This window comes from Levilactobacillus acidifarinae DSM 19394 = JCM 15949 (genome assembly GCF_001434835.1).
Classification (GTDB): Bacteria; Bacillota; Bacilli; order Lactobacillales; family Lactobacillaceae; genus Levilactobacillus; species Levilactobacillus acidifarinae.
On the sequence record NZ_AZDV01000005.1, the window covers coordinates 228,152 to 329,167 of the forward strand.

Annotated in this window: 94 protein-coding genes, 1 riboswitch and 2 other annotated features (1 of these 97 running past the window's edge); of the genes, 55 read left to right on the forward strand and 39 right to left on the reverse strand. The window is 53.4% G+C overall.

The features are described from left to right. The 7 genes from FD25_RS03425 to FD25_RS03455 form a co-directional block, all read left to right on the forward strand. On the forward strand, positions 1-888 hold the 3' portion of the coding sequence (locus FD25_RS03425) for a threonine/serine exporter family protein (protein WP_057801343.1). Its footprint begins 468 nt before the window's first position; only the last 888 of its 1,356 coding nucleotides appear in the window; the start codon falls outside the window, past its left edge; its stop codon occupies positions 886-888. A 92-nt stretch (positions 889-980) separates the two neighbouring features. Further along, positions 981-1,820, forward strand: coding sequence for a metallophosphoesterase family protein (locus FD25_RS03430; protein ID WP_057801345.1), 840 nt, complete (start codon positions 981-983; stop codon positions 1,818-1,820). Positions 1,821-1,950: 130 nt separating this feature from the next. Then, positions 1,951-2,322, forward strand: a complete 372-nt coding sequence (locus FD25_RS03435; RefSeq protein ID WP_057801347.1) for a cupredoxin domain-containing protein — start codon at positions 1,951-1,953, stop codon at positions 2,320-2,322. Positions 2,323-2,338: 16 nt separating this feature from the next. After that, entirely contained in the window at positions 2,339-2,611 is a 273-nt protein-coding gene (locus tag FD25_RS03440) for a cupredoxin domain-containing protein (protein ID WP_057801349.1), read from the forward strand. Further along, positions 2,611-4,536, forward strand: a complete 1,926-nt coding sequence (locus tag FD25_RS03445) for a copper-translocating P-type ATPase (protein ID WP_057801351.1) — start codon at positions 2,611-2,613, stop codon at positions 4,534-4,536. The genes FD25_RS03440 and FD25_RS03445 overlap by 1 nt, the downstream gene beginning before the upstream one ends. Positions 4,537-4,861: 325 nt before the next feature. Next, positions 4,862-5,140: a type II toxin-antitoxin system Phd/YefM family antitoxin gene (locus FD25_RS03450; RefSeq protein ID WP_057801353.1), complete on the forward strand. Its 279-nt coding sequence runs from the start codon at positions 4,862-4,864 to the stop codon at positions 5,138-5,140. Then, on the forward strand, positions 5,133-5,390 hold the full coding sequence (locus tag FD25_RS03455) for a Txe/YoeB family addiction module toxin (protein ID WP_057801355.1): 258 nt from the start codon (positions 5,133-5,135) through the stop codon (positions 5,388-5,390). Before FD25_RS03450 ends, FD25_RS03455 begins: the two co-directional genes overlap by 8 nt. Before the next feature lie 111 nt (positions 5,391-5,501). Here the strand turns inward: FD25_RS03455 and FD25_RS03460 are convergent, their stop codons facing one another. Beyond that, positions 5,502-6,203, reverse strand: a complete 702-nt coding sequence (locus FD25_RS03460) for a hypothetical protein (protein ID WP_057801357.1) — start codon at positions 6,201-6,203, stop codon at positions 5,502-5,504. Between the two features lie 314 nt (positions 6,204-6,517). Between FD25_RS03460 and FD25_RS03465 the strand changes: the two genes are divergently transcribed. From FD25_RS03465 to asnS, 3 genes are all read left to right on the forward strand, one after another. Next, complete coding sequence (locus FD25_RS03465) at positions 6,518-7,408, forward strand: EamA family transporter (protein ID WP_057801359.1); 891 nt, start codon at positions 6,518-6,520, stop codon at positions 7,406-7,408. Between the two features lie 688 nt (positions 7,409-8,096). Then, a complete protein-coding gene (locus FD25_RS03470) occupies positions 8,097-8,660 on the forward strand; it encodes a matrixin family metalloprotease (RefSeq protein WP_057801361.1) in 564 nt (187 codons plus the stop codon). A gap of 56 nt (positions 8,661-8,716) precedes the next feature. Next, positions 8,717-8,957, forward strand: a binding site (T-box leader). Between the two features lie 65 nt (positions 8,958-9,022). Then, positions 9,023-10,417 (forward strand): asparagine--tRNA ligase, encoded by a 1,395-nt coding sequence (gene asnS, locus FD25_RS03475; protein WP_057801363.1) that lies wholly within the window; start codon positions 9,023-9,025, stop codon positions 10,415-10,417. 146 nt (positions 10,418-10,563) lie between these two features. Here asnS and FD25_RS03480 read toward each other — a convergent pair whose 3' ends face one another. Next, the gene (locus FD25_RS03480; protein ID WP_057801365.1) at positions 10,564-11,973 is read right to left on the reverse strand and encodes an aminotransferase-like domain-containing protein; all 1,410 of its coding nucleotides are present in this window, start codon (positions 11,971-11,973) and stop codon (positions 10,564-10,566) included. Positions 11,974-12,085: 112 nt separating this feature from the next. On the opposite strand from FD25_RS03480, the gene thiD reads away from it, so the two are divergent. The 11 genes from thiD to FD25_RS03535 all read left to right on the forward strand — a co-directional run bounded on the left by thiD (position 12,086) and on the right by FD25_RS03535 (position 25,772). Beyond that, a complete protein-coding gene (thiD, locus tag FD25_RS03485; RefSeq protein ID WP_057801368.1) occupies positions 12,086-12,895 on the forward strand; it encodes a bifunctional hydroxymethylpyrimidine kinase/phosphomethylpyrimidine kinase in 810 nt (269 codons plus the stop codon). Further along, positions 12,882-13,397 carry an ECF transporter S component gene (locus tag FD25_RS03490; protein ID WP_225428552.1) on the forward strand — a complete coding sequence of 172 codons (516 nt, stop codon included), beginning with the start codon at positions 12,882-12,884 and terminating at the stop codon, positions 13,395-13,397. The genes thiD and FD25_RS03490 overlap by 14 nt, the downstream gene beginning before the upstream one ends. Further along, positions 13,394-13,948, forward strand: coding sequence for a TIGR01440 family protein (locus FD25_RS03495; protein ID WP_057801372.1), 555 nt, complete (start codon positions 13,394-13,396; stop codon positions 13,946-13,948). Before FD25_RS03490 ends, FD25_RS03495 begins: the two co-directional genes overlap by 4 nt. Before the next feature lie 682 nt (positions 13,949-14,630). Continuing rightward, a complete protein-coding gene (locus tag FD25_RS03500) occupies positions 14,631-14,918 on the forward strand; it encodes a hypothetical protein (RefSeq protein ID WP_057801374.1) in 288 nt (95 codons plus the stop codon). A 295-nt stretch (positions 14,919-15,213) separates the two neighbouring features. Further along, the gene (locus FD25_RS03505) at positions 15,214-15,462 is read left to right on the forward strand and encodes a helix-turn-helix domain-containing protein (RefSeq protein WP_083484072.1); all 249 of its coding nucleotides are present in this window, start codon (positions 15,214-15,216) and stop codon (positions 15,460-15,462) included. A gap of 176 nt (positions 15,463-15,638) precedes the next feature. Next, positions 15,639-16,895 carry a tyrosine--tRNA ligase gene (tyrS, locus tag FD25_RS03510; RefSeq protein WP_057801378.1) on the forward strand — a complete coding sequence of 419 codons (1,257 nt, stop codon included), beginning with the start codon at positions 15,639-15,641 and terminating at the stop codon, positions 16,893-16,895. A gap of 197 nt (positions 16,896-17,092) precedes the next feature. Then, entirely contained in the window at positions 17,093-18,979 is a 1,887-nt protein-coding gene (gene tdc / locus FD25_RS03515) for a tyrosine decarboxylase (protein ID WP_057801380.1), read from the forward strand. Positions 18,980-19,220: 241 nt separating this feature from the next. After that, positions 19,221-20,642 carry a tyrosine-tyramine antiporter gene (gene tyrP, locus FD25_RS03520; RefSeq protein ID WP_057801382.1) on the forward strand — a complete coding sequence of 474 codons (1,422 nt, stop codon included), beginning with the start codon at positions 19,221-19,223 and terminating at the stop codon, positions 20,640-20,642. A 138-nt stretch (positions 20,643-20,780) separates the two neighbouring features. After that, positions 20,781-22,226 (forward strand): Na+/H+ antiporter NhaC, encoded by a 1,446-nt coding sequence (gene nhaC, locus FD25_RS03525; protein WP_057801384.1) that lies wholly within the window; start codon positions 20,781-20,783, stop codon positions 22,224-22,226. 253 nt (positions 22,227-22,479) lie between these two features. Beyond that, a complete protein-coding gene (locus FD25_RS03530; RefSeq protein ID WP_057801386.1) occupies positions 22,480-24,678 on the forward strand; it encodes an L-type lectin family protein in 2,199 nt (732 codons plus the stop codon). 254 nt (positions 24,679-24,932) lie between these two features. Then, positions 24,933-25,772, forward strand: a complete 840-nt coding sequence (locus FD25_RS03535; RefSeq protein ID WP_057801388.1) for an alpha/beta hydrolase — start codon at positions 24,933-24,935, stop codon at positions 25,770-25,772. 54 nt (positions 25,773-25,826) lie between these two features. On the opposite strand, the gene FD25_RS03540 is transcribed toward FD25_RS03535, so the two are convergent. Further along, positions 25,827-26,513, reverse strand: a complete 687-nt coding sequence (locus tag FD25_RS03540) for a matrixin family metalloprotease (protein WP_057801390.1) — start codon at positions 26,511-26,513, stop codon at positions 25,827-25,829. A gap of 225 nt (positions 26,514-26,738) precedes the next feature. Between FD25_RS03540 and FD25_RS03545 the strand changes: the two genes are divergently transcribed. Continuing rightward, positions 26,739-28,160, forward strand: a complete 1,422-nt coding sequence (locus FD25_RS03545) for an APC family permease (protein WP_057801392.1) — start codon at positions 26,739-26,741, stop codon at positions 28,158-28,160. Between the two features lie 431 nt (positions 28,161-28,591). Continuing rightward, positions 28,592-29,290 carry a TVP38/TMEM64 family protein gene (locus FD25_RS03550; protein ID WP_057801394.1) on the forward strand — a complete coding sequence of 233 codons (699 nt, stop codon included), beginning with the start codon at positions 28,592-28,594 and terminating at the stop codon, positions 29,288-29,290. 33 nt (positions 29,291-29,323) lie between these two features. Here the strand turns inward: FD25_RS03550 and FD25_RS03555 are convergent, their stop codons facing one another. Together FD25_RS03555 and FD25_RS03560 are read right to left on the reverse strand one after the other, a co-directional pair. Next, the gene (locus FD25_RS03555) at positions 29,324-30,118 is read right to left on the reverse strand and encodes an SDR family NAD(P)-dependent oxidoreductase (protein WP_057801396.1); all 795 of its coding nucleotides are present in this window, start codon (positions 30,116-30,118) and stop codon (positions 29,324-29,326) included. Between the two features lie 102 nt (positions 30,119-30,220). Beyond that, positions 30,221-30,898, reverse strand: coding sequence for a type 1 glutamine amidotransferase domain-containing protein (locus FD25_RS03560; protein ID WP_057801399.1), 678 nt, complete (start codon positions 30,896-30,898; stop codon positions 30,221-30,223). A 147-nt stretch (positions 30,899-31,045) separates the two neighbouring features. Here FD25_RS03560 and FD25_RS03565 point away from each other — a divergent pair, with 147 nt between their 5' ends. The 3 genes from FD25_RS03565 (at position 31,046) to FD25_RS03575 (ending at position 34,653) form a co-directional block, all read left to right on the forward strand. Further along, positions 31,046-32,578: a Y-family DNA polymerase gene (locus tag FD25_RS03565; RefSeq protein ID WP_235807912.1), complete on the forward strand. Its 1,533-nt coding sequence runs from the start codon at positions 31,046-31,048 to the stop codon at positions 32,576-32,578. Next, the gene (locus FD25_RS03570; RefSeq protein WP_057801403.1) at positions 32,575-33,027 is read left to right on the forward strand and encodes a hypothetical protein; all 453 of its coding nucleotides are present in this window, start codon (positions 32,575-32,577) and stop codon (positions 33,025-33,027) included. The genes FD25_RS03565 and FD25_RS03570 overlap by 4 nt, the downstream gene beginning before the upstream one ends. A 132-nt stretch (positions 33,028-33,159) precedes the next feature. Further along, the gene (locus FD25_RS03575) at positions 33,160-34,653 is read left to right on the forward strand and encodes an MFS transporter (RefSeq protein WP_083484073.1); all 1,494 of its coding nucleotides are present in this window, start codon (positions 33,160-33,162) and stop codon (positions 34,651-34,653) included. A gap of 55 nt (positions 34,654-34,708) precedes the next feature. On the opposite strand, the gene FD25_RS14040 is transcribed toward FD25_RS03575, so the two are convergent. After that, on the reverse strand, positions 34,709-34,897 hold the full coding sequence (locus FD25_RS14040) for a hypothetical protein (protein ID WP_146999925.1): 189 nt from the start codon (positions 34,895-34,897) through the stop codon (positions 34,709-34,711). Positions 34,898-34,958: 61 nt separating this feature from the next. On the opposite strand from FD25_RS14040, the gene FD25_RS03580 reads away from it, so the two are divergent. From FD25_RS03580 to FD25_RS03590, 3 genes are all read left to right on the forward strand, one after another. Then, a complete protein-coding gene (locus FD25_RS03580) occupies positions 34,959-35,273 on the forward strand; it encodes a cupin domain-containing protein (RefSeq protein ID WP_057801405.1) in 315 nt (104 codons plus the stop codon). Positions 35,274-35,292: 19 nt separating this feature from the next. Beyond that, positions 35,293-35,631: a cupin domain-containing protein gene (locus tag FD25_RS03585; protein WP_057801407.1), complete on the forward strand. Its 339-nt coding sequence runs from the start codon at positions 35,293-35,295 to the stop codon at positions 35,629-35,631. A 387-nt stretch (positions 35,632-36,018) separates the two neighbouring features. After that, complete coding sequence (locus FD25_RS03590) at positions 36,019-39,591, forward strand: MucBP domain-containing protein (RefSeq protein WP_057801409.1); 3,573 nt, start codon at positions 36,019-36,021, stop codon at positions 39,589-39,591. Between the two features lie 77 nt (positions 39,592-39,668). Here FD25_RS03590 and FD25_RS03595 read toward each other — a convergent pair whose 3' ends face one another. The 3 genes from FD25_RS03595 to FD25_RS03605 all read right to left on the reverse strand — a co-directional run bounded on the left by FD25_RS03595 (position 39,669) and on the right by FD25_RS03605 (position 43,192). Beyond that, on the reverse strand, positions 39,669-40,670 hold the full coding sequence (locus FD25_RS03595) for a choloylglycine hydrolase family protein (protein WP_057801411.1): 1,002 nt from the start codon (positions 40,668-40,670) through the stop codon (positions 39,669-39,671). Positions 40,671-40,900: 230 nt separating this feature from the next. Next, positions 40,901-42,001, reverse strand: a complete 1,101-nt coding sequence (locus FD25_RS03600; protein WP_057801413.1) for a family 20 glycosylhydrolase — start codon at positions 41,999-42,001, stop codon at positions 40,901-40,903. Positions 42,002-42,160: 159 nt separating this feature from the next. Further along, positions 42,161-43,192 (reverse strand): SDR family oxidoreductase, encoded by a 1,032-nt coding sequence (locus FD25_RS03605; protein ID WP_057801415.1) that lies wholly within the window; start codon positions 43,190-43,192, stop codon positions 42,161-42,163. A 138-nt stretch (positions 43,193-43,330) separates the two neighbouring features. Between FD25_RS03605 and FD25_RS03610 the strand changes: the two genes are divergently transcribed. The 4 genes from FD25_RS03610 to FD25_RS03625 all read left to right on the forward strand — a co-directional run bounded on the left by FD25_RS03610 (position 43,331) and on the right by FD25_RS03625 (position 48,353). Then, on the forward strand, positions 43,331-43,888 hold the full coding sequence (locus FD25_RS03610) for a TetR/AcrR family transcriptional regulator (RefSeq protein WP_057801417.1): 558 nt from the start codon (positions 43,331-43,333) through the stop codon (positions 43,886-43,888). 103 nt (positions 43,889-43,991) lie between these two features. Continuing rightward, the gene (locus tag FD25_RS03615; protein ID WP_057801419.1) at positions 43,992-44,693 is read left to right on the forward strand and encodes an ABC transporter ATP-binding protein; all 702 of its coding nucleotides are present in this window, start codon (positions 43,992-43,994) and stop codon (positions 44,691-44,693) included. Positions 44,694-44,702: 9 nt separating this feature from the next. After that, the gene (locus FD25_RS03620; RefSeq protein ID WP_083484082.1) at positions 44,703-47,276 is read left to right on the forward strand and encodes an ABC transporter permease; all 2,574 of its coding nucleotides are present in this window, start codon (positions 44,703-44,705) and stop codon (positions 47,274-47,276) included. Between the two features lie 99 nt (positions 47,277-47,375). Next, positions 47,376-48,353 (forward strand): aldo/keto reductase, encoded by a 978-nt coding sequence (locus FD25_RS03625; protein WP_057801424.1) that lies wholly within the window; start codon positions 47,376-47,378, stop codon positions 48,351-48,353. A gap of 66 nt (positions 48,354-48,419) precedes the next feature. Here the strand turns inward: FD25_RS03625 and map are convergent, their stop codons facing one another. Further along, positions 48,420-49,214 carry a type I methionyl aminopeptidase gene (gene map, locus FD25_RS03630; RefSeq protein ID WP_057734509.1) on the reverse strand — a complete coding sequence of 265 codons (795 nt, stop codon included), beginning with the start codon at positions 49,212-49,214 and terminating at the stop codon, positions 48,420-48,422. Positions 49,215-49,445: 231 nt separating this feature from the next. On the opposite strand from map, the gene FD25_RS03635 reads away from it, so the two are divergent. The 6 genes from FD25_RS03635 to FD25_RS03660 all read left to right on the forward strand — a co-directional run bounded on the left by FD25_RS03635 (position 49,446) and on the right by FD25_RS03660 (position 54,554). After that, on the forward strand, positions 49,446-49,727 hold the full coding sequence (locus tag FD25_RS03635) for a hypothetical protein (RefSeq protein WP_057801426.1): 282 nt from the start codon (positions 49,446-49,448) through the stop codon (positions 49,725-49,727). Between the two features lie 138 nt (positions 49,728-49,865). Beyond that, positions 49,866-50,003, forward strand: a riboswitch (FMN riboswitch). A 123-nt stretch (positions 50,004-50,126) separates the two neighbouring features. Beyond that, positions 50,127-51,173, forward strand: a complete 1,047-nt coding sequence (gene ribD / locus FD25_RS03640) for a bifunctional diaminohydroxyphosphoribosylaminopyrimidine deaminase/5-amino-6-(5-phosphoribosylamino)uracil reductase RibD (RefSeq protein ID WP_057801428.1) — start codon at positions 50,127-50,129, stop codon at positions 51,171-51,173. Beyond that, a complete protein-coding gene (locus FD25_RS03645) occupies positions 51,173-51,790 on the forward strand; it encodes a riboflavin synthase (RefSeq protein ID WP_057801430.1) in 618 nt (205 codons plus the stop codon). Before ribD ends, FD25_RS03645 begins: the two co-directional genes overlap by 1 nt. Then, positions 51,765-52,970, forward strand: coding sequence for a GTP cyclohydrolase II (gene ribA / locus FD25_RS03650; RefSeq protein ID WP_057801432.1), 1,206 nt, complete (start codon positions 51,765-51,767; stop codon positions 52,968-52,970). The genes FD25_RS03645 and ribA overlap by 26 nt, the downstream gene beginning before the upstream one ends. Positions 52,971-52,974: 4 nt before the next feature. Further along, entirely contained in the window at positions 52,975-53,448 is a 474-nt protein-coding gene (gene ribH, locus FD25_RS03655) for a 6,7-dimethyl-8-ribityllumazine synthase (RefSeq protein ID WP_057801434.1), read from the forward strand. A 263-nt stretch (positions 53,449-53,711) separates the two neighbouring features. Next, complete coding sequence (locus tag FD25_RS03660) at positions 53,712-54,554, forward strand: SDR family NAD(P)-dependent oxidoreductase (protein ID WP_057801436.1); 843 nt, start codon at positions 53,712-53,714, stop codon at positions 54,552-54,554. A gap of 177 nt (positions 54,555-54,731) precedes the next feature. Here FD25_RS03660 and FD25_RS03665 read toward each other — a convergent pair whose 3' ends face one another. The 3 genes from FD25_RS03665 to FD25_RS03675 form a co-directional block, all read right to left on the reverse strand. After that, the gene (locus FD25_RS03665) at positions 54,732-55,202 is read right to left on the reverse strand and encodes a hypothetical protein (protein WP_057801438.1); all 471 of its coding nucleotides are present in this window, start codon (positions 55,200-55,202) and stop codon (positions 54,732-54,734) included. An 88-nt stretch (positions 55,203-55,290) separates the two neighbouring features. Then, positions 55,291-56,073: a glutamate racemase gene (gene murI / locus FD25_RS03670; protein WP_057801440.1), complete on the reverse strand. Its 783-nt coding sequence runs from the start codon at positions 56,071-56,073 to the stop codon at positions 55,291-55,293. A gap of 102 nt (positions 56,074-56,175) precedes the next feature. After that, complete coding sequence (locus FD25_RS03675; RefSeq protein WP_057801441.1) at positions 56,176-56,616, reverse strand: hypothetical protein; 441 nt, start codon at positions 56,614-56,616, stop codon at positions 56,176-56,178. Positions 56,617-56,954: 338 nt separating this feature from the next. Between FD25_RS03675 and FD25_RS03680 the strand changes: the two genes are divergently transcribed. Next, complete coding sequence (locus FD25_RS03680) at positions 56,955-57,419, forward strand: hypothetical protein (RefSeq protein WP_057801444.1); 465 nt, start codon at positions 56,955-56,957, stop codon at positions 57,417-57,419. Between the two features lie 58 nt (positions 57,420-57,477). Here FD25_RS03680 and brnQ read toward each other — a convergent pair whose 3' ends face one another. Then, positions 57,478-58,851 (reverse strand): branched-chain amino acid transport system II carrier protein, encoded by a 1,374-nt coding sequence (gene brnQ / locus FD25_RS03685; RefSeq protein ID WP_057801446.1) that lies wholly within the window; start codon positions 58,849-58,851, stop codon positions 57,478-57,480. 605 nt (positions 58,852-59,456) lie between these two features. Here brnQ and FD25_RS03690 point away from each other — a divergent pair. Further along, positions 59,457-60,746 (forward strand): D-serine ammonia-lyase, encoded by a 1,290-nt coding sequence (locus tag FD25_RS03690; protein WP_057801448.1) that lies wholly within the window; start codon positions 59,457-59,459, stop codon positions 60,744-60,746. Positions 60,747-60,823: 77 nt separating this feature from the next. Here FD25_RS03690 and FD25_RS03695 read toward each other — a convergent pair whose 3' ends face one another. The 4 genes from FD25_RS03695 to FD25_RS03710 all read right to left on the reverse strand — a co-directional run bounded on the left by FD25_RS03695 (position 60,824) and on the right by FD25_RS03710 (position 65,571). After that, positions 60,824-61,771 (reverse strand): 3-hydroxyacyl-CoA dehydrogenase family protein, encoded by a 948-nt coding sequence (locus tag FD25_RS03695; protein ID WP_057801449.1) that lies wholly within the window; start codon positions 61,769-61,771, stop codon positions 60,824-60,826. Between the two features lie 140 nt (positions 61,772-61,911). After that, positions 61,912-62,805: a hypothetical protein gene (locus tag FD25_RS03700; protein ID WP_057801451.1), complete on the reverse strand. Its 894-nt coding sequence runs from the start codon at positions 62,803-62,805 to the stop codon at positions 61,912-61,914. 143 nt (positions 62,806-62,948) lie between these two features. Then, the gene (locus tag FD25_RS03705) at positions 62,949-64,166 is read right to left on the reverse strand and encodes an MFS transporter (RefSeq protein WP_057801453.1); all 1,218 of its coding nucleotides are present in this window, start codon (positions 64,164-64,166) and stop codon (positions 62,949-62,951) included. 166 nt (positions 64,167-64,332) lie between these two features. Continuing rightward, positions 64,333-65,571 (reverse strand): MFS transporter, encoded by a 1,239-nt coding sequence (locus FD25_RS03710; RefSeq protein WP_057801455.1) that lies wholly within the window; start codon positions 65,569-65,571, stop codon positions 64,333-64,335. Between the two features lie 262 nt (positions 65,572-65,833). On the opposite strand from FD25_RS03710, the gene pyrF reads away from it, so the two are divergent. Beyond that, complete coding sequence (pyrF, locus tag FD25_RS03715) at positions 65,834-66,544, forward strand: orotidine-5'-phosphate decarboxylase (RefSeq protein ID WP_057801842.1); 711 nt, start codon at positions 65,834-65,836, stop codon at positions 66,542-66,544. Positions 66,545-66,547: 3 nt separating this feature from the next. Continuing rightward, entirely contained in the window at positions 66,548-67,183 is a 636-nt protein-coding gene (pyrE, locus tag FD25_RS03720) for an orotate phosphoribosyltransferase (protein ID WP_057801457.1), read from the forward strand. Positions 67,184-67,251: 68 nt separating this feature from the next. Here the strand turns inward: pyrE and FD25_RS03725 are convergent, their stop codons facing one another. From FD25_RS03725 to FD25_RS03745, 5 genes are all read right to left on the reverse strand, one after another. Further along, on the reverse strand, positions 67,252-67,734 hold the full coding sequence (locus FD25_RS03725) for a MarR family winged helix-turn-helix transcriptional regulator (protein ID WP_057801459.1): 483 nt from the start codon (positions 67,732-67,734) through the stop codon (positions 67,252-67,254). Positions 67,735-67,773: 39 nt separating this feature from the next. Continuing rightward, positions 67,774-68,415, reverse strand: coding sequence for an NAD(P)H-dependent oxidoreductase (locus FD25_RS03730; protein ID WP_057801461.1), 642 nt, complete (start codon positions 68,413-68,415; stop codon positions 67,774-67,776). Between the two features lie 165 nt (positions 68,416-68,580). After that, positions 68,581-69,360, reverse strand: coding sequence for a hypothetical protein (locus FD25_RS03735; RefSeq protein ID WP_146999924.1), 780 nt, complete (start codon positions 69,358-69,360; stop codon positions 68,581-68,583). A 112-nt stretch (positions 69,361-69,472) separates the two neighbouring features. Next, positions 69,473-69,895, reverse strand: coding sequence for a hypothetical protein (locus FD25_RS03740; RefSeq protein ID WP_057801465.1), 423 nt, complete (start codon positions 69,893-69,895; stop codon positions 69,473-69,475). A gap of 134 nt (positions 69,896-70,029) precedes the next feature. Next, the gene (locus FD25_RS03745) at positions 70,030-70,302 is read right to left on the reverse strand and encodes a hypothetical protein (RefSeq protein WP_057801468.1); all 273 of its coding nucleotides are present in this window, start codon (positions 70,300-70,302) and stop codon (positions 70,030-70,032) included. 272 nt (positions 70,303-70,574) lie between these two features. Between FD25_RS03745 and FD25_RS03750 the strand changes: the two genes are divergently transcribed. Beyond that, complete coding sequence (locus FD25_RS03750) at positions 70,575-71,918, forward strand: tyrosine-protein phosphatase (protein WP_057801471.1); 1,344 nt, start codon at positions 70,575-70,577, stop codon at positions 71,916-71,918. A 108-nt stretch (positions 71,919-72,026) separates the two neighbouring features. Here the strand turns inward: FD25_RS03750 and FD25_RS03755 are convergent, their stop codons facing one another. Next, the gene (locus FD25_RS03755; RefSeq protein ID WP_057801474.1) at positions 72,027-73,667 is read right to left on the reverse strand and encodes a peptide ABC transporter substrate-binding protein; all 1,641 of its coding nucleotides are present in this window, start codon (positions 73,665-73,667) and stop codon (positions 72,027-72,029) included. A 128-nt stretch (positions 73,668-73,795) separates the two neighbouring features. Beyond that, positions 73,796-74,046, reverse strand: a binding site (T-box leader). Positions 74,047-74,278: 232 nt separating this feature from the next. Between FD25_RS03755 and FD25_RS03760 the strand changes: the two genes are divergently transcribed. After that, positions 74,279-75,400 (forward strand): PrsW family glutamic-type intramembrane protease, encoded by a 1,122-nt coding sequence (locus FD25_RS03760; RefSeq protein WP_057801476.1) that lies wholly within the window; start codon positions 74,279-74,281, stop codon positions 75,398-75,400. A gap of 62 nt (positions 75,401-75,462) precedes the next feature. Here FD25_RS03760 and FD25_RS03765 read toward each other — a convergent pair whose 3' ends face one another. From FD25_RS03765 to FD25_RS03800, 8 genes are all read right to left on the reverse strand, one after another. After that, positions 75,463-76,158 (reverse strand): N-acetylmuramoyl-L-alanine amidase, encoded by a 696-nt coding sequence (locus FD25_RS03765; RefSeq protein ID WP_057801478.1) that lies wholly within the window; start codon positions 76,156-76,158, stop codon positions 75,463-75,465. A gap of 150 nt (positions 76,159-76,308) precedes the next feature. Beyond that, the gene (locus FD25_RS03770) at positions 76,309-77,862 is read right to left on the reverse strand and encodes a bifunctional metallophosphatase/5'-nucleotidase (RefSeq protein WP_057801479.1); all 1,554 of its coding nucleotides are present in this window, start codon (positions 77,860-77,862) and stop codon (positions 76,309-76,311) included. After that, the gene (gene phnE / locus FD25_RS03775) at positions 77,862-78,674 is read right to left on the reverse strand and encodes a phosphonate ABC transporter, permease protein PhnE (RefSeq protein ID WP_057801481.1); all 813 of its coding nucleotides are present in this window, start codon (positions 78,672-78,674) and stop codon (positions 77,862-77,864) included. The genes FD25_RS03770 and phnE (FD25_RS03775) overlap by 1 nt, the downstream gene beginning before the upstream one ends. Continuing rightward, positions 78,674-79,474 carry a phosphonate ABC transporter, permease protein PhnE gene (phnE, locus tag FD25_RS03780; protein WP_057801483.1) on the reverse strand — a complete coding sequence of 267 codons (801 nt, stop codon included), beginning with the start codon at positions 79,472-79,474 and terminating at the stop codon, positions 78,674-78,676. The genes phnE (FD25_RS03775) and phnE (FD25_RS03780) overlap by 1 nt, the downstream gene beginning before the upstream one ends. A gap of 11 nt (positions 79,475-79,485) precedes the next feature. Further along, a complete protein-coding gene (phnC, locus tag FD25_RS03785; protein WP_057801485.1) occupies positions 79,486-80,247 on the reverse strand; it encodes a phosphonate ABC transporter ATP-binding protein in 762 nt (253 codons plus the stop codon). A 99-nt stretch (positions 80,248-80,346) separates the two neighbouring features. Continuing rightward, complete coding sequence (locus tag FD25_RS03790) at positions 80,347-81,300, reverse strand: phosphate/phosphite/phosphonate ABC transporter substrate-binding protein (protein WP_057801487.1); 954 nt, start codon at positions 81,298-81,300, stop codon at positions 80,347-80,349. Between the two features lie 357 nt (positions 81,301-81,657). Then, positions 81,658-82,317 carry an SDR family NAD(P)-dependent oxidoreductase gene (locus FD25_RS03795; protein WP_057801489.1) on the reverse strand — a complete coding sequence of 220 codons (660 nt, stop codon included), beginning with the start codon at positions 82,315-82,317 and terminating at the stop codon, positions 81,658-81,660. 375 nt (positions 82,318-82,692) lie between these two features. Further along, on the reverse strand, positions 82,693-83,634 hold the full coding sequence (locus FD25_RS03800) for a sugar-binding transcriptional regulator (protein ID WP_225428549.1): 942 nt from the start codon (positions 83,632-83,634) through the stop codon (positions 82,693-82,695). A gap of 147 nt (positions 83,635-83,781) precedes the next feature. Between FD25_RS03800 and deoC the strand changes: the two genes are divergently transcribed. Next, a complete protein-coding gene (deoC, locus tag FD25_RS03805) occupies positions 83,782-84,432 on the forward strand; it encodes a deoxyribose-phosphate aldolase (protein ID WP_057801493.1) in 651 nt (216 codons plus the stop codon). A gap of 189 nt (positions 84,433-84,621) precedes the next feature. Then, the gene (locus FD25_RS03810) at positions 84,622-85,032 is read left to right on the forward strand and encodes a MerR family transcriptional regulator (RefSeq protein ID WP_057801497.1); all 411 of its coding nucleotides are present in this window, start codon (positions 84,622-84,624) and stop codon (positions 85,030-85,032) included. Positions 85,033-85,177: 145 nt separating this feature from the next. Here the strand turns inward: FD25_RS03810 and FD25_RS03815 are convergent, their stop codons facing one another. From FD25_RS03815 to FD25_RS03825, 3 genes are read right to left on the reverse strand one after another with little or no spacing between them, the layout of a single operon-like run. Beyond that, positions 85,178-85,918, reverse strand: coding sequence for an SDR family oxidoreductase (locus tag FD25_RS03815; protein ID WP_057801499.1), 741 nt, complete (start codon positions 85,916-85,918; stop codon positions 85,178-85,180). A gap of 17 nt (positions 85,919-85,935) precedes the next feature. After that, complete coding sequence (locus FD25_RS03820; RefSeq protein ID WP_057801501.1) at positions 85,936-86,364, reverse strand: HIT family protein; 429 nt, start codon at positions 86,362-86,364, stop codon at positions 85,936-85,938. Positions 86,365-86,378: 14 nt separating this feature from the next. Next, positions 86,379-87,701 (reverse strand): MFS transporter, encoded by a 1,323-nt coding sequence (locus tag FD25_RS03825; protein WP_057801503.1) that lies wholly within the window; start codon positions 87,699-87,701, stop codon positions 86,379-86,381. 159 nt (positions 87,702-87,860) lie between these two features. Here FD25_RS03825 and FD25_RS03830 point away from each other — a divergent pair, with 159 nt between their 5' ends. From FD25_RS03830 to FD25_RS03845, 4 genes are all read left to right on the forward strand, one after another. Continuing rightward, positions 87,861-88,736 carry a helix-turn-helix transcriptional regulator gene (locus tag FD25_RS03830; protein WP_057801505.1) on the forward strand — a complete coding sequence of 292 codons (876 nt, stop codon included), beginning with the start codon at positions 87,861-87,863 and terminating at the stop codon, positions 88,734-88,736. A gap of 13 nt (positions 88,737-88,749) precedes the next feature. Beyond that, positions 88,750-89,268, forward strand: a complete 519-nt coding sequence (locus tag FD25_RS03835; RefSeq protein WP_057801507.1) for a hypothetical protein — start codon at positions 88,750-88,752, stop codon at positions 89,266-89,268. 100 nt (positions 89,269-89,368) lie between these two features. Further along, complete coding sequence (locus FD25_RS03840) at positions 89,369-90,745, forward strand: FAD-dependent oxidoreductase (protein WP_057801509.1); 1,377 nt, start codon at positions 89,369-89,371, stop codon at positions 90,743-90,745. A 287-nt stretch (positions 90,746-91,032) separates the two neighbouring features. After that, positions 91,033-92,934: a bifunctional metallophosphatase/5'-nucleotidase gene (locus FD25_RS03845; protein WP_057801511.1), complete on the forward strand. Its 1,902-nt coding sequence runs from the start codon at positions 91,033-91,035 to the stop codon at positions 92,932-92,934. 212 nt (positions 92,935-93,146) lie between these two features. Here FD25_RS03845 and FD25_RS03850 read toward each other — a convergent pair whose 3' ends face one another. After that, positions 93,147-93,866 carry an MIP/aquaporin family protein gene (locus FD25_RS03850; RefSeq protein WP_057801513.1) on the reverse strand — a complete coding sequence of 240 codons (720 nt, stop codon included), beginning with the start codon at positions 93,864-93,866 and terminating at the stop codon, positions 93,147-93,149. A gap of 314 nt (positions 93,867-94,180) precedes the next feature. Between FD25_RS03850 and FD25_RS03855 the strand changes: the two genes are divergently transcribed. Further along, positions 94,181-96,073 (forward strand): glycoside hydrolase family 2 TIM barrel-domain containing protein, encoded by a 1,893-nt coding sequence (locus tag FD25_RS03855; protein ID WP_057801516.1) that lies wholly within the window; start codon positions 94,181-94,183, stop codon positions 96,071-96,073. Further along, the gene (locus FD25_RS03860; RefSeq protein WP_057801518.1) at positions 96,054-97,019 is read left to right on the forward strand and encodes a beta-galactosidase small subunit; all 966 of its coding nucleotides are present in this window, start codon (positions 96,054-96,056) and stop codon (positions 97,017-97,019) included. The genes FD25_RS03855 and FD25_RS03860 overlap by 20 nt, the downstream gene beginning before the upstream one ends. A gap of 77 nt (positions 97,020-97,096) precedes the next feature. Here the strand turns inward: FD25_RS03860 and rbsK are convergent, their stop codons facing one another. From rbsK to FD25_RS03875, 3 genes are all read right to left on the reverse strand, one after another. Continuing rightward, positions 97,097-98,020, reverse strand: a complete 924-nt coding sequence (gene rbsK, locus FD25_RS03865; RefSeq protein WP_057801520.1) for a ribokinase — start codon at positions 98,018-98,020, stop codon at positions 97,097-97,099. Between the two features lie 116 nt (positions 98,021-98,136). Beyond that, complete coding sequence (locus FD25_RS03870; RefSeq protein ID WP_057801522.1) at positions 98,137-98,490, reverse strand: winged helix-turn-helix transcriptional regulator; 354 nt, start codon at positions 98,488-98,490, stop codon at positions 98,137-98,139. Between the two features lie 108 nt (positions 98,491-98,598). Beyond that, positions 98,599-99,576 (reverse strand): LacI family DNA-binding transcriptional regulator, encoded by a 978-nt coding sequence (locus FD25_RS03875; RefSeq protein ID WP_057801524.1) that lies wholly within the window; start codon positions 99,574-99,576, stop codon positions 98,599-98,601. 221 nt (positions 99,577-99,797) lie between these two features. On the opposite strand from FD25_RS03875, the gene FD25_RS03880 reads away from it, so the two are divergent. Continuing rightward, positions 99,798-100,226, forward strand: coding sequence for a MarR family winged helix-turn-helix transcriptional regulator (locus FD25_RS03880; protein WP_057801526.1), 429 nt, complete (start codon positions 99,798-99,800; stop codon positions 100,224-100,226). Further along, on the forward strand, positions 100,223-100,867 hold the full coding sequence (locus FD25_RS03885) for a YczE/YyaS/YitT family protein (RefSeq protein WP_186811150.1): 645 nt from the start codon (positions 100,223-100,225) through the stop codon (positions 100,865-100,867). The genes FD25_RS03880 and FD25_RS03885 overlap by 4 nt, the downstream gene beginning before the upstream one ends. The last annotated feature ends 149 nt before the right edge of the window (positions 100,868-101,016 follow it).

Genomic DNA, 101,016 nt, shown 5'->3' on the forward strand with positions numbered 1-101,016 from the left:
TCGGGGTTGGCCGCGGCGTTAGCCTGCAGCGCCTTTATTTTTCTACTGGGTGGGGGAATTCCCGAAATGGTCTGTTCCTTCCTGGGCGCCGGCATCGGGAATTACGTGCGAGCCTTCATGGGCGAACACACCATGTCGACGGTCGCCAAGATTGCCATCAGTGTGGCGGTGGCCTGCCTGGTTTACATGTTTAGCTTCCGGTTGTTCGAGGCGTCGTTTCAGGTGCTGGCTCAACACGAAGCTGGTTATATCGGGGCCATGCTGTTCGTGATTCCCGGTTTTCCGTTTATCACCAGCATGTTGGACATCTCCAAGCTCGACATGCGGTCGGGGTTAGAGCGGTTGGCCTACGCCATCATGATCACGCTGATTGCGACGTTGGTCGGGTGGCTGGTCGCCACGATTTTTCACTTTAAACCGGCCGATTTCTTACCGCTGGGCTTATCGCCGCTGGTGATTGGCCTACTACGCATCCCGGCCAGTTTCTGTGGGGTCTACGGCTTCTCGATTATGTTCAACAGTTCGCAAAAAATGGCCATCGTGGCCGGTGGTATCGGGGCGGTGGCCAATACCCTGCGGCTGGAACTGGTCGATTGGACGGTGATGCCCCCCGCTGCTGCGGCCTTTACCGGTGCATTAGTGGCCGGACTGATTGCATCGGTGGTCAACCGGTACAACGGGTATCCCCGCATCTCACTGACGGTGCCGTCCATCGTCATCATGGTGCCTGGTCTGTACATTTATCGTGCCATCTATAACATCGGCATGAACCAGATTGGGGTTGGGGCGTTGTGGATGACCAAGGCGGTCCTGATTATTATGTTCCTGCCGTTAGGGCTGTTTGTCGCCCGGGCGTTATTGGATAAGAAATGGCGACATTGCGATTAGAATAGTAAGTTTAACGGCGGTCAGCACTGAGGTGGTGGACGCCGTTTTCACGTTAAAAATCTGTTAGACTAAACCTAAAATGAGGTGATTCAGTGCATAAAATTGCGGTAATTTCAGACGTTCACGGGAACGTCACCGCGTTAAGGGCCGTCATCGCCGATGCAAAACGCGCCCACTGTACGGACTTTTGGTATCTGGGAGATTTGTTTGTCCCGGGACCGGGCGCTCACGATTTACTGGCAGACCTTGATGCGCTTCCCATCACGGCCTACCTGCGAGGCAACTGGGAGGACGGGCTCTTGGAAACCATCGCCGGTCAGATTGACGCCGCCGATCCTAGCGACGTGTACGAATCGTTCATTGACGATTACGTTAATGAGCGGTTGGCCGCCGCCGACGTGGCTCGGATTCGCCGCTTGCCGATGGTTCAGACCGTTACGCTGGACGGCTTGACCTTTCAGTTGACCCATAACTTGCCGGACCGCAACTCGGGGCAGACACTGAGTCCGGAAGGCGACCAGACGGGGTTCGACCAATTAGCCCGTGGTGGGGCGGACATCATGGTGTACGGTCACGTTCACCACCAACTCTTGCGGCAGAGTACCGCCGGACAAATGATTGTGAATCCCGGTACCGTGGGGATGCCGTTTCCCCATTGGGGACGGTTCGCTCAGGACTTGCGTGCCCAGTACGCGATTATTACCACGCACGGTCGGCGACTCCCCGCCGTTACTTTTCGCCAAGTGCCCTATGATGTGACGACCGAAATCGCGTTGGCGCGTGACCGGCAGTTGCCCTACGCCGACCTCTACGCTGATCAGTTGACGACGGGGCACGTTTACACCCACGATTTACCGGCCCTCACGCGGGTGACCCAACGGCCGGGAGAAGCCGAGCGGTTACGGCAACTGATGGCCAAGTATACCAACTAAATTTAAGGGAATTGCCTAATTCGATTCTGGATTAGGCTTTTTTTGTGTGCTTTGTGTTGACAAATGTAAACGATGGTTGTAACCTGCATTTATCGATTACAAATGTAAATCATAAAGGAGCGTTTCGGCTATGATTAAATTAATTGTCCTCATTGGAGGCCTCGTCCTGATTGGCTTTATCACCTGGTGGTTCTTCGGCAAACATACGGTTCAAGAGGTTCAAGCTAACGTGACGACTGACCAACAAAGTATTGATATCGACGTCAACGGGGGCTATTCTCCGGAACGCGTCGTCCTTAAGCAAGGGGTGCCCGCCGTCTTGAACTTTACCCGGCAGGACGCGTCAAGTTGTTTGGACCGGGTCGTGTTTAGTGACTTTGGCATTAACCAGGAGTTACCGCAAAACCAACAGCAGTCCATCAAGATTGATACCAGCAAGCCCGGCGAATATGACTGGGCTTGTGGCATGGATATGTTTCACGGCAAGTTGATTATTAAATAATTAGGAGGACAATCTCATGACACAAACGACACAAAAAGAAACGGTAATTGTTGAAGGTAGTTATGCGCCAACAATGGTTGAATTTAAGCAAGGCGTACCCGCTGAATTAACCTTTTTACGTTTAAACAATCAAGGATGTTTGGATAAAGTGCATTCGGATGCGTTGATGTTCAACCTGGACTTACCCATCAACGCGCCCCAGACCGTGACGATTCCCACGGATCAGGCCGGGGTCTTCGACTTCAGTTGTGGGATGGACATGGTTCACGGGAAAGTGGTGATTGACTGATGAGTATTACCAAGCGTTTCTGGGTCTCCTTGATTTTCTCACTACCAATGTTAGCGGGAATGATTGGGATGCCGTTCGGCTGGATGTTGCCGGGCGGGGCTTGGACCCAGTTAATTCTGACCACGATTGTGATGCTGGTGTCGGCGCGACCGTTCTGGCAAAGTGCCTGGGCGTCGTTTACCAAGCACCACGCGAACATGGATACCCTAGTGGCGATTGGGACCGCCACGGCGTACGTCTATAGTCTGTACGCCATGATCACCCATCAGGCGGTCTTCTTCGAAAGTGCGGCCTTCGTGACCACCTTCGTCCTGTTGGGCCAGGTTTTCGAAGAGCGGATGCGCAATAACTCCGCCAACGCCGTGGAAAAACTGATGAATCTACAAGCCAAGGACGCTGAAGTTTTACGCAACGGCGACTTTGTGCGCGTGCCGATTGCCGACGTACAATTAGGCGACATCGTGCGGGTCAAGCCCGGCCAGAAGGTACCGGTCGACGGCGTGATTACCGCCGGAAGTTCCAGCGTGGACGAATCGATGGTCACCGGTGAAAGTATGCCGGTCGAAAAGCACGTCGACGACGCCGTGATTGGGGCCACCCTGAACAGCACGGGGACCTTCCAGTTCAAGGTAAACCAGGTCGGTGAAAAGACCATGTTGTCCCAAATTGTTGAACTGGTTAAAAAAGCGCAAAACAGTCATGCGCCGATTCAAAAGTTGACCGATAAGGTGTCCGATATCTTTGTGCCCGTTGTGTTGAACCTAGCCATCGTGACCTTCCTAATTTGGTACGTCTTCTTGGGCGCTAGCCTGGCGAACGCGTTGATCTTTGCGGTCTCTGTGGTGGTGATTGCTTGTCCGTGTGCCCTCGGTTTGGCCACGCCAACGGCCCTGATGGTCGGGACCGGCCGTGGTGCTAAGATGGGCATCCTGATCAAGAACGGGGAAGTTCTCGAGGCCGTTAACGACGTGGACACCGTGATTTTCGATAAGACGGGGACCATTACCGTTGGTAAGCCGCAGGCAACCGATGTCGTGGGGGACGAAGCCCAAGTGGTGCAAGTCGCCGCTAGTTTGGAAGCTGCTTCGGAACACCCGTTGGCCGCAGCTATTTTAGCCCGGGCCAAGGAACTATCCTTGGCGCCAGTTGAAACGACAGCCTTTCGTGCCGTTGAAGGGAAGGGTGTCACGGCCCAACTCAACGGTCAGACCGGGTTTGTCGGCAACCAGAAGCTGGTCACCGACGACCAACTCAGCGCGACTATGAAGCGAGACATGGTTCGGTTACAGAATGAAGCCAAGACGGTGGTTTTAGTCGGGTTAGACGACCAGGTCATTGGGTTAGTCGCCATTCAAGACGCCCCGAAGGCCACGTCGCGTGAAGCCATTGCGGCGTTAAAGGCTCGCGGCTTAAAGACGGTCATGTTGACCGGGGACAACCAGCGAGTCGCGGAAGCCGTCGCCCAACAAGTGGGTATCGACGACGTGATTGCCGATGTCTTACCGGGTGACAAGGCCGACCGGGTCCACCAGTATCAGCAGACCGGTAAGGTGGCCTTCGTAGGTGACGGCATCAACGACGCGCCCGCCCTGACCACCGCCGATGTCGGGATCGCCATGGGGTCCGGGACCGATATTGCGATTGATTCCGGGGGCATCGTGTTGATGAAAAACGACCTGCGCGACGTTGACCGGGCCTTAGCCCTGAGTCAAAAGACCTTCAACCGGATCAAGCTGAACCTCTTCTGGGCGTTCGTTTACAACGTCTTAGGTATTCCGGTGGCGGCCGGCGTCTTCTTCGCCATTGGGTTAACGTTGAGTCCGGAATTAGCCGGCTTGGCGATGGCCTTCAGTTCACTGTCCGTGGTCACGAGTTCGGTTCTGTTGAATCGCGCGAAGTTGACCACGAAATTAAAAGTTGCGTAATTAGTCAGAGAGTGGGACAAAAGGCGATTAGCTGGTGAGCATTAACGTCGTAAGTCAGATAATCCCGAACTTGGATTATCTGACTTACGGGGTTAAGCGGAACCAGCTGCCTTTTGGCGCACGTTTCGGCACAAGCCGTTCGGAGACACAAAGGGTCTGGGACTTTTGTCCCAGACCCTTTTTGAGTTCAAAGGAAAGTGTGGGGCGGCCAACAACATTCTGATGGTTGCTGAATATTTGAGTGTTAAACGCTTGTATAATTGTACAAGATTGAGTACAATTCATGTGTCGTAAGTAAGACGCACCTAAGAGGAGTTGAGCGAAAGTGGAAGCAACGACTTACTCAGGATTTCGTAAAAACCTTAAAAGTTATTTGGATCAAGCAACGTTGGACTTTGAACCGGTAACGATTACGCGTAATGGCGCACCGAATGCCGTCGTTATCTCCGAAGAGGCCTACAATAATCTGATGGAAAATCAGTTTTTAACGGCAAATCCAGAGAATTATAAATGGATTCTACAAGGAATTGATCAGCTTAAAAATGGTAAAGCTAAGCAGCACGAGTTAGTTGACCCAGATACTGGCGAGGCAGAACATGATTAAACAGTTTTCTGATAATGCCTGGAATGATTACATGTGGATGCTTGCAAATGATCAGCGTTCGTTTAAACGAATTAATAAGCTGATAAAAGTAATTAGCCGCACACCCTTTGAGGGAATCGGGAAACCAGAAGCGTTGCATGGAAATTTAAGTGGTTTCTGGTCGCGGCGGATTAATGAGAAAGATCGACTAGTTTACGCGGTTAATGCAACCACGATTAGTATTGCTGCATGTCGGGGTCACTATGGTTAAGCTTAGATCAGTTCGGCAATCGGATGAGATGTTTTAAGACGAAACGACTAAAAAACACGTCACAAGTGGTCAGCTTGTGGCGTGTTTTTGGGGTGATTTCAACGTGATACGTTAGTCAGCGGCTTGGAACTTACCAGCGGTCAACGCACTCTTCAGAACCCAACCTTGACCCTTAACGTAGCTAAACGTGTTGGTCTTCTTGTTGGCCTTCAGCTTAGCTTGTTGGGTAACCTTGTAAGTGGTGCCGGCCTTCAATTTGCCGTTAGCCGTTAAGGTGATGGTTGGCTTATCGGCAGCCACGGCGCCCTTGTAAACGACGGGCTTGGCATCCTTAGTGTGGAAGTTCTTGGCCGTCTTGAAGGTTTGCCGGTTCACCACGGTGTAAGTCGTGGCCTTGACCTGAGTCTTCTTAGCGGAGCTGGCCGCCTTGAATTTCCCCGCGGTCAATTGGCTGGACTTTACCCAACCTTGGCCCTTAACCAAACTGTACTTCTGAGTCTTCTTGGCATTAAGTTTAACTGTGATTTGTTTCGTGACCTTGTAGGTCGTCCCCGCTTTTAACTTACCCTTGGCCGTTAAGGTGATGGTTGGCCGATCGGCAGCCACAGCACCCTTGTAGACGACGGGCTTGGCGTCCTTGGTGTGGACCGTCTTGGCCGTCTTAAAGGTGTTGACCTTGTTGATCGTGTAGGTGTTCCCCTTGACGGTGGCCGCAGTCGTCGTGGCTGTGGTGGTCGCTGCAGAAACCGGGGTCGCTACGGCTAACGGTAAGGCCAAGGCAAAAACGCTAAGTAAAGTAACTGATTTTTTCATATGAATCTCCTCCACTCCATTTGAGATTACAGTTACTATACTTTTATGACAATCAGATGTCAAACATAAAGTTCTGTAATATTTTGGTAATATTTCACAAACTTAATTATTCGATAGTGCACAACTGAAGTGGTCGCTAATGGGTTAACCTCGCGGGTTTAACCGGTTATAAAGGCAGAAATGTTCACGGTAACTTCTCAATGTTTTCACGTATAACGGGGATAAAATTTTTTTTGCTGGGGGGATTTGGCATTCTTCCGGGGGCCGTGTATCATAAAATGGTAGAACTAATTGCTACATAAAGGATGAGTAAATTGAAGAAAATTGCGCCGATTTTTGTGGCGTTGGGGGCCATTAGTTTTGGGGTGCCCGCGACACTGTTTAAGATTGCCCGACGCGAGGGGGTCGTTAACGGTCCCTTGTTATTCTGGTCGTTTTTGAGTGCGGTGATCGTGCTAGGCATCGTGCACCTGGCCCGGCGAAAATGGCTCCGGTATCAACATACGAACTGGAAACAACTCCTGCTGGTGATTGCGGCGGGGACCGGTTCGGGGTTCACCAATACCTTCTATATTCAAGCGCTGAAGTTGATTCCCGTAGCGGCGGCCGCGGTCATGCTGATGCAAGCCGTCTGGCTGTCCGTGCTGCTGGGTTCACTGATTCAACGGCGGTGGCCCTCACGGTTACAGGTTCTCAGTATCATCTTAGTGTTAATTGGGACCGTGTTAGCGGCGGGGCTGTTCCCCATCACCCAAGCGTTATCCCCGTTAGGTCTGTTTTTCGCCTTTTTGGCAGCTTGTGGGTACGCCTGCACCATGCAGTTCACGGCGCACTTGGGCAATAATCTGGACCCCTTAACCAAGACCTGGTTGTTGTGCTTCGGGGCGTTCCTCCTAATTTCAATCATTTGGGGACCACAGATTGTGACGGCACCGACGACCTGGCCAACGTTGAAGTGGGGCTTCTGGATTGCGTTGTTCTCGATGGTCTTTCCATTGGTGGCATACTCCATCTTCATGCCCCATTTGGAATTAGGGATCGGACCGATCCTGTCGTCGTTAGAATTACCGGCGTCCATCGTGGTGGCCTTCGTGGTCCTAGGTGAAACGGTGAGTGGCTTGCAAATCGTGGGGGTGCTCCTAATTATTACCGCGGTGATTATCCCGAACGTCTGGGGAATGTGGCACCGCGAACAATTGAATTAGTTAGATTAAATGACCACTTCGTTCTAGCAATCAGCAGAGCGAAGTGGTTTTTTTAGGATTTTCAAGTTTTATGCGCAATTCGATGATAGTTGCGTGCAAGTTAAGTAGACGACGAACGCCCGGCCTGTTAAACCGAGTCCTCGACGGCTAATCCCGGTTATTCCGCGGGTTTGGTCGCCTTAGCGGGTGACAGCATTTCGTCCAGTAGTGAGCGCTCAGGTTTGAACGAGTTGATGGGTAGGACCAGAATCCCTTGAGTATCAAGGCGTTTGTCGTTTGAGAAAACTCGCGGTTCAGAAACTTACGCAATTTGCGTACGATGAAAACGGTTAGAAATAGGTTGATCACGACCCGCCACTAGGGTTAACCCGTTGGGGGATAATGAAAAATTAATCATCAAAATAAGCCCCCTCAGGCCTGGTCCTGAGGGGGCTTTGCGTCGGTTGATCGGTGGCCAAGTAATCAGTGGGAATGATGGTGAAGGGGCGTTATTCCTGGAGGGATTGACGAAATTTATAACGAAAAAACGGTCAAAACTGCGTCACAATTTTCTTCACAATTCAATTGCGTACAATTTGAAATGTCAAATAAACCTAACTGCTTCGGCCGCCCCACCCGGTGGCCACCAACGTAGCCGAGTTAGCGAATGTTGTTTTTCAATTCTACCAATGAAAGCGAGTGCTTATTGATGTTTAAATTACTCATGAAGACCCTGACCGTTGTCCTGACCGCGGGTATGATGACGACTTTGACCAGCCAATCCTCTTCGGCGGCGACCATAACGCCCACCTGGGGTCATTGGCAGTCGCTTACGATTACCTACCATTGTGCCTCGACCTCAGCTTACTACCGTAGTGTCTGGCAAGGCGCTATCCGTCAATGGAATAATACGGGGGTGGTTCATTTGTGGGCCGTTCCGACCAGACAGAAAGCCGACATTGAACTGACGTCGGCTCAGTCGATTACCCGGGCTCAAATTTTTGCGGGCTACACGGATTACAGCTATTATAAACAACCGCATGATAACCGCATCGTTTCTGCCAAATCGACCCTCAACCGGGGCGTGCTGACCGGTTATCATTATACCAAGGCCCAACGAACGAACGTGGCGACGCACGAGTTAGGGCACGCGTTAGGGCTCAGCCACTCGCAGGATAAGCATAGCGTGATGAATGCCACCAACCGATACGCGGCCATTAGTGCCCAGGATCGTGTGGCCTTGCGGGGGGCCTATGCGCATCAACGCGCCTAAGCTAGGGATTGCGTCTGACCGCAATCCGTGGTAATCTGTGCTTATCTGAATAGTGTTAAAAACTATAGAAAACGAGAGTACGGTAACGCCACCGCTTTTAGCGAGCTAAGGACAGTGAAAGCTTAGCCCGGTCACTTATCGGAAAAACACCTTTTCTGTTGTCTTCTGAACGTACCATTAGTAGGAAGAACCGTGGCCGACACGTTATCGTTCGGGGCATCTGTTAGGATGCCAATTAAAGTCGGTTTAACAATAAACAAATTGGGTGGTACCGCGGAAAGATCTTTCGTCCCTGTTTCTGGGGAGGATGGATCTTTTTTTATGGTTTTAACCACGGATAAGACACGAAGGGAGAATTTATCATGTCAGACATTTTAGTCAAAGATTTATTCAGCGACCAACATTACGCTGAAGACCAAGCCATCACGTTGCACGGCTGGGTCAAGACGATTCGGAGCTCCAAGAAAATTGGGTTCATCGAATTAAACGACGGCTCGACGATTCGTAACGCGCAAATCGTGATGAAGGCTAGCGACCTCGACAACTACGCCGAAATCGCGAAGTTCCCTATCAGTTCGACGATTGCGGTCACCGGGAAAGTCGTCTATACGCCGGACGCTAAGCAACCCTTAGAAGTTCACGCGGACGCCGTGGTGCTGGAAGGTGCTTCGGATAGCGATTACCCCCTGCAAAAGAAAGCCCACACCTACGAATACCTGCGGACGATTGCCCACTTGCGGCCCCGGACCAACACGTTCTACGCGGTCTTCCGGATTCGGTCATTAGCTGCCTTTGCAACGCATCAGTACCTGCAGGCACACGGGTTTAACTACCTGAACACCCCGATTATCACCGGGAGTGACGCCGAAGGGGCCGGGGAAATGTTCCGGGTCACCACGCTGGATATGAACAACTTACCGCACACCGAAGACGGTAAGGTCGACAACAGCCAGGACTTCTTCCGGAAGGAAACCAACCTGACGGTGAGTGGTCAACTGGAAGCCGAGGCCTTTGCCTTAGCGCTGCGGAAGGTTTACACGTTCGGGCCGACGTTCCGGGCAGAAAACTCGCACACGGCGCGGCACGCGTCCGAATTCTGGATGATCGAACCCGAAATGGCGTTCGAAGACTTAGACGACGACATCGTGACCATCGAAGCGCTGATCAAGGCCGTGGTCACTTACGTCTTGGACAACGCCAAGGACGAACTGGCCTTCTTGAACGACAACGTCGACGATCATTTGATCGAACGGTTGGAAAAGACCCGCGACGAAAAATTCGCGCGCCTGACCTACACCGAAGCCATCAAGGAACTCGAAAACGCCGACCAGGATTTCGAAGTGCCCGTTTACTGGGGCTTGGATCTGGAAGCTGAACACGAACGCTACCTGTGTGAACACATCTACAACAAGCCGGTCTTCTTGACGGACTACCCGAAGGAAATCAAGGCCTTCTACATGCGCGCTAACGACGACGGCAAGACCGTGGCCGCAGTCGACCTGTTAGTTCCTGAAATTGGGGAACTGGTTGGTGGGAGCCAACGGGAAGAACGCCGGGATGTTTTGGCTGAGAAGATCAAGGACAACCACATGTCGGAAGAGGAATACGGCTGGTACCAAGACCTCCGGAAGTACGGGGAAACCGTTCATTCCGGCTTTGGGATTGGGTTCGAACGGTTAGTGATGTACGTCACCGGGATGAAGAACATCCGCGACGTGATCCCTTACCCACGGACGCCAGGAAACGCCGATTTCTAAACTTGAGTTAAATGAAGGCCGTGCTGCAGATTCTTGCAGCACGGCCTTTTGACGTGGTTTAAATCCACGGTTTTGATGAGCACCACGGAGCGTTGTTTCACATGAAACATTTTTGAACTGGACCGAAAATGGCGAGGTGCTGTGTGCTAATCCGACTGATTGGCGGCGAGTCGCCGGGCCAATTCGCGCTGACGGAGAGGTGTCATGCCCGCCACGTTGAAGCGAAAGTCGCTCCGATCGGCGCCGAACACGGTTCCTGGTTGCACCAAGATATCCTGGGCGAGTAACTGGTTGAAGATGTGCCGGTCGGCTTGGTGCACCCAGAGGTAGAAGCCGCCCTGCGGCAGGGTGAAACGCCACGCGGGACGGTACCGGTGAAAGATGGCGGCGACGGCTTGACGACGTTGGGTGAGCTTGGTGGTCAGCCGGGTTAGCTCGCTGTCGAAATGGGGACTGTTGAGGGCCAAGTTGACCCAAGTTTGCGCGAGTAGGCTGGGGACCATGTCGAGTTGTTTTTGGACCTGTAACAGACGTTGGCCGATGGCTTGCGGGGCAATCAGCCAGCCGATCCGGGTGTTGGCGCCTAGGAGTTTGGACAGGGAACTAATGTAGATGACGTTGGCCGGGGAAAGGACCTTGAGCGGCGGCATGGCCGTTTCGTCGGTCACCAACCAACCGAACACGTCATCTTCGACGATGGGGATCTGGTAGTGCTGACAGAGGCGGAGCAACTGCTGGCGCTGGGTTAGCGATAACGTTTCACCGGTCGGGTTTTCAAACGTCGGGTTCGTAATGAGGAGTTTGATGCGGTGTTGCCGAATCGTTTGTTCCAGGCGGTCGAGGGCAAAATGCGTTGCGGTCAACGGGACGGGATAGGTGTGAATGCTGAGCGTCTGAAAAACGGCCGTGGCGTTGAAGTACGAGGGGGTCACGACCGCCACCGCATCGCCCGGCTGAAGCAGGCTGCTGAGGACCAAAAAGAGCGATTGTTCCGCACCCCCGGCGACCATGAGAGTTTGGTGCGTGAGGTCGAGTTGGGGAAAGAGCGCGGGCTGGCGACTCAGCGTGGTCAATAGGGCGGGGTCGCCCATAGTCGTGGTGGCGGATTGTTGCGCCAGATAGGTCGTCCAGTCCAGTTGGAAACGGCCCAGTTGGGGAATCAGTTCGGGCGGCAACCCCGCCGCGGCCCCGTCGATGAACTGGCCGTGGTCAAGGCCCCGTGCCTGCGCCAGTTGCGCCTGTAACGAGGCGCCGGGTGTGATGGGATGCCGTAAGAGTTGCCAGTTCACGCTGGTGGTCAGGGGCTTAAGTTGGGGAATCTGTGCCACGAAGGTCCCACTCCCCCGGCGCTTAACCAGAACACCCTGGGCGCTGAGGTCGGCCAACGCCCGGCTGACCGTCGACCGGTCGACGTGTAACCAGGTCGCCAGTTGGCGTTCGGCGGGGAGCCGTTGTCCGGGGAGCAATTGGTCGTTTTGAATAAGGGATTTAATCAGCTGAATAATGGCACGATACTTGGGTTTGACAGCTGGGAGATTGGCCGCCCAATTAATCATACGAACACATCCTTTACGGTTAGTATATAAATTGGCTGGATTTTAAACAAGCCAATTGGCGGTTGTTTTCGGGTGTTTTTACCGGAATAATAAGGAAACAGGAGGTAACGACATGGAGAACGTTTTAACGATTGCGGGGTCGGATAGCTTAGCGGGCGGGGGCCTGCAAGCGGATCTTAAGACCTTTGAGGAGCTGGATACGTTTGGGTTGAGTGCCGTGACCAGTCTCGTCACGATTTTACCGCAGCAGGTTCACGTCACACCGGTCGCGAACACGGTCTTGGCGCAACAACTGACGTCGATTCTGACGCAGGTCTCGATCCGAGCGGCCAAGACGGGGTTGTTGGGCGGCGTCGACGCCATCCATACGGTCGCGACCCAGTTGGCGGTTACGCCGATGATCCTGGTGGTTGATCCCGTTTTTGTGTTTAAGGAAGGTCGGACGGACCGGCAGACGACCGAACTGGAGCAGATGAAACGGGACCTGCTGCCGTTAGCCACGGTGGTGACGCCGAACTTGGCGGAAGCGGAATTATTGAGTGGTGACACGTTGACTCGCGCCGAGCAGTTACCCGGCGCGGCCCAGAAAATCCAGGCCTTGGGCTGTCCCAACGTGGTGATCAAGGGCGGTAACCGGCTCCCCGGTAACCAAGCGGTGGATTATCTGTTGACGCCACAAGGGGAGTTCTGGTTCCGGACCTTAAAGGTCGCCACGCCGGCGACCAATGGGGCTGGCTGTACCTTTAGCGCCGCCATTACCGCGTGGCTGGCGCGCGGCGTTTCCGTCGAGGAAGCCGTTCAGCGCGCCAAGACCTTCGTGCGCGCGGGAATCGCGTACGGGGTGCGGTTTAATTCGACAACGGGGAGCGTCTGGCAGGGGGCCTGGCGCCAACATGGGGGGCAACAACGTGGCCAATCATAAGTTAAAACAAGAAATTTTGGCGGCCGTCTTAGCGGCACTGACCATTGCGTTATCGTTGATGATCGTCATTCCGGTTCCGGCGACGCACGGGATGGTGACGCTGTGTGAGGTGGGCATTTATACCAGCGCGATTCTATTTGGGAATCCCGTGGGCGTCTTCGTTGGCGGGGCGAGTGGCTTCATGATCGACGTGTTATCCGGGTATCCGGAATGGTGTCTGTTCTCCTTAGTGATCCACGGGCTGCAGGGCCTGGTAGTGGCAGCGCTGGCGCACCGGGCGTCTGGTGTGGTGCGGGGGCTGGTTTTGCCCATGCTGGCGGGCAGCCTGGTGATGGTCGTGGGCTATTACCTGGCGACTAGCCTGCTCTTCGGGTGGCCGGCTGGATTGGCCTCGATTCCCGGTAATTTGATTCAGGTTGGCTTTGGCTTGGTCGTCACCGTGACCTTGGTGGCAAGCCTGACCCGCTTTAATCCTAAACTCAGCAAAGGAATGATTCGATGACTTTAGAAAATTTAGAACCGGATGTGGCCCGCTTGGTCCAAGAGGTGTTAGCGGCAGCTAAACTACGACCGTTTGACCTTTTTGTCCTTGGCTGTTCAACCAGTGAGGTAGTCGGTGGCCAGATCGGTCAGGACTCGAACCCTGAGGTGGGGACGCGCATTATCAAGACGGTGCTGGCCCAATTACGGCCCCAACAGATTCAATTGGCCGTTCAGGGCTGTGAACACATTAATCGCAGTCTAGTGGTCGAACGTCGGGTGGCCGATGAGATGGGATTTGAAATTGTTAACGTGGTTCCGGCCATGCACGCGGGTGGTGCTTGTTCCGTGGCGGCCTTTCAGCAATTCAAGGATCCGGTAGAGGTGGAGCACGTGGTGGCTCAGGCCGGATTAGACATCGGCGACACCGCTATCGGAATGCACGTAAAATTTGTTCAGGTACCCGTGCGGCCAACCCAATCGGAACTCGGTGGGGCCCACGTTACGGCGTTACGCTCCCGGCCAAAATACGTCGGGGGTCCACGCGCCACCTATGCGTCCGTACAACCATAAGTAATCGTTTAATAATAAATTAGGAAATTATTGATAATAAACTATTTAAAAATATTTTTATACAAAAGGCTTGCGCTTTCCGACAATCCATGATAAAGTGTAGCCAACATCAAAAAACGAACAAAGAAATCTTTCAAACGAAGTAACGACTTATCTGGGTGTTCAGAGAATTGGCGGTTGGTGCGAGCCATGCAGGGTAAGTTAGTGAAATACGAAAAGCTTTTCTTCGGGGTATCCTGACGTTATCTAGGATCAAAGTGCAAGGAATGGTGATTCCTTGAAGCTGGGTGGTACCGCGCTTATTCGGCGTCCCTTCTATTTTTATATAGACGGGGCGCCTTTTTTGATGGAAAAATTTTGAGGAGGGATTCAAGATGGAAATGACTAAGCAAGTGTTCAGAGACCACAAGTTACATTGTCCGGAGTGCGGCGACATCGTGTTTAAGAAGGTTGCTGGCCAACCTCAACTGGTCGAATGTACGTCCTGTCAACATAGAATTGTCCGTTAATGAAATTCAACGACGAAACCTTAAGGAGGAAATTAAAAATGATGACACCGAATATGGCTGGCGTAATGGCCACTGATAGTAAGTTACATTGTCCAGAGTGCGGGGATATCGTGTTCAAGAAAGTCCCTGGTGAACCTACATTAGAGAAGTTGACTCATTAAGGGGGCCTGAATATGACGAAGAAAGCAGGTGATAAGATGCAAGAAACAAAAAGGTCCGTGGCAACGGCGGCTAGTTCTATGGATAAACGAACAAAAATAGAAATAATTGGTTTAATGTTAGTCTTAGTTAGCCCGCTATTAATCGCGTTAGGCACGTTCCACTGGACAACATTACCGTTGGTTGAGTTATTAATAATTGGAATTATGGTGATTGCCATCACCATCGGGATCACGAAGATTGCGAAGCAGCTAGTTCTGGCAATTAAAGAGGGTGCGGACACTGACTACCGAGAAAGATAACGGTCCCTATCAGTATTTGAGGGAACTTTCAGATGATTAACTGACGCTATGCGGTTGCAGCTCACCGGATAGCGCCTTTTTGTACATAGCGTACGGGTTGAAATCACTTATTAATAATTAAGCGGACGCAATCGAGGCGTTCGTCATAATCAACCCGTCATTTAAAATCCAGCCGATGCAGAGTTAGAGGTTGATTGAAAATTTCATCGGGTAAATTTTAATAATTGGATTAGTGATTGATTAGAAAAACCAATGGAATATAATTGTATCAATAAAACAATTTGGAGGAATGAGCATGATCGATTTAAGAGACCGGGACGTAATGTCCTCAATGGAGGCCGCCAAACGTTGGGTCAAGGCCGACGATTACGTCCGCCAGGTCTACCGCAAAACACCCGAAAAGTTCCCCCCCGGGACTATTCGTAAATTTGGCAAGCAGCTGGTGGTGACTCGCAAAGGAATGGAGTCAGCGACCGGTGAAACGGAAATTGAAGCCAAACAATTTGCAAGTATTCGGAAAAATCCTAATATCCGCGACCTCTGATGAGGGAATCATTTTAACCAATCGTTAATTGGGCCGATAATGACCGGTTCGCGGTCTGTCCCTTCTTGACAACGCTTTCTTGGTTAGCTATCTTTTGTTGGTGTTAGACCATCTTGACAATTTTCATCCGTGATGAAGTTGCACAACGGTTTGGATACCGAAAGGAGAAGGGACAAATGAACATTATTGACGAGCTGACCTGGCGCGGGGCAATCAACCAGCAAACGGACGCGGAAGGCTTGAAAAAACTAACCAGCGACAAGAAGATTTCACTGTACTGTGGGGTCGATCCCACCGGTGATAGTATGCACATCGGCCACCTGATTCCGTTCATGATGATGAAACGCTTCGAACTCATGGGCCACCACCCCTACATTCTAATTGGGGGAGCGACCGGGAGCATCGGTGATCCCAGTGGCCGGAAGACGGAACGTCAGTTGCAAACCATGGAAAAGGTCCAACATAACGTCAAGGCCCTTTCCCGGCAGATGCAACGCCTGTTCGGTGGGGATTCCAACGTGACCATGGTGAACAACTACGACTGGTTGTCTAAGATTTCACTGTTAGACTTTCTTCGTGATTACGGGAAGCTAGTCAACGTTAATACCATGCTGGCTAAGGATATCGTGGCCAGTCGGTTGGATAACGGGATTTCCTTTACCGAATTTACCTACCAGATCCTCCAATCCGTGGACTTCCTGACCCTGAACCGGGACCATAACATCCAATTACAAATCGGAGGGGCGGACCAGTGGGGTAACATCACGGCCGGTATTGACCTCATTCATAAGGTCACGGGCTCGGAAACTGAAGTCTACGGGTTAACGATCCCGTTGATGTTAAAGGCCGACGGGACCAAGTTTGGCAAGACGGCCGGCGGTGCTATCTGGTTAGACGCCGAGAAGACCTCGCCGTATGAATTTTACCAATTCTGGTTGAATCAAGACGACCGCGACGTGATCCGCTACCTCAAGTTCTTTACCTTCCTGGGCCAAGACGAAATTGCCGAATTGGCCCAAAGCGTCGAGGACGCGCCCGAAAAACGGGTGGCCCAGCGCCGCTTAGCCGAAGAAGTCACGCGGTTCGTGCACGGTGAGGAATCCCTGGAATCGGCTCAACACATTTCTGAAATCCTGTTCTCCGGCGATATTCAGAAGCTAACGGTGACTGAGGTACAGGAAGCTTTCGAGAAGGTACCTAACGTGACAATCGCGGCCACACCGAAGAACATTGTGGACGTCCTGGTCGAAACCGAAATTGAGCCGTCCAAGCGGCAAGCCCGCGAAGACGTGACTAACGGGGCTATTACCATTAACGGGGAACGCCAGACTGATACAACGGTCGAACTTGATCCAGCCAAACACTTCTCCGGGAAATTCATGGTGATTCGGCGAGGGAAGAAGAATTACTTCCTTGCGCGGGTTGCCCACTAGTCTAAATTAATTTTTTATCATTTGAATACACGATAACGGGTCTCCAACCTTGTGGAGACCCGTTTTTTGGTCTCTATTTATTTTTTAATAACCGGTAACGGGTAAAATAATCGTCAAAAACCCTTTACAGGGTATTTGTGAAAGCGTATTCTTTTGGGCGTAGAGTAATCACCAAAAATTTGTGGGAGGTCATCACAATGGAAAAGGTTACTGACTCACTGAAGGATTTAGACTTAAACGCCCTGTTCATCGGGGACAAAGCCGAAAATGGTCAACTTTACAAGGACCTATTGAATAAACTGGTCGATGAACATCTCGGTTGGCGGAAGAACTACATACCGGAGGACGCCAATATGATTGGCCCCGCCGAACAATCTTCACCCGAATTTCAACAAACCGTTAACCGGATGCGCTCGGTCTTGAACCAACTATCCGAACGGATTCGGACGGAATCTGTCCCGTGGCATTCAGCCGGTCGTTACTGGGGACACATGAACTCCGAAACGTTGATGCCCGCCTTACTGGCTTACAACTACGCCATGCTGTGGAACGGGAACAACGTTGCTTACGAATCTTCACCGGCGACCTCGCAAATGGAAGAAGAGGTTGGTCAAGAATTTGCCCGGTTGATGGGTTACGACTACGGTTGGGGTCACATCGTTGCCGACGGCTCGTTAGCGAACCTGGAAGGTCTCTGGTACGCCCGGAACATCAAGTCGTTGCCGTTGGCCATGAAGGAAGTTGTTCCTGCAGCCGTAGCTGGTAAGTCCGACTGGGAACTGCTGAACATGCCGACTAAGGAAATCATGGACTTGGTCGAAAGTGAAGGCGCCAAAATCGACGACATTAAAAAGCGTTCGGCCCGTAGCGGGAAGGATCTCCAGAAGTTGGGTAAGTGGTTAGTGCCACAAACCAAGCATTATTCTTGGATGAAAGCGGCTGACATCATTGGTATCGGGTTAGACCAAGTCGTTCCCGTACCAATCGATAGTGATTACCGGATGGACATCGATGCGCTAGAAAAGATCATTCGGGGATACGCCGCCGAAAAGACGCCAATCCTCGGGGTCGTGGGGGTTGCCGGGTCGACCGAAGAAGGTGCCGTAGATGGTATCGACCGCATCGTCGAATTGCGGAAGAAACTTCAAAAGGATGGCATTTACTTCTATCTCCACGTGGATGCCGCTTATGGGGGTTATGCCCGGGCCTTGTTCTTGGACGAAGATGACAAGTTTATCCCGTACAAGGATCTGCGTAAGGTGCACGCCGCCAATCACGTCTTCACCGAAGACAAAGAATTCATTAAACCAGAAGTCTATAAGGCCTATAAAGCGTTTGATGAAGCCGAATCCATCACCATCGATCCACACAAGATGGGCTACGTGCCTTATTCCGCTGGGGGAATCGTGATCCAAGATATCCGGATGCGGGATACGATTTCTTACTTCGCCACCTACGTTTTCGAAAAGGGTGCCGATATTCCAGCTTTACTGGGTGCTTACATTCTGGAAGGGTCCAAGGCCGGGGCCACGGCCGCTTCCGTCTGGGCAGCCCACCACACGTTACCATTAAACGTGACGGGTTACGGGAAACTCGAAGGTGCTTCCGTAGAAGGCGCACACCGGTACTACAACTTCCTGAAGAATCTGAGCTTCAAAGTGGGTAATAAGACCATCGAAGTTCACCCGTTAACGTCACCTGACTTTAACATGGTGGACTACGTCTTGAAGGAACAGGGTAACGACAGTCTCGAAGATATGAACGCGCTGAACCACGCGATGTATGAACAGGCTTCTTACGTTAAGGGCTCATTGTACGGGAAAGAATACATTGTTTCTCACACCGACTTTGCCATTCCGGATTACGGGGATAGCCCATTAACCTTTGTGAACAGCCTAGGCTTTAGTGAGGCCGAATGGCGGAAGGCCCAGAAGGTCACGATTATTCGGGCTTCCGTGATGACGCCGTACATGAACCGACAAGAAAACTTTGACTACTTCGAACCCAAGATCAAGCAAGCCATGCAGGCAGACTTGGAACAAATTTACGCCGCTCAACTGCAACATCAACACCAAAATGCTTAATCGTAACTCATCGATCGACAGGTTCGATCGGTTGCCATTATTGAATGATCCCCACCAAGGACTGAATTTTCGGGTAAAGACTGAGAATAAATCAATTCTTTTGCGGGGTTAGACATATCACGATCTTCGGGATAATGTCCCTGACGTGAACCAATTATTTCAGGTGTAGGACTAGAGTCCATCTTAAAACTCGAAGGATTACACGTATCTACTTTATTTCGAATTAGAGGAGAGAACACATATGGATAAGCAAGCAGCAAAGCTTAGTCTTGGCACGTTCATCGGGATGACGATGGCGTTATGTGCCACGGTTCGTTCGATCCCTTCAGTCGCCGCAACTGGCTGGACGCAAATCACGTATATGTTGTTTGCGGTGATCTTCTTCGCCTTACCAGTTGCCCTGATTTCGGGGGAACTAGGAACCATGATGCAAGCGGAAGGGGGCCCACAATTGTGGGTCAAGACCGCTTTAGGTAATAAATGGGGTTTCGTTACTGCCTGGCTACTATGGGTACAAATGTTTCCTGGCATGGTGATGGTCGCTTCAACCATCGGTCCATTGTGGGGGAACGTCTTCGGTAACGTCGCCTTAGGGAATAACCACTGGTTTATTTTAGCCAACATTCTCGGGTTCTACTGGATCATTACGGTTTTAAATTTACGTTACGACATGGCCAAAGTTGGTGGAAACATCGGGGTTTGGCTGGGCGTGTACATCCCCATCGTGATTATGTTGATCATGGGGATTGCGGCCCTGATTAAGACGGGGATTAACCCCGCCGGTTACCTGGGGACCTTTACCTGGGGCAAGTTACTGCCGAGTTTGGATAACCTCCAAAGTCTCCAGTACTTCGCAGCAATTTCCTTTGTCTACACCGGGATGGAAATTTCCTCCGTCTTCATTCCCCGGTTACACGATGCCAAGAAGACCTACACGCGCGGGATTTTCGTTGCGCTGATTGGGTTAGTTTTGATGAACTTGTTAAACGCGATGCTAGTCGCGAACGTTGTTCCTAATGGTAAGATTCAGTTGTCCAATATTACCCAACCAATCTTACTGTGGTGCCAAATTCTAGGTTGGCCAACGATTATTGCGAACATCTTCAGCTTCATGGTTGTAATTGGCGTCTTAATCCAATTATCTGCCTGGGTAACCGGGCCTTCCAAGACGATGACGCAGGTTGCGCGGGATGGTCAACTACCGGCAAGCTTTGGTTACCACAAGGTCAACAAGTATGGGGTTTCTAAAAACGTTGTTTTGACGCAAAGTGTCTGCATTTCACTGTTTGCCTTACTCTATGGCGTCATGAAAAACGTGAACGGGGTCTTCTTGACGCTGACTAACGCGACCACGGTTATTTATGCCTTAGTCTACATTTTGATTGCCATTGCGATTATGCGCTTGCGGCAGACACAACCGGATTTGGAACGGCCGTACCGACTAGGAAAATCGGGTAACGGTGTGGCTTACGGCGTTGCTTTCCTCCTGTTGTTTGGGATCTTAGTGATTATCGCCGCCACGTTATTCGCTAGCGATTTAACTCAGGCCATCTTTGTTCTGGTGATTACTGCGGTTCTCTTCATCATTCCGTTAATTATCGACAAGAACAAGAATGCTGAGTGGGCTAAACAAGTTAACATTGATTTAGCGCTCAACAAATAGTAGCTTAGACGCGTGAAAGGAGCTTACTTGTGGGTAAGCTCCTTTTGCTTAGGTTCGGTTGAATACTGGCCATCCCGGGCGCAACCGAACGACCTTAACTAACGCAGTGCGTTTCTTAATGAAAAAGGGGTGCTTATTATGGAAGAAAAAGAACCAGAAATTCAATTTACCTTGGTGGAATCCGTCCTAATCATGGTCATCATGTTCGCCATTCTAGGGGGCATGATTATCGGACTGGAGATGGCACCGCAAGTCCCAATTCTTTTCGTGTTTACGTTACTGATGTTTTACGGCCGGTTGCGTAAAGTAACCTGGGATCAGGTGTTTGACGGCATCGTCGAGGGCATCAAGCCGGGGATTATTCCCATCATGATTTTCTTGATGATCGGGTTGTTAGTGTCGAGCTGGTTACGTTCCGGAACCATCGCGACCATTATGGTGATTGGGTTTCATATTCTTTCCGCCCAGTTCTTCTTGCCCACAGTCTTTATTATTTGCTGTTTGATTGGGATTACGGTGGGGAGTGCCTTTACTACCATCTCAACCATGGGCATTGCCTTCATGGGTATCGGACACATTTTGGGATTTAGCGATGCCGTCACGGCGGGCGCCATCGTGTCCGGGGCCTTTTTCGGCAATAATATGTCACCCCTGTCGGATACGTCTAATTTGACGACGGGGTTAGCCAAGGTCAACCTTTACGACCATTTGAAAAATATGGGAGCAACGGCGATTCCTTCCGCGATGATTGCCCTGATTTTATTCTTCATCGTGGGTCAGTCTTCGGGAACGGCTAATCTCGCCCAGATTCAGTTGATCTCGCAACATCTTCAGCAGAACTTCACGGTATCGGCGTGGTCGTTGCTGCCCATATTAGTCTTACTATTGATGGCGTGGCGCCAGGTCCCCGCAATTCCCACGTTACTCGTGGGCTCGCTAACGGCACTGATTATGATTATCGTGGAAACCCCGGGTTATCGGGTGGCTAGCGTGGGGGACTTGTTAATGAATGGGAACGATGCTAAGACGTCCTCGGCAACCGTTAACCGGTTGATGAGCGGTGGGGGCATCAACAATATGTTGGGCTCCGTTTCTCTAATCATTGTCGCGCTGGCGTTAGGCGGCCTGCTGATTAAATTTGGGGTCGTGCACACGTTGATTAATAGCATCAAGCAGTACGTAAACGCCCCGGGAAAGTTGATTCTTTTGACTATGTTGAGTGGAATTGGGGTTAATTTCTTGGTGGGAGAACAGTACCTTTCCATCATTCTACCTGGGACCACGTTCATGTCTTCATATGATCGGTTGGGATTGAACCGCAAATATTTAACCCGGACGCTGGCTAGTGGTGGGGCCGACGTCAACGCCTTAGTTCCTTGGGGCGTAAGTGGAGTTTTCGTTGCGGGGACCTTGGGCGTCAACCCACTCGATTACGTGCCACTGGCGTTTTACGCCTACATTGATCCGTTGGTTACGATCCTTTTCGGGTTTACCGTAGTGACCTGGAAATATCGGCGTCAACGAAAAACGGCGGTAACTACGCCGACGGAATTGGCGCCGCAAGTGGCTAAGGATCACCGGTAATTGTAAAGGCTAAGCGATTTTAGATGGATTAATTAGGGAATCAATTAGTTAAACTTGACCAGCGACGGGAACCACCGTCGCTGGTTTTTTTGCGGTATAGGGTAGCCACATACGGTATTTCCCGAAATGCTCGTATCATTTGTTTATTAATATTTACCATGCTATAGTTAGCTGAGGTATAGTGTTATCGGTTTCCACTATGAAACATTGACTGAAAGTGAACAAGATGATGGTTAACGCGGGAGGGGTTGTCATGCGATTAAAACGATTGAAATGGCTGGGATTGTTAGGCGTGTTGGGCGCGTTTCTTGGCGGTAGTATGATGACCGCTCATGCGACGGATACCAACGCGACTGCGGCGATGCCCCAAGGGGTAGGGTCGCTGGAAAACATCTTCACGATGCCTAGCCTTTCGGGAAAGTTAAGCAATAGTGCTAAATTGATTACGTCAACGAATAGCGAAAACGCGGGGCAACCAGCCGTGCAAATCACGGATGCGAAGAATCAGGTGGGAGCCGTGTGGTCCACGACCGATAACCTGTTGGACCTGAGCAAGGACGAGACGGCCTCGATGTGGTTGTACTTCGGGGGTAATGCTGACACACCACTCAACGGGACTGGTGATGGAATGGCGTTTGTGTTGCAAAACGTGGGACCATCCGCGATTACCAGCGGAATCAGTAGTAAGGTCTCCCCCGGACAAACTCTGGGGGTTTGGGGGCTGGATAACGATAATACGGCTAGCAATGCCACAACCATTGCGGCGAAAGCCATTCAAAAGAGTTGGGCCCTGGAGTTCGACGAATACGATAACGGTAGTCGACAAGGAAACGATAACGGTGGGTTTGACGGCTCTAACGGGGTCGACGGGTCCCACATCGCATCCAATTACCCCGGGGAAGCTAGCAGTTACACGCGGCATGGTACGACTAATAATAGTAATAAATATTATTACACCTTAAATCATCAAGGAATTATTGGTGCGCAACTCTCCGATGGGGCTTGGCATCACGTGACGTTGACTTGGCAAGCCCCTGCGGTCGGTGAGACGGCAGGACGCATGACTTACACCTTTAACGATAAGAATCCTACAACGGGACTGAGTCAAACTGCAACGGCAACCAAGACCGAAACCGTAGACATTGCCAAGCTGGGACTGGCCCCAATTGCGACCACGACTAGCGCCCGCGAGGTTTACTGGGGCTTCACCGGGTCTACCGGTGGCGCTTACGCCAACAACGTGGTGGCCTTTGATCAGGTGCCCGGATTGGTGGACGCGTCCGCGGACATGACCATTAAGGACGAAACGTTAGATAAGACGTTGAAAACAAGTGACGACTACGTCAACGGAAACGATGATCTCACGTATCAATATAATTTAACTTATAATGGCGGCAAGCAGGATTGGACCAACCTTGTGACCAGTTTGCCGAAACCCGCTGACGTAACCTTCTCCGGCGGGACCATTACCTACGCGGATAAGACTCAGGAAGACTTTACCGCCGCCGAACTTAACAGTGCGACGATCACCCACAAGCTCGGCAAGGCCCTATCCGCGACGAACAAGACGGCGACCGTGAAGTTGACCGGGAAGGCTAAGGCGGTCACGACGAATACGCCCGTCGCTGCGGCCAATCAGTCGTTTAACGGGTCGAATAGCGTGGTGGCAACCGAGTCGCCAGCCTACACTATTTACCCAGCCCGTAGCCTGTATCTGCGGATGGCGTCGACTAACGGCAGCACGGTCAAAACCGGTGAAAGCCTGCCGTTATCCGGAACCGTGTCGGTCGATAGTTCCGAAAAGCCGGATGATCCCATTGAAAATAAAGACGTGACGTTACACACGACGTTATCCAACGGCAACACCATCGATAACTTTACTTTGAACGGGACCACCAGCAATGCTGACGAGGAAGGGGCGTTCAACTTTCAATTGCCGGCCAGCAAATTGTCGCCGGGGGTCAACCAGGTAACCATGTACGCCACCGACGACCGGGGACATCGGTCCAATACGGTCACGTTTGATATCGTGTTGAACGGTGAATTGAAGTTTGGGACCGTTAGCCAGAAGAGTTCGTTTAAAGACACCGTGCTGACCGGGAATACCCAGGAGGTTCTCCGACAAAACGATTGGCAAGTTGAGGTGGACAACACACTGGGGAGCGGGACGTCCTGGACGCTCCAGGCGGCGGCTAGCCAGTTTACGGACGATCTGGGACGATCATTAAGGGGCCAAGTCATTTACGTCGACAATGCGGATCAGACCCATACGTTATCGACGACGCCGACGACCATCATGAAAAAAACGGCGACGCAGGCCAGTGAAACCACCGACGTGGCGGCCGATTGGACCGATAAGACCGGCCTCATGTTGAAGGTTAACGGCGACGCAATGGCGGGGAGTTATTCCGGTGAGATCACCTGGACGTTAACGAACAGTGTCCCCTCCTAACGACTAATTGAGCACCTTGAAGGGATTGAAACGAAATGTTTCAATCCCTTTTCATTTTCGACCGAGACAGGAAAACGTGAGAAACTCGTGGTTTCATTCTGGCCGTCGTCTTGGTAAACTAGGAGCGGTCTTTAGTGCTCGAGTTAAATTGTTTATATCGCGTAAGATGTTCAGCGGGTTTCCTAAATGTGGTACGAAGACCAACCACTGACCACCTTACAGGCAACCATTACTGGAGGGTTCAAGCAGAAGTTATGCGAAACGTTAAGCGACAATTGGGGTTATTGATACTATCATTAGTGAGTCTCTGGGGACTTTGGGGAACGGTCCCGGCTCACGCGGCGACGACATTAGCGGCGCAACAACCGACGTTATTTTTCCACGGCTCAAGCAGCAGTTACAAGGCCGAGGTGCACATGGTCGGGGCCATTAAGAAGGCGGGAATTACCAACAAAAAGTCGGTGATCCGCGCCAACGTGTCGTCGAAGGGGAAGGTCAAGTTAATCGGCAAGTTGCCGGCAACGGCGAAGAACCCAATTGTGGAAGTTAACTATCTCAATAGTAATAATCATTACTACCAAACTTGGGGGCGTTGGGCGAAAAATGTGGTGGTGAAACTCCAGAAAACCTATCATTTCAAGAAGATGAACATGGTGGGGCATTCAATGGGGAACATGGCCATCATGTACTATCTAATTGCCAACGCCAAGAACAAAAAATTACCGCAGTTACAAAAGCAGGTCGCCTTGGGCGGTCACTTCGACGGGGTGTTGGGGGAAGACGATTACGCCCACTACATCAAACTGTCGAAGTCGGGCAAACCCAACCACATGGATACGGCTTACCGCTACATGTTGCGGTTACGTAAACTGTACCCTAAGTCGGCGAAGGTCCTAAACGTTTACGGGGATCTGCACAACGGCACGGATTCGGACGGCCGGGTCAGCAACAACTCGTCCCGGTCGATGAAGTACCTGGTCGCCGGACGGGCGAAGAGCTACCGAACAAAGCAACTCTTTGGTGCGAGCGCCCAACATAGCCGCTTACACAATAACGCGCACGTCGATAAATTACTGATTAGTTTTTTGTGGTAAGTAAAAAAACGGACGTCTCCTTTGCCGATTGGTAAGGGGGACGTCCGTTTGAATTTAATGGGAATAGATGGCCTTGAGACTGGTGAGATCCGCTTGCGACAGCTGGGTGCGCCCCTCACTGTACGGGTACATCACGGATTGGTGCGACTTACTGTGGTCCAACCCCAGGGCGTGACCGAGTTCGTGGATGGCCACCGTATCCGTGTAGGCCTTATCGTAATCGCCGTTGAGGCTGGCGGTGGCGTGGTTCCAGGTAGCCGATGCACCTAGCGTACTGGTCTCCTCGATAATTTCCGGGCCCCCGTGGCCGAGTTCGACCAGCCGCTGATTCTTCGGCATCTTTTTGTAGTAGACCGAAAAGGTGATCTGGTTATCCCGTTTAGCGGCCGACCCCTCAACGAGATGCACGATACCGGTATGGTTGTAGGTGTCGACGGCGTCGTTGAAGACGCGCATCCCGGCGGCCGGTAGCTTGGAACTAAAATGATAATAGTAGGTTTTGCTCAGGCTGGTGCCTTGCACGACGCTTTCGATGGGCGTGCTCCCCTTAGGTGTGGTGGTGTGGGATTTCGGGGCCGCGGCCGGCACGTCAGTCTGAGTCCCCAGCGTTTGACTAACCGCCGTTTGCAACGCCGTGACCCGTTTGGTGAGGGCGGGGAACTGGCCACTCCGATAGGCCACCCCAATCCCCAATAGAATTAACAGGATGACGACCAAAGTCACCCGACGTCCGTGATACATGTAACTTCCCCTTCCCCGGTTACCATAATTGTATGACTAGTTATACCACAGCCGGCGATGACCGCCTACCGCATAATGAGAAATCTCTCATTATAATTCGCTTTCACGACCGAAATTAGCGTTACAAAGCGAGTTAAAACGTGAATTACCTTGAAATTTTCGTTAAATTAGATTAAGGTTAGAAAATTGGAGCAAAAATGAAATTTTCGGTAAAGGGAGTATTAGATGGCAGATATATTTAAGAAAGAATCAGTGAGCACTTATTTGAAAGCCGACGCGCGGTTGACCAAGACCTTACGTGCGCGTGATTTAGTCGCCTTGGGAATTGGCGCCGTGATTGGGACCGGGATCTTTATCCTTCCCGGCCACGAGGCCGCGTTACACGCGGGGCCGGCGGTGTCCATCGCCTTTTTACTGGCCGCGTTAGTGTCCGGAATCGTGGGGATGGCCTACGCCGAGTTCTCCTCGGCCATGCCGGTGGCCGGTTCTGCGTATTCCTTCGGGTCCGTGGTCTACGGTGAAATCGTCGGCTGGATTCTGGGGTGGGCGTTGATCCTGGAGTACTTCTTGGCGGTGTCCGCCGAAGCGACCGGGTTCGCTTCGTACTTTAACAACAATATTTTAGATGCCATTGGGATTCATCTGCCGAAGGCTTTACAAGCCGGGCCGATGGAGGGGGGCGTCATCAACCTCTCGGCAACCATCATCGTGTTGGTGATTGCGTTGATTATTTCTCAGGGCGCTAACCTCTCGAAACGGGTGGAAAACGTGGCGGTGGTGATCAAGGTGGCCATCATCATCTTGTTCATTATCGTGGGAGTTTTCTACATTAAAACTAGCAATTATACGCCGTTTTATCCTAAGCAATTCCAGACCACGCCGTTTGGTTTGGGCGGGATTTCCACGGCGGCGGCCACGGTCTTCTTCGCCTTCATCGGGTTTGACGCCTTGGCGGCGAACTCCGCCGAAACGATTCATCCGGAGAAAAACGTGGTCCGCGGGATCCTGGGAACGGTTCTGGTTTCCGTGGTCCTGTACGTGGCCTTCTCGTTCGTCTTGACCGGGATCGTTAACTACAAGCAGTTGAATGTGGATGACCCGGCGGCTTACGCGTTGAAGCTCATTCACCTCAATACTTGGAACAAACTGATTACCATTGGCGCATTAATTGGAATCTTCACCGCCATGATCACCATGTTCTTCGGGGGATCACGGTTGGTTTACGCGTTGGGACGTGATGGCTTGTTACCCGCTAAGATGGGAGAAATCAGTTACAAGCACACGGTACCTAAGAACGCGATTATTGTGGCGACCGTGGTTCAAGCCTTCTTTGCCGGTCTGGTCCCGTTGACCGAATTGGCGTCGTTGATCAACGCCGGAACGTTACTGGCCTTTGCGTTTATCTCGTTTGGAGTTATCCCGTTGCGGCACCGCAAGGACATCGTCAACACCGGGTTCAAGATGCCATTGTACCCGTTCTTGCCGATTCTGGCGGGGCTGTCCAGCGTGTACTTCATCATCATGCTGCCAAACATCACCAAGGTGTCGGTGGGATTATGGCTGGTCTTAGGCGTCGTGATCTACTTCGTTTACGGGATTCGGCACTCAAAGCTACAACATCCGGAAGCTACGGATTCTGAGGACTAAGGGATTACTGCTAAATGCAGCGATTATCCTGACATAGTTAAGCTCCGAAAAATCATGACGATTTTTCGGAGCTTTTTTAATTGAAATCAGCTTTGAACTTTAATCATTGATTGAACAGGGAATATTGAATTAGCCATGATGGTTAACGTCAGCTGGAAGGTCCGTCAGAAATGGGCTCAGGGGCGAAATTTGCTAAAACAAAAAAGTCCTCCGCGTAAACGGAGGACTCAGTGGTGAGGTGCGGCGACCTTCGGAACGCTTGCGCGCCGATCGCGTACCCCCACCGTGGTTTGGCACCAGGAGCTAGTATCGCACGGTGGCCCCGGGAAGTCAACCCAAAGTTCGACGAGACTTTTCGACCCCTAACGGATTACTTTTGGCCCCAACTGTGGTAAGTTGAGCTTAGCAACGCAGAAGGGACGGTGTCGCCGGTGAAACCGTGGCTCAAAATTCTATTGATTACGCTGGGTATCGTGGGCCTAGTTGGCCTGCTGGCCCTATTGTGGGTCAATTACCGCCACGTGATCCAGACCTTTATCGCGCAGGCTTTCGACCGGCAACGGTTGATTGATCTGTTGCGTCATCAGGGAAAACATAACATTCCGTTGTTCATGGCCGTGATTGCGATTGGTTCGGCGATCCCGGGGATGCCGATTGCCGCCGTGGCGGTACTTTCGGGGGTCTGCTTCGGGCAATGGCTAGGCTTTGGCATTAACGTGGTTGGCATCGTGCTGGGCAACTTGTTAGCCATCTACATTCTGGGAAAGTTTCCCCACCGGGCGCGGCCGAGTCGGTTTCGGTTCATCACCAACCGGCTCAACGCCATGCGTCATCCGCGGTTAGGTCTCAGTATCGGGTACGCGGTGCCGATGTTGCCCACGTTACTGGTCAACTACGCCGCGCTGGAATTGAACTTCTCGTTAGAAAATAAGGCCCTGTGCATCTTCATCGGGTCGTTGCCGGTTTCGTACCTCTACGCGTTTGGCGGGAACGCCTTACTCTTCGGGAATACTAAGACGGCGATTGTGGCGATTGGCTTGACTCTGTTGATGATCGGGTTATACGAAGTCATTCGGCGCGACCAACGCCTTAAGGCAACTAAGCAAAATAACGTGACTAATGAAAATTGAGCATCGCCATGGTGGCGGTGCTCAATTTTTAAATTACATAATCGTTGGGACTAACCCACCATCGAGGCGTAAGGCCTCACCGGAGAACGACGAGGCGTCGGGACTCGCCACGAAGGCGGTGAAGCGGCCGATTTCTTCCGGTCGAATCAGTCGTTGAATCTGGGACCGGGAGCGGTGATTCTTCATGAAATCGGCTTCCCACTGGTCCTTAGGTAGGTCGCTATCGGCATACATGTTGTTGAGCATGGTTTGGACGCCTTCGGTCAGCGTGGAGCCCGGCATGATGGTGTTGACCGTCACGTGAGTGGCTACCGTGAGCTTCGAAAGGCTCTTAGCCAACGACAGGTTCATGGTTTTGGTCATGCTGTACTGCGGCATCTCCCCGGACGGCATCACGGCTTCTTCGCTGGCGATGAAGATGACGCGGCCGAAGTCTTGCTTGAGCATGTGCGGGAGGTAGAATTTCGCCAAGGCGTTGCCGGCCAGCACGTTAACGTCGAAGAACCGTTTCCAGGTGGTGTCGTCGATGTCCCAGTAATCCATGGGTTTAAAAATCCCCATGTTGTTGACCAGAATGTCGACCCTAGGCACCTGCGCGAACAGTTTTTGTTGTTCAGCTGGCTGGGCGATGTCGGCCACGACCCCCTGGGGCTGAGTCGCCGGAAAGGCGGCCGCTAGTTCGGCGACGACCTGGTCGACACTGGCCTGCTGCCGGCCGTTCACGATGACGTTGACGCCTTCGCGGGCTAGTTCGGTGGCGATGGCCTTACCGATACCCTTAGTTGACCCCGTGATCAGCGCTGTTTTTGCCGTTAAATGTAAATCCATTGGTGAATCCCTCCCGTAAGTTATTGATAGGACCAGCTTACCCGGAAACGGGCTAAAAAGCTAGTCGGCACTTTCGGGTGGGATAGGCACCAATTGGTAAGTTTAGAGGAGTTCGTTGATCAGTTTCTTGGCGACGGCCCGCGCGGAGAAGGGGTTCTGCCCCGTGATCAGATGACCATCTTCCACGGCAAATTCACTGTAGGCCCGTTTCTTCTGGAAGTTGGCACCGTGTTGGCGGGCCAGGGTTTCGTTGAGAAAGGGGACGACCTTTTTCTTGCCGGCCAAGACTTCTTCGGCGGTCGTGAAACCGGTGATCTTTTTCCCGGCGACAAGGTATTTCCCGGCGGCGTCCTTGACGTTGAGTAATCCGGCGATACCGTGACACACGGACGTTAACCAGCCACCATTGTCGGCGATGGCCAGGGTAATTTTCTGCAGATCGGCGTTTTCGGGAAAGTCCCACATCACGCCGTGGCCGCCGGCAAAGTAGATGGCGGCGTAGTCTTTAGGATTAATGGCGTTGGGGGTTAAGGAATTACAGAGCGCGCGTTTCTGAAAATCTTCGGTCTCGTACCAGGACATGATGGCTTCGTCGACGTACTTCATACCGCGCGGGTCGAGGGGCACAAAACCACCCAGCGGGCTCATGTAGTCCACGGCGATGTCGGCTTGGTGCATCTCCTCGGCGAATTCGGTGGCTTCGCCCAACCACAACCCCGTGGCGTCGGTGGTGCCGTAGTAGCGCGTTGTATTAGTTAAAACGATTAAAACTTTAGTCATGAAAAGCCCTCCTAACGAAAACTTAGCTGCCTTAAACTTACCACACGCAACGGTTGAGGCCAGAGCGGACGACTTGTGACCCGGGCGAAAGTTACCCGACTTTAATTTTTATCTGAACACTTGTTCCCCTAACGAAAAGTCGGTATAATGAGTTTAGTTCTGTCGAAAGAGGGGAAATTCATGACCAAGCAGCGGGTGTACATTGCCATTGATTTGAAGTCGTTTTACGCTTCGGCGGAGTGTGCGGCCAAGGGCTGGGACCCCCTCAACGTTAATCTGGTCGTGGCCGATCGCAGTCGGACCAACAAGACGATTTGTCTGGCGGTTTCCCCGGCCCTCAAAAGCTTCGGGCTAGCCGGGCGGCCCCGGTTATTTGAAGTGGAACAGCAAGTGGCTGACCTGAACCGCGACCGCTACTTGGCCTACCATCACCGACTACACGGTGAGTCCGACTATCGGGATGAATTGTTGCGCAATCCCAGCTTGAAGCTGACTTACCGGGTGGCCAAGCCGCGGATGGCCTACTACCTGCAGGTCAGTAACCAAATCTATCAAATCTACTTAAAATACGTGGCGGCCGAGCAGATTCACGTCTACTCGATCGACGAAGTCATGATGGACGTCACCGAGTACCTCGATCTCTACCAGATTTCGGCACACGGACTGGCCAAAAAGATCATCCAAGACGTTCAGCAACAGACCGGTATCACCGCGACGGCGGGCATCGGCACTAACTTGTACCTGGCCAAGGTAGCGATGGACATCGTCGCCAAGAAGATTCCCGCCGACCAAGACGGGGTCCGCATCGCTAAACTAAATGAACATAGTTACCGTAAATACCTGTGGGCCCACCAACCGTTGACCGACTTTTGGCGAATTGGCCGGGGTTACGCGAAGCGATTAGAGCAGTTAGGACTGCACACCATGGGCGACATTGCGCGTTGTTCGCTGGGAAAATCCACGGACGTCCGGAACGAGGAAACCCTGTACCGCGAATTTGGGGTGGTGGCTGAACTGATCATCGACCACGCTTGGGGGTATGAATCTGCGACCCTCCACGACATTAAAAGTTATCGACCCGCCGCCCATAGTGTTGGTTCGGGTCAGGTCCTGCCCACGCCGTACGACTTTGCGCACGGTGAGTTGGTCGCCCGGGAAATGATTGACGGGTTGGCCCTCGACCTGGTGCGTAAACGGCTGGTGTGTGACCAGGTGGTGTTGCACATTGCCTACGATATTAAGAGTTTGAAAAATCAGACGGTGGCGATTACCACCCACGATTACTACGGGCGTAAAACGCCAAAACCGGCCCACGGAAGTTACGATTTTCAAGCCCCAACGTCGTTGACCACCGAGCTGAAGCGCGCGGTATCGGCCATTTATCAACGTAAGGTGAACCCACACTACCTGATTCGGAAAATCACGGTCAGCGTGAATCACGTGATCACCGAGGCCGAAGCCCAGACCACCGAATACAGTGAACAGCTAGACTTGTTCGGCCGGGCTACGGGCCCCACGCCAAAGGAACAACGTGCGCGGCGACAAGAGCGCAAGGTTCAGGAGTCTATCTTGCAGGTCCAGGACCGCTTCGGCCGTGACGCCATTATGCGCGCGGCCGACTTGTTAGACGGGGCAACGTTTAAGAAACGCAATCACGAGATTGGGGGCCACCAAGCATGAGTCGGGAAACGAAACGGCAGATTGCCGAGCAGCTATTTAACGATACCAGCGCCTATGCCGACATCATGGCTCTACCGCACCACGTGTCTACGCGCCACTTGGCCATGCTGCAGGGGGACCGCGCGGCCCAGTTCGCGCCGTTTGCGGCGTTAACGGGTTACGACGACTTGCTGGCTAGTAGCGCGCAGGCCTTACGCCAGCAAGCGGATCTGCCGTTCGAGGCGTTAGCCAAATGCCGGCAAAATTTGCGGGCCGTGCGCGCGGTCATCGCCACTAAGCCGCGTGTTGAGCTCACGGCCTTTGACCCGGAGACCGGGGAGTGCCAGACTGTTCGAACGCGGTTGCGGGCGGTCGATGATCACCAGGTGACGTTACTGAACGGTCAGGTGATTTTAGTGGAAAATTTACAGGCGATTAACCGGTTACCGAAAGGAACGACTAGAGATTGATCTAATTTTAAACGAAACCCCTTACATCTAAGAGAAGTTATTGACAAGTAATTGCTTGTCGGCCTAACATTTTAGATGTTGTATTTTTTTGCACTTATTCTGGCATTAATTTAATTGAGGGGAAGAAGATCAGTGAGCCGAAATCGAAAAATCTTAATCACGTTTGCCTTACTTTTATCCAACGCGATGGCGGGTCTAGACGCCACCATCGTGAACACCGCCTTACCGGCCATCGTCAGTGATCTGCACGGAATCCAGTACATGGGCTGGATCGTCGCCATCTTCCTATTAGGAATGGCCGTGGCCACACCGTTGTGGAGTAAATTTGGGGAGCGCAAGGGTAACAAATGTGCCTACATTACGGCCACCACGGTCTTTGCCGTGGGCGCCCTATTTCAAGGGCTAGCTAGCAACATTACCTGGTTTATTATTGCCCGGGGAATAATGGGGCTAGGGGCCGGCGGGATGAGCACGATTCCGTTCATTATTTACGCGCAGTTATTTGAGAATCTGAAACGCCGGGCGCAGGTGATTGGGATTACCTCCGCCAGCTTCAGCACCGCGTCCATCATTGGGCCGCTCTTCGGGGGCTGGATCGTCGACACATTTAGTTGGCACTGGGTGTTCTACATTAACTTACCGTTAGCGTTAGTGTCCGTTGCCATCGTAGCCGCCTTCTTTAAGTCGACGCGGGAACGGAACCATCAACCGGTCGACTATCAGGGCTCTGCCTTAATGGTTCTGGGGTTGGTGTCCATCCTGGTCGGGATTCAATTACTGGGAACCCAACCCATCGGCTGGACGATTGGTTTAGTCCTGATCGGACTGGCCCTGTTAGGTTGGATGCACCGGGTGGAAAACCGGGTGACGGACCCCATCGTTCCGAACCGCCTCTTTCAAAATTCTAAACTCGTGATTGACTTGATCATCTTCGCTTTCCTCTGGGGGGCCTTCGTGGCCTTTAACATTTACGTGCCGATGTGGGCGCAGGGCATCATGGGACTGAGTGCGTTAATCGGGGGCATGACCCAGATTCCCGGCTCAATTGCCAATTTTATCGGGTCCGAACTGGCACCGTCCGTGCAGCCCAAGATTGGGCGGTACTGGGTACTCGCACTAGGGACCCTGACCTTCTTGATCACCTTTATCGGGATGAGCTGGGTGGCGCAAACCGCCAGTTACACCTTCCTGTTGGTGATGGGCGCCTTTAACGGGTTTGGGATTGGGGTCTGCTTCACCACCCTGCAGGTCGCCGTCCAAAGTGACGTGGCCGTCAACGATGTGCCGATTGCCACGTCGTTTGCCTACCTGGTCCGTATTCTGAGTCAGACTTTCATGTCTTCAATCTATGGGGTAATTCTGAGTAAAGCCTTAGCCGCCGGGGTACAGGCCAACCACGGCCGGATCACCATGGGGATGCTCAATAAATTGAGTAATTCTCAAACCGCTAGTGGGCTGCCCCAACATCTCTTGCCGGCCATGCGAACCATCCTGTATCAGGGGATGCACAACATCATGGTCATGGCGTTGATCCTGGTTTTGGTCATCGTCGTCTTGATTGGCGGATTGTTAGGCCGTCAACATAAAGCCGCATTACTGGCGAAACGCCAACGCAAAGCCGTTTAAAAATAGCCATCAAGTTCATACTGAACTTGGTGGCTATTGTCGTAATGATCACCGGTTAATCGACGACGCGAGTCTTACCCACCGCGCCGGCAACACTCGCGGGTAAGGTTATGTCCTGGGAAATACCGTGGATGCAAGTCATGCGCTTGGCGAGGTCGAGGTCTCTGGTGACAAATCCGGCGTGAAACGGCCGCGGTTTCGGGAAGATCGACAAGTCCATCGCGTCCGTTCTGGTAATAGGCAATCGAAAGCGGTTGCAATTATCGCTTGATTACCGCTACACTGAAAATAGTGTCAAAGGAGGAATGATCGTGCCCCAATTAATTAAATTAGTAGATGAGATTCAGTACCGCGATCATCAAATTGCCAGCAAGTCGTTTACCCACAAACTGGGAATCGTCTTACCGTTTGTCCTATACGCGTTGGATGCGGGAGAAAGCATTAGTAACGAACAGTCGACGCTAACCCGGTTGTTCGAAGTAGTTGACGGCACGCTGACGGTCGTCACGGATCACCCCATCCAGGTCCAAACGGGTGAGGTCTTGGTGATTCCGGCCAACACGTTGCACGAAATCCGGGCGGACCAGCGTTGTAAGTTTGTCCAACTCGAAACCAAATAACCCACAGGAGGCGCTCAACATGGCTTATATTCAAAAGATTGATCAAGAAACGGTGTTGAATTTACGGCAACAAATTCCGGTGGACGAGGACCAGGTCAACAGCCGGACATTGGTTCAGCGAGACGACCTGGGGATGACCCTCTTCTCCGTGGCCACCGATCAAGAGATTGGCGGGCATTCCGCCACGGGAGACGCCATGGTGAATATCTTGAGTGGTGAGGCTGAAATCACCATTGAGTCGCAGACCTATACCGTTAAGGCGGGCGAATCCATCGTAATCCCCGCTAACGCCCGGCATTCCCTGTATGCGGTCAAAGGATTTCAAATGTTATTGGTGGTCGTCAAGCCGGAGAAGTAGACGCCGCTAAAACGACATGGTTTTTAATTAAAAGAGGTGCTGGTTGATCGTTAACTGACACCTCTTTTAATTTATCAAAAGATGGCGTGAATATAATTAAATAAATAATGATTACCCTTAAATAATTATCCAAATTAGCTAGTCTGTAACCTGACATAATAAGGCGAATTAGTAAGCCTAATTTACCATAAACTCTTGTTAATAAAGCGATTAGTTCAACAATCGTTAAAGCCAGAAATACCTTTTTAGGGTTATAAGGTTCAGTATGTAGCTAAGCTTTAAGAACGGTGCTATACTGAAGCCAATTACATGACTAATTCTTTTATATTCGGATAAAACTGGCTGAGTTTGATATCTGACTAGGCCAGACTTGAGGGGGAACTCATTTTGACTACGAAAAAGTTATTATCCAAAAAGATGCGGCAGAATCGTTGGGTTCTGACCAGTGCTGCGGCCATGACGTTAGCCCTTATGAGTTTAGGGGGCACGGTCGCTCATGCGGAGACGACCGGAAATGATAGCGATGTCAACGAGACGACCACCGCTACCACGACATCAGCGGCGAAAGTTGCCTTAACAGCGGCGGCGAAAACGACGACCGAGTCAACGCAGGAGTCGACCGCAACGTCGACGGCAACCTCAACTGGCACGTCCACGACGAGTGAGCCAACAACGACCGAAAAATCGGATACTGAGTCAACGTCGACAGAATCGGCGACCACTGAATCAACGCCAGATACTACGGTAAATGAATCAACGACCGAATCGACGCCGGACGCGACGGTGAATGAATCAACGACTGAATCAACACCGGACGCTACGGGCAACGAGTCAACGACCGAATCAACGCCGGATACTACGACGGACAAGCCAACCACTGAAACGCCAGCAACGGCCGAATCGAAGACACCGGCGACTACCCAGTCAGCGACAGATCAAGCAACCACCACGCAACCTGAACAGAACGGGCAATCGACGGATACCGGCAACCAGGCGACCACGGACGTGAAGACCGCTGCCGCGGCTAAGGCAGTGGTGGCACCCGTTGCCGAATCAGCGACGTTAACGGATGCGGCCCAAACCATCGACGACTGGATGCCTAATAAGAAGTTACAGGAGCTAGTTTTACAGACGTTGCGGCAGAATAACCCGGGTCGGACTTGGAATAGTGCCGCGGACATTACGCAGGAAGATATGGCACTGCTCACAAGGTTGAGTGGCGATGATGAAACCTATCTGGGCGAGGGAATTGATTACTCCTTAGAGGGGTTACAGTACGCAACTAACCTTAAGGAACTATTGCTACAATCGAATGTAACCACGGCTTATTACGGCGGGATCGTCGACTTATCACCACTTGCGGGTCTTCAAAATTTGACGGACCTACAATTAACGGGTAACCGAATTAAAGATGTTACGCCGATTGCGGGGTTGAAGAACCTGAAGTCTTTGGGCCTAACGTTAAACGAAATTGCGGATTTCTCCCCCCTGAAGGATAATCAGTACACCTCCTTTTACGGGGGGCAACAGGTTATCTATTTACCGTCAATTCTGGTGAACAGTGTGACCAGAACGGCTCATCTTGATGGGGGTTATAAGCTTCCAGACGGCACGACGGTAGCACTAACTGGTAGGTCAATTCTGGTGCCAGTTAAATTTGACAGCGACACAAATCAATTCACTTACAAAGTTTATTACATCGGGGGTAATGCCGCTCAGACCAGTGATGGGGGGTTAGACTATAGCTTTATTCAAGATCCGGATGCTTTCCCACCAGCCACGTCACTTCCGGGAGCGCCTAATGTGACGATAGATCCCGTTGACCATTACTATTACCTCACCGGGGCTTTCATCGAGGGCGGCAGTCCGTACTTCTACGTCATTCAACCGTACGAATTGGCCGATCCGGCTGCGACCGTGACGGCGAAATACCAAGACGAACAGGGTAACGAGATTGCGCCGAGCGTCGTTTTGAACCAGGATAAACAACAACTCGTGGGGGCGACCTACACCACGACGCAAGCGGCTATTGACGGCTATACCTTTAAGGAAACGACGGGGGCCCCGGTCACCGGGACTTACGCGGCAACCGCCCAAACGGTTATTTACGTTTACACGCGCGATCAAGGAACGGTAACGGTCCACTACGTTGATGATCAGGGCAACGCGCTAAAAGATCCCGAAACAGTGACGGGAAATCAGGGTGATCCGTACACGACGACCGCCGCTGAGATTCCGTACTACACGCTGACCACGACGCCGGCGAACGCAACGGGCGTTTATGGCAAGGAAAACGTGAACGTGACCTACGTTTACACGCGGGACCAAGGAACTGTAACCACGCACTACGTCGATGACCAAGGCAACGTCTTACAAACGCCACTGACGGTGACGGGGAACCAGGGTGATCCGTACACGACGACGGCCGCTGAAATTCCGTATTACACGTTAACCACGACGCCGGCGAACGCCACCGGGGTTTATGGTAAGGACGCTGTGAACGTGACCTACGTTTACACGCGGGATCAGGGAACTGTAACCACGCACTACGTCGACGATCAAGGGAACGTCTTACAAACGCCACTAACGGTGACGGGGAATCAGGGCGATCCGTACACGACGACGGCCATCGATATTCCGCACTACACGTTAACCACGACGCCAACGAACGCCACCGGGGTTTACGGTAAGGACGCCGTGAACGTGACCTACGTTTACACGCGGGACCAGGGAACCGTTACGGTGCACTACGTTGATGCACAAGGGAACGCCTTAAAGACACCGGTAACTTTGACCGGTAATCAGGGTGACGCCTACACCACCGAAGCCGCTGAGATTCCGTACTATACGCTGACCACGACGCCGGCCAATGCCACGGGAACTTACGGTTCGGCCGCGATTGATGTGACCTACGTTTACACGCAGGATCAAGGGACGGTCACCGTCCACTACGTCGATGACCAGGGCAACATCTTGAAGGACGCCGTCACGACGACGGGAAACCAGGGCGACACTTACACCACCGAAGCCGCTGAGATTCCGCACTACACGTTAACTACGACGCCAGCCAACGCGACCGGGGTTTACGGTCAAGAGGCCGTGAACGTGACTTACGTTTACACCCGCGATCAAGGAACCGTGACCACGCACTACGTCGACGAGGACGGCAACGTCTTACAGGCCGCTACGACCATGACGGGGAATCAGGGTGACACGTACACCACGACCGCCGCTGAAATCTCCGGGTACACGTTGACCACGACGCCAGCGAATGCCACCGGGACGTACGGGGCCACCGCCATCGACGTCACCTACGTTTACCGTAAGGACGCCACCACGCCGGTGACGCCACCCGTGACGACCGGCACCGTGACGGTGCACTACGTTGATGCACAAGGGAACGTGCTGCAACCGGCCACCACGCAAACGGGGACCGTGGGCGATACCTACACCACCACGGCCGCCACGATTACCGGATACCGGCTGACCACGACGCCAGCGAACGCCAATGGGACCTATACGGCGGGCAACCAGGACGTGACCTACGTTTACACCAAGCTTGACGAAGAAGGGGGCGGCGGGGATACCGTTGATCCGGAACGGCCAACCCCACCAACTAACCCGACTGAACCAACGACGCCGACGAAACCCACCACACCAACCCCAACGCAACCGGATCAAGTAACGAACGGAAGCGCTGCGGATGCAGCGGCGGGGAACCAACGACCGACTGCTGTGGCCACGCCAACCATGGCAACTGGCCATCAAGCCAACCAAGCGGCGCGGAACACTGGGACGGTCACCCCACAGACGCACGAGGCCACGGGTCAAACCCCAACGGCAACGACCAAGTTACCACAAACTAACGAGCAAACCGCACCGAACGGTTGGTTAGCCGGAGCAGTAGGATTACTGCTCAGCTTGCTAGGCTTAGCCGGTTGGCGGAAAAAATCTGAATAACGGTTTTTAGACCGAAGACGACTTAAAAACGCGCCTCACGAAAAATATCGTGAGGCGCGTTTTGGGTTGGCACAGACTTAATCGGAAACGGTGTCTGGCGTTAAATCCTGAACGTAAACCTGATGGTGAATGGGATATTCCCGGGGTTCTGCTAAGTGGTCTAACAGATCGTCGGTCAGGGCCACGCGTTGGAGGACTTGGTTGTCGTAGGGTTCCATGTAGTACGCCCGTTCGTCTAGACTCATGTACCCACGGTATTCGGTGTAGTCGCTTTGGCCGTTTGCCTTGAGCTTAACGCCCTTAGGAATCGTGACCGAGTTTAAAATGTGTTGGATCATATTCAGCGCGTCCGGAATAGTCGTCGTTTCGGCGGCGTAATTCTTTAAAAAGGTCGTGCGGACAAAGCGCGACGGCGACGTGAAGTCACCCGGTAAGCCTAGCGCACCAGTCCCGGGGCCTTGAGTGGCTAACGGTTGACCCATCAGCGGCGTTAACGGTCGTTCCTGGTTAGTTAAGGTACCATAGGTGCTGAGATTTTGCAGTTGCCAGGCCAAATCCGGTGAATTGGTCATCACGCCCACAGGATCGTCAATTAAGGCAAGTTCGCCGCCCTGCGGTTCCAGTAACATAGTTTTGCCGGTGGTATCGCTAATGATGAAGTGGAGTGGTGGGACCGCCCCAATGAAGTTGGCCGCTTTGTTGATCAGGGCGATCTGTTCGACCTTGTTGGCCAGATCGTCGACACTAGCGGCGTTACCTAACGCCCAGGCCACGAAGTCTTGGGGGGCGATGCCGAGTTTATCGGCGGGCGTGTCATCGTAATAATAAACATTTCCTGGGAAATACAGGGTGGCGATCCCAACGCCGCATTCGTTGACCCCGTCGGTGTACATCTCATGGTCGAGCAAACGCCCGGCGCCCACGAAACCGTACTGAGTGGTGTAATCGCCGGCATCACCGGCCACGACGCGGTTGCGGGGCATGACCATGATGCGAGCGCCAAAGTCGATGTCGAAGTCCATGGTCCGAGCCAAGAAATGATCCCCACGACTGTTTTCATAAGTTAAACTGGTACACATCAAAACCATCTCATTTCTTTTAGTAGTTGCCCCCATTCTAAGGCCAGCGGGGAAAAATGATGGTTGATTGGCTAATTAATTGTGGTAATAGTAAGTCGATTATTTGAACTGGTGTGCCAAGCAGTGGTTGTGGGGACTAAAGAGCGTTAATGCCGGTAAATTCAAGATTAAGTGAGGACCTAGGTTTCTGGCATAACGCAAACAGGCAGCCGAATGGGCTGCCTGCAAGGTCATTTTAATTGAAAATAGGTGGTTAAAAAGGGCCGGGTCTTTTGATAAACCTGGGCTTGTGAGTAGGTCTTCTTGCCGTCACCCCAGATGGAGATGGCTGAGCCGACGTTCTTGGGACTAGTGGCCAGGTCTTGGCGACTGGTCTTATCCCAAACTTGTACGGTCCAGTTACGCCGTAAGTCTTGTTGCCAGTAGGCCACATTGGCCTTGGTGAAGGTCTTAGGTCGGGTGATCACGTAGAGGTACCAGAGGTTAGCGTTGATGGTTTGAAAACCAGCGGCGTTGAGTTGCGGGAGCGTGGCGCGAACCTGGCGGTGTTCCTGAATCAAGTTGGCGTTGTTGGTTTCGCCATCGTAACTCCAGTAGGTGACCAGGATGTTGTGGTCGATTTTGGGCAGGTCGGCGCGCATCAGTCCGTCGTTCCACATGCTGGTTTTCAGTCCCTTGCCGTTCAGGTAGCGGTTCAGGTAGTTGGTGTAGCTGACCGCCGTGGGCTGGGTCGCCTTGGTGGTGCCACTGTACTCGTCACCCCCGATGGCTAAATGTTGGCCCCGGTAGAGGAGACCAACGTATTCGCTGAGTAGGGACTTGACGAAGCCCCTGGTCTGGCTGGCATGCAAGTTGAGTTCGTTACCGTGGGCAATTTGCTGCGCCAGTTTACGGTTAGCCGAACTAGACGTTTTGAGTAGTTTGATCAGGGCGGTGGTGTGCCCCGGGGTGTCAATCTCCGGAATCACCTCGACCTGGCGTTGGTGCCCGTAGACCACTAAGGCCCGCAACTGCTTCTTACTCAGGAAGGCCAGCTTGGTCTTGCGGTTGTAGTACACGTCGCCCTTCTTTTGAGCGGCCTTAACGGTCTGGCCGAGCTTGGCGCTTTCCACGCCGTAGCGACTGTCATCGGTTAAGTGCAGTTGTAAAAAGGTGCCCCCGCCCGCGTGAACTTCCCGAATGAACTTTTTAATGGTGGTCACGGAATAGTACTGTCGTGCGTTGTCCAGGATCAGTCCCTTGGACTTGGTGGCGGCCTGAGCGGTCGAAGCGCCCAAGCTAAGCGTGAGTGCTAGTGTGATGATGCCGAGCCAAATGTGCCAATGGCGCATGTCAATCCCCTCATTTCATAGTGTTTACTGTTCAATATACGAGTTTCGGGGCGGTTTGAACATGAATTAGCTCACAAGGACGCAAAAGTAACGGGGAATGGGACCGGAAACGGCAACGCCCCAATCGTCAGGGACGGCTGACGGGTGGGGTGTGCCGGATTATTTGACGATACCCAGATCAATCATGGATTGGGCCGTGGCTAAGATGGCGGTCTTAGCGGAACGGGGCTGCCAGTTGAGGAGCGTTTGGGCCTTGTGGTTGCTGGTCCCGGCGTATTGGCCGACGATGGACGCAATCATTCGGAGTTGTGGGTTGGTGACGGCCGCGGCCTTGACCGCTAAGTTGGGGATGGTCTTGGTCGGTAGGTTCGCCGCGTATTGGGGAAGGGCGGCGCGTAAAAGGTTGGCAACGTCGAGCATCGACAGCGTTTCACCGGTCGTGGCCAGAAAACGTTGACCGTTGGCTTGCGGGCTGGTCATGGCCAAGAGATGTAGGCGGGCAACGTCGCGCACGTCGACGTAACCGGAGTCCACGTGTGGCACGGCCTTGACCTGACCTTCCAAGAGTTGTTGAATCTGGACGTTGGAGTGCGAGTACTTCGCCGATAAAACGGGCCCCATCACGCCGACCGGGTTCACGGCGGCTAATTCGAGGCCTTGGCCTTCTTCTTTAATAAATTGCCAGGCGGCTTGTTCGGCTAACGTTTTGGACTTTTGGTAGGGGTGGATATTTTTGGCGGATAGGTCGGACCAGTCCTCCTCGGTGTAGGGGGTGGTTCGGTGCGGATGACCGGCGAAGATGGCGCCGTAAGCCGAGGTTAAGACCACGCGCTTAACGTCGGCATCACGGGCGGCCCGGAGGACGCGGCGCACGCCGTCGACGGCCGGCCGAATCATCTCGGCTTCGTTTTTGAAGTTGAGTTTGGGTGTGGGCGAGGCCACGTGGATTGCGTAGGTGGCGCCGGCCATGACCTGGTCCCAGTGGGCGTCACTACCCAGGTCGGCTTCAATCACGTCGAGGTCGCTAAAGTCGGTGAGGCCCCCGTTGGTTAACATGTCTTCGATCACGGCGCGTTTGGCCAAGTTACGGACCGTGGCCCGGACCGCGTAGCCCTGCTGTAGAAGTTGTAAGATGATGTGGATGGCGATGAAGCCGCTGCCGCCGGTAACGCTCACGAGTTGTTTTTGCATGATAAATGCCTCCAGTTTGAAATTTAATCAGAATTAGGTTTTACGTGACACTTGTAACGTCTGTGACCAGACTATACAATGGACTTAGACGCAACACAAGCCCTTAACCGGCATCTGTGACAGAACGGAGGAATTGTTATGGCAGCGACCCAACACGCCCAACAGATTAAACAAGATTCGCAAACGTATCTGACTACGGCGCTCTTACAATTATTGGAAACCCACGATCTAAACACTCTCAGCGTTACCCAGGTGGTCAAACGCGCGGGGGTTAGTCGGATGGCCTTCTACCGGAACTTCGACACGCTCGCCGATTTATTGACGGCGTATTTTCAACCCAAATTGACGGCTCGATTCAACGACATCGTGACCGGCGTACCCCAGGCCGAAAAATTGACGGCGATCGGGCAGTTTTTTCAGGAGCTGGCGCCGACCTTAAAACTCGCCGAACGGCGTGGGTTTGAGGGGATTATTCAACAAATTTTTAACCAGAATATGGAAGATTTTTACCAGACGATTTTGGCGGAAACGCCACTCACCTCGGTTCAGCAACGCTACTGGACCAAGTTCATGAGCGCCGGAGTGTACGCCATCTGGCGCGAGTGGCTATTGACCGGACAACGCGAGTCGTTGTCCACGATCCACGACTTGATTGCGGGCTTTCAGAGGCAGACCATGGCGAGTTTGCAGGGCTGAAAAGTTTAAAAAACGGTGACCGGGATCGATAGCCAGTCACCGGGTTTTAACGGGAACGTGCTAAAATGAATTTATGTAACCGGATACATAAAGGAGGTAAAACATGGCCTATATCGAAGTGCAACACGCGACCCGCGAGTTTCGTAACGGGGAGCAGACCACGGTGGCCAACCGCGACATCTCGTTTACCGTGGCTCAGGGCGCCGTGGTGACCATCCTGGGGCCCAGTGGTGCCGGGAAATCCACGTTACTGAACATTTTAGGCGGGATGGATTCGCCCACCAGTGGTCGCGTTCTGATCGACGGGGTGGATATTGCCCAATTCTCCGCTAAACAACTCACGACCTATCGACGTCAGGCCGTCGGGTTCGTTTTTCAGTTTTATAACCTGATTCCTAACCTGACCGCCCGCGAAAACGTCGAACTGGCCTCGCAAATCACCCAGGATGCCCGCAATGTGGACGAAACGTTGGCGTTAGTGGGCCTTCAGGACCGGGCGCAAAACTTCCCCGCCCAATTGTCCGGTGGGGAGCAACAGCGCGTGGCGATTGCCCGGGCCGTCGCCAAAAATCCGAAGTTATTGTTGTGCGACGAACCCACGGGGGCGTTGGATTACCAGACCGGTAAGCAGGTCTTACAGGTGATTCAAGACGCCGCTAAGCAGACTGCGACCACGGTGATCATCGTGACCCACAACAGTGCCATCGCGCAGATGGGCGACTTGGTGATTCGGATCAACGATGCGCAGATTCAGTCGGTCACGCCCAACGCCCACCCGACGCCGCTGGCCGACATTGAATGGTAGGTGATGGGGATGACGCCAGCTTATTTTAAAACGATTTTACGGGAGATTTGGCGGTCGAAGGCCCGGTTCTTCTCGATTTTGATTATTATCTTTCTGGGGGTGGCCTTCTATACCGGTATCCGGGCGACCGGGCCGGACATGTCGCAGGCCGCGACGCGTTACTACCGGACCCAGCACCTTGCGACCAACAGCGTGCAATCGACACTGGGACTGACCAGAGCCGACGTCAGCGCCGTTAACCGGCACGCCGGGGTCACCGCCCAGCCCGTCCGGTACTTAGACATCAACCAATTAAACAATAACCGGGTGGTTCGGGTGACCGAGTTGCCGACCACTCAAAAGTTGGACCGCTTAACGGTGACCCAGGGCCGTTTGCCGCGGCACGCCAACGAAATCGTGTTAGACGCCCAGGCTCAACGCCTCCAACCGAGTTTAAAGGTGGGTGGAACTTACCATATCGTCAGTACGGCGAGCCGTAACCGGCAATTGACCCGACGGACATTTACCATCGTCGGTTTCGTCAACGCCCCGCGCTACGTGGAAAACGTTGACCGCGGCGTCACCACGGTGGGCAAGGGGACGCTGGACTATCTGGCCTACGTGCGACCGGGCACGCTGAAATCGCGGGTGATTTCCCGTTTGGACGTCAGTTTCCATAACCTGCGGGCCGTCACGCCCTATTCGGCGACGTATAACCGGTTGAACCGGGCCAATACGCGGCAATTGAAACGGTGGCTAGCCCCACAAGCGCAACAACGGCAAATCGCTCTGCGGAAACAGGCGACGGCTAAACTGGCCCCGCTGAAACGCCAGGTCGCCGCGTTAAGCCAACAGTTACCGGCAACCAGCCCGGTCCTAACCAAGTTAACGGCGCAACTACGAGCCGCTCAAGCCCAGGTCACCGCGATTCCGCGGCCGACCTACCTGTATACGGACCGCACCGATAATCCGGGTTACAGTGAATATCACGAAAACACACAACGGGTGGTGGCCTTAGCCACCGTCTTCCCGTTATTCTTCATCGCGATTGCCGCGCTGATTTGTCTGACCACCATGACCCGGATGGTCGAGGAACTGCGGTTACAAATGGGGACACTGAAGGCGTTAGGCTACAGTAACGTTGCGGTCGGCAGCGAGTTTATGGTTTACGGCGGCTTGGCGGCGTTATTGGGAACCGCCTTTGGCGTGATATTTGGCGTGAACTTCTTCCCCCGGTTTATCGCTCAGGCTTACGGCAGCATGTACAACTTGCCGACGATTGAGGTTAAATACCTCTGGGGCGACATTGGGATTGCGTTATTGATTGCGTTGGCCTGCACGCTGGGGAGTGCGTGGGTGGTCTTACGCGTTGATTTGCGTAGTCTACCGACGCAGTTACTCCAACCTAAGGCGCCCAAGGCCGGCAAGACCCTGTGGCTAGAACGCTGGACCGGGTTGTGGCGGCGCTTGAGCTTTAACCACAAAATTACGTTGCGTAACCTCTTGCGCTATAAGCAACGCCTGTTCATGACGGTTCTGGGCATCGCCGGCTGCATGGCGATGATGATCACCGGTTTTGGCCTGAAGGACTCCATCGGCGATATCAGTACCAAGCAGTTCAACGACCTGTGGCACTACGACGCCATCGTGACCCGTAGCGGCGCGGAAACGGCCGGGCAGCGGCGAGCCTTACGGCAGTCGGCCAACTACCGGCGGAGCCTGACGTTGAAATCCAGTCAGGTGACGGTCAAACAAGCCGGCGTGGCGGAACAAACCGTAACCCTGGGCGTCCCGCAAACGCCGCGGCAACTGAATCGGTTTGTCACCTTGCGTGACCGCCAAACGCAGCACGCTTATCGGTTGACCGATCACGGCGCAATCATCGACGAAAAGTTGGCCAAGCTGACCCACGTCAAGGTCGGTGACACCCTAGCCCTAAAGGCGGCGGGACAGGCTACCCGGCACGTGAAGATTGCGGCGATTGCCGAAAACTACATCAACCACTTTGTCTATCTGAGTCCTAGTTATTACCGGCAGGTCTTTCACGCGACACCGACCTATAATAGTAATCTGGTTCAGTTAGTCCATTCTAATGAGAAGGCCGGTAACGCCTACGCCAATCAGCTGTTGAAGCAGACGGGGATCGTTAACGTGACGTTGATGCAGACCGAACGGCAGACCAACTTTAAGATGTTCGACAGCATGAACCTAGTGGTCCTGATCTTCGTCATTTCGGCCGGAGCGCTGGCGTTGGTGGTGCTCTACAACCTCACCAACATCAACGTGTCCGAACGGATTCGCGAGTTGTCGACCATCAAGGTGTTAGGGTTTTACGACAACGAGGTCACCCTTTACATCTTCCGGGAGAACCTGATTCTGACGGTCCTTGGTATCCTGGTGGGGTGCCTGTTGGGCGACTGGCTGCACGCCTACATTCTGCAAACGGCGGAGACCAACGCGTTGATGTTCTCGCCGGGGATTCATCCGGTCAGCTACCTCTACGCGGCGGCCTTAACGCTGATCTTTAGTTTGTTAGTGATGGGCATCATGCATTTGAAATTAAAGCACGTTAACATGTTAGACGCCCTGCAATCGGTGGACTAAATCCCTTGACTTAGAGGCGGCTCTAACTTGTACACTTGGGTCAATCATTTAGATGACGGTTTAAATAAATAGAACTTAATCATGAAAGGAAGAAAACATATGGAATACCGACAATTTGGGAAGACCGGTTTCAACATTAGCGAAGTGTCGTTGGGCACTTGGCAACTCGGTGGTAAGTGGGGCGCTGAATTTAGTGAAAAGGACGCCCTGGACACTTTGGCCGAAGCCTACGACCGCGGCGTGAATTTCTTTGACACCGCCGACGGTTACCAGGGCGGCTTGAGTGAAAAGGCCGTGGGGACGTTCATCAAGACGCATCCCGACGTGCATTTCACCACCAAGCTGGGACGGAAGGAAGAACCACTATCCTTAGAACACTTCAACCCGGCCCACGTGGACCGCTACGTCGATGAATCGTTGACTAACATGGGGGTCGACGCGTTGGACATGGTCCTGTTACACTGCCCGCCAACCGACATCTACTACACGCCGGAAACCTTCTTCGAGCTGGACAAACTGAAAAAGGCCGGCAAGATTCGCAACTACGGGGTCAGCGTGGAAAAGGTCGAACAGGCGATCAAGGCCATGGACTACGACATTTCTGCGGTGGAAATCATCTTCAACATGTTCCGCTTGCGGCCGGCAAACCTGTTCTTCGACTTAGCGAAGCAAAATAACATTGGCGTCCTGGCTCGTGTGCCGCTGGCCAGTGGCCTGTTAACCGGGAAATTTACCGCCGACACCAAGTTCTCGGCAGCTGATCACCGAAACAACAACCGGGACGGCCAACACTTCGATAAGGGCGAAACCTTCTCCGGCGTGGATTACCTCACCGGAGTCAAGGCGGCGGCCGAACTCAAGGAACGCTTGGGGACGGATAACTTGGCGGCGACGGCGTTACGGTACATCTTGATGTACGATGCCGTTTCTGCGGTCATTCCGGGCGCTAGCAACCCAACCCAGATCGAACGCAACACCAGCGCGGCCGAGTTACCGGCGCTGACGGCCGATCAGATGACCATCGTGCGTGACGTTTACGACAAATACATTAAGAACCCCGTGGATTACCTCTGGTAGCCCACGACAATTAAAAAAGGCGTTGCTCTTCTAGCGAGCAACGCCTTTATTGTGGGGTTAAATAATTTATTTCAACAGGTACTTGGCGTCAAATTCGGGATCTTGGGACGTCAAAATCTTAGGACCGTCCTTGGTGATGGCCAGGGTGTGTTCATACTGGCATGACAGGGAACCGTCGGCGGACACGTAGTATTCCCAGTTATCCTTGTCGAGCTTGTCGGTCAGTTCGAAGGTGCCCAGGTTAACCATGGGTTCGATGGTGATGACCATGCCTTCGCGTAACCGAATACCGTGGCCGGCTTCACCGTAAGCGGGGACGTCGGGTTCTTCGTGCATTTCGGTGCCGATACCGTGGCCAATCAGGTCGCGGACGTCGCCCATGTGGTTCTGGGTTTCGACGTAGTCTTGGATGACGGCGCCGATGTCCCCGATCCGGTTACCGATGACGGATTGGTCGATGCCCAGGTACAGGGCCTTCTTGGTAACGTCCATGATGTGCTTGACGTCGTCGCTTACATCGCCGACCGCGTAAGCCCAGCAAGAGTCGGCCTGGTAGCCGTCTAAGGAAACGGTCATGTCGACCTTGACCAGGTCACCGTTCTTTAACAGACGGCCCTTTTGTGGGGCCATGTGGGCGACTTCATCGTTGATGCTGATGCAGGTGGCGTAGTGGTAGCCGTCGACGTCTTTTTCGGACGGGATGGCGCCGTGATCGGCACAGTATTGCGTGGTAAACTTTTCAATTTCCCAGCTATCGATGCCCGGCTTGATTAAATCGCGTAGGCCGATGTGGATGTTGGCTAACAGGGTCCCCGCTTCGTTCATCTTTTCGATTTCACGTGGTGACTTAATGGTAATCAATGGAAAACCTCCCTAAAATATTCTCTACGAGTTCAAATGTACACTACTTGTGGCCGGATATCCAGATAACGGTTGGACGAAAATTGGAGAGTGTGAGGAGTTAGCCAACTGTTTTAAGGGGTGAATTGTCCACTTTACGCAAAGTGGACGTTGTTGGCCCTCGACGAAGGGGATAAACTTAGACAATTGACCCGTAATGATGAGTTCGCAATTTAGGAGAAAAAAACCTTAATGAAAAGAATCATAGAATACGCTTTGATTTTAGTGACACTGCTGGGGATTTTAGTCTTTGCGATGCAGAGAACCTCCACGACGCAATCGTCGTCACAACCGGTAACGGCCCAGAATAATCCAAACATCAGTAATTATTCGCCCGATAAAACGTACCATCGGGGCGATTTGGTCGTTTCAAGTGGGACGGTCTACCGGGTATTGACCAAGATTGGCCCGGCAAATACTCAGAAAAATCTAGATCGGTTAGATCCACATTACTTTCAAAAAATACGAGATTAAACAGGCAGTCGCCCTTTCACTATCGAAGGGTGATTTTTTATTATCAACGTTTATTAATAATAAAACTGATAATTAATCTGGCTGATTCGGGGTTGCGTTTAAAAAACATCTGCGGTAATCTGACACTAACAACTTAATAGATTTCTTCGGGGCAGGGTGCAATTCCCGACCGACGGTGACAACGCTTTGTGGCGTTGAAGTCCGTGACCCGCGTTTAGCGGTGGACCCAGTGTGAGTCTGGGACCGACAGTATAGTCTGGATGGGAGAAGAAAAAAATCGATTTTCGACCTGATGGGGGCAGTCTCGCGATTGCCGCCACCTCGGATGAAGTCTTATTTAGCTTTTAATCATGGCCCCGCAAATTATTTTGCGGGGCCTTTTTTAACGAGGTGAATGGGATGACGGATCAAGATTATTTAGATTTAGCGGTGGCCCAGGCCCGCCGGGGAACCGGCCAGACTTGGACTAATCCCCTGGTGGGCGCCGTACTGGTGAAGGACGGGCAGATTCTAGCTAAGGGGTACCATCACCGGTTCGGCCAGGATCACGCCGAGGTGAACGCGTTAAAGCAGCTCGCCGACGAGCGTCAGGCGCGGGGCACCACCCTGTACGTGACCCTCGAACCGTGCAGCCACTACGGCAAGACCCCACCGTGTGCCCGGAAGTTGGTGACGGTGGGCGTCACTCGCGTGGTTATCGGCCAACGCGACCCCAATCCGCTGGTGAGTGGTAAGGGCATTGCCATTTTACGGGCCGCCGGGATTGCCGTGACGGTGCTGGAAACGACCAAGGCTTTAAACCCGGCGTACAACTTCTTTTATCACCACCACCGGCCGTTGGTGACCCTGAAAATGGCGGTCAGTGTCGACGGTAAGCTTAACGCGACGACCGGTCAGCGAACCGAGCTGACCGGACCCGAAGCCAATCACGACAGCCAACGGTTGCGGGCGACCCAGCAGGCCATTTTAATTGGCGAGCGCACCCTTACGGTGGACCAACCGGCCCTGACCGTGCGCGAAACGACCGTGGCGGTGCCGCCCCGACGAGTCGTGGTGGTCAATGCGGCCGACAAGCTCGACCGGGACAATCGACTGTTTCAAACGCCGGAACCGGTGTGGCTATTGAGTCGCCAACCCAGCCACCAGCCGTGGCCCGCCAGCGTGACCGTGGTGGCGGGACGGCCCTGGACGCCGGACCAAATCGTCCAGTATCTCGCCGAACAGGGGCTTCAATCCTTGCTAGTTGAAGGCGGCAGTCACCTGCACGCCCAGTTTGTGGCGGCGGGGGTGGTCGACCGGGTCGTCACCTACGTGGCCCCACTATTATTGGGCGGCCAAGCGTTACCCGCCGTGTTGGGACCGGCGAGTCAGCGACTGACGTTAAGCCTGACGGGGGTCCAGCCCTTGGGCGCTGATGTGCGTTTGACGTTTAGGAGGCGAGGATAATGTTTACCGGAATTATTCAAGGGCGCGGGACCGTGACGGCCATCGACCACACGGCGACCCACGCCACGCTCACCATTGACACGCCGTTACCGGCGAAAATTCACAGCCGAATCGGTGATAGCCTGGCGGTTAACGGCGTGTGTTTAACGGTGACGCAACTACAAGCCACCGGCTTTACCACCACGTTGATGCCGGAGACCAGTCGCCGCACCGCGTTGGCACAACTGAAAGTGGGAACTGGAGTGAACTTGGAACCGGCGTTACGCGCCGATGCCCGGTTAGACGGTCACTTCGTCCTCGGTCACGTGGATACCACCACGACCCTGGTTCAGCGCCGCCGCGACGAAAATGCGGTAGTGTTGACCTTCGCTTTGCCGGCGGCTTACCGCGGTGAGCTGGTCGAAAAGGGCTCGGTGGCCCTCGACGGGGTCAGTCTGACGCTGACCGCGGTCACGGCGACCACGTTTAGCGTGAGTTTGATTCCCCATACGTTGGCCCAGACCGGCTTGGGCCAACTGCAAACTGGTGATTTAGTGAATCTAGAAACGGATATTTTAGGCAAATACTTAACGAAATTGGAGGCGATGCGCCATGACGACAGTGACGCAACGAATTGAAACGGCCCTCACCACGTTAAAGGCCGGGGGCTTAGTGATTGTGACCGACGATGATCACCGCGAGGCCGAAGGGGACATGCTCGGGCTAGCCGAATTTGTGACGCCGGCGACCGTGAATAAAATGGTGACCAACGCGCGGGGTCTACTGTGCGTGCCCATGAGTGCTGAGATTGCGACCAATCTGGGGTTACAGCCGATGGTTGCTAACGCGACCGATGCGTTCGGGACGGCCTTTATCGTCAGTGCCGATGCCCAAACGACCACCACGGGGATTTCGGCGGTCGACCGGGCGGCTACGATTCGCCGGCTCGCGGAACCGACTGCGCGGCCCGGTGACTTCTACCATCCCGGCCACGTCTTTCCGTTGATTGCGCGCGAACACGGTACCTTAGCCCGGGGTGGCCATACCGAAGCGGCGGTCGATTTAGCCCGTTTGGCGGGTGTCCGGCCGGTGGCTTACATCTGTGAAATTTTGAAACGCGATGGGCACATGGCCCGGCGCCGCCAGCTCAAGTCCTTCGCCGAGGGTGTACAAATGCCGTTGCTATCGATTCAAGATATTCAAACCTACCGCTACCAACATAACGTGGATGTGGCTCAGTCCATTACTCAGGTGCACCTGCCCACCAAGTACGGCGATTTTCAGCTGGAAGCCTTTGCGACGACGGATGGCCGCGAACCAACCTTACTGATTTCCAAGGGCCCCATCCAACCAAACGAACCGTTACTATTGCGGGTGCATTCCGAATGTCTGACGGGCGATCTGCTGGGGTCACAACGCTGTGACTGCGGCGAACAGTTAGCCCTAGCCCTGAAGACCATTGAACGGGCGGGCCACGGGGCCGTCCTCTATTTGCGGCAAGAAGGCCGTGGCATCGGTCTGGTCAATAAACTACGGGCTTATCAGCTACAAGAAACGGGCCTCGATACGGTAGAAGCTAACCAGAAATTAGGCTTTCGACCGGATGAACGCCACTACGGTTTAGTCGCGGCGATTCTCCACCAGAAGCACGTCCAACGGGTGACGCTCCTGACCAATAATCCCGATAAGGTGACCCAATTGGAAGCCCTGGGACTCCAAGTGACCCGTCAGGCCTTAGAGGTGGCGCCTCAAGCGGCGGACCGCGCGTACTTAGAGACCAAAAAATTAAAGTTTCACCATTTATTGAAGGAGGTTTAACCCCATGACGATTTTAGCAACTTCCCGCCAAACTGCGGGATACCGGATTGGCATCGTAACGGCACAATTTAACCAGGTGATTACCCAGAAACTAGAGACGGGGGCCATGTCGACGCTCCAAGGGTTGGGCGTAGCCGCCGACAATATTTTGGTGGCGCACGTGCCCGGTGCGCTAGAGTTGACCCGCGCCTCCCGGTTGATGGCCGACAGTGGCCGCGTCGACGGCATCCTCGCTTTGGGCAGCGTAATTCGCGGTGAGACCAGTCACTACGATTACGTCTGTGCCGAAACGGCCCGCAGCCTCGCCAACCTTTCGGCGACCGGCCCGGTACCCGTGATGTTTGGGGTGTTGACCACCGACGATTTAGCCCAAGCGTTCAACCGTGCGGGTGGTAAGGCCGGCAACAAAGGCAGCGACTGTGCCGCGGGCGTGCTGACTATGTTGAACTTGCAGATGCAACTAACGCCAACCACCTAAAATTGAATGTTTCACGTGAAACAACGGCGTGTTAGGTGACGGCTTTTGGAAAGTCCTTGCCGGCAATTTGATATCGCGGGGTAAACTCAGAACTGAGCTTAGAGATGGGGACTCACCCGTGACCCTAAGATATGTTGGAAAAATTAATCAGTTCACTTAAAGGGCCGGACGATTTTTAAAAAAGTCAGGCCCTTTAGTTGACCTCGAGTCGGCTTTAGGTTGTAAGCTAGTCAGTAGCTTAAAGAATAGGAGTGTGTTGATAGATGACAAAAACATGGTTAATTACGGGAACTTCTACGGGCTTTGGTAAGTCCTTAGCCACTTTCTTGGCCCAAAAGGATGACGTGAACCTGGTCGCCACGGCGCGTCACACCGACCAACTGGGCTATTTGGACCAGTACGATCACGGTCAAATTTTGAAGGCCACGCTGGACGTGACCAACCGCGACGAAATTGCCGCCGTGGTCAAAGCCACGACCGCTAAGTTTAACGGCATCGACGTGTTGATCAATAACGCCGGGTTAGGCTACTTCGGGACCTTCGAAGAAAGCGACCGGGACGCCGTGCGGTACATGTTTGACGTGAACGTCTGGGGCTTGATCGACATGACCCGGGCGGTCTTACCGACCATGCGGGCGCAAAAGAGTGGGATTGTGGTCAACTTCTCATCCATCGCCGGGCTGGCGTCCTTCCCAACGCTGTCCTTCTACAATAGTAGTAAGTACGCGGTCGAAGGTGCGACCGAAGCCGCGGCACAAGAAGTGGCCGGTTTGGGTATCAAGTTCATGCTGATCGAACCCAGTGGCTTCCGGACCGACTGGGCAGGGCGTTCGTCACAAAAGACCATGCCGAAACTGGCCGACTATCAACAATTCGCTAGCCGGATTGAAGGCAGTGAAGAGGGCGCCCACCACGAGGCCGGCGATCCCGACAAGGCCGCGGCCATCATTTACGACCAAGTCACCAACCACGCGGCGGACTTACCGTTGCGCTTGCCTCTAGGTCAATGGTCAACGGACACGGCCATCGATAAGTACACCAAGAACTTGGCGAACTTTAAGGCCTTACACGACCTGTCGGTATCGGCGGACCAACCGGAAAAGTAACGGTTAATTTCAATCGTGATTAAAATCCGTAATGGGACAGTGTTGCCCGGTTACGGATTTTTTTTGAGCATTATGACGAAACAGGACGGTAAATCTCCGGTGAATGACCAGAAACTTACCGCCCAGAAAAAATAAAATTGTCCAATTATAAGGTTTCACTTCACATTGGGGTTTTGTTTATTTGTCGCGATAAAAGGTGCCGTAAGTGTGATAGGGCGTAAACGTGACGCTGGTCGAATGCAACAGAACCATTTTGCGGTTATGGTGCGAGAAGTCGGCGACCTGATATTCGGTGTAGCCATGGGCGTTCTTGCCGTACAGGTAAACGCCGTTATCCACTAACGGCGCGTAGTGGACGTGCTCGACGATACCGTTAGTCTGGTGACTCACGGTGAATTTCTTTTGCCGGGTGTAGTCCAGGCGGTTGACCCGCGATTGTCCCGCAAACTTGGTGGTGTAGCGAACGCGCCAATAGTAGTGGCGCGCCGTGGGGTGGGCGTAACGGTGATAAACGGTGTGCCAGGTGCCCCGCAGCATCGTGGGCGTCCCGGCGTGGGTGGCCGCTTGGGCCGAGGTGGTGCCTAGTCCCAATAAACCACCTACCGTGAGGACAATGAGCCCCAAACCAATCTTTTTAATGAATCTCAAAATAATCCGCCTCCTTAAGGCCTTCAGTATACCGCAGGGGCTCCGAAACCACGTAAAAACGCCACCGCAACGGGTGACGTTTTTGGTTTTATTTAGCAATGCCGTGTTCGTAAAGGTGTTGGTACAGGGCCAATTCATCCGGCGTATCGCGACTACTGTAGAACTCGATTTGCCGGTGAGTGTTTTCTGGGCGCAACAACCCCTGTTGCTTGAGATGGGTGGCGAGGTTGTTCGCCAAGCCCTCGTAGCCGGTATAGATAGTCACGGGGTGGTCGTATTTGCGCCGAATCATGTCAGTGATGAATGGGTAGTGCGTGCAGCCCAAAACAATTGCGTCGATTGGATCGTCGAGGACCGGGGCCATCAACTGGTCGACCAGTGTCTGCGTCTGGGCGATGCCGGCGTACCCCTTTTCAATGTGGTCCGCTAACCCGGGACAAGGTAACGACTCGATGTGGGTCCGCTCCTGGAACCGCGCCACCTGAGCGTTGTATTTGGGCAGGCCGATGGTCAGCGGTGTGGCCATCACTAAGATGTGCTGCTTACCGGCGTCAACCGCTTGTTTTAAAGCGGGTTCGATCCCCAAGATGGTCATCTCGGGGTTGGCTGCCATGAGGTCCCGTTTGGCCGCGCTGGTTGCCGTGTTGCAGGCAATCACGACAGCTTTGACTTGGTGCAGTTTAAGTTGCGCCATGACGTTGGTGGCTAGACGCCGAACCTCCGCAGAACTTTTTTCACCGTATGGGGCGTTGGCGGAATCCCCGTAAAACACAAAGTCTTCGTTTGGGAGCACTTTGGCGAGGGTGCGCAAGGTGCTGATGCCCCCGACGCCAGAATCGAACACGCCGATGGGTGCTTGTTGCTTTGACATACGAAACGCCTCCTAAGCTTCCATTAAAGTCCCTTTTGGCGTTTTCTGCAAGACCTGAGTCCGCGAAAACGCCAAGAAAAATCAACTGGAAGGCGGGAATCCTTAACGAGAACGGTGGGCGCGCCGCCACCAGATCACGCTGGTGAGGAGTGGCGCTAGGAGAATCAAGAGGATGCGCACTAACTGTCGGCTGACGAAGTTCAAGAGGTCGGCCAGCGGGTTATCGGCAAAGGGTAGTAGTGTAGCTTTGGTATGGGCGACGCGCCACAGGGAGCCCTGATCGGCGTTCACGATATCGGCACCGTGCAACTTGGTGACCAGTTGACGGGGCGTTTGGTTGGCGAGGTGGGTCGTGTATCGCTTCTCCAGAGGTGCCACGACCGGGTAAAAGCCCAGAACGGCAATCAGAAAGTAGGTATCAAAGGACGTCCAGTCGAGATGAACGGCCAGCCCCACCGTGCGCGCCGTAAACAGCAGGATGAGACTTAGGGGAAAGAGACCCTTGAGGTAGATTTTGAATAGAGACGTTAACTTTGTGAGCATTCGAATCACCTGGTTAGATTGAATTAGATTTTCGTGGGGCAAGTGGAACCCGTGGATTGGCTCTATTATTGGGTGATTGGAGGGGAGCGTCAACGCTAAAGTTCCATTTAGTTGGGACTTGATAAGGTCAATTGTAGTTGGGCTGGTTGTACGCTAATGATGGTTCGTAAAACTGGCAAAGCGACCGCTGAACCGGTAATACCGGCTTAAGTCGGTAAACTGATTAGCGGCTATTTTCGTAGATAATTACCTAACCACTCGCGGTGAATGACCCCCAGCTAGTCGTTGCGCTAGGTCGGCCTATACTAGGGCTAATTTTCGAGGCAGGTGAGGACAAGTTGAAACGGTTGAAGAAGTTTCTGAAGACGCCGGTGGGGGTCAGTCCCGACTTTCACCGACTTACCAATTATCTCGTGGTCTACTGCTTAGGACTGCCCGGTTATCTGGTGCTGATTGTCCTTAATTGCCGGTTCATCCGGGGCACGTTCATCTTCAACTGGGATTGGGCGTCGTGGTACGTCACGGGCTGCTACCTGCTGTTACCGGTGGCACGAATTTTTGGCGCGGTTTTGAGCCGGTCCAGGCGTTTCTCGGCCGCTGTGCAACGCCGTGGTCCCGCTGATCAGCCCGATACCGTGGCGCGGACGTCGACTCTTCTGCGACAACTGCCACTTAACTTACGGTTGCTCGGACCCGGCGATGTGCCGCTGATTCGGCTGGTCCTGCTCGTTTTAGGGTTGATTTTTACGCCGTTCGTTTTGCTGGGGATGCTCCTACTTTATGGTTGGCGCAAGCGATTGTAGCGGTCATAAAACGCCGCCATCATCCAGTCAGGGTGACGGCGGCGTTTCGGATTGGCGCTTATTTTTTAGATAAATCGGCCGCGGGTGTCCGGCGTTTCAGAAGCACGGTCAGGGCCCAACTCCCACCCAGGCCGACCAGGACGAACGGGAAGAAATCTAAACCGACGTTAAACAATGGAATCGTGTTACCCGCCCAGGCATCAATGGTTTTAAAGAACCCGAGGTTGGCGAAGAACGGCGGTAAGTTGTGGATGGCGTCCAGGATGGCTGGAATCAAGGTGAAGGCCACCGTGGTTTTGTAGATGATCGGATTTTGGCCAATCAGGGGATGCAGCACGCCCAAGAAGATCAGCGCCATGGCAAACGGGTAGATGAAACTTAATAGCGGCGTGGAGTAGAGGATGATCTGCGTCAGGCCAAAGTTGGCGATGATGAAGGCCCCCAGACAGCTAACGGTCAAGAAGAAGTGGTAGCCCAGCTTGGGGAACCGTTCGCCCCAGTCCTGCGACAGGGCGGCCATCATGCCGATACATGAGGTAATGCAGGCCAGGAAGGTAACGGCGCCCAGGATGGCGGTGCCGGCCAGGCCGGTGTAGTGGGTCATGATTTGGGTAAAGGCGGTGCCGCCTTCGGACGAGAGGTGCAGGTAGTTTAAGCTGGAAGCGCCCAGGGCAATCAGGAAGATGTAGATGATGGCCTCGAGGCTCATGCTGATGGCACCGACTTTCGCCACGGCCCGGGAACGTTGCCGACTATCGGTGAGACCAAATAATTTAAGCGCAGCGATGATGGTGACCCCAAAGCCCAGACCGGCCAGGGCGTCCATGGTGTTGTAACCCTGCAAGAACCCGTTGATTAGGTTGCTGCCGGCGCCGGTCGAGGTGGGGAAGAGACTGATGTGGCGCAGGTCACCCTTGATGACGAAGGCCATGAAGAAGATGAAGGCCAGTAAAGTGAGCAGAATTGGGTTTAGGAACTTGCCCACGTAATCGGCGATTTTATTTTGGTTGTAGGCCATCAGGTAGGCGATGCCGAAGAACAACGCGGAGAAAATCAAGAGACCGAGATGGTCGTAGCGTTGCGGCAAGAAGGGCTGAATCCCGATGGCAAAGGTCGTGGTCGCGGTCCGGGGGGAAGCGACTAAGATCCCCAGCGTCAGATGAATCAGAATCAAGAAGAAGAGCGCGAACTTTTTACCGGCGGGCGCGGCCAGGTCGTAGGCACTGTTGCTGCGCGTCAGGCTGATGGCCAGAATGGACAAGAGGGGCAACAGAATGGCCGTCAGCAGAAAGCCGATGGTGGCGGGTCCCCAGTTGCCGGCGCTGAGTTGACCCAGGTGGATCGGGAAAATCAGGTTGCCGGCCCCGAAGAACAGACCGAAGAGTAGGGACCCTAAAATTAAGTATTGCCGCTTGGTTAATGATTTATTCATAAAAATGACCTCCTGTGTAGGTGTGGTGGGACGAAAAAAACGCCCTTAGCAAGAATTGCTAAGGACGTGACTGAACGTGAACCACCTTAATTTCTGACCACCTCACGATGATCAGCTCGACAAGTACCACCACCGCCTGCGCAGACCGGTGATGAGACTTCATTGCTGTAATGGGCGCATTCCCAGTGACCACTTCGGCTGTGCCGTCGCGGTCACGACTTGTAGATTACTTTCGTTCGGTGCGGGGCTGACCTCGTTGCACTAACCCGGGGCTCCCTGAGCAGCTGCGCACCGACTACTCTTCTACGCGTTGTCGTTAAAAATATTTAACTATGCTGTTTATCATAGTCGGATTTCACGAGAAGTCAATAGTGAATATGAGAAAACTCTAATTATATTTAAGCTGATTTTAACGCTTGTTAACTAATTATTTCTGGTTAAATGCTGATATGTCAAAGATTATTCTAGTTAAATTAAATGATACTAAAACGGGTAATTTAGTTATCTGTTAATTTGATGAGAAAAATAAAGCGGGCCAGTTAATTAATCAATTATTGATAAAATAATATCATCATGATAAAATATTATTGAAAGGATGGTGCCATATGTTAAAGAATGATCGCTTCATCGATTCACTTAAAGACTATGACGAAGTTTGCTGGCGCAACCCGGATTATCTGCCCAATCCGCAGACGCCCTTTGACTTGTCCGATATTCAGGATGCCGCTGACCGGTTAGAACGTTTTGCACCCTACATAATGAAAGCGTTTCCGGAAACGACTAAATCACACGGAATCATTGAATCCGAACTGAAGGCCATTCCGCAAATGCTGAGTGCTTTGCAGCAGAAAGAATCCCTGGACACTGCCGCTAAGCTTTATCTGAAATGCGATAACGCACTCCCCATCTCCGGATCGATCAAGGCCCGGGGCGGGATTTATGAAGTTTTGAAATTCGCCGAAACGGTGGCCCTCGAATCCGGTAAGTTAAGCTTAACCGATGATTACAGTCGCTTAGCCGATCCGGAATTTATTCAGCTGTTCTCGCAGTATAGCGTGGCGGTGGGGTCGACCGGGAACCTGGGCTTAAGCATTGGGATCATTGGGGCCAAACTGGGCTTCCATACCACCGTGCATATGTCGCACGATGCTAAACAATGGAAGAAGGATCTCCTGCGAAAACGCGGAGTTACCGTGGTGGAATACGCGGGCGACTTTAGTAAGGCCGTCGCCAAGGGCCGGCAAGACGCCGAGAGTGACCCGATGTGTCATTTCGTGGACGACGAAGGGTCCACGGATCTCTTCTTTGGTTATTCGGTGGCGGCATTGCGCTTAGCTAAGCAGTTCGACCAACAAGGCATTCACATCTCAAAGGATAATCCGTTGTTCGTTTACCTGCCGTGTGGCGTTGGTGGAAGTCCCGGTGGGGTGGCATTCGGTCTGCACACGGTCTTCAAAGAAAACGTCAAGGTGATCTTTGTGGAACCGACTCATGCGCCGGCGATGTTGCTGGGGATGTACACCCACTTAAACGACCAGATTGCGGTCAACGACATTGAAATCGACGGGAAAACGGCGGCGGATGGGTTAGCCGTCGGGAAGCCTTCTCGGTTAGTCGGAAAGATCATGAAGAACATTTTGTACGCCGAAACCACGGTCGACGACGACCGGCTTTACGAGTACCTGACGATGTTAGCGGACAGTGAAGGCGTCTATCTCGAACCGTCGTCGACGGCTGGATTTGCGGCCTTTGTCGACGTTAACCGGAAGCTAGGGGATCAGGAACCGAGCCTCAAGCACGGCGTCCACATTGTGTGGGGAACCGGCGGCAACATGGTACCACCAGAAGAAATGCAATCCTATTACCAAAAGGGGCAAAGTCTCCTACAACGCTAATTAAAAATGCGATCTGCCAGCCGGCGGATCGCATTTTGCGTGGTTTAATCATAAATCGGTTAGCGGATTACGAACAGTTAGTGATGTTCCTGATCTGTTTTAAGCAGGTTAAGTAAATCCCGGTCACGTTGGGCCACGACCTGCTTGCCAGCATCACCAGTCCAATTATAGAATCCCTGGCCGGTCTTCAACCCTAATTGATTGGCGGCCACCTTCTTGGTGAGGGCGGGGTCGGTTCCCGTATCGTTGGCCAAGTCGGCGTACAAGTAGGCACTAATGTTTTTGAAAATATCTAAGCCTCCGAGATCGGCACTGGCCACGGGTCCGACCAGGCTCCATCGTCGTCCGAGACTGTATTTGATGATGTCGTCGACGGCCTCAGGCGTGGCAATGCCGTCGTCAATGATGTGTAGGGCTTCGCGCAAGACGGCCAGCTGAATCCGGTTACCCACGAATCCCAGCGATTCTTTTTGCAGCGGGACCGCGTGTTTACCGATATGGTTCATCAAGGCCACGGTGGTATCAACGGTGGCCTTACTAGTGTGTTCTCCGGGGACCACTTCAACCAGCGGCATCAGTTGGGCGGGGTTCCAGAAGTGGGCCACGACAAAGCGTTCGGGGTGGGTCAATGTTTCTTGAATGGCGGTGGGGCTGAGACCCGAGGTATTGGTGGCACACAGGACTTCTGGACCCACAAACTGTTCAACGGTTTGCCAAACCTGTTGTTTGACGGTCAGATCTTCGACGACCGATTCGATCACAAAATCGGCCGACGTCAGGGCCGTGGCGTTGTCGGTGGTCGGCTGGATGCGCGCTAGGATGACGGCCGGGTCTTCGGTCAATAAATCGGTTTCCTGAAACGTGGTTAGGTCGTGCTGAATGGCGGCCATCCCCCGTTGCAGAGCGGTTGAGTCGGTATCTAACAGGTAAACGGGATAACCATGTAAAGCAAATTGCAGGGCGGTGGCGTGACCCATGGTGCCGGCACCCAGGTTGGCAATGGTGTGAATCGAACTAAGGGACATGACGTAACTTCCTTTCTGTGACCAGGGGAATCAACGCGTGACGCACTTAATTATTGCCATTATAGCACGTCACTAAATGGTCCCAGGCCAGAGAAAAAGGCCCCGATTTCTAAGTAGAAATCGAAGCCTGAATGAAAAGGTTAGTTGCTAGCCCCGTCAAACCCAATAAAGGTGTAATACGGGACGCCGCTGACGAGGTAGAGACTGTCGAAGGTCCCGGCCACGCCCTTGAGCGGGTTGCCTAAGATGTGCTGTGGGTTGTGCAAGTTCTCAATGGTTAACTTGTACTGTTGCAAGCCGGTTCGGCTGACCCGTTTCAAATTAAACCCGCGCAGGTCGTGGGCGAAGTACAGGTCGCGGTACGGGTCGTGAAAGGTAGTCCGGGTGATCTTGGCCTGCGTGTCAGGCCGTTGGTAGAAGCCTAAATTAGCGTTGGCGTTGGCGTCATAACTCAGAAGCTCGACGACGCCGTCCGGGGTGATTCGCAGGCTAGTTTGCGTGGGCTCGGCCGGACTCAGTGCCGCCGCGATGCCCCCGGCATACAGGTCACCGTGACTGTAGGCCACCATGTACTTGGGACAGGCCACCCGTTTGAAGGCCGTGAGTTGGGTGCCGCTGATTACCGTGGGCGTGGCGTCCGTGTCGGCAATCGGGTCGACCGTGTAGCCCTTGGGTTGAACGCGACTCAGTAAGGCGTAGCTTAACCGCGAACTGTAGAGTAGTAGGGCTTGTTGGAGGTGGTTACCGACCTTTTGGGTGGTCAGGTAACCGGCCACCGTGGTGCCCTGGGGTAACGTGAGTTGGCGTTGCTTCGTGTGACCGTCGTGGTAGGTCGGCCGGTACTGGACCGTAACCGTGGTCGGGCGAGTCGTTTGGTAATACTCGCTGAGGTTGAGGTAGTCGGTGCTGGCCGTGTAGTGGCCGACTTTGACCAGCGACCCCGGTAGTTCGGTTTGGGCGTGGGCGATAGTCCCCCCACCGCAAACGCTGCTGCCTAGAAGCAGGGCCAAGCCCCATTTTAAAATTGTTCGCATACCGTGACGGACCTCCTCAAAAAGTTCAATAGCGTTATTATACGTCAAATGAGGGTGAGAAAGGCCGAACTTGTTAGAGATTGTTTCACGTGGAACAAAAAACGTCCGTTGGTAAGTGCCAACGAACGTGATTAACAAGTTAATTACCGGGTGACCGGGGCTAAGCGGCGCAGGTTAGGGATGGAGAGCATGGCGGCCAGACTGATGAGGTAGAGAATTGCTAAAAAACTCATGACCATCAAGAGGGTTCCGTGATCCATCAAAAAGCCGATGACCACCGACGAGAAGCCACCAATCAACCGACCCACGTTAACGATAAAGTTATTGGCCGTGGTCCGAATCTCGGTGGGATACAGGCGGCTGACGATGGCACCGTAACCGCCGTACATCCCGTCGGAGAAGAACCCCAACGTGGCGCCCGCCAGAAACAGGGTGAGCCGGTTAGTCGTGAGAAGAATGCCAAACAAGGCGACCGCCGCGGCCAGGAGAAAGAGCCCAAAGGCTAATCGCGGACCGAAGTGATCCAGAACGTGGCCGAAGACCAACATCCCCAAACTCATACCGAGAATCGTGACAATCATCCAGCCGGACGACCCCGCGACGGTCAGACCCAACCGTTTTTGCATGATCGACGGTAACCAGTTCATCAGGCCGTAATACCCGGCAATCTGCACGGTGGTCATGACCATCAGCGCACAGGTCTGGTGGGTTAACCGGGGCGTGGCGAATAACCGTCGGAGTTGCACGGGTTTGCGGGCGCGCTGGGCGGACTTAAAGGCGTCACTTTCGTGGAGGTGGCGGCGAATAAAGTAGATTAAGGCGACCGGAACCAGGCCGAAGACAAATAGGGCGTGCCAGCCCAACGACGGGATGATTAACGCCGCGGCAATCGCGGCGAGAATGGCCCCGCACTGGCCACCGATTGCGGCTAATGACGAGAGCTTGCCCAGCTGACGGGCCGGAAAGTTTTCAGCAATCAGGGTAATCCCCACGCCGTATTCGCCACCGGACCCCACCCCGGATAGGAAGCGGAAGAGGTACAGGAGCGCCAGGTTATTGGCCACGGCCATGGCCGCCGTGGCGAACGCGAAGATGAAGATGGTGTAGGTGAAGACCTTGATCCGGCCGTAGTGGTCGGCAATTAGGCCGAACCCGAGGCCCCCGATTAAGGTGCCCAGGTTACTGATCGACGAAATCAACCCGGCCTGCGCCCCGGTAATATGTAGGGTCGCGATGATGGACGCTAGGGCAAACGAGAGAAACATGACGTCCATGTGTTCCAACGCAAAGCCCGCCGACGTGGACGCTAACGTCCATTTTTGTGACGCGGTAAAACGAGAATGTGATGATGTGGTTTCCATAGAATCGACCTCCAAAAGAAGCGCTCACGGGCGCTTTTTATTTTGCGGACAAACTTAGTCTTGAAACCAGTCTGGGCCGGTCGCCCGCCGTCTGTCACGGGCTTAGCCTGGAAACGCAGGTTAACAAAAAAAGTCCCACCACGGTTGGCAGGACTAAATATTGAGATTAAGCACGACCGTTGCTGGGGGCCAGACGTCGGAGGGCCGGAATGGTGAGCATGATGGTCAGGCTGAGAAGGTACAACAGGGAGAGAAACCCCATGACCACCAGTAAGTTGTAGTGGTCCATCAAAAAGCCGATGACCACCGACGAGAAGCCCCCCACGGCCCGCCCCACGTTGACAATCAGGTTATTAGCCGTTGAGCGAATCTCGGTGGGGTACAGGCGGCTGATGACGGCCCCGTACCCGCCGAACATCCCGTTAGAAAAGAAACCCAGCACGGCACCGGCCAGTAGGAGGGTCGCCTGATTGGTGGCTAGCGTGATCCCGAAGACGGCGATCGCGGCGGCCAGTAAGAAGAGGCCGAACGCCCGTCGGGGACCAAAGTAGTCCAGGATACTCCCGAAAGTGAGCATCCCCAGGCTCATCCCGAAGATGGTCGCAATCATCCAGACGGCCGAACCAGAAACACTGAGGCCTAACTTTTGTTGCATGATTGCCGGTAGCCAGTTCATCAAGCCGAAGTACCCGGCGATTTGAACCACGACCATCACCATCAGGGCGACCGTTTGGTAGGCGAGTTGTGGGGTTTTAAATAAGGCACTGAGACGGACCGGTTGCCGGTTGCGGGACCGGTGTTTCGCTTGGGTAAACTCGGCACTTTCGTGGAGGTGTCGGCGGATAAAGTAGGTCAGGGCCACGGGGACTAGGCCGAAGACAAACAGGGCCTGCCAGCCCAACTTGGGGATGATCAGGGCCGCGGCAATCGCAGCTAGAACGGCACCCAACTGCCCGCCGATTGCGGCCAGCGAAGTCATTTTCCCAATCTTGTCGTGGTCAAAGCTTTCGGCAATCAGCGTGATGCCCACGCCGTACTCGCCCCCGGCGCCGACGCCGGCCAGAAAGCGGAAGACGTAAACGGCCGTAAGACTGTGGGCGAACGCCATGGCCGCCGTGGCGATGGCGAAGATGAAGACGGTATGCGAGAAGACCTTGACCCGGCCGAACCGATCGGCCAAGATGCCAAACAAAAGGCCACCCGCTAACATGCCCAGGTTGGTGACGGAAGCAATCAAGCCGGCTTGGGTCCCGCTGAGGTGTAAATCAGCGATGATCGACGACAACGCGAAGGAGAGAAACATGACGTCCATGTTCTCCAAGGCAAAGCCGGCCGAGGTTGAAGCAATCGTCCACTTCTGGGGCGTAGTTAGCGCGTGGCGCGCAGGGGTAGTGCGAGTTTCCATATCGAGTTCCTCCAAAATTGATGCTCACGGGCACCGTTTATTTTGTTGCATTGCTCATTATTCTGCCACGAATGTTGAGCGAACGCAAGGGGGAATTTTACGGGTTGACGGCTACACTTTTTCCGCGTAAACTCAACGGCAATTAAAACTTTAAACTAGTCCTGTGAGGCTAATAAGGGGATCGGTGACCCGTTTTTTGACGGGCGAAGACCGCTTAGCCACGGGGCTGGGCGGTCTTTTTTGGACCAGAAAGGGGCGCACCATGCGACCAGTGATTATCGCACTCGATTTTCCCAGTCAGGCCACGGCCTTGGACTTCTTGACGCCGTTTGCCCAGACACCTAACCTGTTTGTGAAGGTGGGAATGGAGCTCTTTTACACGGCGGGGCCGGAGATCCTAAAAGCTTTACGGCAGCGCGGAATTCAGGTGTTTTTGGATCTGAAATGTTACGACATTCCCCACACGGTTGAACAGACCATGGCTCAGCTGGGGCGGCAGGGCGTGGCGCTGGTCACGATTCACGCGGCGGGCGGCGCGGCCATGATAAACGCGGCGAAACGCGGCCTGGTGACGGGGGCTCAAGCCGCGGGCGTGACGCCAGCGAAGTTACTGGCGGTCACCCAACTGACCTCGACCACGGAAACGCAGATGCAAACCGAACAATTAGTTCAGGCGGATATGCCGACGGCGGTGCAGCACCTCGCTCGGCTAGCGTGGCAGAACGGCGCGGACGGCGTGATTGCCGCGGCGCCGGAAGACCCGGTGATTCACGCGGCCACGGCCCCCGACTTTCTGTGCATCAACCCGGGAATCCGGTTGGCGGCTGACGCGGTCGACGACCAAAAGCGGGTGGTAACGCCCGGTCGGGCCGCCGAGTTAGGCAGTAACGGGTTGGTGGTTGGCCGGTCGATCACGCGGGCCCAAGACCCGGTGGCGGCGTATCAACGGATTTTACAAGAATGGGGAGACTAAAGGATGACGACACGAGCAGCACAAATTGCAACGGACTTGTTACGGATTCAGGCGGTCACGTTACGGCCCAGCCAGCCGTTTCTGTGGGCCAGTGGGATGCACGCGCCCATTTACACGGATAACCGCCGGACCATCGCCTTTCCGGCGGTCCGGACGCATATTGCGGACGGTTTGACGACGATGATCACCGAGTTGTATCCCAACGCGACGGTGATTGGGGGCGTGGCGACGGCGGGCATTCCCCACGCGGCACTGGTGGCCGATCGGTTGGGGTTGCCGATGAACTACGTACGGTCCAAGCCCAAGGACCACGGCACCGGCAAGCAGATTGAAGGCGAGCTAGCGACCAGCGATCAGGTCGTGTTGATTGACGACCTGATTTCGACCGGGGGCAGCGTCTTGAGTGCCGCCAAGGCCGTTCAGGCGGCGGGGGCGACGGTTTTGGGCATCGTGGCCATCTTCTCCTACGAATTACCCGATAGTAGGGCCAATTTTGCGGCGGCTGGCCTGTCGTTACATACGCTGACCACTTACAGCGCCTTAATTGCGGCGGCCGAGGCGGCGGGCGACGTGACTTCGGCCGAAAAAGCGTCTTTGCAGGCGTGGCGCCAGGATCCTTGGCATTGGCAGGGCGTTTAACATTTGTTATCAATGATTATTAATAATAAAAAGGCTACCAGTTTAATTAAACTGGTAGCCTTTTTGCTTTAAGATAACTGTTCCTCAAATTGGGTGAGATCGGTCAAAAAGCGCAGGACCACAGAGAGTTCTTCTGGGCTGTAGTGGCCCTTCAGTTGGGTAATCAATTGCTGATTGAGGACCCGATGCATGGCATCATGCTGTTGAGCAATTGTACGACCGGTCGGGGTAAGTTGATAGAATATTTTTTTATGATCGGTTGGTTTTTGAAAGGTTTGGAGAAGTCCCTGAGTGACCAATTTCTTGGCTGCCCGGGTCACGCCACCGCGAGTCACCCCTAATTGTTGTGCCAGTACGATCCCGGTTAACGGTTCAGTTTGTAGGGCGGATAGCAGATGCAGTCCTACAATCGAAATGTCAGGAAGCTTAACCTTTAATTGTGGGTCGGTCAGGCGCTGAATAATCCAATTTTGCTCAGCCGTAGTCGATTCACGACTTGTACGAATGGCTTTGATTTGGTCTAAGATGGCCTGTTCAGTGTGGACGTTCATCGAACCACTCCTTTCTACAGTAAGTCCATTATACCGAAATTAGAAAGTGTCTGCGAGAACCCGTGCCTGATGTTGAGCGTCAGTTACCAATTGTGGCCGTTGACTGGCTAATTGATCAAGGCCTTCGATAAATAGGGATTGGTAAGCGGTAATGCCGTAAAGTTGGGTGATATCTTGTAAGTAGGCGTCGCCGAATTCAGTCTGGTTGAGTTCAGGATGGGCGGAACTGTGATAGAAGCCGCCGGCAGATTGAATGTGGAGAACCTTGGTATTCGGGAGTAAGCCCACGGGGCCTTGGGGGGTGTACTTGAAAGTTTGCCGAGCCACAGCAGTCAGATCAATGTATTGTTTGAGTTCGGCGGGTAAAAAGTGGTTGTACATTGGGTTAACGAAAACGACTTTATCGGCGTGCATAAATTCGGCTAACCAGGCTTGGTGCCGTGTCAGCGTTTGAGATTCAGTCGTAGTTAATGGCTCACCAAGTTTTTGTTTGCGCCAGGCCTCAAAGACCGTATTACCTAAAGCTGGAACGGGATCGTTAGTGGCGTAGAGATCCCGGACGGTTACGGTGTCGGTCGGATGGGCTTGTTGATAGGCAGTCCGAAAGGTTGTGGCAACGGTTAATGCGACACTAGCGGCTGGGGTGTGGGGGTGAGCGAGAATCATTAATAAATTAGTCATAAGAAAAACTCCTTTATATTTTGTTGATGAGCAACATTATAGAATTCGTATTGTTGCTTGTCAACAAAAATGATAAAAATAAAAACGACTACCTAAATAGGCAGTCGTCATTTTTGGCTTTTGTGAAGCTAAATTCAGGGCTAAATAAAAAGTTATAAGAAGTCGTTAGAAATGGTCCCACGGGTCATGGTCGCCGCCCATCCAGCGGCCCCACATGTAACCACTGTACATATCGGCGCCCGCGTGGGGATCGCCCACGAAGGTCGGGTGGCGAAAGGCCTTGAGAATTTTGAGCAGGACCCAGAGCAAAAACGGGGAAAGAATCCAAAAACTGACCCAACCCCAGCCTAACCCGGGGGTGATCTTGGCGGGTTTGGCGATGTGCCTGGTAATAAACTTCTGGTAACGGTTGAAGAAGGTCATGGCGGACTGCGCCGTTCCCTGTTTGTTTGAGAGCCGACGCGTCAACTGCCACTTCTGAAAGTCGGAAACGCCCTTGGTCAGGTTATCGGACGGATCAATCACCGTGTGCCACCCGTTGTCGGGATAAATAATAATGACCGAAACCTTGTCGTGGAGCCGTTTAGTGGCTTGAGCCGCGGCGTATTCCTGGTCCCCGGTCGAGGCGGTCGGGTCCACGGCTTGTTGGCCCAGTTGTTGGAAGTGCTGGTCTACCAGGGCGTTGCCCGGCGTATCGAAGGGATTACTATAATCGAAGCCTAGCGTGGCAGATGCGGGCAGTTGGGCGTAGGTGTACACCCACAGTTGCGGGCGGTTGCGTGTCCGTTGCCAGCGTTGGTTGGTTTGAATGATTTGTTGACGTTGCTGGGGCGAAAGAATCCCCAACTGGTCGTGAATATAGGGGGAGGCGTGGGCGGTCATTGACAGGCCGAGGCTTCCTAATAAGCAGATTCCCATGACGAGTAGCAGTCTTTTCCAGGACATAAGTGGCACTCCCTTCACTGATGAATGGTGCGGTTACCTTCATTATACTAAAGTCGTGATGGGGTGGATGAACAAAATACGCGCGGCCGTCGTTGGTCGCGCGTATTTGTGATTAGCGTTTAAAAATGGTGGCACCGAACGACTCGTCACCGGTGTAGTTGCCTTTCAGTTGTCCGATGTGTTTTGGAATGAAGTCGAAATGCTTCTTATTAAAAATCTTGATTTTAATTGGTGCAGAGCTCTTTTTGGAATAGTGTATCCGGCCGTAATACACTTTGGAACTATGCTTCTTCAGACCGGATAACCGCCAAGTGTAGTGACCTAAAGCGCTGCTATGTAGGGACATGTGGTTGCCCTTAAACGTGGTCTTGTCGTGGTAACCGCCCTGGGAGCCGTCAGTCAGCCGATAAAAGGTGTGGTGGCGAATGTAGCTGGGTAGGTAGGTGGTTTTAGCGCTGGCCGATGGGGTAGACATTAGGCAGCCGGTTAAGCCTAAGGCGAACGCTGCGGCCGTTACAATAAGTTGTTTTTTCATGAATTGACCTCCTCATAGTCTGCCTCTAGTATGCGAACTTGAAGGGGGAAAAGCAATGGCTGTTGTACCAATTAATCTATTAATAATTACGCCAAAAAAGGAGCCCGTTCGGTTGAACGGCTCCCATAGATCCGTTAAATGAATTTTTTGATGAGCGCCACGCCGAATAAAATCACCGGTAGAGCTAGCGTGAGTTCTCTAAGGCCCCAAGATAAACGGTAATAAACATTGGCAGTTCGATGTTGAGGTAAGAAACGGTGAAACCAGTAGTAAGTAACCCCCAGAATCACCACGTCATTGATCAATTGAACTGGTAGACTGCTAGTCAAGAACACGTCGATGGCAATCCAGATGGCGACGACGCACCAGAGATCGAAAAGCGTGATTAACGTTGCAACGTTGCGCATGGTAATTCCTCCTCGAAATAGTATTCCCCATAGGTCTATTTTAACTCACGGTTTAAAAAATACCATGAGTTTCCCGCTTAGGGGGAGCTTTCCAAACCGGAGACCGGGGTGTTTAAACCGGAACTGGGAGCCTATCCGCTTAACCGTAGAGATTAAACCCCTTTCATAGCGAAACTTATTTTTGCGTTTACTAAATTATTACATCCTCTTTATCATTTCTCGACATTCCTCCGCTATGCTGGGAATAACTAATTAACCAGGAGGCAATATTAATGAATTCAAGATTGACCCGGACTTTGAGCTTAGCGGCTTTGGTCCTGACGCTGACCGGAGTGACCACACCAACGGTCTCAGCCCTAGCCGATGGCGGACCTACGACGACGGCGACAACCCAAAAACCAGTCGCCCAAAAGCCAGTAACGACACCGACACCCAGCAAACCGGCGCCAGCTTTACCGACGGAGCCTGCTGCGGGTCAACCCGGATCACGGATTAAATTGGAATCTAATTACACCGACAACACTCGTGATTTGGGTGGTTACGTGACGGCGGATGGTAAATGGAAAATTGCTGATCATCGTTTATTACGGTCCAATAACTTATCTAAGTTGACGGTAAATGATGCCAAGCTATTAGCAGACACATATGATGTTAAAAAAGTTATTGATATGCGAACGAATGGTCAAATTAAAAAGTCCCCGGATAAGCCGATTCCGGGCGCTGACTGGCAACAAATTTCAATTTTAGGTAAGTTAGCCGACGTTCCACACGTGCCAAACCGCCCAGCCGACGATTTATCCGGGGATGGGGCCTTCTATGATCACCGGTTAGAGTTTGCCTATTCGGCCGTGACGGGATACCGTCAGTTCTTATCGGGGCTCCTCACGCAAAAGGGTGCGACCTTGTTCCATTGTTCTTCGGGTAAAGACCGAACGGGAATTGGCGCGGTCCTAATCATGTCAGCCTTAGGGATGGATCGGAAGACAATCTATACGGATTATCTGCTATCAGAAACTTATAAGCATCACGTTAATAAATACTGGTTAGATGAATATTACCGTGAAGTTTTGAGTCATTATCAGACGATGGACAACTATTTAACGACTTTAATGCAGTTTGGTCCTTATCAACGCGAGCTGTTAAAGTCTAAGTACTTAGTTTCTACGGATGGCAAAGAGACACCTTATCCAGCACCAGCTGCGCCTAGTACTCCGGCACCAGTCCCTGTCCCGCAGCCAGCAACACCGGTGGAGAAACCGGAAGTTAAACCAACTCCCGACCCGGTAAAGCCTAAACCAGAAGTCATGACACCTCAACAGCCGGAAAAGCCAGTCAACCATAAGCCGGCAAAGAAGGCTAAAACGGTCAAGGTCCTTTCGGTTAAGAAGGTTAAGGGTGTACGGTACGTTCACACCAAGGCTAAACGGGCCTACTTCTATGACCTGAAGCTGAAGCATCAAGTCGGTAAGACGGCCAAGCATTCAACAACCAAGTGGAAAGTGGTTAAAGAAGCTAAGCTCAAGGTCAACGGCAAGACGGTTAAGTACCTACAAATCAAGAGCCCCCACGGCTATCATCGTTGGATCCAAGCAAATTTTGTCACGACGAGTCGTTAGATCGTATTTTAAAAACGTTTTTCGAGATCCCAATTTGATGAGGATTATCGCAAAAGACCGTTCCTCGCAATACGCGAGAAACGGTCTTTTTTAATCCGGTGTGTTCGTTTATTTCACGTAAGCCGTTCGGTAATCAGCGGCCCCGTCGAACTGGTTGTACACGACGCCCTTGACCTTGGGGTTGACCAAGATGTTGGTTCGCGCGTCGTAGAGTGGCGTGACGGCTTGATCGGTCATGGCCGTCTTGGCGGCTTTGACCAGGTCTTGGTACCGTTGCGTTGGCTTCAAGGCGTCCTTGCCTTCAGCCGCAGCTAAGGCGTTATCGTAGGCCTTACTGTCGTAGTGGCCCATGTTAGAATTGTTGGTCGATCCCAGAATCTGTAATGATTCGATGGGGTCGGCGTAATCCATGCTCCAGCCGGTCAGGTTCATCTGGAAGTTGCCCTTAGAAACGGCACTCAACATCGATGGGAACGGCACGGCCTTCACGTCAATGGTCAGGCCCTTGAGCTTACTGTTCAACGTGCTTTGGATGTATTCGGCCGCTTGTTTCGTGGTGTCATCGTCGGCACAGATCATGGTGATGGTCAGCTTAGACTGGTGCAGTTGTTTCAGAGCGGACTGGAACAGTTTGTTAGCCTGGGTTGGGTTGTAATCGGCGGTCCCGGCGACCGTGGCGTTCTTGGTAAAGTCGGCCTTAGTTTGGGGGTTCTTCTTCATGTTCCGTACGGCGAAGGTCGTAGCGGGCAGTGAGCCGTTTTGAAGGACCTTCTTGGTTAATTGTTCCCGATTAATGGCTAACGATAAGGCGGTCCGTAAGTCGCGGTTAGCGGTCGTGGCGTCCTTTTCGTTGTACTGAATGAAGCCGATTCGCCCGGAAGCCAGGGTCTTTAATTCGGAATTGTTCTTGTTTTGCTGGGTTTGTTCACCGTCCAGGGTGACCGCGTCGAGCTTCTTAGATTGATATAAGTTGTAGGACGTGGCACTGGACTTGATGACCCGGTAGTTGATGTGTTGTAGCTTGATGGCCTGCTTGTCGCGGTAGGTGGGGTTCTTCTTTAACGTCCAGCTATCACTAGTCCCGTTCCACTTGGTCAGCGTGTAAGGGCCGTTGTAGACTGTGGTGCTGGCCGAGGAACCGTACTTGCTGCCGTATTTTTGAACGGCTTTTTGGTTCAACGGGAAGAAGGTTGAGCTGGCGAGAACCACCTTGAAGTACGAGGTCGGTTGGGCCAACTTAATCTGCAACTGGTACTTGCCCGTGGCCTTGACGCCCAGCTTGCTCGGGGCTAATTTGCCGGCCGCCACCGCGTTAGCGTTCTTAATCTTAGCGAATTGGTAGGTAAATTCGGATTTGGACTTGGGGTTTAACGTCCGCTCCCAGGAATAAACGAAATCCTGAGCGGTTACCGGATCGCCGTTGCTCCATTTACCGTTGTGGTGTAGGTCGATCGTGTAGACGGAACCGTCTTTAGATACGGTGGTCTTCTGGGCCAAGGCGTTGACGGCTTCGCTCTTGGCGTTCAACCGGAACAGACCTTCGCCAACCTGACTCAGTTGGCTACTGGAAACGCTGTCGGTAATTTTAGCGACGTCCATGCTGGTGATGGGTGAGGCTTCGTAAAGGTTGATGTTTTGGGGAACGGCGGCCGATGTAGTTTTTGAGTGGGCCTTAACGGCGAAGAAGCCGCCGAGAACGACAACAACGCCGCAAAGTAATAACGTGGTTTTCTTGTTTAAAATGCTCATTATGAATTCCTCCAAATAGGTGATTAGTCGTTTGGGTTGTCAACATAGCTGAGCTTTGCCATCGAATCAACATCATGTAATTCCTCCTCGATTAACTGTAAACAAAAACCGCCCTTAACAGCCAATGCGTTAAGGACGGTTAAATTAACCGCGGTACCACCTTAATTGGACGCGTGACGCAAAACTAGTCACCGCGCCCCCCTCACAGGAGACCAACATCTCCCTGACAACTGACGTATGTCACACGTCTTTCCGTACTTGAATTCTTTCGGGAAAGCCCTCGGTGGTCCATTTACTTACCTGCGTTCGGCCGTACTCTCAGCAACGACGGCTCTCTTGACGGGCATAATAAGCTTGATCTCCACTTCAATGGTTTGTTTCGGATGATTCTTGAATTGAGACTAGTGTACGTCCGGGCATTGGGGATGTCAACTATAAAAATTAAAAAGAGATGAGAATTTAGCGTAACTTATATAGTAAGAACGGGGTGAAAAATATTTTTACGTGGGCGTCCGGCCAAGCGTTCACCCACGGAATCAGGGGGGAGCTTGCTATAATGAAAGACGTGAGAAACGACCGTTTATCTGGCGGTCAAAAAGAAGGGGATTAGTATGCAAGTTTGTCCACACTGCGGTCACTCGGTGCCAGCGACCGCGAAGTTTTGTCCGGTTTGTGGGAAACCGTTACCCGAGACGGCTCAGACGACCCAGTCCACCGATGCAACTGCTAAGAAGCACCCGCGACGGCAGTCACTATACGACGACGCCACGGCGCGGTTAAACCACTATGCCGGTGAGGAGGGGGCCGTGAAGGTCAATCTCAAAGATTTGTTTTCGGCGGTCTTTCAACACCATACCAAGGCGGAGGCCGAGTCCATCTTTATCGCGGGAACGGAGACCACAACGCCGCGCTTGGCGTCCCTTTCCGCGGCTTGGGTGAAACCGTGGTTGTTTTCGCGGATTCTTTTGGGGTTCTTGTTGGCCTTTATCGCGCTGTTGTTTATGGCCGTCGAGTTTCAGAACCCCAACGCAATTCCCGGATTGATTCTGGTCGGCGCGTTTGCGGTGCCCGTTTCCGGGCTGGTCTTTTTCTTTGAGGCCAACGCGTTTCAGGATATCAGCCTGTACGAAGTGATGCGCGTCTTCTTCATTGGCGGCATCTTCGCGTTGGTGACGACGGTCTTCTTGTACCAGTTCGTCAGCTTCAGTCAGACCAACCAGATGACGGGGATGTTAACGCTGGGCGATTCGTTGGTGATCGGGATCGTCGAGGAAGTCGGAAAATTAGTGATTACCTGCTACTTCATCAACCAGCTACGCATCAAACATATCTTAGGGGGCTTGTTGATTGGGGCTGCGGTGGGCGCCGGGTTTGCCGCGTTTGAAACGGCCGGGTACATCTATCGGGCTGGCAACCTCCTGGTAGAAGTGGCCGTCTTGCGGGGCTGGTCAGCGATTGGGGGTCACCTGGTCTGGGCGGCCATCGCCGGCGGGGCCGTGATGGTGGTCAAGCGAACCAAGCCGTTACGGTTAACGGATCTGTTCGACACGCGGTTCCTGGTGTTTTTCGGGTTAGCGATTCTGTTGCACGCTGCTTGGGATTGGGACATCGGCATCATCGGTCCTTATCTGAAATTGCTCTTATTAATCATTATTGCCTGGGTCGTCGTGTTCGTCCTGATGAGCGCGGGGCTCAAGGAGGTCACGCACTTGCAGCAACAAGCGCGGGCTTGACGGCATTCAATCAACGCAAAAATCTCGTCCTAACCAGCCGTTAGAACGAGGTTTTTTCATGCCTATTTTTTGTTCGTTAATGTTTCGTGAGTGATGGCTTCGATGTCGGCCTTGGCAATCTGGGCCCGGTACTTTTTGAGGTGTTGAAAATCGTGTTTGTTCGTGATGAAACCCGATTCGACCAAGCTGTAATCGATGCCCCGGTGACGTAGGACGTTGCAGTTGTGCAGGTCCGTCCGGTAACTATAGCCGCGGTAAGCGCGGTTCAAACCGATGTATTTCTGGATCACCTTAGCTAACCGTTGATCTCGTTTCGTGGGGTGCGCCTTGTGAATAATCACGTGGCCGCCCTGACCGCTGGGTGCATCGAGGTGAAACATGATGACCGTGGTGTGTTTATTCAATTTGTACGATCCCTGGTGGTGGAATAAGGTATCGGATACCAGGTTACGCTTAGGGTTGTAGAAGGTCACCTTGCTGTGCTTGACCTGCTTAGCGTACTTGCGTAGTTGTGGCAGTAAAATCTTGCGTAACGCCGTGGCTTCGGTGGTGCCGTTGCCCCGAGCACCAGGGTCGCCAGCGCCGTGGCCCATCACGATGAGGTAGTGATGGGGGGCCTTCTTGGTGACGGTTTTGGTCACCTGCTTCGTGGTGGTCTTAGGACGCGTGGCGGCTTGGGCTGGGGTGACGAGAGCTAATCCCGCGATTAGGGGAATTAAGAGACTCCCCCAAACGATGAAACGATGCCATTTTTGCATATGTAGAAACACTCCTTAGGGGTCCCATCCAGTTTAGTGCGGGGCTAAAATAATGGTACTGCTTAAGGATAGCGCGGATTGATGAAAACGGCAAAGAATCGTCAACCCTATGGCCCCTCCCAAAAAAACGATGACCATGATTGCGGCGAGTTAAGCGTGGACGGTGAGGTTGTGGGGCGTGACCCCCGTAACGACCGGGTGGGCTTGGAAATATTGCTGAACCAAGTCAACCATGTCGCTGTCGATTGCGCGGATAATCTTGGCCGACTGAAACATCGGGTAGTCACCGCCCCCGTGTCCACGGTACTGGTTCATAACGATGGTCAGTTGCTGATCTGGTCGTACGGGGTCGTCGTGGTAACGGAGCCGGACTAACCGGTGACCCACGGGTTGGTGCAGATCAAAGGTGTAGTCGATGCCAGCGTAGACGTCGTAGTTGTAGAGTTGGACCTTCGGCGTGGTGAAGGCGGCGGCCACTTGGATCTGACCGTCGTTGGTGAGCGTAAAGAAACTGGCGCAGCGTTCCAAAGCTGCCCGGAGCTCTTGCCCCGTGATGCGTTCGACCACCAGGGTATTGGGATAGGGGTAGCTATTGAGAAGTTGACGGCGGGTGACGGTCGGTTGAAAACCCAGGACCTGATCGTTAAACAGGGCGGTGGCGGCGATGTCCGCGTGACCGGCCGTCATCTCGACTCGGTTAATGAACTCCAGATAAGGGTGCCCGTGGAGGCGCGCAGCTAAAGGATCGTTAACCGCCATGCTGGCACCGGTCAGGTGACCGATTGGCTGGTCGAGCCAGGTTTGAACGCGGGCCTCTAGTCGACTCGTTTGGGCGTGGAGCTGGGGGTCGGGGGGTGTCGTGGCCGTTTTGAGTAACTGAGCGCGGTGAGCAATCACGTGATGGTCCGCAACGTCCAGGTCAATCACCCCTACGGCTAGTCCCTTTTCTCCCGGCTGGGTGACGGGGACGTCGTGATAGACGCCGGCAATTTGGCGGTGTTGGTGGCCGGTAATTAACGCGTCAATCCCGGGGACCTGAGCAAGGAGTTGGCTACCCTCGTTTTCACCCGTAGCGGGTTCGGTGGCGGTCCCACTAACGAGGTCGGCTTCAAAGCCACCGTGGTAGGCGACTACCACGATATCGGCCAGTTGATGGAGCTGCGGGACCCAAGTTTGCGCCGTGGCAAGGGCCGTTTGAAACGTTAAACCGGTGAGGTGGTCGGCGGCTTCCCAGTGGGGCACGTAGGCCGTGGTAAGCCCCAAAACGGCAATTGTTAACCCACCCTTTTCTAAGATGGTATAGGGACCGTCACTGATGCCTTGGGCCTGGGCTCCCGCAATGTTGGCCGCCAAAACGGGATAGTGCCGCTCGGCTAGACTGGCGCGCAGGTAGGGTAACCCGTAGTTAAAGTCGTGGTTGCCGAGAACGCCGACGTCGTAATGTCCGGCGTTCAATAATTGTGACCACAGAGCGGCCTGCGTGGGAACTTGGGTGGCTAAATAACTGGCTAGTGGGGACCCCTCTAACCAATCGCCGTTATCAATGGTGACGATGACGGTATCCGGTGTGGGGGCCTGTAACTGACGGAGAAGCGCTGCGGCACGTAACCAACCGTAGGGTTGGTGATCGTGCCGACTGCTATAGTTGGTGGGAAACAGGTAACCGTGAACGTCACTGGTCGACACGATTTTAATGTGGGTCATTAGATCAACTTCTTTCGTAACCGTTCGGAGAGTGAATCGATGGCTAAGACCATCACGATGATGCCCAGTAGAATGATGCCGACCCGTGACCAACTCCGAGTTTGAATCGCAAAGATGAGGGGCGTCCCGATTCCGCCGGCGCCGACCATCCCCAGAATTGAGGCCGACCGGACGGCGATTTCAAAGCGGTAAAGGGTGTACGAAATGAATTCGGGAAAGATCGTGGGCAGGGTGGCCAGGGTCAGAATTTCGCTCCGATTACCCCCGGCACTACGAATCGCTTCTTCCGCCCCGCGGTCCATGTTTTCTAGGGATTCACTGAATAATTTTCCCAGCATCCCAATCGAGTGAATGCTGACGGCCAAGACCCCGGCGTAAGAACCTGGCCCCACCGCCTTAATGAACATGATTGCCAGGACGATTTCGGGAAAGGTTCGAATCAGCGTCAAGACGACCTTGCCGCTACCGGAGCGGAGGTGGGCCCAGTGCTGATCCGTCCGGGCGGCCCAAAAGGCGAAGGGGACACTGATCAGAGCGGACACGAAAGTTCCCAAAAAGGCGATAGCGAGGGTTTGGAGAATTAGTGATGAGAGGTCCTCACCACTGCCGTTATAGACGTAGGCCCAGTCGGGATGCAGCAGGCCTTTGAGGATCGACCGCGAGACGCTCCCCGCGGATTCTTGAATGCCGGTAAAGTGCAGTCCGCCGATGGCCCAACTGTAGACGCCGGCCACGACGACGACCCAGAGTAGCCAGTGCCAGCGGCGCCAGAAGAGGTGCGGTAGGGGATGGTTTTCAAGCGTTGTTTGCATTACAGAAGCACCCTCCTTAGATGGTTACTGATCCCGTCAATCACTAAAACCACGACTAGGGTCGCCAGGATGATCACGGCGGTGGCGCTGTAGTTGAATTCACCCAGTGACCGCTGGAGGTAGACCCCGATACCCCCAGCCCCCAGGTAACCTAAAACGGTGGAAGCCCGGACGTTAATTTCCAGTGTGTAGAGAAAGTAGCTGACGAACTGGTTAAGAATCTGGGGTAAAACGGCGTACCAGATGATGGTGACCTTGGTGGCCCCTACGGATTTAAGGGCCTCCAGGGGACCCATGTCGATGGTTTCGATGACTTCATAAAAAAGTTTTGACACCATGCCGAACGAAAAAATGGCTAAGGTAATCACGCCGGCCGTCGAGCCGATCCCGAAAATGGCGACGAAAATGGCAGCGAGCAACAGGTCGGGAAGCGTGCGGACCAAATCTAAGAAGAAGCGAATGAGTCCCCGTAATAGGCGGTTACCGACCAGATTGCTGGCGGCTAGTAGGGCGAACGGGACCGCCAGAACGGCCCCAATCGTGGTCCCCAAGACAGCCATCTGAATAGTTTCGTAAAGTGGTTGCAGGATTACGTGGAGGTAGGACCAGGCGGGATGGGACATCTGAACCAGTAACGCCAAGAACTGATCGATATTACTGAGAAAGGTCCCGAAGTTAGCCCCGGTCATCAGGGACGATAGGACTAATAAAACGGCTAATAGTAGAGTCCAACCGATGGCCGCCACGTGATAACGTTGGCGCCAAGGACGTTGGGGTAAAGCGGGGGTGGATTCAGTCATTGGGATACCTCCTAGTTGGCTTGGTAGATACGATCCAGGTCCGCCGTCGTGACGTTAGCAATGGGCTGATCGTAGACTAATTCACCGGCGCGCAGACCAATGATTCGGTCGGCGTACTGGCGGGCCAACGCGACGGAGTGTAAGTTTACGATGACCGTGATGTCGTCTTCGCGATTCAAGCGCTGGAGGGTATCCATGACGTCCTTAGTGGTCCTAGGATCTAGCGAGGCCACGGGCTCGTCGGCCAAGATGATCTTGGGGTCCTGCATGAGGGTGCGGGCAATGGCGACCCGTTGTTGTTGGCCACCGGAGAGTTCGTCGGCGCGAGTGAAAATTTTGGGTGTTAGGCTGACACGCTTTAGCGCTTGAATCGCGCGCTGTTTATCGGCGGCACTGAAGAGCCCCAGGACACACTTCCAGGTGGGGTAGTAGCCTACGAGACCGGATAAGACGTTTCTTTCGACGCTGGCCCGGTTGACGAGGTTGAAGTTCTGAAAAATCATCCCGATGTGACACCGGAGTTGCCGCAAGGCTCGGCCTTTGTAGTCACTGATGGGTTCGTTGTCGATGCGAATCTCTCCCGATGAGATTTCGTGCATCCGGTTAATGGTTCGAAGTAGCGTACTCTTGCCGGCGCCGGATAGGCCCACGACCACTAAAAATTGGCCGCGGGGGATTTCAAAATTGATGTCTTTTAAGCCGACGGTCCCGTTGGCGTAAATCTTGTTAACGTGATGAAAAGCGATAATTGGCTTGGTTGATGTAGCTTGCATGGTTGTTTTCCCCCTCGTCACCGGGCTGGGTGACTGGATTTGCCAAAAAAGTAGCCAAGGCCCGTGTTGTCCTTCGCTACTTTTAGTGATGACGCGTGCTTACTTGTTCAGTTGGGCGGCCTTTTTGTCGTACTGACGGATAATGTCAAAGTTGCTGTCTTTAGAGTCGGTGTAATTTTCGTGACCGTAAACGCTGGAAATGATGGCGTGACCTTGCTTAGTTTTGGCGATGGCCTTAAAGGCAGCGGCGACCTTCTTTTGCCATTTAGCGTTCATATCCCCACGCACCGTGATGGTGTCGTTAGGAATCTTGTTGGTCGTGTAGATTGGAACGACCTTACTCATGATATCCGGTGCGTCCTTCTTCACAATGTTCCGAGCCCCTTGGAAGACGAAAGCGGCGTCGGTGTTCTTGTTGTAGACCGATAAGACCCCTTGGTCGTGACCCTTGACCTGGACCGTCTTGATGCCGTCCTTGTTGATGTTGACACCGTGTTCCATCATTTCAACGGCGGGATAAATCCAGCCGGAGGTTGAGGTCGTGTCTTGCACGGCAATCTTCTTGCCCTTCAAGTCCTTAATCGACTTGATGCCGCTATCTTTACGGACCAGGATCTGGGAGCGGTAATAGTTAACCATTTCTTTGGTGGCTTGGTCGTTAGGCTCCTTGAGGCCGTAACGTTCGGCCTGTAACAGAACCTTATCGTGGTACTGTTTGTGAGCTAAGACGTAGGCGTCAGGTGGCAGGAAACCCACGTCGACTTTCTTGGAGCCCATGGCTTCGACAATCGTGTTGTAGTCGGTCGAAACGCTGACTTTCACGGGAATTCCAAGTTGTTTCTTCAAAAGACCTTCCAAAGGCTTGGCCTTGGCCTCTAACGTGCTGGCGTTTTGCGAGGGAACAAACTCAACGGTCAGCTGCTTGGGGGTGTAACCAGCGGAACTGGAAGAACTGGTCGAACTAGTAGCCTTACCGCACCCGAATAGGGTTAGGGGTAACGCAACTAGAGCGAGACCGAGTACCAGCCGTTTCGCATTGCCGTGCAAATGCATATGACTCACTCCTCCGAATATGTAATGGATAACTTGATTCCTGTTAATTCTAGCAAAAAGGCGAACGATTACAACGATATTGGCCTATAAATTAAACAATTAACGGCAATAAAAGTTTTAATAATAACGTTTCTTCAATATAATGGCCTAAAATCCGATGATTTAAAAACGCTTGATATAAAAATAATTATTTTAGAGGATAACGCAAATTTCAACTGGGTTGGGCGACAACGTGGTCTAAGTTTTGGGCCCCGAGAAACATTAATTCGTTAAACAGCAAAAACGACAATTACTCCCAGGTCGGGAATAATTGTCGCTTTTAACGTAATCAGTCTTTTCGTTTGACCTGAAAAGCGATCAAGTGGTTGGGATCACGAAGGCGTGACCGTTCGGATGACTAGTCTGAGTAGTTGTTGCCAAATAACGAATAGTTTGCTGAAGTGGTTTGGCTCGGGCAACGTCCGGATCTTGATGCGTCTGATCGGCGTTTAAGTGCACCTGGACCGTGTTAACGCGGACGTCGGTGCCGCGAAGCCCCTGGATGGTCGTTTGAGTCCAATCATGAAGTTGGGTGATCAGTTGCTGGTCCGGCGCATCGGGCTGAGCCGTCAAGACGTTGACGATACTTCCGTGAAATTGGTGGCGCATGATGGCGACGGCCGCCGTGGTTCCCCAAACAACGCGGCGTTGGGTGCGTTCAAAGTAAGCCGAATAGGCGTCGGTGTGGTCCTGCCAATCCCGTGGTTGATCGTTAATCCCCGGGATGTTAACCAGGACGTCGAGACGATTATAGGTGGTGATGACCTGGCGAATCACGCGTCGCCAGTCAGCCTGACGGGTCACGTCCAGCATCAGATGGTGAACGTTAGGCCCGAGTTCTTGGGCCAACGCGGGTCCCCGACTGACGTCCAGGTCGGCGAGAATCACAGTCGCCCCCTGAGCACTAAAGTCGGTCGCACAGACACTCCCCATGTTCTGTGTTCCGTTAGCAATTAGAATAACCGGTTGATGTTGCATCATAAATTCCTCCCCCACAGAAATCCAGTGATCCAATAAGTCTAGTTTAGTGTAACGGGGAACAAAAAGGGAACCGATGACGGTCGCTTCGGTGGGTTAATTAATTAATGTTATGAGATAGAAATCATTTATGGCCTAAAGAAGAGGTTATCTTTGGGGCCGTGACCCCGGTTGGTGTTAGGGTCACAGTGCCGCTAAAGCTCGCAACGGGTACAGATCGATGCAGTCAGGACGATCAACCTAAAAAGGGCAGCCGCGAACTGGCGGCTGCCTGGTTATTACTAACCATTAAATTTAAGGAATATTAGGCGTCCCGGCAACGTTTAAGGCGTTAATTGTGCCTTGAGAAATTTGGCCGGGCTATCGAATGATTAATTATAACTTTAATAATTGTTTGGCGACCGCCTGATCGACAATCAACACGTTCGCGTATTTTCCTAACAACGCTGCGTGGATGGCCCGCAGTTTGGGTTCGCCGCCGGCAATTAGGACCGCGTATTTTTGGGTGCCAAGATGGCTCAAGGGAAGGGCCACGGTCCGTTGGTCGAGCTGGGGGTCGGCAATCTCACCGCTGGCGGTGATGTAGTGTGACAAGATGTCCCCCACGGCGTCGCGCTGCAGGGTGGTTATCTGGTCGGCCGTGAGGTAGCCGGAACGAAAGAGTAGGGCGTCGTTGCGCGTCGTCCCGACGGTGAATAGCGCAATGTCGGCTTGATAGCCCGTCTGCACAACACGCTGAATAAAGGGATCGTGTAAGGCAGCGGCCTTGACCTGCGCGTCGTCAAAGACTAAGGGGAGCGGTAATAGACGTGCTTGGGTGTGAAAGGCGTGGTTGAATTGCTGGGTAATTTCGGCGGAGTAGTTGGTTTCCGCCGAATTGGTCAAACTGCCCTTTAGTTGAACCAGTTGCACGTCTTGGGCTTGACTGGCGTGCAGGTGTTGGGCCACGGCCAGCATGGTATGGCCCCAATTAAGACCGATCGTCATCCCCGTGGTCACGATGGTGTCGAGGTAGTCGGCGGCCACCGCGCCCAGGTGGTCCCGAATCCCCGCTTCGTCATGGTTGACCTGTTGGGCGATGACCACGTCTTTTAGGTGATACTTTTCTTTGAGGGCCTGCTGTAGCTTAGCGCCATCGGTAAAGGGATCGTTGATTTGAACCGTGACGATGCCAGTGTCGCGCGCGAGTTGCAGGGATTTAGCCACCGTGGGGCGGGACAGATTCATTTTTTTAGCGATTTCAATCTGGCTGAGGTTGTCTTGGTAATAGTACCGGCTGACCGCTAGCAGTCGTTCCGTTTGTTTATGAGAGAGCATCGCGTGATTCCTCCGTCTGTAAGTTGTCATTATTCTACCACAGAAATCTAATTTTACATTTGTTATTTTTATATCTTTACATTTGTAAAAATACGTGTTAAATTAAGCGTGTTGAAAAAATCACATCATAGAAATGGGGACTTACCAATGAGTTTAAACCAATACATCGATCACACCTTGTTAGCACCCGAAGCCACGCAGGCCGACGTGGACCAAATTATCCGCGAAGCCAAGGAAAATAATTTTTGCTCCGTCATGTTGAACCCGTACTGGGTCAGCTATGCGCACGCCCAATTGAAGGACACCGACGTGAACACGGACACCGTGATTGGTTTTCCGCTGGGGGCCAATACCACGGCCATTAAAGTTGCCGAAGCCACGCAGGCCATTGCCGACGGGGTCGACGAAATCGACGTGGTGATGAACATTGGCGAGTTTAAAGGGGGCCACGATGACCTAGTCAAGCAGGATCTAGCGGCCGTCATCAAGACGGGGCACGACCACCACAAGCTGGTTAAGGTCATCATCGAAACGGCATTGTTGACGGATCAAGAGATCACGCGGGCGTCTGAATTAGTGGCCGCTGTTGGGGCCGAATACGTCAAGACCTCGACCGGTTTTTCTACGCGTGGGGCGCAGGTCAACGACGTGGTGCTGATGAAGCAGGCCGTCGGGGACCGGATCAAGGTCAAGGCATCCGGTGGGGTCCACACCAAAGAAGAGGCCGAAGCCATGATTGCGGCCGGGGCCTCGCGGTTAGGGACGAGTTCTGGCATGAAGGTTATTGGCAAAGCTTAGCCGGCCGATGATTCTAATCGAGTGAGCCTAAATTTTACTAAAAACACGTTCTTCCGGTACCGGGGAAGAGCGTGTTTTGGTGTGGTCAAAAAGGAATCATTGAATTTTTGGGCCAAATCCCTTGCCTTGAAGTAACTAGAAGGCTGTAGGATAGGAATTATTCGATTAGGCTTAAAAGGAGACTTGACCATGAATATTAAAGAAGCGAGTTTAAAAACGGGTGTATCCGTAGCGGCGATTCGGTACTACGAAAAGGAGGGGTTGATTCCGTCAATCGACCGTTCCGAGGCCGGTAACCGGATCATTGACGAACGCATTTTACGACGGATTCGGTTTGTGATTCAGATGCGTTCGGTCGGGATGAGCATTGAGAACCTCCGGCGCTATAGTCAACTATTCGATGCGCAGGAGGACAATACCGCTGAACAAATTGCGTTGTTAAAGGAACAACTCGACGTGATGGCAGAAAAACGCGACGACTTACAGGCCGCCATCGACCACCTGACTTATAAACTGGCGCACTTCGAGGACCACATGCGACCGTCTGAGGACGAACTCCGGGCTTTGGAACGGCAACACCCAGTGAAGAACGATCACTAATTAGGTGTTGCGTAACGTGGGCATTAAGCTCCCGAGGGGGCGGATAAGGGGCGTTTTTGACGTTGGTTTTGACCTTGATAACGAGACGAAAAAACTCACGAGCCGTTGAGAACTCGTGAGCTTTTTTAGAAGTTGATTTTGGACGTTAGTTTTGTTGTACCGTGGGCCGCAACAAAATCTCGTCGATGCCGACGTTTTCGGGTTGGTCGATGGCGTAGAGCACGGCGTTGGCCAAGTCGTCGGGACTCAGACCAATGCTTTCCTCACGTTGGCGGGCCTTTTTCTGCAATTCGGGATCACCCACGGACTTCCACAAGCCCGTGTTGACGTTGCCCGGAGAGACCATGGTCGACCGGATCATGTTCGGGCCTTCCTCCTGGCGTAAGGCGTCCATGATGGCGCGCAGGGCGAACTTAGTCCCCGAATAGATTGCGGCGTTCGGGTTGATCACGTGACCGGCGTTGGAGTCCGTGGCGATGAAGTGTCCAAAGCCTTGTTTCTTCATGATGGGTAGCGCCGCGGCAATCCCGTAGAGAACGCCCATGACGTTGATCTGGAAGGCGGCTTCCCAGTCGGCTACTTTCAAATCCTTCAGGGGCGAATTGGGCATGATCCCGGCGTTGTTATACATCACGTCGATTTGACCGTAGTGGGCTTCGGCCGCGTCCACGAATTGCTGAACGGAGTCCTTTTGGGTCACATCGACCAGGTGGTAAGCGGCTTCGCCCCCGGCGGCCTGAATGTCACTCACTAATGCCTTGAGTTTTTCTTCGCGTCGCGCTCCCACGAAGAGCTTCGCGCCGTGGGCCGCCAACTTTTTGGCGGTTGCCGCGCCGATTCCCGAAGAGGCGCCCGCAATGACAACAACTTTTCCTTTAACAGCCATGAAAAAGATCTCCTTTGTTATAAGTTTTTCCGTAATGCAGCAATAATTTCGCGGTAGCTGGTGTCGCTTAGCAGCACCGGGTCGGCGGGATTGTTCACGAAAGCATCGTTCCAATCCGCGTCCGTTGGTTGCTTGGGCACCACGTGTACGTGTAAGTGTGACACGGTGTCCCCGTAAGTGGCGTAGTTGATTTTCGCCGGATGAAAGGCTAACGCCACGGCGTGCGCCGCGTGGGCCACGTCGTCGTAGAATTCTTGGCGTTCGGTTTCGTTGAGTTGGTAGGGTTCGTCAACGTGCCAGTTGAGAACCACGGCGATACGGCCCCGGTGGGTCTGGTCGCGGCTAAGATAAACGGTGGCGACGTGCAGTGGCGCCACCAGAATGTAGTTCGCCGCTAATTTGGCGTTGCGCGTGCAGTAAAAACAATCTTCTTGATAACGAGTCATTTAAAAGGCCTTCCTTAGAGTGTGGGGTGCGGCGTCATGGTTGACGTCGTCACGTGAGTTGAACGGTGCCGAAAAGTTAAGACGATTAACGCGGGAACTAAGAGGGATGCGGCCAAGAAAAACATCCCCGTCACGGTGCTGTGCGTGGTGGTTTTGAGCCAACCGATGGCGTAAGGCCCGAAGAACCCGCCGAAGTTACCGATGGCGTTCACGATGCCTAAGCCCACGGCGGCCATCCGTGGATCGATCGTGGTGGAAAGGGCCCAGTATGGCCCGGAATAAGCGTAAACGCCCATGGCGGCTAAGCAGATGAAGCCGACGGAAACGACTGGTAGGTGAGTGGTCAGTGCCGCCCCAACAAAGCCGAGGCTACCGAGCAGGGCGCCCGCCGCGGTGTGGACGGGCCGCTCACCGCTTCGATCGGACAACCGGCCGTTAATGACTAGGGCGATGGCGCCTAACAGGTACGGAATCGCACTGATCAGGCCAATTTGCATGGTGGTCAGGGTCGTCGAGAGGGCCTTGACCATCTGGGGCATCCAAAACGTGATGCCGTAGAGGCCCACACAATAGAAGAAATTCATGTCGGTGAGTTTCCAGATCTTCGCGTCCTTAAAGGCGGCGAGAAATGGGGCGTTCACCACGCGTTTTTCTTGCGCTTGTTTCGCATCCAGGGCCAGTGCCTGAACCAACCAGTCACGTTCTTTAGGCGTGAGCCAGGTCGCCGTCGCGGGTTTGTCCGCCAGGAAGAAAATCGTGTAGACGCCCATGAGGACGGCGGGGACCCCGATAATGAGGAATAACCAGCGCCAACCGGCGAGGCCTAACGCCAGGTGAATCCGGGTGATGATCCAAGTCGCGACCGGCGCCCCGATGGAATTAGCGACCGGTGGGGCGACCATGAAGGCCGCGATGGCGCGCGCCCGGTCCTGACTGCGAATCCAATACGTAATGTATAACGTCATGCCCGGGAAGAGGCCGGCTTCGGAAACCCCCAGCAAAAACCGGAGAATCACCAACATTGGAATGGAACTCACAAAGCCGGTCACCAGGGTCACGGTCCCCCAGAAGATGAGGATGAAGGCCATCCAGCGACGCGCCCCGATGCGCTCGAGCATCATGTTGCCGGGGATGCCAAAGATGAAGTAACCGATGAAGAAGATTCCCGCGATGAACCCGTAGGTCGTGGCGGTTAGGCCAAGGTCTTTGTCCATCCCCCCGATGGAAGCGTACGTAATACTACTGCGGTCGAGAAATGCGATAAAATAAATAACGAATAAGTATGGCAAAATGTGCCAAGTCACTTTTTTTAATGCGCTTGCTTGTGGTCCAGCCATAGGGACCGCCCCCGTTTCGTGTAATTGGTAAAGTGCGTTTAAGCTGTGGATATATCCTTGAACTCACGAGTAAGTGTAAGCTATATGAAGCGCTTACATTTAACGAATAATGCACGATTTTCTGGAGAATATCACACTCATGGAAAGGTGGTCACAAGCATGCAACCCTTGCGCGATTCACAATTAACGGTTCTGTGGATGAGTGGCCGGACTTATCAACGGGGAGAGACCGTGGCACGACACCAACACCACTTTAATCAACTCCAACTGGTATTAAGTGGCGAGGAGCAAGTTCAACTCGCCCAACGTCACGGCACGGTCTTTGGGGGGCAACTTTACCTGGTGACCCCGCAAACGCCCCACGCCTTTAAGTTTAATCACGACGCGGTGATTATCGACATTAAGTTCACGGTTAGCCCGGATTTACAACGGTTACTTAACCAAGTCGCTCAGCCGCCGATTTTTACCGTCAGTGATTGTGAGAGTTTTCGGCGGTTATTGACCCAGGCGCTCACGGCTCAACGCCACCCGACGCCTTACGGGATGTTACGGGTCGATGTGCGGCTCAAGGACCTCCTGTTGACGGTCGTACTGGACCAGGCGGAGAAGGGCACCGCCGTGCCGGAGACGACTTACATGAGTCCGGACACCAGCTTCGTGCCCCTGCGCTATTTGCAGCAACACTATGCCGAGCCCCTGCAGTTGGCGGACCTGGCGCGACATTTCCACTATAGTAAAAATTACGTGATTGAGATTTGTAAACGGGAGACGGGGGCCACCCCGAACGTCTTGCTCCAGTTGATCCGGATTCGCCATGCGAAGAATTATTTGGCGTATACTGAACTCAGTATCAACGATATTGCGATTCACGTGGGACTGGACGCCAACTACCTCACCCGGTTGTTCAAGCAACGGGTGGGGCAAAGCCCGCTCAAGTACCGGCAGACGATTCAAGCGGAGCGCCGCCAAAACGTGACGTTGCTTCGGAGTTTTGATCACCAGCAACAACCCAAGATTCAACATCCTAAGAAATAAAAGGAGTTTTTTCGTGACCCAATCCATAACCACCATTTATGATGACCAGCTACCGACGCTATTACTGGCGCTGCATCCCGACGCGACCACGGCGGTCTTGTCCGGTCATAAGATCCTAGAGTTTCGCAAGCGGTTCTTCCCCCGGCCGTTTCAGGCCTTCGTGTACACCACGGGACGGGGGATTCAGTTCTTCATGCGCTGTGGCGCGGCGTATCAGGGACCAGCTGCCACCGTGGCCAAATTAGGCACGCTGGTTCAGCACAGTAATTTCGCGGCCACCATGCACTACTTGGGCGCCGGATCGACCGGGATCGCCGTGCCGATTCAAGCGACCTACCGGCTGACCACCACCGTGACGTTGGCCGATTTACGGGCGGTCGCACCCCAGGTGGCGGTGCCGCAGACCTACACGTTTTTGGATCAGCCCCAGCGCGCTGAGTTGTTGACTTACTTAACCCAACAATCCTACGACCTCCACCACCAAGTGGATTGGCATCGGCGGCAACCCATGGTGGACGCCCTCTTTTCCTAAAGCCCCGCATTTTTTGAAACGGCTTGCATTTTAGGGATGAATGCGTTATCCTTAACTTGTCAGTTAAGAATCATTCTAAACTAGAGGAGGCTTTTGTTCGATGTCAAAAGAACGAATCGTGATTGTTGGGGCTTCACATGGGGGTCACCAGTCAATCTTAGAGTTACTTAGTCGCTACAATGATGTTGATATTACGTTGTTTGAAGCGGGGGATTTCATTTCCTTCATGTCTTGTGGGATGGAATTGTACCTGGAAAACAGTGTCACGGATGTCAACGACGTGCGTAATTTCAGCGCTGATGATTTTCCACAACCTAACGTCCACGTCTTGGATCGCCACGAGGTCACCAAGATCAATGCCGACGCCAAGACCGTGACGGTCGTGGATCACGCCACTAACCAGACTACGGACCAACCGTACGACAAGTTGATCTTGAGTTCTGGCGTGACGCCGAAGTCCTTACCCGTGCCCGGGGCCGACCTGGACAACGTATTCTTGATGCGGGGGAAGGATTGGGCGTTAAAGATTAAAGAAAAACTCGCCGACCCGGCCGTCAAGCACATGACCATTATCGGGGCCGGCTACATCGGGATCGAAGCCGCCGAAGCCAGTCGGAAGGCCGGTAAGGAAGTCACCTTGCTCGACGTGATCGACCGGCCACTGGGCACGTATCTGGACAGCGAATTGACCGATATCCTGGCCAAGAAACTGACGGCTGAAGGCATTAACGTGCAGATGAACGCCAAGATCACCGCCTACACCGGGGACAAAGCCGTCAAGGCCGTGAAGACCACCGACGCCGAATTTCCAAGTGACGTGGTGATTCAGGCCGCCGGTGTGCAACCGAACACCGACTGGTTGAAGGGCACCGTGGACCTGGACAATCGCGGTTGGATCAAGGTCGACAACTACCTGCGGACCAATTTACCTGACGTTTACGCCATTGGGGACGCCACGTTGGCTTACTCCATTCCGGCTCAGACGAAGGTCCCCATTGCCTTAGCGACGGTGGCGCGGCGAGAAGCCCGTTACGTGGTCAAGCACCTCTTCGAAAAGCAACCAGCCGAACCGTTCAAGGGCTTGGTCGGTTCCTCCGCTTTGAGCGTCTTTGACGAACACTTTGCGCAGAGTGGGCTGAACTCGTTTACCGCCAAACGCGCCGGCGTTACGGTGGCGAAGGACTTCTACCATACCACCTTGCGGCCGAAGTACGTGCCCAGCGACAAGGGCAATCCGGACGTTTACGTCCAGTTGTTCTTCAACCCCACGACCCACGTCTTACTGGGCGGCGCGGTGCTGTCAACCTACGACGTGACGGCGCAAGGCAACGTCTTAGCTTTAGCCATTCAACACGGGTTACGCCTCGAAGACTTGGCCGAAGCCGACTTCTTCTTCCAACCCGGCTTTGACCGGCAATGGAGCCTGTTGAACCTGGCCGCCCAACACGCCTTGGGTGAAGAACCGTTCACTTACTAATAAGCAAATTTAACTGAGCGTCTGGTTTTAAAAACTAAGCAGCACTTCCGGGCCAGCTCATAAAATCATTTAAAAATCGGGTGTCATCAGTCCTTATTGTGGCTGATGACGCCCGATTTTTGCGTTGATTTTTTCTAATGGGTGTGGGGAAATTGTAAACCGTGAGTCTTTCAATTTTGACCTCTCAAATTGCAAACTTAGACGGGATTTACTTCGTGACAGTAACCGTTTTCATTGGTACGCTAGGGACGTATCGCATTACATATTTTTGAGGAGGATTTGTCACCATGACAATAGCTCACACGCATCATAAGCTCCTTTATAGTTTGTTAGTGCCCTTGCTAGTTGCCGGCAGTGCGACCGCATTGCCAGGACTGGGGGACCATTCGGCTCAGGCCGCGGCGCAAAAGGTCACCACGCAAACGGATAAGTACAGTACCCCCACTAGCCAACCTGGGTTTAAGAAGTTGGCCAAGAAATACAAGACCGCAATTCCGATTCAGGTCTTAGGCATCAACGACTTACATGGGGGCCTGGAAACCACGGGAACCGTGAAGATTGGGGACGCGACCTACAGTGACGTGGGGACCGTTGCCCGGTTAGGCGGGTCATTAGATCAAGCGCAAAACCAATTCAAGAAGACCCAACACGCCAAAGCGGCCAACACCTTCCGGGTGGAAGCCGGGGATATGGTTGGGGCCTCACCGGCTAATTCGACGTTGTTAGCCCACGAATCGACCATGCACACTTTACGGGCCATGAAGTTCCAAATCGGAACATTGGGGAACCACGAATTTGACCACGGCTTGGGCGAATACAACCGGATCTTAAAGGGCAACAAGCCAGCGGCCAACGCCGATTCGTTAGTTAAGGCCTACCCGCACCAGGCGTCGAACATCAACTTGGTCGTGGCGAACGTGGTTAAGAAATCCAACAACAAGATTCCTTACGGGTACAAGCCGTACACCATTAAGACGGTCAAGGCGCACGGTAAGACCGCCAAAGTTGGGTTTATCGGGATTGAAACCACCGACTTACCTCATTTGACGTTGCTGAAGAACTATCAAGACTACAAGATTTTAGATGAAGCCAAGACCATCGCTAAATACGATAAGATCTTGAACAAGAAGGGTGTCAAGGCCGTGGTGGTCATGGCCCATACCGGAATTTCCTCCCAAGATGGCAAGACGGCCGGGAGTGCGGTTGACATCTTGAACAAGGTTAACCAACTCGACAAGAAGAACAACGTTGGACTGTACGTGGCGGGTCACTCACACCAGTACGCCAACGCCACGGTCGGCAAGACTCACGTGGTTCAAGCCGTTTATACCGGGAAGGCCTACAACGATACGCAAGGTTACATTAACGCGAAGACCGGGAAGTTCATGCACCTCGAATCCCACGTGTACCCCGTCTTACCAGCCAAGGCTAACCCTAAGGCGAAGACCAACGCCAAGGTGGCTGCGATCGTGAAGGACGCCGACAAACGGGTCGCGCCGAAGGTCAACGCCGTGATCGGTAAGGCCGCGACTAACGAACCAATTACCGGCCGGAACAATAACAGTAAGACCATGGAAAACGCCGCGGGTGAATTAGTGGTCGATGCCCAACGCTACGAAGCCCAAAAGAACGGCACCAACCCCGACTTTGCCATGACCAACAACGGTGGGGTCCGGTCCGACTTAGCCGTGACGAAGAATGGCGACATCACCTGGGGTGCGGCCGTGGCCGTGCAACCATTTGGGAACATCTTACAGGTGGTTGAAATGACCGGTCAGCAGATCAAGGATGCGCTGAACCAACAGTACGATGAAAACCAAGCCTTCTACCTGCAGATTTCCGGGTTGACCTACACCTACACGGACAATAACGATGCCAAGCAACCGTACAAGGTGGTCGACATCAAGAAGGACGATGGCACGCCGGTCAGCATGACGGCTACCTACCGCGTCGTCATCAACGACTTCCTCCACGGGGCCGGTGATAACTTCTACGCCTTCAAGGACACGCCAATCAAGGCTTCCATTGGCTCGGACACCGACGTCTTCGTTCAGTACTTCAAGGACATGGCCGCCGCTAACACGCCGGTCAAGGCCCCAACGCTGGACCGGAAAGTCTACCAACCAGCCGGGAGCGTGGTGGCTACGAGTACCCAACCCGTAAACCAGGTTCAGGTGGCGTTAGGGTAACGGTTAAACGAGTGATCACTGGGGAGTCGCCCGGATAAGCCTAAAACAGATTTTAGTCTCCCTCCAGACAGAAATTTGATAGATAAAAATAATTAGAGGCTTAAGCGGGACGACTGGCCATTGAATGATTCGGTAGTGACACAGCTGAATAAACCCAAAAACGAGGATTGCCAGGTTACGGCAATCCTCGTTTTGTCTGTAATCGTTATGTTTTAAAGAAACGCTTGGTACAAGACCGTGGCCGCAATGGCCCCGGCGATGGGCGCCACAACCGGTACCCAACTGTATTCAAACTGCGAACTACCTTTGTACTTGAACGGCCAGAGGGCGTGTAATAGCCGGGGCCCTAAGTCCCGTGCGGGGTTCAAGGCTGGTCCGGTGGGGCCCCCGAAGGAGACGACCAGACACATGACCAAGAACCCTAATCCTAAGAAATCGGCCCGCGGGTCCAACTTGTCGGCCGTCATGAAGACCGCCCCCAAGACCAGTAAGAAGGTCCCGATAAATTCGTTGAGAAACCCGTTCAACTTGCTGTCGGCCGCGTCAATCGTGGAGAAGGTCCCCAGGATGGCTTCGGCGTCCGTGGTCTTGTCGTAGTAGGGCTTGTAGGCCAGAACGACGGTCAGTTGACCTACGATGGCGCCCAACGTTTGGGCAACGACGTAGGGCAAAACCTCGGCCCAAGGAAAATTACCGACGACGGCTTGGGCGATGGTCATGGCCGGGTTGATCTGGGCGCCGGAGATCGTGGCGAACATCAACGCGGGAATCATGACCCCAATGCCGTACCCGAACCCAATCAGGACCCAGCCACCGTGATAGCCCTTAGTCCCCTTTAACTCAACGTTGGCAACGGACCCGTTACCTAAGGCCACCATGATGGCCGTCCCGATAAATTCCGCGAGACACCGGATGAACAAAGTATAATGCATTAAACTCTACCTCAAATATGTATTTTTTCGGCCGCGCCGCATGTATTCGCGGAAACAGCAGCACTCATAATCATACGCTTACTGACATAAGTTTTCAGTAATATTTTCATCTTGATTAGCTTATTAAAAGGAAGGGTCAACCGGTTGTTTACCGGGACGTCGGTAAAGGAAACGGTTACAAAATTGATGATCGTTGCCGTTAAATTTTAGCCAGAAATTTCCCCCAGAAATCATCAACGGGGAGCAACCTGTAGTACAATAATCTTGTAAACGAATGTAAGCGTTTTAACTAAAATGAAAAGGAGGTCTTGCTGTTGCAAGCAGACTTGAAATGGCTGGACGACCCGCAAACGTACCGGGTCAACCAGCTGCCCGCACACAGCGATCATCACTATTACCGTACGGTCGCCGAGATGCAGGCGCAGCAGAGTAGTTTCGTGCAAAGCTTAGACGGCACCTGGCAGTTCGCCTTTGCCCCGACACCGCAGGAACGGCCCGTGGGCTTCGAACAACCGGACGCCGACCACCAGAACTTTGGGGATATTCAGGTGCCCGGCCACATCGAACTCGCCGGTTACGGCCAGCTCCATTACACCAACACCCTTTACCCTTGGGAAGGCAAGCTCTACCGCCGTCCCGCCTACACGTTAGGCGACACCACCGGAATGCCGGGGATGTTTAGTGCAGGGCCCGACAACACGGTTGGTGCCTACCTGAAGACCTTTACCTTGAGCCCCAAACTGCGGGACCACCGCGTCGTGATCCAGTTCGACGGGGTCGAAGAGGCGATGTACCTGTGGCTCAACGGGCACTTTGTGGGGTACGCCGAAGACAGTTTCAGTCAATCGGAATTCGACCTGACCCCGTACCTGCAGACCGGCGAAAACCTGTTGGCGGTGGAGGTCTTTAAACGCAGTACTGCGGCCTTCTTGGAGGATCAGGACTTCTTTCGGTTCTCCGGGATCTTCCGCAGCGTGCGCTTAGTGGCCCAACCGACCGTCCACGTGAACGACCTGACAATCCGGGCCAACGTGCTCGATGATTTGACCACCGGGGACTTTAACCTCACGCTAGCTCTAAACGACGACGCTGGTCAATCCGGCGCGCAGATCAAAACGATTCTACACGCCGCCGACCGGGTCCTGTTGAACCAGACGGTGCCGGCGCAAGCCGAAGTGACCATCCAACACGTGCCCGTGCCCAACGTGCACCTTTGGGACCACCACGACCCGTACCTCTATCAACTTCAGGTGGAGGTGCTGGATGCCGAGGGACACTTGTTGGAAGTCGTGCCTTACGACGTCGGGTTCCGGCGGATCGAGCTCAAGGATAAGGTGATGTGTCTCAACGGCCACCGCTTGATTTTAAACGGGGTCAACCGGCACGAATGGGACGCTAAGCGCGGCCGGAGCGTGACGGTAGCCGACATGCAATACGACCTGCAAGTCTTTAAGCAACACCACATCAACGCGGTGCGAACCTGCCACTATCCCGACCAGATCGACTGGTACTACCTGTGTGACCGCAACGGCATCTACATGATGGCCGAAAACAACTTGGAAACCCACGGTACCTGGCAAAAGATGGGCGCCGTGGAACCGTCCGATAACGTGCCCGGGTCACTACCGCAGTGGCGAGGCGCCGTGGTTGACCGCGCTCGCAGTAACTACCAGGCCTTTAAGAATCATCCGGCCGTTTTGTTCTGGTCGCTAGGAAACGAATCCTACGCCGGCGACGACATCGCCGCCATGGATCGGTACTACCACGAACACGACGAGACGCGCTTGACCCACTACGAAGGCGTTTGTCGCAACCGGGCCTACGAGGACCAGATTTCCGACATGGAAAGTATGATGTACGATCCGCCGAAGGTCATTCGCGAGTACCTGGACAACGACCCGCAAAAGCCGTTCGTCAACTGCGAATACATGCACGACATGGGCAATTCGCTGGGCGGCATGAATAGCTATACGGATCTGATCGACCAGTACCCGATGTATCAAGGCGGGTTCATCTGGGACTACATCGACCAGGCTTTGTTGATCAACGACGAGGTCACCGGCCAACCGGTCTTACGCTACGGCGGGGACTTTGACGACCGGCATTCCGACTATGAATTTTCTGGTGACGGCCTGCTGTTTGCGGACCGGACACCGAAACCCGCACTACAGGAGGTGAGCTACTACTATGGCAAATACGACCGCTAAACTCCACGTCGTTTACGGCGACGGGACTCTGGGCCTACACGGCGAGGGCTTCCAATACATCTTTAGTTACGAACGGGGCGGCCTGGAGTCGCTCAAACGGGACGGTAAGGAGTGGCTTTACCGCGTGCCGAAGCCGACGTTCTGGCGCGCCACGACCGACAACGATCGGGGCAATCGTTTTTCCGAAAAGTCGGCGATGTGGCTGGGAGCCGACCTCTTTAGTCCCTGCACCGATATCGAAGTGGCCGTGAACGGGCAAGTCATTACCCTGCCAATCGCGCCGGAAAACAACCGGTATTCGGACCATGAGACGGCCGATAAGGTAACGATTCGGTTCACCTACACCACGACCACGGTGCCAGCCACGACCATGACGGTGAGCTACACCGTGGACGCAACGGGCGAGATTCGGGTCCAAGCCCACTTCAACGGTCAGGCTGGCTTGCCGGAACTCCCAGCGCTGGGAATCCGGTTCAGCATGCCGACGGCCGCGCAGGGCTTCACCTACCGAGGCTTGTCCGGCGAAACCTACCCGGATCGCATGGCGGGCGGCCAACCGGGCGACTACCAGGTCACCGGACTGCCGGTGACGCCGTACATGGTGCCACAGGAATGCGGGATGCACATGGCGACCGAACGGGCCACGGTGACCCGAGCCATCACGCTAAATAACGCGGATCCGGACACCGAGCCGTTCAGCTTGACGTTTAAACAGGCAGGGACGCCGTTTAACTTCAGTTGCCTGCCGTACACGGCCGAGGAACTGGAAAACGCGACCCACATCGAGGAACTGCCCCTGCTTCGGCGGACGGTCTTCACCGTCTTCGGCGCGGTCCGTGGGGTCGGGGGTATCGATAGTTGGGGTGCCGACGTGGAAGCCAAGTACCACCTGCCCGCCGACCGGGATTACGACTTCGAGTTTGTGATTGCGGGGACGCAGGATTAACGTAATAAGTGAATAACAAACGCCCCGCACCAGCAATCGCCGGTGCGGGGCGTTTCGTGTCCAATTAAGGAAAGTAATTAGCTCGGTTGTTCAGCCCGTTCAACCTCAGCAGCCGTCGGGTAAGAGGTTTGCGTCCCGCGACGGGTGACCGTCAATGCTGCGTAGGCGTTGGCGTGGTGCAGTGCCCTTGGCACGTCCTCGCCTTGGGCAAAGTAGTGGGCAAACGCCCCGATAAACGCATCGCCGGCGCCGGTGGTGTCGACGGCTTGAACCTTGATGGCGTCGATCAACTGGCAATCGTTGGCGCAGACCCACAACACGCCCTTGGCGCCCAGCGTGACCAATAAGTTCTTAACCCCCAGGTCGATGAGATGGCGGGCGGCGGCCTTGATTTCGGTTAAATTACCGGTTGGCATCCCGGTCAGCGTCGCCAGTTCCGTTTCGTTAGGCGCGAAAAAGTCAACCCGGCTAACGTGCGTTAAGTTCAGGTCACGGTTGGCCGGTGCTGGGTTCAAGAGGACCGGCACGTGGGACTTATTGGCTAGGTCGATGGCGTGATAGTTGGTGGCTAACGGAATCTCCTGCTGGAGGACGATGAGCTTGGTGTGTTGAATCAGGTTGACGTGTTGGTCGAGGACCGCGGGTGTTAGGTCGTTGTTCGCACCCTTGATGATCAGAATGCGGTTATCAGCGGACGGGTCGACGAAAATCGGCGCGGTCCCACTATTTTTCTGACTCACACCCACGCCGGTCACGTCGAGGTGGTTCGCCTTGAAGTTGGCCAATTGTTGTTCACCAAAGTTATCCTGGCCGACCATGGAGATAAAACCGACGCGTGAGCCTAACCGGGCCGCCGCGATCGCTTGGTTGGCGCCCTTGCCGCCAAAGCCCATGGTAAAGTCGGGTGCCTCAAGAGTTTCGCCCGCGACCGGCATCCGGTTCACGTAGGTGGTTAAATCAATCATATTAGAACCTATGACTAGAACATCGCTATCTTGCATATCTGACACTCCTCGTTTCAGTCTTCATTTTTAACCTAGCACAAAATCAGTTATATGTAAACGCTTACATAAATCAATTATGAAAAAGGTCTATGGTTTGAAAAGTCCACCACGACCTAGGCGTCGTGGTGGGCTGAGGTGACTGGTTGGGTTTCGGCTACATAAGCCCGCCCCCAACGATTGAGCGCCAGAAGTAACGGTACCAAGGACCGTCCAGTACGAGACAGTGAGTAGCTGGTTGGGGCCGCGGGGGCGTTGGCGGTGACCACCAATTGATCACGTACTAACTGGGTTAGCTGATTGGTCAACGTGGCTTGAGGGCAGGCCGTCAAGGTCCGGTGTAATTCGACGAAGCGGTAGTCGTGGTCCGTTAAACGGTAGAGAATCAGTGGTTTCCAAGGACTATCCAACAGGCTTAACGTAGTGTTTAGCGGGCGAAGTTCCGCGGGTTGGGCGATGGTCGCGGTCATGATCAAGACCTCCTCGTGAGTTTGGGGTCAGTGTATCATGAACGCTTAGCGAGTCGGTCGCGGCAGCCCTCGAAATGGGTCACTAAGGACGGTTGCTTCTCTTATTAATTAATGGGTAATAATTTTAGCTGCCAAGCGGAATTCTTCGGCGGGGAGGTCGGGCTGATTGATTCGGGCAATTAGCCGGTCCACCGCCGTTTTGCCGATTTGAGCGATCGGTTGTTTGGCCGTGACGATGGGCTGGGGGAGAAAGTCGAACCAGTCCTGGTCATCGAAACTTCCCAGCTGAAACGGGGGCAGGTCGAGGTCGGGAAGCTTATGCAACACGGCATCCATGATGGTGTTGTCTGCCGCTAGTAAGCCGTCACACCGCTGATTGACCAACAGCTGCCGGGTCATCTGGGCGACGTTGCTGTTATCGGTGCGGGCGGTCACTTCGATGGCGGGATCGTGGGGCTGGCCCGCGACACTGAGGGCCCGATGGTAGCCTTTGAGGCGCTCGGTGGCGGTCATCGAAACGGCGCTGTTGATGATACCGACGCGCTGAGCCCCACGGTCGATCAACTGGGTCACTAGGTCTTGCGTGCCCCGCACGTTGTCGACCAAGACCCGGTCGTACTGAGTCGCGATGCCCGCCGGTGGCATCCGATCCACGAAGACGGCGGGGGTGTTGCCCAGTTGGGCGGCGTAGTTGGTGGGGCCACCGGCGCTGGTGATGATCACCCCGGCCGCTTGCTTCTCTAACATCAGGTTTAAGGCGCTGACTTCCCGGTCATCTTGTTCGTCGGTGTTGACGATTAAGACGTCGTAACCGGCTTGCGCGGCGGCGTCTTCGATGGCCCGGATGATGTGGGTAAAGAAATTATTGAGGATGTCGGGAATGATGACACCTAGCGTGTTGGTTTTTTGCACCCGAATGCTGCGGGCCAGTCCGTTGGGGTGGTACCCGAGATCTTGGGCGATTTTTTGAATGCGTTGACGGGTCGCCTTTTTGACCTGGGGACTATCGTTGAGGGCCCGTGAAATCGTGGCTTCCGAGACCCCCGCTTCGGCGGCCACGTCTTTGATGGTGATTTTTCTGGACAAATTTAGTCACCTACTCCTTATTGATTATAACTAATAATCTTTGTTTGTAACTTTTCCGGTAAATAACACGGTTCTTCCTCACTCCCTTCCATCCTAGCGTGAAACCGAAGCGTTGGTCAACTAATGAGGTCATGTGGAGAATTGACGGCCAACTAGTTGACATGTCCATGAAATGGCTTTATAGTGGATAAGTCCATTAATTTCGAAGGGAAGCTAAAATCGTGCAATACCATCATTTTAGTCAGTACGTGGCCGGGATTTACCGCCGGTCCAAGAATGATTTTAACCGCCAGATTGAAGGCCTCGACGTGCGCGCCACGCAGAGTGACCTCCTAATGTTTATCTACGAGCACCCGGGACGACAACAGGTTCAAATTGCTCAGGAGATGAGTGTTGATCCCAGTCTGTTGGCTCGCGACTTGACCGTGTTAACGCAGAAGGGGTGGATTACCCGCACCCCGTCCAGCACCGATCGGCGGGCCAAGGAAATTACGTTAACCGCGGCCGGTGTGACGTTGGCGCAGCAGCTGACTGCCACCATGGCGACTTGGTGGCGGCAACTGTTTGCCGAATCGGGACTGGACGCCGACCAGTTGGATCAGCAATTGGCCGCGGTGTACCAAGTTCTATTGAAGCGTGAGCGACCATGACGGCGCGCTGGGCGGTTAAACACTTTGCATTGTTAGCGGCCGGGCTAGTCATGATGGCGGCCAGCGTGGCGTTGGCCAAAATCGCCACGTTAGGTACCTCGCCGATTTCGAGTATTCCCAACGTGGGCAGCCTGCTAACGCCGCTGACGATCGGTCAGGTGACCATCATTTTTATGGTGGTGATTATCGGGCTCGAGTGGGTCGTTTTGCGGCGGGACTTCGGCTGGACCAATCTGGTGCAACTAATTCCGTCGGTGTTCTTCGGGACCCTGATTGACCTATTCGTCACGGCCTTTCACGCCATTCAGCCGACCGCTTATTGGCAACAACTGGGGTTAACCGTGATCAGCATTGGGCTGCTCGCCTTCGGGGTCCTCTTAGAGGTTAATTCACGAACGTTAGTCATGGCGGGCGAGGGCATCGCCGCGGCGTTAGCCTTTCGCTACCACCGGCCCTTTGGTGCGATGAAGGTGCGCTGTGACCTTACCATGGTCATCGGGGCCGTTCTGTTAGCGCTGGTCTTTGCCCACGGATTAATTGGCGTCCGGGAGGGAACCGTGATTTCGGCCTTATTGACGGGACGGGTGGTGAGTTGGCTGGAGACTCATTTGCCACGGTTTACGGCCTGGGTTCAGGATTAACGCCGGTTGATCAGAAAAAAATCGTAAAAAAGGGTTGCGTCCGTTGGGGGTTAAATGCTAAAATTATTACCTGTTGGGTCATTCATGACGCAATTATTGGGCTATAGCCAAGTGGTAAGGCAACGGGTTTTGATCCCGTGATGCGCTGG

Excerpts from the sequence above, each read along its gene's own strand:
- FD25_RS03435 (WP_057801347.1), top strand. The coding sequence starts at position 1,951 with ATGATTAAATTAATTGTCCTCATTGGAGGCCTCGTCCTGATTGGCTTT.
- FD25_RS03440 (WP_057801349.1), top strand. The coding sequence starts at position 2,339 with ATGACACAAACGACACAAAAAGAAACGGTAATTGTTGAAGGTAGTTAT.
- FD25_RS03445 (WP_057801351.1), top strand. The coding sequence starts at position 2,611 with ATGAGTATTACCAAGCGTTTCTGGGTCTCCTTGATTTTCTCACTACCA.
- FD25_RS03455 (WP_057801355.1), top strand. The coding sequence starts at position 5,133 with ATGATTAAACAGTTTTCTGATAATGCCTGGAATGATTACATGTGGATG.
- FD25_RS03460 (WP_057801357.1), bottom strand. The coding sequence starts at position 6,203 with ATGAAAAAATCAGTTACTTTACTTAGCGTTTTTGCCTTGGCCTTACCG.
- FD25_RS03470 (WP_057801361.1), top strand. The coding sequence starts at position 8,097 with ATGTTTAAATTACTCATGAAGACCCTGACCGTTGTCCTGACCGCGGGT.
- asnS (WP_057801363.1), top strand. The coding sequence starts at position 9,023 with ATGTCAGACATTTTAGTCAAAGATTTATTCAGCGACCAACATTACGCT.
- FD25_RS03480 (WP_057801365.1), bottom strand. The coding sequence starts at position 11,973 with ATGATTAATTGGGCGGCCAATCTCCCAGCTGTCAAACCCAAGTATCGT.
- thiD (WP_057801368.1), top strand. The coding sequence starts at position 12,086 with ATGGAGAACGTTTTAACGATTGCGGGGTCGGATAGCTTAGCGGGCGGG.
- FD25_RS03495 (WP_057801372.1), top strand. The coding sequence starts at position 13,394 with ATGACTTTAGAAAATTTAGAACCGGATGTGGCCCGCTTGGTCCAAGAG.
- FD25_RS03500 (WP_057801374.1), top strand. The coding sequence starts at position 14,631 with ATGACGAAGAAAGCAGGTGATAAGATGCAAGAAACAAAAAGGTCCGTG.
- FD25_RS03505 (WP_083484072.1), top strand. The coding sequence starts at position 15,214 with ATGATCGATTTAAGAGACCGGGACGTAATGTCCTCAATGGAGGCCGCC.
- tyrS (WP_057801378.1), top strand. The coding sequence starts at position 15,639 with ATGAACATTATTGACGAGCTGACCTGGCGCGGGGCAATCAACCAGCAA.
- tdc (WP_057801380.1), top strand. The coding sequence starts at position 17,093 with ATGGAAAAGGTTACTGACTCACTGAAGGATTTAGACTTAAACGCCCTG.
- tyrP (WP_057801382.1), top strand. The coding sequence starts at position 19,221 with ATGGATAAGCAAGCAGCAAAGCTTAGTCTTGGCACGTTCATCGGGATG.
- nhaC (WP_057801384.1), top strand. The coding sequence starts at position 20,781 with ATGGAAGAAAAAGAACCAGAAATTCAATTTACCTTGGTGGAATCCGTC.
- FD25_RS03530 (WP_057801386.1), top strand. The coding sequence starts at position 22,480 with ATGCGATTAAAACGATTGAAATGGCTGGGATTGTTAGGCGTGTTGGGC.
- FD25_RS03535 (WP_057801388.1), top strand. The coding sequence starts at position 24,933 with ATGCGAAACGTTAAGCGACAATTGGGGTTATTGATACTATCATTAGTG.
- FD25_RS03540 (WP_057801390.1), bottom strand. The coding sequence starts at position 26,513 with ATGTATCACGGACGTCGGGTGACTTTGGTCGTCATCCTGTTAATTCTA.
- FD25_RS03545 (WP_057801392.1), top strand. The coding sequence starts at position 26,739 with ATGGCAGATATATTTAAGAAAGAATCAGTGAGCACTTATTTGAAAGCC.
- FD25_RS03555 (WP_057801396.1), bottom strand. The coding sequence starts at position 30,118 with ATGGATTTACATTTAACGGCAAAAACAGCGCTGATCACGGGGTCAACT.
- FD25_RS03560 (WP_057801399.1), bottom strand. The coding sequence starts at position 30,898 with ATGACTAAAGTTTTAATCGTTTTAACTAATACAACGCGCTACTACGGC.
- FD25_RS03565 (WP_235807912.1), top strand. The coding sequence starts at position 31,046 with ATGAGTTTAGTTCTGTCGAAAGAGGGGAAATTCATGACCAAGCAGCGG.
- FD25_RS03570 (WP_057801403.1), top strand. The coding sequence starts at position 32,575 with ATGAGTCGGGAAACGAAACGGCAGATTGCCGAGCAGCTATTTAACGAT.
- FD25_RS03580 (WP_057801405.1), top strand. The coding sequence starts at position 34,959 with ATGATCGTGCCCCAATTAATTAAATTAGTAGATGAGATTCAGTACCGC.
- FD25_RS03585 (WP_057801407.1), top strand. The coding sequence starts at position 35,293 with ATGGCTTATATTCAAAAGATTGATCAAGAAACGGTGTTGAATTTACGG.
- FD25_RS03595 (WP_057801411.1), bottom strand. The coding sequence starts at position 40,670 with ATGTGTACCAGTTTAACTTATGAAAACAGTCGTGGGGATCATTTCTTG.
- FD25_RS03600 (WP_057801413.1), bottom strand. The coding sequence starts at position 42,001 with ATGCGCCATTGGCACATTTGGCTCGGCATCATCACACTAGCACTCACG.
- FD25_RS03605 (WP_057801415.1), bottom strand. The coding sequence starts at position 43,192 with ATGCAAAAACAACTCGTGAGCGTTACCGGCGGCAGCGGCTTCATCGCC.
- FD25_RS03610 (WP_057801417.1), top strand. The coding sequence starts at position 43,331 with ATGGCAGCGACCCAACACGCCCAACAGATTAAACAAGATTCGCAAACG.
- FD25_RS03615 (WP_057801419.1), top strand. The coding sequence starts at position 43,992 with ATGGCCTATATCGAAGTGCAACACGCGACCCGCGAGTTTCGTAACGGG.
- FD25_RS03620 (WP_083484082.1), top strand. The coding sequence starts at position 44,703 with ATGACGCCAGCTTATTTTAAAACGATTTTACGGGAGATTTGGCGGTCG.
- FD25_RS03625 (WP_057801424.1), top strand. The coding sequence starts at position 47,376 with ATGGAATACCGACAATTTGGGAAGACCGGTTTCAACATTAGCGAAGTG.
- FD25_RS03635 (WP_057801426.1), top strand. The coding sequence starts at position 49,446 with ATGAAAAGAATCATAGAATACGCTTTGATTTTAGTGACACTGCTGGGG.
- ribD (WP_057801428.1), top strand. The coding sequence starts at position 50,127 with ATGACGGATCAAGATTATTTAGATTTAGCGGTGGCCCAGGCCCGCCGG.
- FD25_RS03645 (WP_057801430.1), top strand. The coding sequence starts at position 51,173 with ATGTTTACCGGAATTATTCAAGGGCGCGGGACCGTGACGGCCATCGAC.
- ribA (WP_057801432.1), top strand. The coding sequence starts at position 51,765 with ATGACGACAGTGACGCAACGAATTGAAACGGCCCTCACCACGTTAAAG.
- ribH (WP_057801434.1), top strand. The coding sequence starts at position 52,975 with ATGACGATTTTAGCAACTTCCCGCCAAACTGCGGGATACCGGATTGGC.
- FD25_RS03660 (WP_057801436.1), top strand. The coding sequence starts at position 53,712 with ATGACAAAAACATGGTTAATTACGGGAACTTCTACGGGCTTTGGTAAG.
- murI (WP_057801440.1), bottom strand. The coding sequence starts at position 56,073 with ATGTCAAAGCAACAAGCACCCATCGGCGTGTTCGATTCTGGCGTCGGG.
- FD25_RS03675 (WP_057801441.1), bottom strand. The coding sequence starts at position 56,616 with ATGCTCACAAAGTTAACGTCTCTATTCAAAATCTACCTCAAGGGTCTC.
- brnQ (WP_057801446.1), bottom strand. The coding sequence starts at position 58,851 with ATGAATAAATCATTAACCAAGCGGCAATACTTAATTTTAGGGTCCCTA.
- FD25_RS03690 (WP_057801448.1), top strand. The coding sequence starts at position 59,457 with ATGTTAAAGAATGATCGCTTCATCGATTCACTTAAAGACTATGACGAA.
- FD25_RS03695 (WP_057801449.1), bottom strand. The coding sequence starts at position 61,771 with ATGTCCCTTAGTTCGATTCACACCATTGCCAACCTGGGTGCCGGCACC.
- FD25_RS03700 (WP_057801451.1), bottom strand. The coding sequence starts at position 62,805 with ATGCGAACAATTTTAAAATGGGGCTTGGCCCTGCTTCTAGGCAGCAGC.
- FD25_RS03705 (WP_057801453.1), bottom strand. The coding sequence starts at position 64,166 with ATGGAAACCACATCATCACATTCTCGTTTTACCGCGTCACAAAAATGG.
- FD25_RS03710 (WP_057801455.1), bottom strand. The coding sequence starts at position 65,571 with ATGGAAACTCGCACTACCCCTGCGCGCCACGCGCTAACTACGCCCCAG.
- pyrF (WP_057801842.1), top strand. The coding sequence starts at position 65,834 with ATGCGACCAGTGATTATCGCACTCGATTTTCCCAGTCAGGCCACGGCC.
- pyrE (WP_057801457.1), top strand. The coding sequence starts at position 66,548 with ATGACGACACGAGCAGCACAAATTGCAACGGACTTGTTACGGATTCAG.
- FD25_RS03725 (WP_057801459.1), bottom strand. The coding sequence starts at position 67,734 with ATGAACGTCCACACTGAACAGGCCATCTTAGACCAAATCAAAGCCATT.
- FD25_RS03730 (WP_057801461.1), bottom strand. The coding sequence starts at position 68,415 with ATGACTAATTTATTAATGATTCTCGCTCACCCCCACACCCCAGCCGCT.
- FD25_RS03735 (WP_146999924.1), bottom strand. The coding sequence starts at position 69,360 with ATGTCCTGGAAAAGACTGCTACTCGTCATGGGAATCTGCTTATTAGGA.
- FD25_RS03740 (WP_057801465.1), bottom strand. The coding sequence starts at position 69,895 with ATGAAAAAACAACTTATTGTAACGGCCGCAGCGTTCGCCTTAGGCTTA.
- FD25_RS03745 (WP_057801468.1), bottom strand. The coding sequence starts at position 70,302 with ATGCGCAACGTTGCAACGTTAATCACGCTTTTCGATCTCTGGTGCGTC.
- FD25_RS03750 (WP_057801471.1), top strand. The coding sequence starts at position 70,575 with ATGAATTCAAGATTGACCCGGACTTTGAGCTTAGCGGCTTTGGTCCTG.
- FD25_RS03755 (WP_057801474.1), bottom strand. The coding sequence starts at position 73,667 with ATGAGCATTTTAAACAAGAAAACCACGTTATTACTTTGCGGCGTTGTT.
- FD25_RS03760 (WP_057801476.1), top strand. The coding sequence starts at position 74,279 with ATGCAAGTTTGTCCACACTGCGGTCACTCGGTGCCAGCGACCGCGAAG.
- FD25_RS03765 (WP_057801478.1), bottom strand. The coding sequence starts at position 76,158 with ATGCAAAAATGGCATCGTTTCATCGTTTGGGGGAGTCTCTTAATTCCC.
- FD25_RS03770 (WP_057801479.1), bottom strand. The coding sequence starts at position 77,862 with ATGACCCACATTAAAATCGTGTCGACCAGTGACGTTCACGGTTACCTG.
- phnE (WP_057801481.1), bottom strand. The coding sequence starts at position 78,674 with ATGCAAACAACGCTTGAAAACCATCCCCTACCGCACCTCTTCTGGCGC.
- phnE (WP_057801483.1), bottom strand. The coding sequence starts at position 79,474 with ATGACTGAATCCACCCCCGCTTTACCCCAACGTCCTTGGCGCCAACGT.
- phnC (WP_057801485.1), bottom strand. The coding sequence starts at position 80,247 with ATGCAAGCTACATCAACCAAGCCAATTATCGCTTTTCATCACGTTAAC.
- FD25_RS03790 (WP_057801487.1), bottom strand. The coding sequence starts at position 81,300 with ATGCATTTGCACGGCAATGCGAAACGGCTGGTACTCGGTCTCGCTCTA.
- FD25_RS03795 (WP_057801489.1), bottom strand. The coding sequence starts at position 82,317 with ATGCAACATCAACCGGTTATTCTAATTGCTAACGGAACACAGAACATG.
- FD25_RS03800 (WP_225428549.1), bottom strand. The coding sequence starts at position 83,634 with ATGCTCTCTCATAAACAAACGGAACGACTGCTAGCGGTCAGCCGGTAC.
- deoC (WP_057801493.1), top strand. The coding sequence starts at position 83,782 with ATGAGTTTAAACCAATACATCGATCACACCTTGTTAGCACCCGAAGCC.
- FD25_RS03810 (WP_057801497.1), top strand. The coding sequence starts at position 84,622 with ATGAATATTAAAGAAGCGAGTTTAAAAACGGGTGTATCCGTAGCGGCG.
- FD25_RS03815 (WP_057801499.1), bottom strand. The coding sequence starts at position 85,918 with ATGGCTGTTAAAGGAAAAGTTGTTGTCATTGCGGGCGCCTCTTCGGGA.
- FD25_RS03820 (WP_057801501.1), bottom strand. The coding sequence starts at position 86,364 with ATGACTCGTTATCAAGAAGATTGTTTTTACTGCACGCGCAACGCCAAA.
- FD25_RS03825 (WP_057801503.1), bottom strand. The coding sequence starts at position 87,701 with ATGGCTGGACCACAAGCAAGCGCATTAAAAAAAGTGACTTGGCACATT.
- FD25_RS03830 (WP_057801505.1), top strand. The coding sequence starts at position 87,861 with ATGCAACCCTTGCGCGATTCACAATTAACGGTTCTGTGGATGAGTGGC.
- FD25_RS03840 (WP_057801509.1), top strand. The coding sequence starts at position 89,369 with ATGTCAAAAGAACGAATCGTGATTGTTGGGGCTTCACATGGGGGTCAC.
- FD25_RS03845 (WP_057801511.1), top strand. The coding sequence starts at position 91,033 with ATGACAATAGCTCACACGCATCATAAGCTCCTTTATAGTTTGTTAGTG.
- FD25_RS03850 (WP_057801513.1), bottom strand. The coding sequence starts at position 93,866 with ATGCATTATACTTTGTTCATCCGGTGTCTCGCGGAATTTATCGGGACG.
- FD25_RS03860 (WP_057801518.1), top strand. The coding sequence starts at position 96,054 with ATGGCAAATACGACCGCTAAACTCCACGTCGTTTACGGCGACGGGACT.
- rbsK (WP_057801520.1), bottom strand. The coding sequence starts at position 98,020 with ATGCAAGATAGCGATGTTCTAGTCATAGGTTCTAATATGATTGATTTA.
- FD25_RS03870 (WP_057801522.1), bottom strand. The coding sequence starts at position 98,490 with ATGACCGCGACCATCGCCCAACCCGCGGAACTTCGCCCGCTAAACACT.
- FD25_RS03885 (WP_186811150.1), top strand. The coding sequence starts at position 100,223 with ATGACGGCGCGCTGGGCGGTTAAACACTTTGCATTGTTAGCGGCCGGG.